This window comes from uncultured Abiotrophia sp. (assembly GCF_938010525.1).
In the GTDB taxonomy this organism is placed as follows: Bacteria; Bacillota; Bacilli; order Lactobacillales; family Aerococcaceae; genus Abiotrophia.
In genome coordinates this window covers 1-115,343 of sequence record NZ_CALLVK010000025.1, presented here as the reverse complement: position 1 = coordinate 115,343, position 115,343 = coordinate 1, and the positions used below count along the sequence as shown (strand labels likewise).

The following is a 115,343-nucleotide window of genomic DNA, read 5'->3' as shown; positions in this document are numbered from 1 at the left end:
AATTCCAGGCCATTCCGAGGAGTTTAAAGCCGCAGCAGGTAGCCCTAAGGGTTATGCTTCCATAGCGGTGGCAGCCACCTTGCTGGCTAATACGGCCTTGGCGCTTCTGTTGGATCCGGAAAAACTAGCGGCCATTAAGGCCCAGCATCAATCATTGACACAAACAAATAATAATTAATAAAGGAGTCATGCAATATGAAAAAGTTTGTTAAAAAATTAGGGGCTTTAGCCCTCGCAGCAGGTTTAGTGTTTGGGGCTAGCTTCCCAACTGCACAAGCGGCCAAAGAATTTGAAGGCCAAAAAGTAAAAGTTGGGGTTGTCGGTGAAGCTGACAAGGAACTCTGGCAAGTTGTAGCAGAAAAAGCGAAAAAAGATGAAGGTATCGAAATCGAAATTACTAACTTCTCTGATTACAACTTACCAAACGCAGCAGTAGAAGACGGTTCATTAGACCTCAACGCTTTCCAACACATTATCTTCTTGGAAGAATGGAACAAGGCTAACAAGGGCAAAGTTGTGAACATCGGCTTCACTTACGTAGAACCTCAAGGTATTTACTCTGAAAAGGTTAAATCTTTGGATGAGTTAAAAGCTAAAGATGGGGCGAAAATCGCTATTCCTAACGATGTGACTAACCAAGGTCGTGCCCTCTTGACCTTAGAATTAGCTGGCTTGATTGAAGTAGACGATGCTAAAGGCATTCTAGCTAGCGTTAGCGACGTAACCAAGAACGACAAGAACATCAAGTTTGAAGAAGTGGACGCTTCTCAAACAGCACGTAGCTTGAAAGACGTGGATGCAGCAGTTATCAACGGGAACTATGCAGCAGATGCTAACTTAACCGTTAAAGACGCTCTCTTCGTTGATGCAACTGACAAAGCAAAATTGAAGGATGAATACAAAAACATCATCGCTGTTAAAGAGTCTGAAAAAGACAACAAACTCTACAAGAAAGTCGTAGAAATCTTCCAATCAGACGAAATCGCTAAGAAGATTGAAGAGTTAAGCAAGAACTCTAAGATTCCGGTATGGTAATCTGAGCTATCAAAAAATCCCGCATCTTATGATGCGGGATTTTACTTTAGTCGAGGTCATCAGCAAATTGTTGACTAGAAAAATGGACTTCTTGACTGAAGAGGGGACGAATTTGACCGTGAGGATCTTGAACCAAGAGATGGCCCTGATCGGTGATTCCTTGGATAATACCGGTGTATTCTTGTCCTGCTTGTTGGTAGCTAACTTGGCGCCCGACGCCCAGTAGATGTTCTTCATAGTGGGGTAGGTAGGTTTTGTCAGAGAGGGTACGGATATAGTAGGCTAATTGCTTAAGGTAGTCATGAATGACTTGGTTGGGATTGAAGTCGGTCGGCATTTCTTGTCCAAAGAGGGTTCCTGCAACAGACTGAGTTGAGGCTTCCGCTTGACTGAAGTCGCCACTTAAGTTGAGGCCGATGCCAATAATAATCGAGGATAGGCTACGACTTTCAATATCGGTCGTCGCTTCTGTCAGGATTCCGCCAATTTTACGACCACGACAGAAGATGTCATTAACCCATTTGATACGTAGCTTTTGTCCACTGGCTGCTTCCAGAGCGGCAACCATGGCACTGGCAGCTAGCAGGGTGTATTGGGGCACTTCTTCTAAATCTGTCACTTGGGGTTGGAAGACGATCGATAGATAGAGGCCGGAGGCAATATCGGAATGGAAATGGCGACCTGACCGACCACGTCCTTGAGTTTGTTTGCGAGCGATGAAGAGGCCGGCTTGGCCAGGTGCTTGAATAGCAAATTGTTTGGCTAGGTCATTTGTTGAAGTGACACTGTCATAAAGGGCGACTTGCAGCGATTCAAAAGGTGCATCCAAGTCACGTTTGATTTGCTGGGCATCAAGGGCATGGCTGACCCTCTCTAGCAGATAACCCTTCTTGCTTAGGCTGGCTATTTGATAGCCTTGTTGGCGTAAGCCTTCGACAGCCTTCCAGACAGCGGTCCGAGATAAACCTAATTGGTCTGCCAAGGCTTGACCAGAAATAGGCTGACTATCCTGCTCCAGTAAAACCGCCAAAATTTCATCTTGTGTCGACATCATGTGACCTCCTCATCTTCGATAATCTAAGTCTAGCAAATGTCTGGTCCGGGGTCAATTCCTGCCTAGCTAGTTGAAAATAGAGCTAGCTAGACCTATAATGAACTTGAGAGGGGAAGGCGAGCAAGTCATGCTTCCCATTTTGAAGGATAGAATAAGGAGAGTCTTTCCCATGAATCTTATGAAGAAGTTAGTGCCCCTGTTAGGTGGGCAACATCAACTGGGATTGCCAGGAATTCGCCACTATCTAGCTTGGCGCTACCCTCAGGTCAATTCGGATTTACGCTTTCGAGGCTGGATGACGGATATCCTAGTCGATTTCAAAAAGCCAGAGGACTTAAAGGCCTATAATCAGACAGGTCTTACGACCTTCTTAGTGCCCTTGCCCCAGGACCCGGACCTAGTCATCGAAGAAGTGAAGATTCCAAGTAGCCAGAATCCGGATTTAAGAGCCCTTATCTATCGCTCTAAGCAGCCACGACCCCAAGCGGTAGGCTTATTATGGCTACATGGGGGTGGCTATGCCCTGGGGCATCCGCGCTTGGAATTACCTTTCATTCGGCAATTTGTGCTAGAGACCAATACGGTGGTCCTAGCTCCTGATTATCGGCTGTCTGCTCAGGAGCCCTATCCGGCAGCCTTAGAAGATGCCTACGCTAGCCTAGTCTGGCTCAAGGAAGAAGCAGACCAACTAGGGGTCAATCCTGACCAACTCTTTGTGGGAGGACCTAGTGCTGGTGGTGGACTTACCATTGCCACAGTCCTCTATGCTAGAGATCGGGATCAGGTGCAAGTGGCTTTTCATATGCCCATTTATCCAATGATTGATGATCGTCTATCGACAGAGTCCATGAAGGGCAATCGGCAAATGATTTGGAACCAGATTAAGAATCAGGCAGGCTGGCAACTCTATCTAGGGGACCTCTATGGATCTGAGGAGGTGCCCATCTATGCAGCGCCCTATCGGGCATTAGACTTAAGTGGTATGCCTCCCGCCTACACGCACGTAGGGGACTTAGACCCCTTTTTGGATGAAACACTCGACTATATGAAGCGACTGCAGACTGCAGGTGTAGCTGCCAAGTATCGTGTTTATCCGGGCGCCTATCATGGCTATGAGGCTTTCGACTGCCCCTTAACGCGTCAGACTATGGCTGACTGGTTAGTAGCTTATAAGGAAGCTGTCGCTCAGTACTTTGCCCCACAAAAAGAATCATAAGCACAAAAATCCCCGTCTATCTGATGACAGACGGGGATTTTTATCGTTTAGTTACGCCATACGCTTTCTAGAATCATGGTTTGTTCGCGGTCTGGTCCTACGGATAAGGTGGCAATTTTAGCTCCCACTAATTCGCTAATACGACGGACATAGTTTTGGGCATTCAAAGGCAGGTCTTCCAAACGGCGACAAGACGTAATGTCTTCAGTCCAACCTGGTAATTCTTCATAGACAGGCGTACAAGATTTGAGCAACTTGAGGCTAGCTGGATAGTACTCAATCACTTGGCCATCTGGTGTCTTATAGGCGGTACAAATCTTAATGGTTTCGAGGCCGGTCAGAACGTCGATGGAGTTAAGGGAGAGGTTGGTAATACCGGATACCCGACGGGAATGACGCATGACAACAGAGTCAAACCAACCTACCCGACGAGGACGACCGGTCGTTGTCCCATATTCACGACCGACTTCGCGGATTTGGTGGCCAATTTCATCGAAGAGTTCAGTAGGGAATGGGCCATCGCCGACACGAGAGGTGTAGGCCTTGCAGACACCGACGACACGATTGATACGGGTTGGGCCGACTCCACTCCCGATAGTGACCCCACCAGAGACTGGGTTAGAGGAAGTAACGAAAGGATAAGTCCCTTGGTCGATGTCCAACATGACCCCTTGAGCTCCTTCGAAGAGGACGCGCTTGCCTTGATCTAAGGCATCGTTCAAGATAACGGAGGTGTCAGTCACGTATTGTTTAATTTCTTGTCCGTATTGATAGTACTCTTCAAAAATATCTTCAAAACGGAGGGGTTCGGCGCCATAAACGCGTTCAATAAAGAGGTTCTTCTCTGCCAAGTTAGTCCGTAGGCGTTCTTCAAAGATTTCACGGTCTAATAAGTCGGCAATCCGAATCCCAACCCGAGCAGATTTATCCATATAGGCTGGGCCAATCCCTTTGTTAGTAGTCCCAATCTTGTTATCGCCTTTAGAGGCTTCTTGGAGCTTGTCCAAGACAATATGATAAGGCAAGATAACATGGGCGCGTGAAGAGATACGAAGATTATCGGTTGAGACACCTTCGCCATGTAGGTAGGCAAGTTCTTCCACGATAGACTTAGGGTTAACGACGACGCCATTGCCGATGACGCTGATTTTGTCAGGGGAGAAAATCCCGGAAGGAATGAGGTGTAACTTGAAGGTCTTGCCACTAAACTGAATGGTGTGACCGGCATTGTCGCCACCTTGGTAGCGCGCGATGACTTCGGCATTCTCGCTTAGGAAGTCGGTAATTTTCCCTTTACCTTCATCGCCCCATTGAGTTCCTACAACAACAACTGATGACATAAACATACCCCTTTACTGATTGAGATTGGTTTGGAAATATGGTTCGACATGGACATCGACATCATACACATTATAATTATACGCTAAAATCTGTTCGATTTCCTCTGTTATGTGATGAGATTGAATAACTGAAAGATGACCGTCAATTAAAACGGTGATATCCACGTGGACATACTGGCCACAGAGACGAGCGCGAATTTGCGGCACAGCACGGATGTGAGGGTGCTTGAGGACAATTGCGCGATAGGCTTCTAGTTCCTCTTGGTCAAAACCATCTGATAATTCAAAGGTCGAATCTTTGAAAATGGTATAGGCAGTATGAAGAATAATGGCCCCGATGATGAGGGCTGTCAGAATATCTAGCCAGGCTAAGCCTAGACTTGAAGCAGCAATGGCCACCATAGTAGCAAGTGTTGTCAAAAAGTCACTGAAGAGATCCTTGGCACTGGCCTTGAGGCCCATGCTTTGAGTTTGCTGGGCTAAATAATGGATGTAGCGCTGGGTGACGAGTAAAATGACACTGGCAGCCAGCCCCACCCAAAGAGCTTGGAGGTCGGGTGTCGGATAATCCTGGGCTATAAAGCGTTCTGCTGAAGATTTGATGACTTCTAGGCCGACCGTAAACATGATGAGAGAGGTGGCGAAGCTGGCCAGGGGTTCAAATTTGGAGTGACCAAAATAATGATCTTCATCTGCTGGTTTACGGGCAATTCGAAGGCCAATAAAAATCAAAATCGATGAGATGATGTCCGTTAAGTTGTTAAGACCATCGGCTCTGAGAGAAGCTGAGTGGAAGAAATAAGCGGCGCCTAATTTGAGGCTAGAAATAATCAGATAGACGACAATGCCGACTAAGGCCCCACGGGCGGCAATTTTAAGTTGTTGGTTTTGTCTGTCGCTAGTTTGCATAGAATTTTCCTCCGCGAGATAATGCCAAAAAATCAGGAGCCTTAGCTCCTGAAATGATGCTTATTTGGATAGGGCCCAATAGTTGACGCCTTCTTCCATCATGGTTTGGGCTGGAATAGCCTTAATGCTGAACATTTTGCTTGGGTCATCATTAGGGTCGTTGACATAGACTTGGCCATCTTGGTAGCCACGAATGACGAGAATATGGCCAGTTTCAGTGAAGAGGCCTGGTTTAACCGTTGCTACAATGGCTTGGCCTTGGTTGACAGCCTGCATGGCTTCTTCAAAGTTATTACCGAAATTGGTGAACTGATAATTGAAGGATTGAGCGAAGTCATAGAAAATGTTCCAGGAAGTTCCTTGGTTGTGGACATAGTACTGGTCCTTGCTCCAATCCAGAATGGTCTGCGGTGTCACCGTAGCTTGCGGATTATAGTAGGCATGAATCATAGCCAAGGAGAGGATAGCACAGCCATTTTCGCCCAATTGGCGAGTGGTGTCCGTTCCGTATTGGAGGGTCCGCCATTTAGGGTCTTTTTGCAGATAGAGTGGAATGTCCAATTGTTTGACGTTCTGCAACTGGCTAACTTCGGCTGGTTTTTGAGGCAGGAAGAGATAGCCTAGCTCGCTGATATTTTGGCGGTGCTTGTTGATAGCAGCGACGATGTCAGACTGGGCATTAAGTAAGTCGTTCTGATAGTCCTGGGTTTGGATATCTTGCAAGACTTCAGAGAGCTCGTCCTTGGATAGGTTGTGAACTAGAGAATCATCCGATAGCTGCAAAGGGACCGTGTTGAAAGGTGCCGATTCTGACTCACTAGACGACTCAGGTGTGCTAGAGGTAGAGGTCACTTCACTACTTGGGACCTGAGCAATATGTTCTTGGCCAGCCACTTGGTTATTCAATTTTGATGCCTGATGCGTATTTTCCTTAAGGAAAACGACAATCGCCGTCCCGCAAATCAAGAGCAAGAAGAAGGTAACAACGGCAATCGTATTTTTACGACGTTTGCGCATAGGGCCAGCTCCTTTGGTTTAGTAAATCAATCATAAGAGAAGTATAACAGAGAAATATATGATAAATATGAATTTTCTGGCAAGAAATCAAAGAATTTCTCTGATACAATCCTTAGTTATTGTATCAAAACCTGGAACATAAAGCACCTAATCTGGTTGCCTGTTACAGAGACTTAATAAAGAGAGGCTGGGTGTTACACCAGCCTCTAACTTGTTGATTAATAGTTTTTGAAGTATTGTTCTAGTTCCCATTGGGTGACTTGCTTTTGATAAGCGAAGTATTCGGCAGTCTTCTCAGCGATAAAGTTCTGTGCGATGTGGTCACCCAAGGCTTCCAAAATGACAGGTTCTTTCTTGAGCTCTTTGAGGGCTGCACGCAAGGAACCTGGTAGGTCTTCTACCCCTTCAGTGAGACGCTCTTCGCGGGTCATGGTGTAGATATTACGGTCAACAGCAGAAGGTGGCATAATCTTATCTTCGATCCCCTTGAGGCCGGCTGCCAAGAGGACAGACAGAGCCAAGTAAGGGTTAGCCGCTGGGTCTACACTCCGCGCTTCAATCCGAGTAGAGTTACCTCGAGCTGCCGGAATCCGGATAAGCGGTGAACGGTTTTGACCAGACCAAGCTACGTAGACAGGGGCCTCGTAGCCAGGTACCAGCCGCTTGTAGGAGTTAACGAGTGGGTTACAGATAGCCGTGTAGGCACGAGCATACTTGAGCAAGCCACCGATAAAGTAGAGGGCGGTTTGGGAGAGTTGGTCTTCTGTGTCAGGATCGTAGAAGGCATTACCTGATTCGTTAAAGAGGGACATGTTACAGTGCATCCCGCTCCCGGCAATGCCGAAGATTGGCTTAGGCATGAAGGTCGCGTGCAAGTTGTGGCGACGGGCCACGGATTTCACAATGAGTTTGAAGGTTTGGATATTGTCTGCTGAACGAAGGGCGTCTGCATATTTCCAGTCGATTTCGTGTTGGCCAGGACCTACTTCGTGGTGGCTGGCTTCAATTTCAAAGCCAAGAGCTTCTAGTTCCAAGACAATATCACGACGGCAGTTCTCGGCCAAGTCGTTGGGCGCCAAGTCAAAGTAGCCACCGTTGTCGTTGAGTTGCATGGTTGGCTGGCCTTTTTCATCTAATTTGAAGAGGAAGAATTCTGGCTCTGGCCCAATGTTGAAGGATGTGAAGCCAAGGTTTTCCATGCGTTTGAGAATGCGCTTGAGGTTGCTACGAGGGTCACCTTGGAAAGGCAGACCATCCACACTGTTAACGTCACAGATTAAGCGGGCAATCTTGGTGTCGCCAGCGCCATCTTCCCAGTTGAAGACTAGCCAAGTATTGTAGTCAGGTACCAAGTACATATCGCTCTCTTCAATCCGGACAAAGCCTTCAATTGAAGAACCGTCGAACATCATTTTGTTGTCTAAGGCCTTTTCTAATTGGGAGACAGGCACTTCGACGTTTTTGATGGTTCCGGTAATGTCGGTGAACATGAGCCGAACATAGCGGACATTGCGTTCCTTGGCGTCTAGTAAGATACTTTCTTTGGTCCATTGAGTGGTTGGCATGGAAATCCTCCTTTTGATAGTAGGCTAGTCAGTCTAGCCAGACTTAGCGAAATCGACCTTGGATGTCTAACTCATCCCATAAAATCCGACGGACATCTTGGTCAGTCAGGGGCTGACTGGTAGTAGGTTGCCCCATATGAGGACGCTCGGCTTCTGACTCGAAGCGGCGTTTGATGCCCTTTAGGGTCATGCCTTCCTCGAGCAAATCACTAATTTCCAAGAGCCGATCTACATCGTTGAGCGAGTAGAGGCGGCGATTGGTCGAGCTTCTGCCGGGCACTACCAGACCGAAATCTTCGTAATGCCGAATTTGCCGGGCAGTCAAGCCTGTTAGAGTCATGACGGTCCCGATGGGAAATACGGCCAGAGATTTGCGGAATTCTTTGGCTGCCATAGTTGTCACCTTCTTTTATTGTTTATGATTATACGGAATGTCAAATGAGGGGTCAACTGCTTCCTGACCTCTTATGTTAGATAATATGACAAACGTTCGGATTCTGCAAGTCAAAGCCCTGAATAAGCTTTTAGACCAAAGAAAAAAACTCGCCAAGTTGGACTACTTAGCGAGCGAAGATTAAGCGGATGGCAGCAGGGTGCAGAAATAGCCTAGAGCCAAGAAATCGGCACTGCCGCCGGGGCTGAGGTGACGTTCGATGAGAACCTGGTCATAGGCCATGAGCCGCTCTTCGAGTTGGGGCAAGGATAAGTCAGGCAGCTGGCCTAAGAGTCGACTCATTTCGTCTTGAACTTGGGCCAAGGCTGACAAACCACCCCGATGGAGTAGGTTGCCATCTTGGACAGTAGCCATTAAATAGACCAGAGCCTGCAACCAAAGCTGGCGTTGATCCAGGTCTTGGCGCTGATAGACAAAGGGTAGCAAGCCTTGGCGTAAGACCGGATAGCCTGCTGCTGCTTCGCCCCGGACCCCGGTGATGCCATGTTCCAAGTAAAGTCGTTCGCCATAAGAGAGGGAGGTTTTTTGGGCCAAATGAGCAAAATCCTGGGTCACGAGATGCTGGGTCATGGCCTTAATCAAAGGCCAGCTAGCTTCCAGGTCGCCCTGGCAGGCTCCCAAGGCACCTAATAAGAGGGCGAAGGAAAAATTAGCCCCCTTGTGGGTGTTGACGCCAGCAGTCGCAGTTAACATAGCGGCTTCGGCTTCTTGTCCTAGCTGACGTAGGGCTTGGAAGAGCTGATCAGGCGCCCCCGCATGTGTTTGGCCTAATTGGACATAGCCCTTAAAATAAGGCCGTAAAGCCTCGATACTAGCGGCGAAGGTTTGGGGCGTCATATCCTGGTGGGCGCCATTGGACCAGGGGTCCACTAGGCCAGGTTTAGGTGCCAGTTGAACTTCAAAAGCCAGGGCTTGGCAGGCTAGGTCTGCCAGATAATCAGAAGAGAGCGTCTTATTAGTCAATGTGGAGTTTCTCCATTTGCTTGAGGATGAAGCGCAAGGACCGATCCAGATGTTCGTGGGTAATGAGGGTAATCTGATCAATATCGTGGTTGCACATACCGCGGTAAATCAGCCAGTGTTCTTCTAAGGCTGCGCTCCGGCGTTGGGAGGAGCGAATGGACAAGTCGCGGAAATAAATGACATAGGTCCGCAGCTCAGAGACGATATCTCGCAAACGCGTCATCTGGCTCTTGGCATAGATGAAGTCATTAAATTTAGTAAAGTTAGCCAAGACCTCATCCACGCGGTCGGCCTGGTTGAGCTGCTCGCACTCTTCTAGGATAGCTTGAAGTTCCTGGAAGTCTTCGGGTGTCATCAAGGTCATAGCCTTAATCGTGGCTAAGGTGTCTAGGGCCTTACGAATATCGTAGATTTCTAGGGCGTCCTTGATGCTAATGCCTTTGACAATAATGCCAATCTTAGGAATATGCTCTACTAAGAGTTCCTTAGTTAATTCTGTTAGGGCATAGCGGATGGGCGTCCGACTAATGTTGAGGGCTGTAGAGAATTCCTTCTCATTGATCCGGGTGCCAGCTGGGATTTGGCCCAAGATAATCGTCTTACGAAAGGCTTCGTAGAGCGAAATCTTGAGGGGTTTATTCTGAGTAATATCTAAGTTGCGTTTGACCGCCTCGATAATCGCAGACATAGGGATTCTCCTTTTCTTTTTGATGTCATCATGTCCATTATACCTAAAAATAGGGACTTTAGCCAAGCCAAGACCTTGTTAGGGCCCTTAGGATTTAGCGTGGCGGACAAAATATTGGATAGCTTGACTGACGAATGCTGCTAAATCGGGAGCAAAGCGATTGAGATTGTGGCGAAAATCGGGATTGTCTTGATAGTTTTGCCCAATGTAGCCGAAGACGGTCAGGGAACAGTCAAAGGCATAGGTATTGAGGAGACGGTAGAGTTCTTGACATAAGCTTTGGACAGGCTCCGACTCGATTGAAAGTCCGGCCTCAAAATGCTGAGCCCATTGGCGAAAGACCGCATTGAACTTCTCGGCGACCTCTATTTTCTGCCCCTCTTGGCGCTTTTCAGTCTCAATCATGACGTCTAGGCCGTAATCTTGTCGCGCTTGGCTAACATAGGGCAGCATATCTGGATAGCTAAAACCGCGAAATTGCGCTTGTGGTGATAGGGACTGGCCTGCTTTTTTAGCTTGGATGCTAGCCGTTAAGGTTTCTATTAAGGTGTCTAAACGATGGCGCTCTGATTGTAGTTGAGTCAGCTGTTGCTCCAGAAGTTGGAGGAAATTAGTGCTATTAGCCTCTAGCAACTTGCCAATGTCCTCTAGTGAGAGACCTAAGTATTTATAGTAGAGGATGAGCTGGAGACGCTCCAAATCTTCTTCTTGGTAATAGCGGTAGCCATTGGCCTCTTTCTTAGCTGGTAAGAGGCCAATGGCATCATAGTGGTGGAGTGTTCGAGGGGAAACTCCAGCTAACTGAGCAGCTTCTTTGACCCGATAAATCATGCCTGCTCCTCCTTTTTAGTAAAATCTAGTATTTAGTATAACATAGGGCTTGACCCTAACGTAAGGTTAAGGTGTAGACTAATAGAGAAAAAGGAGGAATTAGGATGAACTTAAAGATTATTCGTACAGATCAAGTCTATCGACAAGTCTTGACCTTATCCCCAGAGCAGGGCGAAGCCTTATTCAGGAAGGAAGTTTTAGCGCCTTTCCGGGGGAAATTTGCCCGCCAGGGTTTAAGTATAGAAGCTGGACAGGGGGCGGATGCCCTACAGATTTTGAGCTTGGCCAATCTAACACCCTTTAACTTAAGGTCTGAACATAGCGCTGATATTGAAGCACTAGACGATTCAGTTTATCAGGGGCTCGAAAAAGCTTTCCATCTGGCCATTGACAGTTTCGAGCAGGCAGGAATCCATCCACCATGCAAAGAATATGTCTTAGCAATCTTGCTAGGCAAGGCGGAGAGTCCTGTCATGCGCCTCAATGATAATTATCTGGGTGAAGGTGGGATTCCGGGCTACATCTTCTTGTCCTTGGTACCAAGCCAAGAGACCTTGCGACGTTTGCCAGCGGCCTTGGCCCATGAATGTAACCATAATGTGCGCTACCAATTTGTGGATTGGCAACAAGGCGCCCTGAAGGAACTTATGATAGCAGAAGGCTTGGCTGAGAATTTCGTGTTAAAACTCTACGGTCCCGACTATCTAGGTCCTTGGGTGACCAAGACCGATTTGGCGACCTTAGACAGTCTAATCAAGCCCAAAATCAAGGCTAATCTTGATATCTCTAACCTCTATGGGGCCGCTCCTTATCTCTACGGGGATGAATTGACTCAAGTGCAAGGGGGGCGCCCAGTCGGTCTGCCCTATGCAGCGGGCTATAGTTGTGGCTATCACTTGGTGCGCTACTACCTTAAGAAGACAGGCCTGAGTGTCGAAGAAGCCAGCTTGAAGACAGCTGATGAGATCTTGGCTCAGGTACCAGAATTCTGGGAGCAGCCAACTTCCCAACTCTAACCAAGCAATCTGGCTTTGCTACCCTATCTATCAATCTATCTATTGATAGATAGGGTCTGAGTTAGGAAATTTACGTGCATAAGTTAGCACAATTTGCATAGGGACACAAAAAAAGAGCTAGGACTTAGTCCTAGCTCTTTTGTCTTAAGTATTATTGTGCTAAGTAGAGTGGCATGTGGCCCATTAAGACGATGGTAACCACGAAGATAACGAAGACCACTGCAGCGTACTTAGCAGATTCACGTTGCCATTCGCCCATGTCCAAGCCAGTTAAGCGGAGCAAGAGGTAGATGAAGGCAACCAGTGGGCTCAAGAGGTGGAAGGCTTGCCCCATGAGAGAAGCCAAGGCCATTTGCATATCGGTGAAGCCATATTGACGACCGATTTCTGCGAATGGAATCAGCACCCCGTAGTAGAAACCATCGTTGGTTAAGAAGAAGGTCCCTGGTACGGAGATGAGGGCAATAATCAAGCTCCAGAAGCCTGCTAATTGTTGTGGAATGATATGGACGATGCTGTCGGTCAAGGCCTTGGCCATACCAGTCCCTTGGAAGAGCCCCATGAAGACCCCTGCCCCGAAGACGAGGAGGACCACTTGTACCGCATCCCCAGCGTTTTCACCAATACGTTTGGATTGAGTCTTGAGGTCTGGGTAGTTAATCATCATGGCTAAGCCGGTCCCGATTAAGAAGAGAACGACAGGCTTAACTTCGATAGCGTCGATGAAGGAGCCAGCTACTAACCAACCAATTAGGACTAAGGTCATAACGGCGTTAATCCAGAAGTTTTGAGGACGGCGGATAGCCAAGACTTCAGGGTCGGAAATAGTAGTCAATTCATCTAGCTCAGCATCGGTTAACTCTTTGATACCTAAACGAGCACGTTCTTTTTTACCCATACCACGGGCAACGAAGAAGATTACATAAAGGATAGAGAGAACCATCCCTGGTGCTAAGTAACCCAAGATGTCAGCTTCAACGCCCAAGACGGACATGGCACGAGCGGTTGGGCCACCCCATGGCAAGAGGTTCATGATGGTGTTTTGCAAGATAACTAAGACACCCAAGTTCATGAGTTTCATGTCGAGTTTCTTGTAGATTGGCACGAAGGCCGAGCAGCAAATCAAGGTAGTGGTCGTTCCGTCACCGTTCATGGAAACAGCGGCCGCAACAATAGCAGTAGCCACGAGGACTTTCATTGGATCGCCTTTAGCGTAGCGAATCATTTTGTTAGTGATTGGGTCGAAGAGACCGGAATCTAACATGAGAGAGAAGTAGAGGATGGCGAAGAGGAGCATAACCCCGGTTTCAGCCGTCCCTTTCATTGCAGTAAGTTTATCCTTGGAGTTGTTGCCAAAGAGACCTTGGCGAACGAGTGTCCCGATGTTGACATCTTGGACCACGCCAGTTAAGACTGCTACCAGCGCAAAAGCAAGCGGAATGAGTACTAAGGCAGTGAATGGTGACATTTTCTTCTTCATGATGACATACATGAAGACAACCATCATTGCATAAGCAAAGACTGTGAGTAACATCATATCTTCCTTTCTGAAATTAAAATAATAATAGCATGGGCAGGAGCCAAAAGTCGCTAAAACCTTCTGACCTAGACCCGACACGGCCATTCCATGAAATGAACGCGTTTACTTTATGCCTGTATCATAGCGAATGTTTAGACAAAAAGAAAGGGCTTTAGCTAAAAAGAACACTTAAAAAACAAGGGCTCAGGAAATTTGTATAGCCAAAAAAGACGCCTTGCTTAAATAGGAAGACTAAATCAAAATCTTGGCCTAATAGAACACAAAAAGAACAGTATTTGACTAGTGTAAGCGCTAGTTTAGGGTATAATACAAGTAGTAGATTAATCTGGAAGGGAGTGAAGAAATGGAACTACTCAGACGATTATTTGGCGGCCGACGCCGCGCTGAAGAAGCAGAGAGCCAAGCACAAGCGCAAGCTCAGCAGGCTGCTTTTGAGGCAGAATGGGAGCCAGTAGCAGCCTATGTGGCGGCCGACTCAGAAGAGGCGCTAGAAGTCAGCGTGATTGCTTCTGCTCTAGCAGCGGCCAATTATCCCGACAGTCAATTTGTGGTCAAGCGCGTCTTAAAACGCAACCCCGAAGCGACCACTGTATCGGTGATTGCGTCAGCCATTGCGGCTGGGGACGCCCCTGACAGCCAATGGGCGGTCAAGCACATTTATCAAAAACGCACATAAGGATTATGGATTTATTTAGGAGGAATTATACAATATGTTACGCAAATTCAAAATCAAAGTTGACGGCAAAGAATACTTGGTAGAAATGGAAGAAATTGGGGCCGTAGCGCCAGCTGCTCCAGTTGCACCAGCACCAGTAGCTCCAGCGCCTGCGCCAGCAGCGCCAGCTAGCGAACCTGCAGCAGAAGCAAGCCCAGCGCCAGCCGCTCCAGTTTCTGTAGCACCAGCCGGAGCAGATGCCATGCCATCCCCAATGCCAGGGACCATTCTCCGCATCTTAGTTAACGTTGGGGACACAGTGGCTGAGAACCAACCACTGATGATCTTAGAAGCCATGAAGATGGAAAACGAAATCGTAGCATCTAAAGCAGGGGTCGTATCAGGGATTCATGTGGCTAACGGCCAAGTAGTCAACCCAGGTGATGCCCTCATTACCATCAACTAATCTAGTCAGTAAAGGAGACAGACAGTGGAAACATTAATTCAAGGTATTACGACCATTAACATTGGTCAAGTTTTCATGATGGTCATTGGTGGCCTACTCATGTATCTGGGAATTAAGAAGGAATACGAACCAACCTTGCTGGTACCAATGGGCTTAGGGACGATTCTGGTTAACTTCCCAGGTTCAGGGGTTCTAGACCAAACCGTCGGTAACGTAACCCAACACGGGGTCTTAGATATTCTCTTCCGCGCCGGGATTGAGACAGAACTTTTCCCTCTACTTATCTTCATTGGGATTGGGGCTATGATTGACTTCGGGCCATTACTTCAAAATCCTTTCATGTTGCTCTTCGGTGCGGCAGCCCAATTCGGGATTTTCTTCGTCGTCGTAGTGGCAGTATTAGCAGGCTTTGACATCCGCGAAGCAGCTTCTATCGGGATTATCGGTGCGGCCGACGGTCCTACTTCTATCTTCGTAGCCAACCAATTGGCACCTCATCTCTTGGGGGCAATCACGGTTGCGGCTTACTCTTACATGGCTTTAGTGCCGATTATTCAACCAGTTGCTATTAAGTTAGTAACAACCAAAGAAGAACGCAAGATCCGCATGACTTACCATGCTGAAGGCGTATCTAAGATGACTAAAATCCTCTTCCCAATCGTTATCACCATCGTAGCTGGTTTTATCGCACCAATCGCCTTACCATTGGTAGGTTTCCTCATGTTCGGGAACTTATTACGTGAGTGTGGTGTCTTAGATAGTTTATCAGCAACCGCTCAAAACGAATTGGTTAATATCGTGTCAATCCTCTTAGGGATTACCATTTCAGTTAAGATGCAAGCTAGCCTCTTCTTGAATGTTCAAACCTTGATGATTATCTTGTTCGGTTTGGTAGCCTTCATTATGGACTCTATCGGGGGCGTTATCTTCGCCAAAATCTTGAACCTCTTCCGCAAGGACAAGATCAACCCAATGATTGGGGCGGCTGGTATTTCTGCCTTCCCAATGTCTAGCCGTGTGATTCAGAAGATGGCAACAGAAGAAGACCCTCAAAACTTCATCTTGATGTATGCTGTAGGGGCTAACGTTTCTGGGCAAATTGCCTCCGTTATTGCCGGCGGGCTCTTGTTGTCTTACTTCATCCACTAAGATTGCGAGGTAACACTTATGAATTTAGATAACTTACGACAAGCTTTTGAACTCATGCTGATTGGGATGGGTGGGGTCTTCTTGGTTCTCGGTATCTTATACGGGGCATCTGAACTCCTCATCAAGTACTTCCCAGTCGAAAAGGACTAAGACAAAATGGACGGCTATGTGACCAGACGCCTCTGGTTGGATCGTGACCCACAAGCTTTGCGAGATTGGCAGACCTTAATGCAAGCAGCCAATCTGAGTGACCAGGAAACGGTCGATTATACGATCGGCATCTATGATGGGACGCGCTTGGCAGCGACCGGGTCCTTGGACGGCAAGATTCTCAAGTGCTTGGTGGTTTGCGCCGCCTATCAGTCAGAGAATCTGCTGACGCAGGTTGTCATGGCTCTCCTGGAACGTTTGGACCAGGAAGGCTTGACCAATCGCTTCGTCTATACTAAACCAAAGAATCTTCCTTACTTTAAGGCCTTGGGCTTTCGGCTTCTGGCGCAAACCCAAGCCTTGCTCTTTATGGAGCAGGGCTTTCCGTCCTTTCAGGACTATCTGACCTATTTGAGGCAGTATAAGGTGGAGAGTTCCCGAAATGGGGCCATTGTCATGAATGCCAATCCCTTTACCCTAGGGCATCGCTATTTGGTAGAGCAGGCCATATCAGCCTGTGACCACCTCTATATCTTCGTTGTATCCGAAGATCGGTCCTATTTTAGCGCTCAAGATCGTTTCAAGATGGTCCAAGCCGGGGTGGCAGATTTAACCAATGTTACCGTCCTGCCTAGCCGAGATTATATGGTCTCGCAGGCTACCTTCCCCTCCTACTTCCTTAAGGAAAGGGCGGATTTGGCGGTGGCTCAGGTCCAGGCAGAGCTTGATGCGCAAGTCTTCAAAGCCTTCATTGCGCCTAGCCTAGAGATTGCCATTCGCTTTGTAGGGGAAGAACCCCTATCGCCGGTCACCCAAGTCTACAATCAGGCCTTGGCCCAAGCCTTCGGCCAGGACTTAGACCTAAAGATTATCCCCCGTCTAGAAAAGGACGGCCAGGTCATTAGTGCGACCCGCGTACGGGCAGCGATTCAAGCAGGGAAGCTAGCTGACTGGGTCAACCTAGTCCCACAGTCAACCTATCATTACATACAGTCACAAGACTTACTGGGCCAAGATGCCCAGAGAGAAAAGGTGGAATAAAGATGGAAATTAAAAAAAGTGCAGTTGTTGGCACCTTGGAATCAAGCGATATTATGATTACCTTGAATCCAAGTGATGCTGGACGGATTGACATTCAATTAGAAAGTTCAGTCGAAAAACAATTTGGGGCGCAAATTCGTCGTGTCATTGAAGACACCTTGACCCGCCTAGGCATTCAATCAGCTCAAGTAGTAGCAGTTGATAAGGGTGCCTTAGATTGTACCATCCAAGCCCGGACCATTACGGTGGCCCACCGTGCTGCTGAGTTATCAGAATATAACTGGAAGGAGATTGACTCATGGAACGCTTAAGAAGAACAATGATGTTTGTCCCTGGTGCTAATGCTGCCATGTTGCGCGACGCACCACTTTACGGGGCTGACTCTATTATGTTTGACCTAGAAGACGCAGTCTCCCTTAAGGAAAAAGACTCTGCCCGCACCTTGGTGCACTTCGCCCTCAAAACTTTTGACTACAGCAATGTTGAAACGGTTGTGCGGATTAATGGTCTGGACACTACCGGTGCTTTAGACATCGAAGCGGTAGTCTTGGCTGGTGTTGACGTGGTACGTTTGCCTAAGACCGAAAATGCCCAAGATATCGTGGATGTGGATGCTATTATTACCCGTGTCGAGCAGGAAAATAATATTCCTCTTGGTCGCACTAAGATGATGGCCGCCATCGAATCAGCCGAAGGGGTGCTTAATGCTCGTGAGATTGCTAAGGCATCTGACCGTCTGATTGGGATTGCCTTAGGGGCGGAAGACTATGTGACTAACATGAAGACTCGCCGTTATCCTGATGGCCAGGAACTCTTCTTTGCTCGTAGCATGATTCTACATGCAGCGCGTGCAGCAGGAATTGCGGCCATCGATACAGTCTACTCTAACGTGGACAATATGGACGGCTTCCGTGAGGAAGTAACCCGCATCAAGCAATTAGGTTTCGATGGTAAATCGGTCATCAACCCACGCCAAATTCCAGTGGTTAATGAAGTATATGCCCCAACTGAGAAGGAAATCCAACAAGCTAAGGAAATCATCTGGGGCATTCGTGAAGCCGAAGCTAAAGGCTCTGGCGTCATCTCAGTCAAAGGGAAAATGGTCGACAAGCCAATCGTGGAACGCGCTGAGCGGGTCATTGCCCTAGCCAAAGCAGCGGGACTCATTAGCGAGGAGGAAATTTAAGATGGTAGTCAACAAAGCAGGACGTGAAATTCCACAAGCAATCGCCGATCAATATGGCGTCTACGAAGGAGAGCTGGCACGGATTAAACCTTATGAAGCCTCAAGCCGTAAGGTAAAACCCGTTGAGCCGCGCCAAGAAAAACTCTTAGGTAGCCTTCGCGAAGCTATTGAAAAGACCGGCCTCAAAGACGGCATGACGATTTCCTTCCACCACCATTTCCGGGAAGGGGACTATGTCATCAACATGGTCATGGAAGAAATTGCTAAAATGGGGATTAAGAATCTCTCCATCGCACCTTCTTCTATTGCCAACGTACATGAGCCCCTCATCGAACACATCAAAAATGGGGTCATCACCAACATTACCTCTAGTGGTCTGCGTGACAAGTTAGGGGCTGCGATTTCTTCCGGTATTATGGAAAATCCAGTCGTTATTCGTTCCCACGGGGGACGTGCCCGTGCCATTACGGCTGGTGACATCCACATTGACGTAGCTTTCTTAGGTGCCCCAAGTTCTGATGAATATGGGAACGTCAACGGGACCAAAGGGAAAGCCACCTGTGGTTCCTTGGGTTATGCCATGATTGATGCTAAATATGCGGACCAAGTAGTGGTCATCACTGACTCCTTGGTGCCATATCCAAACACGCCAATTTCCATTCCGCAAACAGACGTGGACTATGTGGTCGTAGTAGATGCCATTGGGGACCCTCAAGGGATTGCTAAGGGGGCAACTCGCTTCACTAAGAACCCTAAAGAGCTCTTGATTGCAGAATATGCTTCTAAGGTTATTACAGGTTCTCCTTACTATAAGGAAGGCTTCTCCTTCCAAACTGGTACAGGTGGTGCCTCTCTGGCTGCAACCCGCTTTATCCGCGAACAAATGATTAAAGACGGCATTAAAGCTAGCTTCGTGCTAGGTGGGATTACCAATGCCATGGTTGAACTTTTAGAAGAAGGACTGGTTGAGAAAGTCATCGACGTACAAGACTTTGATCACCCATCTGCAGTGTCCTTAGGGCGCAATGCAGACCACTATGAAATCGATGCTAGCATGTATGCTAACCCATTGTCCAAAGGGGCCATGGTTAACCGTTTGGATGTCGCCATCTTGTCTGCTTTGGAAGTCGATACTGACTTCAACGTTAATGTCATGACCGGTTCGGATGGGGTTATCCGTGGGGCTTCAGGTGGTCACAGTGACACCGCCTTTGCTTCTAAGATGTCCATGGTGATTTCACCATTAGTACGTGGACGCATTCCAACATTCGTAGACACTGTTAATACGGTTGTAACGCCAGGGACTAGTGTGGACGTGGTCGTCACTGAGATTGGGATTGCGGTTAACCCTAATCGCCCAGACTTAGTTGAGCACTTCAAGTCTCTCAAGGTGCCTCAATACACCATCCAAGAACTCAAAGAAAAAGCCTACAGCATCGTGGGCAACCCAGAACCGATTCAATACGGGGACAAGGTCGTAGCGGTCATCGAATATCGTGACGGTAGCGTCATCGACGTGGTGCGCAATGTCTAAGGGACTCTTTGATGGACCTGAGGTCCATTTGGGCCAGGTTCTATCAGCCCGCGAGGCGCGGAGCCAACGCCAGGCGCATTTGCTAGAAAGGTATGCGCCGGCAGTCTTGGTTTCCATGACCCTCAATACGCCGGGACCTGTCAAAATCTCTGAGGGTCTAGCTAAAATAGGTCGCCAGCTAGCCCAGCTAGTCAGTGACCATTTGGCCCAAGAGGCGGTCCTCTACCAGGATGTGCTGGAGGCCGTGACAGGGTTAGAGGCCTATTGGGTGGTTAGCCAGGAGGCTGAGCTAGTTAAGCGCCATTTAGTGGCCTTTGAAGGGCAGCACCCCTTAGGTCGCCTACTGGACTTGGATGTGCTGGAACTGGTGGAAGGCATACCTTGTCCTATCAGTCGCCGGCAGTTAGGATTGGCCCCGCGCCAGTGCTTCCTCTGCCAAGCAGACGCCAAGCAGTGTGCTCGCTCACGCCAACACTCAGTAGCGGACATGCAGGCCTATATCAGTCAGGCCGTCGCTAACTATGAGGCCCAGACTGAATCCCCTTAAGGAAAGGAATAAACTATGAGCAAATTAATTCGTATCACTGAAACGGTCTTACGGGATGGCCAACAAAGCCAAATTGCCACTCGTATGACGACGGAAGATATGTTGCCAATTTTGAAAACTTTGGATCAAGCGGGCTTCCATGCCCTAGAAGTATGGGGCGGTGCGACCTTCGACTCTTGCATCCGCTTCTTAAACGAAGATCCATGGGAACGTCTGCGTCAAATCCGCGCAGCGGTCAAAAATACCAAGTTACAAATGCTCTTGCGGGGTCAAAACCTGCTAGGTTACCGTAACTACGCGGACGATGTGGTCAAGCTTTTCGTGCAAAAATCAGTCGAAAATGGGATTGATATTATCCGTATCTTCGATGCCTTGAACGATGTGCGCAACCTACAAACCTCAATCGAAGCAACCAAGGAAGCAGGGGGCTTGGCTCAAACAGCTATCTCCTACACCACTAGTCCCGTACACACCCTAGACTACTATGTGGACTTGGTAGGACGCATGGCCAAATTCGGGGCAGATTCTATCTGTATCAAGGATATGGCAGGGGTTCTAACACCGCAAGCAGGTTATGAATTGGTTAGCCGTATCAAGGATAAGGTAGATTTACCTTTGGAAGTCCACACCCATGCAACTAGCGGGATTTCTGAGATGACCTACCTCAAGGTAGCAGAAGCCGGGGCCGACATTATCGACACAGCCTTGTCATCCTTCTCTGGCGGGACTAGCCAGCCAGCGACAGAATCTATGGTTTTAGCCTTAGAAGACTTAGGCTTCAAGACAGGCGTGGATATGAAAGAAGTAGAAGCGGCAGCGGTTTACTTCAACGGTATCCGCGACAAGTTCCGGGCGGAAGGCATTCTCAATCCTAAGGTTAAGGACACCGAGCCTAAGACCTTGATTTATCAAGTGCCTGGCGGTATGTTATCCAACTTGCTCAGCCAATTAACGGAACAAGGTTTGGCCGATAAGTATGATCAAGTGTTAGCTGAAGTACCAAAAGTTCGGGCTGACCTAGGTTATCCACCACTGGTAACGCCATTATCACAAATGGTAGGGACCCAGGCGGTGATGAACGTTATCTCTGGTCAACGCTACAAGATGGTGCCTAAGGAAATCAAAGACTATGTCTTAGGCCACTATGGTCAAGCGCCAGCCAAGATTGATCCAGAAGTTAAGCAAACCATCATTGGGGACGCAGAAGTTGTGACGGTAAGACCTGCTGACTTGATTGAACCGCAATTACCAGAATTGCGGGAAGAAATTAAGGACTACGCTAAGTCTGACGAAGATGTGCTCATGTATGCCCTCTTCCCACAACAAGCCAAGGATTACCTAGGACGCCGGGAAGATCCCTACTACGATGTGCCTGTTCAGACAGTGGAAGTATCCCTGGATTTACAATAAGCTAGAGAGGATGGGAGGAATTCCCATCTTCTTTTTTGTTGAATCTGGACAGGGGACATAGGGAGCAAATCAAAAATTGTGCTTAAATCAGCACGTAAATAAGGGGGCTTTAGACCCTATCTATCAATAGATAGATTGATAGATAGGGAGAACAAAAACGGCAGCCAACCCAGTAAGGGCTAGCTGCCGTTTTCTCCTGTACCCGCGGAAGTGAAGGAAGTGAGGCGGGTGTTGAGGGGTTATAGATAGTGTGCTTGGAAATGGGCCATGGCGTCAGCGAAGCTAGCTACCACATGCGTGGCTTGTGCTTGCACCTCGACTGGGGCATGATCCATACAGTAGGAAATGTCGGCCACGGCGAACATGTCGCTGTCATTACCTGAATCGCCAAAGACTACTAGGCGGTCATAGTCAGGCCGGATGATGGCTAAGCCGGAGGCCTTAGAGACCCCTTGGGCCGTTACTTCTAGTCGGGTAGAACCTGATTTATAGGTAGCCAGTTGAGGGAACTTGGCTTGCAGGTCGGCCAGGTAGAAGTCGGCGGTCTCAGCACTTGGGCGGACATTGACCTTGTAGAGGCGATGGCCTTCCAAGGCTGGATAAGGGTCTGGCAAGCAAATCAAAGGCATATTCCAGAGCCGTTGCTTATGCTCGTGGTCGAAGTTACCAATGCGACGTTGACCGTCTAGGGCATCAAAGATTAATTTTTGCTCCTTGAAATAAGCCAGTAGCTTGGGCGTGACGTCTTCAGGTAAGTGATGCTCGGCCAAGAGTTGGGCATAGCGGGTCACCACCGCGCCGTTAAAGCCAATCATATGCGTGACATCGAGGTCATTGCCTTGGACAATGTACTGGATTTCTGCCAGGGAGCGGCCAGTGGCGATGGAGAAGTCGCCCAGCTCTTTGGCGGTATGGTAGGCCACCAAATCAGCTGCATTGACCGTGACAGAATCCTTGACGAAGGTACCATCTAAGTCTGTCACAAAGAGGTTACGCATGACTTATTCCTCCATGCCGAGGATGTCTTGGATCTCCATTTTCAAGACATTGGCGTGGGCACCATAAATCGATTGCATTTGCATGTCGTTTTCGGCAAAGCCCAGGGCACCTAATTGATGAACGATGGTGTCTTTATCTACTTGGGCTTTGTCTTTGACATTAATCCGTAAGCGGGTGATGCAGGCGTTGACTTCTTCGATGTTGTCTGGGCCACCGTGAGCGGCAATCAAGCCCAGGGCTTGTTGATGGATGCCTTCGGGATTGTCAGGAATGGTCTTCATGGCAGTGCCTGAGTTTAGTAGGGCTTGGTCTTCAGGGTGTAAGTCATTGTTACTGTTGTCTTGACCGACTTGGTTAATGGTAACACCCAGTTTATCGCGCGCTTCTTTCTTGCTTGAAAGTTTGACTTCATCGCTATCTTCACGACCTGGTGTCTTCAAATCGAATTTGAGGATGAGCAAGCGGAAGACATAGTAGTAGAGGATGAAGCAAGGTACGCCGACGATGAAGACTAACCACCAGTGGGTCTTAGGCCCTTGCAGGACGCCGTAGATGATTAAGTTGATAAAACCGTGACCGGTCGGTGTTGCCACCCCAGCACCTAAGAGGTGCATTACCAATAAGGCAGCACCTGCCATGAAGGCATGGGCAACATAGAGGATTGGGGCAACGAAGAGGAAGGTAAATTCAATTGGTTCGGTAATCCCGGTTAAGAAGGCAGTACCGGCAGCTGCGAAGAGCAGAGACCCTACGACTTTGCGTTTCTTAGGATCAGCTGTCTTGTACATAGCGTAGGCAGCCCCAGATAAACCGAACATGAAGTAAACGAACTTCCCGCCGTTGAAACGGGTGATGGATGGGTCGATTGAAGTAATGTTAGGATCCGCTAGGGAAGCTAGGTAGGCATTGATGGTACCCACAACGCGTTCGCCATTGATGGTCCAGGTCCCACCTAATTCAGTGGTACGCACTGGCCAGTTCAGCCCGTGGTGGAGACCAAATGGTAAGAGTGCCCGTTCAACTAGCCCGTAGAGGAAGGTGCCTAGCGGACCAGACTTGAGGATGAAGACGGACATGACTGAAATCCCTTGTTGGATTGGTGGCCAGATGAAGAAGAGGATAACCGAAACAAAAGCCATGGCAACGATGGTCACAATCGGTACGAAACGCGGGCCACTGAAGAAGCCGATTAGGGCAGGTAATTGTTTCTTAACCGCCCAACGGTGAACGAAGAAGACCACAATCCCGACGATAATCCCCCCGAAGACGCTGAGGTCCAGGGTTTGAATCCCCATGACCTTAGTCTGCATGGCATTGGCCATGGCTAGTTTAGCTTCAGCGCTGGATAACTTGCTAGTGTCCACCAAGCGATGGCTTTGGACTAAGAGGAAGTTGAGGACAGAGTGTAGGACGATGAAACCTAACACCCCAGATAGGGCAGCAGAACCTTTTTCGCGTTTGGCTAAACCAACGGCGACGCCGACAGCGAAGATAATTGGTAGGTTGTTGAAGGCTGTGTCCCCTAAGGTAATAAAGAATTTCATAATGAATTGGAAGATTTGGTTCTGAAGAACGGGGAACATCTTCAAGGTATCTGAGTTAGAGAAGGCAGTCCCAATCCCCTTAATAATCCCGGCCCCTGGCAAGACCGAAACAGGTAAGAGGAAGGATCGGCCAAACTGCTCAAAGGCATAAACAAACTTGTTTTTTTGACTCATTGTAGTCGCTCCTTCATAATTTGATAAGTCTATTCTAGCAAAAAAGCAAACGCTTTAGTTAAATGTGCTAAAAAGTTCCCAAGGAAGATAAAATTGACTCCAAGAGGTAAAATTACCTCTAAATTTTGTGGTGGCTCCCAGCTGTGGTACAATAGAAATGTAAACCCTTAGGGGATCAGGAGGGATGACATGTTTTTCGTCAATCTAAAGGCTCACTATGAAGAATTATCGGTCTATGAACAGGAAGTCATCGACTATCTCATGAAGCAGGACAATATCGAGGCCCAGACCCTTAAGTCGATTGGGGCGGCCCTGCATTTGTCGGCTTCGACCATTGTGCGCGCAGGTAAGAAGTTAGGCTATGCTACCTTCAATGAACTCAAGTATGACCTGCGCCGTAGTAAGGAGTCCAATCAGGAGTCCCATCATCTGGAGGCCAGTCATTTTGACTTGATGAAGGCCCAATTGACGGACGAGTTCCAACGGACCATGGCCCTATTAGACCAGGCTGATTTCGAGTCGGTGGCCGACCGGGTCTTGGCGGCGCGTCGGGTCTTCTGCGTGGGGATTGGGTCTAGCTATATGCCCATGTCTGACTTTAACCGTAAGCTCAAGCTCATTGATGTCTGGGCCAATGACTTCTTCGAACAGTATAGTATTGAACGCATTCCTGATATTGCGACCAAAGAAGATGTCATCGTAGTCTTCTCCCTAGGTGGGGCCAACAAGACGGTCAATGAGACCTTGCTCAAGGCTCGCCAAAAGGGGACCCATATTGTGGCCATTACCAGCCTGACCCATCATCCTTTGGCTAAACTCAGTGATCAACTGATTCAGATTTATGATGCGCCCAAGGCGCGTAAGAAGATTCGGTCCCGGCTCATGCTCAACCTGGCCGGCACCCTCCTCTTCGAGACCTTACTCAAACGCCAGGCCGCCCAACAAGAGCAGGCCTAGGCAGAAAGAAGCGATTGATTCATGCAAGCTGTAAAACTCGGCATACTCCATACCAATGACACCCATTCCTATCTGGATTTATTTGGCCAGCGGGCCCATATGATTAAAGGCCTGCGTGCGCAGTATCAAGCCAGCTTGTTGCTGGGGGCCGGGGACCTCTTTGTGGGTGGCCCTTACTTCCAGCTCTTTGCTGGTCAAGCGGAAATTGCCCTCTTGAACCAGTTGGGTTATGATGCGGTCACTTTTGGCAATCATGAATTTGATCTGGGACCTAGCTTTTTGGCTTCCTATCTGGCCCAAGCCCGAGTGCCTTTTGTGTCCAGTAACCTGGACTTTAGCCGAGAGCCGGCTTTGGCTGATTTGGCGGCGCAACAAGTGGCGCCTTACCGCCTCTATGACCTGGCGGACGGTGTCCGGCTGGCTATCCTAGCCGCCACAACCCTGGAAACCTTGGATAATTCTTCGCCAGGGGAGCTGATTGGTTTTGAAGAGCCTCGTCTAGCCTTAGAACGGAATCTGGCCTTGGCCCGTCAGGCCGGGGCAAGCCACTTTGTCCTCTTAAGTCATTTGGGCTATGAGACGGACCTGGCGCTGGCCCAAGAAGTGCCGGACTTTGCCGCCATTATCGGGGGCCATACCCATACGGTGACAGAGCAGCCCGCCCTGGTCGGTCAAACCTTGGTGGTGCAAGCCGGATACTATGGCCGCCTATTGGGCGAGCTTAGTCTCTGGCTCCATCCGGATGGCAGCCACCGGCTCGGCCACTACCAACTGCATGATCTCAGCCATTATGCCAAGGTAGCCCGCCCAGTGGCCAAGGAACTCAAAATCTGGCAAAGTCAGGCCCAGGCACGCATTAGCCAGGTCATCGGCCAAAGTCGCCAGGCCCTGGATGGCAGTCGGGAGGCCCTAAGTCAGGGCCATACCAATCTCAGCCAACTGGTCTGCCGGGCCTATGCGGCAGCTGCACGGGCCAAGGGCTGGCAAGTGGACTTCAGCCTCATTAATGGGCGAGGCGTCCGCGCCAGTCTGGATCAGGGGCCGGTGACCTATGAGGAGGCTCTGGCCATTCTGCCCTTTGGCTGTCAGCTCTGGGTGCTGGAAGTGTCGGGCGCCGATCTCAAGGAGGCGCTGGAATCCGGCCACTATCCTCGTATGATCGACAGTCAAGGCCAGCCCTTAGAGCTTGAGGAGGCAGTCAAGGGGCTGGACCCTGAGGCCACTTATCAGCTGGTGACCAATGACTTCTTAGGACGAGGCCGGGATGGTTATGAGGCCTTGGCCCGTCACCAGCTGCTGGATCAGCAGCTGGGTAGCGACCTGGATGCCTTGGTGGCCTACCTGGCCCAAGAGGCTTAAGCCTATTTAATAGTTACACTATTAAATAGGGTTTGAGAGGGCAAAAATTCTGGTTTTTTGGCAGTCACGAACAGAAAAAGTCAAAAATAAGCCGGAAACGTTCGTCTTTTGGCGGCGAAAGCCTGTCAGATCGGGATTTGGCCCCAGCCACTTATGAAAAGTCAAATATATAATCATTTATATAAAAGGGGGCCTCAGGCTCCTTTTTCTTTAGCCCTAGGCCAAGCAATTAGGTTGGCAAAAGGTCTGATTTGGTGTACAATAGTCAAAGAAAGTCAATGTAAGGAGGGGTAACATGTCAAGCCGCAATATGACCGACATCATTGAGGCCTACCTGAAGGAATTCCTCAAGCACCAAGAGCATGTCGAAATCAAACGTAGTGACATCGCGGAGCACTTCGACTGTGTCCCGTCACAAATTAACTACGTCATCAAGACCCGCTTTACCCAGGAGCATGGCTACCTGGTCGAAAGTAAGCGAGGAGGTGGCGGCTATATCCGCATTCTCAAGATTGAATTGGCCGACGAGGCAGCCCTGATTGATCAGCTGATTGAATTAGTGGGCGATAAGATTAGCCAACGCAACGGCATTCATATGATTGAGAATTTGATTGGCAAGGGCCTGATTACCAACCGCGAGGGGACCTTAATCCTGTCCGTGATTGAAAAATCCGTCCTCCATCAAATCAGTGAGCAGGAACAGGCGGCCCGCGCCCAACTGCTCAAGACCTTTTTGCAACAACTCAAATACAGCTATTAAGAAAAGGAGTGAAGACGCGATGTTTGAAGAACTATTTACCGAAAGTGCCCATCAAGTCATGATCATGGCGGCTGAGGCCACCTACCAATTGCGCCATTCAGCCATTGGTACCGAGCATATCTTGATTGGTCTAGCCCGCGAAGAACGTGGCATTGCCGGCGTCATTCTCCGTGAATTTGGCGTGACCCCGGAACTCATTCTGAACGAGTTGCGGGCCATCCATGGCGATGTAGAGGCGCCTATGCCTCGGGGGGAAGTAACCCTACCTTATTCGCCACGCGCCAAGAAGAATATCATGGATGCCTCCAATACAGCTAAGCGCTTGGGCGCTCGCCAAATTGGGACCGAGCACCTCTTATTAGCTATGCTGCCACAAGAAATTTTGGCCACCTTGATCTTACGCAACCTCGATGTTGATTTAGACGCCCTTAAAAAAGCCGTCTACCAAGCCATTGGCATTGATAAGATGCCAATGGGCCAAAGCAAGCCTCAAGCGCGGACCCAGAAAGCCAGCGAGACTGCGCCAAGTAAGACACCGACCTTGGATTCCTTTGCCCGCAACCTGACCCAAATGGCTAAGCAAGGCCAGATGGACCCAGTGGTGGGCCGCGAGAAGGAAGTCCAACGCATGCTGCAAATCATCAGCCGTCGTAAGAAGAATAACCCAGTCCTAGTCGGGGACCCAGGGGTAGGTAAGACTGCCTTGGCAGAAGGCCTAGCCCAACATATCGTGTCAGGTGACGTGCCGGCCGATATTGCTAAGAAGCGCCTTATGATGCTGGATATGGGGAGCCTGGTGGCTGGGACCAAGTACCGGGGTGAGTTCGAAGAGCGCATGAAGCGCATTGTGGAAGAAGTCATGGCCGACGGCCAAGTTATTCTCTTCATTGATGAGCTCCATACTCTGATTGGGGCTGGTGGATCCGAGGGGGCAATTGATGCAGCCAATATCCTCAAGCCAGCTCTGGCGCGGGGTGAGATCCAAGTCATTGGGGCGACGACCCTGAGTGAATACCAGAAATACATTGAAAAAGACGCGGCCTTGGAACGTCGTTTCTCTAAGGTACAAGTGGACGAGCCAACGCCTGAAGAAACCATCCAGATTCTGCAAGGGCTCAAGACCCAGTATGAAGTTCACCACGCCGTGACCATTACCGACCAAGCCATTGAAGCGGCGGTCAAACTCAGTGTCCGCTACATTACGTCACGCTCCTTGCCTGATAAGGCCATCGACTTAATCGATGAAGCAGCCGCTAAGGTGCGGATTGAAGAAGCTGTCTCTCACGATCCCCTTTTCGCCCTAGAGAAGGAAATGGCCAAGTTGCAGGCAGATAAGGAAGAAGCCGTGCTGGCCCGCAACTTCCCAGAGGCAGCTAGCCTTCGTGAAGCTGAACAAAAACTGGAAAAACGCCTGGCCCGGGCCCGCAAGAAAGCCCAAGCACAGGCTGGCCAGCCAGCACATTTAGTCGTAGATGAAGAACAAGTGGCTCAAGTCGTGGCTCTGTCAACCGGTATCCCAGTGACTCAAATGGCCATGAAGGAAAGCCAACGCCTGGTTAACTTAGAGCGGGAGCTTCACCAACGAGTTATTGGCCAAGAAGAAGCCGTGTCCGCTGTGTCACGCGCTATTCGCCGGGCTCGTTCTGGTCTCAAGGCGCCAGGCCGTCCAATCGGTTCCTTCCTCTTCTTGGGACCAACCGGGGTTGGTAAGACCGAATTGGCCAAGGCCTTGGCCCAAGCCATGTTTGGTTCCCAAGACAATATGATTCGGGTCGACATGTCCGAGTACATGGAGAAACACACCGTGTCACGTCTGATTGGTTCGCCTCCAGGCTATGTCGGCCATGAAGAAAGCGGCCAGTTGACTGAGAAGGTTCGCCAAAAACCTTACTCTGTCATTCTCCTGGACGAAATCGAGAAGGCCCACCCAGATGTCTTCAACATCCTGCTCCAAGTCTTTGACGACGGGCATTTGACTGACTCCAAGGGCCGCCAAGTCGATTTCCGTAACACCATCATTATCATGACTTCTAACCTAGGGGCAACCGCCCTACGGGATGAGAAATCCGTCGGTTTTGGGGCTAAGCAGTTTACCGCTGACCACTTGGCCATGGAAAAACGTATTCGCGAAGAGCTCAAGCGTTCTTTCCGTCCAGAATTACTCAACCGGATTGACGAAACGGTGGTCTTCCACTCCTTAACTAAGGAAGAAATTCGCCAAATCGTGAAGCTCCATACCAAGGATATTATCAAGCGCCTAGGCGAACTGGCCATCAAGGCTCGGGTGACCGATACGGCGGTGGATATTATCGCCGAAGCCGGATTCGACCCAGAATACGGGGCGCGTCCAATTCGCCGTGCTATTCAAAAACAAATTGAGGACCAACTCAGTGAGTTGCTGCTCAGCGGCAACATTGTCACCGGTGACTCAGTGACCATTGGCGGCCGGTCCGGTAAGATCAACATTGCCGCTAAGGACCATGAGGCTGGCTCAAGCAAGGCCAAAGCTAAGCCCAAAGCCAAAGCCTAAATAATCTAAGACAGGAGCTAGCCCATGTTTGAACAACTGCAAAGACTCTATCCCCAGGCCCAAGCAGTCGCACCGGATGCGGTGCTGCCCGGCTATCTGATTGTCCAATTGGGGGATCAAGGCCTAGCCATTCCTCAGGCTGACCTGACTAGCAAGGAAGAAGAACTCTTGCTTATGATGAGCTTGGCCAAGGCTACCCCCCAGGTGCCGGTCGTGGATTTAGCGCCACATCAACAGGCCTGGCGGGCCTTTCTCCTAGAGGGTCAGCCACTGGAAGGCCAAATGCGGGGCAGTCTGGTCTGTATCTATTTGATTATGCAGGCCAAGTCAGAGACCTTCGACCCTGTCTTGTGGCAGCAGACCCTGGAAGATTCTCTGGAAGCCATTGAAGTGGTCATTCCGGATGAAGCCAATCGCTGGCTAGTCTGCCTTCGAGGCATGGAACACGTTGGCGCCTTGGTGGACATTATTAAGACCTTGGACATTGACTTTGAGACGGTGACCCGAGGTTGTGTCGGCCTAGTAGCCAAGTTGGACCAGGATTATGTGGCCCATTTCCAAGATGAGCGACGGCTGGTGCACAGTATTCTGTCTCAGATTATGGAGCCTGAAATTGTGCCCTTGACCTCAGTCCTCTTGCGCCTGGTAGGGCGCGAGGTGACCAAGCAGTATGCCTTTATGGATCGACTGCACGATGTCCTCAAGCACAATCCTGACTATGCGGCGACGGTGCGGGCCCTCTTTGAACACCAGGGCAACCTGAGTCAGGCAGCCGATGAACTCTATATTCATCGCAACACCTTGACCTATCGACTGAGCAAGTACACCAAGGAGACGGGGCTCAACCTGCAACACCTGACGGATCTGATTGTCAGCTACCTGGCCCTGGAACATAAGGGGTGAGGCCATGATGGATGCAAGCCAACTGGCGCCAACCGACTTGGCCCAGCACGAATATTGGATGCAGCAGGCCCTAGAACTGGCCGACCAGGCCCAAGCCCTAGGCGAAGTGCCCATTGGCGCCCTTTTAGTTAAGGATGGCGTCCTCCTAGCTTCAGCCTACAATCTGCGGGAGGTCAACCACCAGGCCACGGCCCACGCCGAACTCTTAGCCATTGAAGCGGCCAACCAAGCCCTGGGTGCTTGGCGATTAGAGGGCTGTACCCTCTATGTGACCTTGGAACCCTGCCCTATGTGTGCGGGCGCCCTGGTCTTATCGCGAGTGGATCAGGTGGTCTACGGGGCGAGTGACCCCAAGGGTGGCTGCGCCGGCAGTCTCATGAATCTCTTGGAAGACAGCCGCTTCAACCATCAACCGCAAGTGATTAGGGGAGTTTTGGAAGCCCAGTGTAGCGACAAGCTCAAGATCTTCTTCCGAGGCCTTCGCAAGCGGAATAAGTTGCGTAAAGCGCAAGCCAAGCAAGCGGATGGACAAGATGACTAATTAATATAAAAAATGAACGATCAATCCAGCCTTTTAAAGGGCAGGTCTTGATCGTTTTTTGCTTGGTTGGGAGTATTACGAACATTTGAGATACAAAATTATCCATTTTCATGAAAATTAATCAACATCGGCTTTCTATTGTGCTAAAATAGGAACATTAAATCCCCCACTTCGTTCAAGAAGTAAGTGCAAGGAGCAAAAGCAATGATGAAAGTACTAGCATATGGTGTTCGCGACATCGAAAGACCCGTTTTTGATATAGCCAATCAAAAGTTTGGTTACGAATTAGTTTGTGTGCCCAATTACCTAACAGGTCCGGAAGAGGCTTGGTTAGCTCAAGGTTGTCAGGCCGTTATTTTACGTGGTAACTGCTGGGCTACAAAGGAGGTCTTAGACATCTACAAAAAATTAGGGGTAGAATATGTTCTGACGCGGACAGTAGGTGTCGACCATATCGATCTTACCTATGCTAGGCAATTAGGCTTCAAGTTAGCACACGTCCCTTTTTACTCACCTAATGCGATTGCTGAATTAGCTTTGACCTTGGCCATGACCCTCTTGCGGAATGTCGCCTATACAACGCACTTAACTAGCCAGCATGATTTTCGTATCCACGAGCAAATGTTTTCTAAGGAAATCCGTAACTGTACCGTTGGTGTGGTTGGGATTGGCCGGATTGGGTTGACGACCGCAATGCTCTTCAAGGGCTTGGGCGCGAATGTCTTAGCTTACGACGCCTTTCCAAAAGAAGGAGTCGACCATATCTGCACCCAAGTAGAGCTGGATGAGCTCTTAGCTAAGTCAGACGTGATTTCCATTCACGCGCCTTACATTCCAGCTAATGGTAAGGTCATCACCAAGGAATTCATCAGCAAGATGAAACCAGGGGCCATTCTAATTAACACCGCGCGCGGTGAGCTTCAGGATGTGGATGCCATCATTGAAGCTATCGAATCTGGTCATTTGGCTGGGGCGGGCTTAGATGTCTTAGAGAATGAGAGCCAAGTCTTCTTCAAAGACTTGCGCGGTCAAGAGATTAGCGATCCTGCGGTTAAGAAGTTGGTTGACCTCTATCCTAAGGTCTTATTAACGCCTCACATGGGTAGCTACACCGATGAGGCAGTAGAGAACATGGTGGAAACTAGCTTTAATAACCTCAAGGACTATCTGGAAACAGGAGAATGTAGCAATGATTTCTAGGTAAATAAAGAATTTGCCTCAAAAATAGACAAAAGCGAAAGAACTGAGTGCTGAATAAGCAGCGCTTTAGTCCTTTCGCTTTACTTATATAGTAGGAAAATATGAAAATATAGGCTTCACTTGCTAGTTCATCTTAGCTAGCTAAACTTTTAGGACGCTTAGTCATAAGTTATCCTAACTTAGATAAAAGTTGATAAATAGTATGGGCTACCCCGTCTTCTGCATTGCTAGGAGCCTCATAGCTTGCTAAGTCTTTAATGGCTTGACTGGCATTAGCCATGGCATAACTATTAGGGAACATGGCTAGCATAGAGCGGTCGTTGGCCGAGTCTCCGATGGTTAGGACTTGATGCTTAGTGAATCCATGGTGCTGGCAGTAGGTTTTAATCGCTAAGCCTTTTTGGGCCTTGAGACTGGTAATTTCTAAATTATCTGGGCCAGAAGAAGTCAGATCAATGGCAAAGTCCTTGAGGAAATGGCGGGCAGACTCTAAGACTTCAGGGCGCCGGTCAATCAGCATAAGCTTAAGTGGTGGATCCAAGTCAGGGCGATAATCCTCAAGGGGTTGAAGCTCCTTGAAGTGGAGTTCAATCTGGGCCAGACTATCATCGCTGGCCGCTTCCTTAGCGTGATTTAGGAAATCTTCCATGCGGCGCCGATAGAGGGATAGGTCATTGACATAATAGCCGTTCAGAGACTTGAGCGACACCAAAGTCTGAGTTTCAGGCACAGCAAATCGTTGGATAAGGGTCTGGGTATCAGCTAAATCCAGGGCAAAGACATCCTCCAAATTTCCTTTGACATCATAAGTTGCAGCACCATTGACGGCAATGATGCGAGCGGTCAGTTGGTGTTGATCCAAAAGCCACTTAGCAGATCGATAATCTCGTCCAGTAGCAATCAGAAACTCAATATCCGATTGAGCTTGAAGGTCTCGAATGGCTTGGGCGGTAGTGTCGCTAATGACATGGTTTGGGTTTAATAGAGTCCCATCCATATCGGATGCAAAAAGTTTAATCATCGGCAACCTCCATAATTCGTTATAATTCTCGTATAAATAGTGTACCACGAAATCGTCAAAAAATGGTATGATAGAAGTGAGAAAATTTAGCTTAGAAAGGATGATAGAGATGATACAACCGATTTTCTTAAAGCCTGTGTTACAAGATAAGATATGGGGTGGCCGTAAACTTGAACTAGAATTTGGCCTCAAAGGTCCTAGCGACACGGTAGGGGAAGCTTGGTGTATTAGTGCTCATCCAAATGGGGTGTCGACCGTCACTAGTCCTGCTCAATATGTAGGCCTGGGCCTAGATCAACTCTATCAAGAACATCCAGAATTATTTGGCAATCCTGATCAAGAAGTTTTTCCTCTCTTGATTAAAATCCTAGATGCAGCGGCCGAACTCTCTGTCCAGGTCCATCCTGACGACGCCTATGGTCTTGAACACGAAGGAGAACTAGGAAAGACTGAGTGTTGGTATGTGATTTCTGCAGAGCCAGGGGCTAAGATTGTTTATGGGCATAAGGCTCAATCACGGCAAGAATTCGAAGAATTGGTGGCAGCCGGTCGTTGGTCAGATCTCTTGGTGGAAGTACCGGTTAAGGCGGGCGACTTCTTTGATGTGCCGGCGGGGACTATCCATGCGATTGGTGCGGGGGTGGTCATTCTGGAAACACAACAGAGCTCAGATACCACTTATCGTGTCTACGACTATGATCGTCGTGATGCTCAAGGCAATCCACGTGATTTGCATCTTAAGCAGGCTGCGGATGTCACTTTCTATCCCGATCCAGAGCGTCAGTTGCAGGTTAAGACCCAGCAAGTTGGTCATAGCCAAGTTATCCAGTACCTGGAAAATGAATTCTTCACTGTGACCAAATGGGAAGTCGTGGATAGCCTGACTTTAAGTCTGGATAATGCCTATACCTTGGCGACCGTCATTGCAGGGAAGGGCCGACTATGGCTGGATGGTATATCTTACGACTTAGATTTAGCAAGTTCCTTTATTTTACCGCACGGCGTTTCTGAAATTCGTTTGGAAGGGACCTTGACCTTAATTAGTTCTCACCCAGCTTAAAATAGAGGAGTGTGTCAGCAGATAATGAGCGAACAATACTTTAAATCCAGTCCCACCAGTCAGCATTCTTTGCACCAGATTCAAGATGGTGTGGCAGGTCTAACTTTGAGCTTTCAGACCGATAATGGCGTCTTTTCTAAACAGCGCATGGACTATGGTTCCAAGGTGCTAGTGGAAGCTTTCGCTGATTCAGTTCCTGCAGGGACTTATCAAATAGTAGAACTGGGGAGTGGCTACGGTCCGGTCACGATTGCCTTAGCAAAATTATACCCTCAAGCTCAAGTGACAGGTGTCGAGATTAATGAACGTGCCTACCAGTTGGCGCAGGCTAATAGCCAGCTTAATCGAGTAGAGAATACAGCCTATCAATTGGCTGACGCAGGCCAATGGCAAGCTAGTCAAACACCTGATTATATAGTGACCAACCCACCTATTCGGGCTGGCAAGCAGGTCATCCAACAATTCGTACGCTCAGCCAAGGCTAGTTTAAGACCTGGCGGTGAATTATGGCTCGTAATCCAGAAAAAACAAGGCGCCCCTTCTATGGAAACTTTTATGGAAGAAGCCTTTGGGAATGTTGAGTTAGTGACCCGAGATAAGGGCTATTGGATTTTGAAAAGTCAAAAAGCATAGTAGTAAATTATACAGAAGTCATTTTGATAAATTCATCAAAATGGCTTTTTGTAATCCCACGAAAATTAATGAGCGATGCTGTCGGGAACTGTCGTGATTATTAGTGATTAATATTATGCTATATTATCTAACGTTCGCCTTTATAGGTAGAGAAAACACATGGAAATAAATTTGTGAATTTTCGGTATAAAAACGTATATTTCCTTTCTAGTATGTGGTAGAATGAATTGCAAATTAAGTATAGAAAGGTAAGACATTAGTGAATTACAAAGGGAAAATTCAGCGTCCTAACCAGATCCAACGCTTCTCTATTCGGAAATTTTCCGTTGGTATTGCGTCGGTAGTGATTGGGAGCTTTTTTATAGGTCATATGGCACCAGTTTCGGCCCAAGCTCTGGACAATCCAAAATCTAATTATGTATGCACCAAACTATGCGACTGGGGAAAACACGACAGGCTCACCGGGCGGCCTCATGTTTAAGCGCATGGCTTGGGAGATGATGGCCTACAAGGGTTATGAAGATGGTTTTGTACCGTATGCCTCTGATAAGCTTCAGAAGGAAGCAAAAGCAGCTGGGAATGCAGAACTAAGTGATACCTATGTCATTAAATCTGTCTCCAGAGGAGAGTTCCAAAACATGACGGTATTTAAGCAAGCCATGTTCAAAGAGCGTATCGATAAGTTGAATCAATCTCTGATTCCAATTACTGTTAATGGGACTCAGGTTCGTACTTTTGCTGATATCCAGCAACTCATCCATCAAGCGATGGAAGCAGATATTAAGGCTAACTTCCTAACAAGAGGGGACAATAATGTTCACAAAGTGAAGAAGGAAATTTATCGTCAATATCTATTGGCAACAAATGATTTCAGAACCTCTATTTTCCAAGGGCAGTAAGCTGATAATCTTGATCCTACGGCATTTAGCCGTAGGATTTTTTATATGGAGAAAGTTAATGTAAATAAACACGTGGTAAAATTTACTAATAATGAAGTCATTATAATGTATTTATAAGACATAGACGATGTTTTTTGATTGACTAGACATATTGTTTTTTGGGTATTTTCAATGATTTTTCTGTAATCTGGTTGAAATAGATTAATTTGGTATATCTTTCTCGGAAATAGTGTGGTAAAATACAAAAAGATTAATAATGTATCAAGAGAGGATAAACATAATGAAAAAATCTAAGGATTCCAGCAGCCTTAAACAAATTCAACGCTTTTCCATCCGGAAATTTTCGGCTGGTATTGCATCTGTTGTAGTGGGGAGTTTCTTTGCATCAGCATGGATTAGTCCCGCTGTGAATGCACAGGCCACTACACCAGCATCTAACACTCATTCGGTGGCAAAACAAGTCACGACACAATATCAATACCTTGCGATTGAAGAGTTAACTTGGGCGCAACGTCAAGCAATCAAATCAGGCACTCCTAGTCAAATTGCCCAAACGGATCAAGTTTATTATTTTGTCTATCAAGCAAAACAAGGTGCTCGTCAATTACCAGTTACTGGTGAAGGATCCACCTTGTTGGGGCTTACAGCAGGCGCGACCTTGATTGTATTTGCAGTTGGCTTGGTTCGTGATAAGAAGAAAGCACTGACCAGCTTAATGCTTGTGACCTTAGCAGGACAGGTGGCATTGGTGCCGAATTCACAAGCAGCTCAAGCGCGATTGCTAGAACAATTCAATCAAAGTTTCCAAACGCCAGTGGGACAAGCCTTGCCAAATCCTCAAGTTCAGATAGAAGGATATGAATATGTAGGGTATTTTGCCGCTCAGGAGCTGGCGCAAGTAGCACCTAATCCTTCTGTAGATGGTGCGATTAGTGGATCAACTGAATCCAAGGCTTCTTCAGCGGAATCAAGCGCAAGTCAATCCTCTGAATCCAAGGCTTCTTCAGCGGAATCAAGCGCAAGTCAATCATCTGAATCGAAAGCCTCTTCAGCGGAATCAAGCGCAAGCGAAACATCTGAATCAAAAGCTTCTTCAGCGGAATCAAGCGCAAGTGAAACATCTGAATCAAAAGTGTCTTCAGCGGAATCAAGTGCAAGTGAAACTTCTGAATCAAAGGCATCTGCTGAAGAATCCAATTCAAGTGTAACACCAGCACCAGAGCCACCTAAAACGCTAGATTTCAAAGACTTAGATGTAGCTTTACAGGCAGCGAATAAGCAAGTGGCTAATCTGGAGGCTGTTAAACTTAGCGATAAGACTCCAAAGTCCGTGAAAGCTTTTGAGGAAGAATTAGCGAATGCTAAGAAGGATTTAGACACACTGGTTAGCAGAGCGCAAGAGCTCAAAGGTAATCCTAAAAATACTGAGCAAGTGGCGATTAACGATTTAACTAAGCAAGTTCAGAACTTAGCTGATAAGGCATCTAAATTATCCGATAACCTAATTGTTCAAGCAGACAAGACGCCATTACAAACGGTGATGACGGCTTTAGCAGAATTGGTTAAAGAAGCTAAAAACGTAGGGTTAATTGATGAAGTAATCAAGTCCCAAGCGGCTTTGCAAAATGCGCGTTCAGTGGTTAAAGATCAAGATGCTACCGAGAAAGATGTAGCGGCAATGGTGAAATCAGTTGAAGCCCTAATAGAAGATTTAACGTATAAGTTAAAGGCTCAGCAACCAGCCCCAGCTCCATCAAAAACGCTAGATTATAAAGCTTTAGATGCCTCATTGCAGGCTGCTCAGGCTAAGGTTGCTAACATAGAAGCAACACCTAAGAATGGTAAGACCCCTAGTTCTATTGCAACTTTTGAGAGTGAACTTGCTAAAACTAAGGAAAGTTTGACAGCACTCACTAATCAAGCTCAAGTCCTCAAGGGGAAAGCTGATGCGGCAGAGCAAGCAGATATTGATGCTCTCAACCAACAAGTTCAGGCATTAATCAACAATTCTGAGAATCTGGCTAGTCTTTTAGTAGCTCAAGTGGACAAATCGGCTTTACAAGCAGCGATGTCGTCCTTAACCGCAAAACTTAACATAGCGAGAAATTTGGGCTTAATAGATGAAGTGATTAAGACTCAAGCAACTTTACAAAATGCGCAATCAGTGATTCAGGACTCGGAAGCAACCGAGAAAGATGTTGAAGCAATGACTCAGTCAGTTGAAACTCGGTCTCAAGGCTTACAGTATATTTTGGATAACTTAGAGTCTAAAGAAGCGCAACCGTAATCTCGATAGATAAGCTAATTGTTTGAGATAGTAGCACAAAAAAGAGTGTTGATAGTTCTGGCTATCAACACTCTTTTTGCGCAATCAGGTTGTTTGATGAAGCTATGAATCGAGATATTAAGAAATTATAAAATGATGAAACCTCGATGTTATTAGTTGGTTACGCCATGTGTTGCTTTAATTAGACTGTTAGGTTATTTTTGGCAACGATGAAAACCATTGATTTATCAATAAAATATGAGAAATTACAGTTTAAGCATATATTTATTATTTTTTTTGTGGTAAAATACACTAGCGAATAATAATATACTAAGAAAGGGAAAACTCAATGAAGAAATATAAGAGCTCTAGCAGCCTTAATACAGTCCAACGTTTTTCCATCCGGAAATTTTCTGTTGGGATTGCTTCCGTTGTAGTAGGAAGTTTTTTTGTGCCAGCGGTAGCGGCACCTGTCGTTCAGGCACAGACTGCCACGACAGTTACAAGTTCTCAACAGGTAACCAAACAAGTGTCCACTCAGTATCGGTATGTATCTATTGAGGAATTATCTTTGGAACAGCGTCAAGCCATTAAAGCAGGAACCCCTAGCCAAATTGCTGAGGTAGATCAAGTCTACTATTTTGTTTATCAGGCAAATACAGGGAAAAATCATTTGCCAGTCACAGGCGAATCATCAACCCTATTAGGTCTAGCAGCCGGTGCGGCGTTGCTTGTGTTTGCCGTCGGCTTAGTTCGTGATAAGAAGAAGGCTTTGACTAGTCTGATGGTTATAACCATGACGGGACAGGTTTTGCTGGCCCCAAGTTTACAGGCGGTTGAGACACGCCTACTAGAACAGTTTAATCAAAGCTTTCAAACAACTGTAGGACAAGCATTACCCAATCCAAAGTTAAGTATTGAAGGTTATGACTATGTAGGGTATTTTCCTGCCAGTGAGCTAGAGCAAGTGGGACCTAATGTTTCTAGTAATAGTGCAATTAGTGCGACGAGCAACCTCCAGTCAGTAGTTTCTTCAGAATCCTCTAGTGAAAGATCCACGCGAGTAAGTAGTGAAAGCCCTGTGGCGTCAGTGCAGTCTGAGAAACCAAGTGCAGATGTTTTGCCGACGCTGCAACCAGAGGAATCGAGCGCCAATGTGACACCGGTGTCAGCGACCAAACCTGAAAAGCCAAACACTAGCACGGCTCCAGCGGAGAAACCGAGCACCAACGCGACACCAGCGCCAACGCCACCAGCAGAGAAACCGAGCACCAACGCGACACTAGCGCCGACGCCACCAGCAGAGGAACCGAGCACCAACGTGACCCCAGTACCAACTCCGCCAGCAGAGGAACCAAGCACCAACGTAACACCAACGCCAACGCCGCCTGCAGAGGAACCAAGCACCAGCGTAACACCAACGCCAACTCCGCCAGCAGAGGGACCGAGCACCAATGTGACACCAGTACCAACGCCACCAGCAGAGGGACCGAGCACCAACGTGACACCAGCACCTAATCCTCCGAAGCCTTTTGAGTATAGAGTCTTAAATTTGACTTTGGAGTTGGCAGAAGCTCAAGTGGATGACCTAGAAGTGGCTGTCACGGAAGGGAAAACCCCTAGTTCAATTGCCTCTTTCAAGGAGGAATCCTCTAAACTGAAATCCCGTCTTGCAACGCTTGTTAATAAGGTAAAAGAAATCAAGGCTGCACCTGAAACTACAGATCAGTCAACAATTGATAGCTTGGCTCAAGAAGCGCAAGAGTTAGTTAATCGTACTAAGAACTTGTCTGACGTTTTAGTAAGTCAGGCAGACAAGTCGCCATTAGAAACTGCTATGGCAGCTTTAGCAGAGCAAGTAAAAACAGCCAAAGCTCTTGACTTAAGTAATAAGACGCCAAGTAGCCAGCAGGCCTTGGCTGATGAAATTCGCAAAATACAAGCAACACTCCAGAATGCTCAGTCAGTAGTGAAGGATCCAGAAGCAACAGATGCTGATGTAGAAGCGATGACTCGGTCAGTAGTCAACCAAGCCAAATCCTTGGAAGCTGCCGTCAAGGCTCTCCAAGCCAAGGCAGATACACAGGCGCTAGCAGCAGCTTTGGCTTTACTAGATGCGCCTGTTGATACAGACCAGAAGACACCGCAAAGTATTGCGGATTACCAACAAGCACTAGATTTATTGAGAGACAGTCTAGAAGCTGCTCGTGCTCAAGCGCAAGCTATCTTAGCTGATCCAGAGGCTAAGCAGGAGCAAGTGGATAAGGCCTTGGTAGCAGTAAATGAAGTGCAGGCTAAACTTGATCAAGCTAAAGCTTTGCTACGACAACAAGCGGATAAGTCCGCCTTAGAGAAAGCCAAAAATAATCTGGACCAAGCGATTCAAAAACCAGTTGCGACAGATCAGAAACGACCAAAGACCGTTCAAACATACCAAGCAGCAAAAGACCTTGCCTTGCAATTGAGCCAAGAAGCCGCTCAACTATTAAAAGATTTTAACGCGAGTCCGGAAGCGGTTTTGGCAAGTACGGAAAAACTCAACAAGGCTTTCCAACAGTTAGAATTAGCGGAAGCGGGTATTTTGGATCTTGTGGACAAGGCAGACTTACAACGAGCTTTGACTCAGTTGAACCTACCAGTTGACACGACAGGTAAAACACTGCGAAGTGTGAATAATTTCAGCCAGGCACTTGTAGGGCATCGAGCTACTATTGATGAAGCAAAAGCTAATGCTCAAGCTTTGATAGCTAATCAAGATGCCACACCAGAAGAAGTAGCTTCCGTAATCAAGGCTGTGGAAGCCGCTCAAGCGCTGAAAGACCAAGCGCAAGCGCTCTTGATGGATCGTGCAAATAAAGAGGCACTTAGCCAACAGGTTGAGGCCGCACAAGAAGTTATCGCGAATCGTTATACCCCAGCTAGCTTCCAGAAAGTTGCCGACCAACTCAAAGCTGCTCAGGCCGTTTTAGAAGATGGCGATAGCAACCAAGAAGCGGTTGACCAAGCGACTCAAGCCCTTCGAGAGGCCTTAGCGCAATTGGAGCAGGTAGAACCCAAATATACAGCTGTTAACGTTGAAGCACCTACATCTGATTTATCTCGGAGCGTCACCCTGCGATATCAATTAGAAGACCCTAACCAACTTTACCGAGGAGGTAAGGTGCAAGTTTTCCAGGGGGATCGTCTAGTTAAGACAGTCCCAATCCAAAATTTGACCGCAAATATTGATGGGTTGGATTATCATGTATCTTATCGTCTCCATACCGTTATGGATTTTGAGAACCAGCAAGGTGCTCAGTCGAAAGATCAGTTAGAGGACCAAGCAATAGAGTTAGATTTGAAGAAGATTGAGCTCAAACAAATCAAGGGTGTGCAGCTCTTCCATCGACAAGCTGACGGTAGTCATCAGTTGGTGGCTAGTTTGAGTCAGGCTCCATCTGATTTATCTAATTATTATGTTAAAGTACAGTCTGACCGCTTCAAGGATGTCTATTTGCCAGTTGCTTCTATTGAGACAGTTAGTCATGAGGGTCAGTCTTATTATCAAGTGACTACCCAGGCCCCTGAGCTAGTACAAAATCAAGGTGGCTCAAGTGACTATCACCAAGGCTATCAATTCCTAGTTGGTCAAGAACGTCCAGCGGATGGGAACGTGCATTATAGCTTTAAGAGCTTGCTTGAGGCTATACGCCAAAACCCAGCTGGAGACTACATACTGGGTGCTAACCTATCAGCGTCCGAGGTCAGCTTAGCAGCCAACGCGACCGCCTATTTTGTGGGAACCTTCACTGGGACCCTGTCTGGCCAGACTGCAGACGGCACGCAACATGCCATCTATAATTTGGTAGCACCACTCTTTGACCAGTTAAACAAAGCGACCATCAAGCATTTAGACCTCAAACAAGTAGCCATTGAATCAGGTAATTCTATGGCTGCGCTAGCCAAGCGGGCGACTAATTCGACAATCAGTGATGTGGCGGTTTCTGGGCGCGTGTCAGGGACGACCAATGTGGCAGGTATCGTTCATACCGTAGTGGGTGGTAGCAGGCTTGAGAATGTACGTTTCCAAGGTGAGATTAGCCAGAGTGGCCAGCCTAACCAGGCCCAAGAAGTGGGCGGTTTAGTAGGTTTGCTCGAACAATCTAGCGTTACCAACGCTTATGTTGATGCCAAACTGAACGTAAATCTAAACGCGCAAAGTGCTCGCGCAGGCGTAGCCTTTGGTCGAGTTGTGTCCAGCCAAGGCAAGGCAGTAGTCAAGAATGTCCTTGTTAAAGGAAGTCTTAACAATACAGGTTCTACCGTTCAAGGTCGAAGTGGTGGACAAGTAGGTGGGGTTGTCGGCTCTACCTGGATGGATGGACGTTTAGAAAACATCATCTCAGATGTGGCAGTCACTAACGGCTACCGAGTCTACGGGGATAATGGCGCTATTTCAGAGGGCTATATCCGTAATGATCAAGTGGCTTGGAAGATGACCGAACGCGTAACCGGTGTGGAAGAACCAAGCTTTAAACCTGCTAAGGCCAGTCAAGCCGATGTGGACAGATTAGCTAGTCAACTAGAAGCGGCCGGTGGGGTCCTGACAGATACTCCTGCGAGCTCCTATGTCGATCAGATCAACCAACAAGCAAGCGATTATAGTCGTTTGGCTAATTATCAAGCTAATCGCGCGCAGGCCTATGCCAACATGGAGAAACTCCTGCCATTCTATAATAAGGAGCAAATCGTTAAGTATGGAAACTTGGTTGCGCCAGACAGCAAGTTGGCGACTCAAGTGCTCTTGGCTGTTACGCCAATGCAAGGTAATGCTTTTGTGACGGACTACAACCAAGCAATGGACCGGATTATGTTGCACTTTGCTGATAAATCAGTGCAATACTTGGCCTTAGGTGCGAAATCTGAGTTCAAACAAACAGGCGTAGTTGAGTATCAACTAGAGGATTCAGGTCTCATCTATACACCTAACCAAGTGTTGAAATCAGTAGATGATATTATGAATGCAGTCCTAGATATCATGAAAGAGACAGGTTTATCATCTGATGCTGTTTGGCAAGCCGCAGGTGTCAATAATCTCTACACAGATGTAAGTACCAGAGTCAAAAATGATCGCCGCACGGCCTTAGAGAACAAACTTGGCCGACAAGCGACTGAGGACGAAATTGCAGAAGATTTAGAAGTCTATCGTCGTGAACAACGTGCATATCAGATTGAGACGCTCTTCTTCAATGCGACCTTTGGAGCCTTCCAAGATACGTTAGCCAATGACTTGGTGAAGATTATTCGTCAGGAGGCCAACTACCTAGGAGATAATGAGCAGGCGCGTGCTGCTTTGATCCAGAAACTCAAGGATAATCGTGGGGCACTGCTCTTAGGTTTGGCTTATCTCCAAGACCACTACCGTGTAAACTTTGGGGAGCTTAATTTAGGAGAAATTGCGACCTATCAGACAGACTTCTTCGGTAATCAGAAGAGTATAATTGATAAGTTGATTAGTATTGGAAGTCAGGGTGTTCAAACCTTGCGTTCTAAGAATAGCGCCAAGACATACAGCAGAATCTTAAGTGCTGACAGCAAATTACCAACGGTTCTTGATTATCTAACTTATTTCCGCGAGTTATGGACCAAGTTTGATCAATACGAATGGTTCCGAGATGCAACTAAGGCTAATGTTACCATGGAGGAACGTCCGTCTCTTGAAGAAGGGCTAAATAAATCTCCTTATAAGGTCTACGATCGTTTATCTGTGCCGGATTATCGTGATTACATCTTGCCTTTACTCAACCTTAAGAAGAGTCGAATTTTCTTAGTATCCAATGTTTTATCGCTAACCTTGGGGTCGACAGATCGTCGTCCTTACCTAGCGCCAGAAGAGTTTGACAAACGCGTTAAGACTTTAGCTGATCGTCAGCAAATGCACGTTGATACCTGGTATCGTGTAGCCTTACCAACTGTCAAAGAGCGCATGGCTCGTAGAAATGCTATGCTAATCTGGGATGGTTATGCTAATGGCAAGAACGGTGGTTGGTATGATAGGCTAGGCAATGACACCTCCAATCGGCCAGTTAAATATCCATCTATGGGTATTAAGGAATTCTTTGGTCGAATCGATCGTTTCTATGAAAACAATGGAGCTGGAGCATATGCTGATACTAGCAATGGTGTGTATTTTGTCTTCACAGATATTTTATCCGACTACGTTGGAACGTCCCACTATACCCATGAGCTAGTCCATAATATGGAAAAATCAGTCTATCTTGGTGGAAACAGCTGGCGTCCGGAGGAAGTCTGGGAAGAATATGCTCAAGGGCTCTTGCAGTCACCTGAGGGACCAGAGTATGATCATATTGGGCTTAATACTTCCTTTGACTGGAGTGACAAAACTGACCGCTTCTATAATGCGACACCATCACGCTTCCAGTCTGCAGATGACTGGGGTCAATATGTACACCGACTCTTCGATATCCTCTACTTGCTAGACTATGCTGAAGCCAAAGCAGTCTTAGAAAAGGGTCCAGATGCCATGAAACAATGGTTCAACCGCTTCATTAATGTGCCGAATGGGCCTAACCATGTCAATAATAAGGTAGTAGAGATTAGTGATGAAGAGTGGACAAACTTTAATATCCAGTCGATTGATGACTTCATTGATCGTAGTTTAGCGCCAAAACGCTACTTCCGTAATGGTTTTGAGACGGATCGCAACTCTTATGAACGAGTTAATATGTTCCATCCAATGTACGGGACAGGCCAAAATGATAAAGGCTCACCAGGCGGTTGGTGGTTCAAACGAATGGCTTGGGAACTGATGGGTTATAAGGGTTATAAAGATGGCTTCATCCCTTATGCTTCCAATCAATTAGAACGTCAAGCTAGAACGGATGGGCAGACCCTAAATGATCACTATATTATCCAGAAGATTTCTAACGGTGATTTCCAAGATCTTAATGCCTTTAAGAAGGCTATGTTCAAGGAACGTCTGGATAAGGTTGCCAATGGGGCAACATTGCGTCCAATTACAGTCCGTGATCGCCAAGTAAGCACCTTGGCGGATATTGAAGCACTGATGAAGGAAGCAGTTGACAGAGTGCTATCAGCTCGTCAAACAGGTAATATGCGGAATGATGTCTATAACTTGAAGCGCGAAATTTACCTTCAACTCTTCAAGGCCTCTGATGATTTCCGTCAATCTATTTTTGCCAACGAATAGAAAGCAGAAAAACAGCAGCTAAGGCTGCTGTTTTTTGTAGTTTGGATGGAATAAAATAGTCTCCCTTGCGTTTTAAGGGCAAAAGGAGTATCATATAGACAAAAGTTATTTTAGAGACAACAGTCTAGAAAGGCGGTGCCTATGTTAACGCCTAATGAAGCCAAGGTGCTTGCCTTGATTGAGGAAGACCCTTTCCGCACCCAGCAAGAATTGGCGACATTGATGGGAATTAGTCGGTCAACGGTGGCTAGTTTAATTTCCTCTCTGATGCAGAAACATCAGCTACGCGGACGAGCTTATATTTTGAATGAGGCGCGGCGAATTTATTGCATCGGTGGGATGAATATCGACCGTAAATTTCGTCTAACCGGCGCAATGCAGCTCGGTACTAGTAACCCTGTCACCTCAACTCTCAGTGTGGGCGGCGTAGTCCGCAACGTAGCTGAGAATTTAGGACGATTAGGTCAATCAGTTCAATTGCTGTCAGTGGCGGGAGTGGATCAGGATTACGACTGGATTAAGCAGCAAACTCAGGCCTATGTGGATATGAGCCAAATAACTCAGATTCCAGAGGCAGCAACGTCAACCTACAGTGCTATTTTGGATGAGTCCGGGGATATGCAATTGGCGCTAGCCGATATGGCGATTGCCGACCAGATGGATTTAGATTGGATTAGTCAATTTGCTCCACGGCTTAAACTAGCAGATTACCTGATTCTGGATTTGAACTTGCCATTAGAAACCGTGACTTATTTGATTCAACTTGCAAAAGCCGAATCAATTCCGCTTGCCATTATTCCGGTCAGTGGTCCCAAGATGAGTCACTTGCCAGAAGATTTAAGTGGCGTTAGCTGGCTCGTTGTCAATGAGGATGAATCCATCAGTCGCTTTGGAAATTTATCGGCAGCGGACTTAGTGGATGCTTGGTTAGCAACCGGCATCTTGCAAGTGGTCATGACCAGGGGGACACGTAGTAGTTTCTATGGACATCAGGATGGCAGCCGCCAGGAGGTCCAGCCTCTCCTAGCGCAAAATGTAGTAGATGTAACAGGGGCAGGCGATGCCTTCTCTGCTGGCCTTCTCTATGGCCAGTTGACAGGGCATGATGCTAAGACATCTATTTATTATGGGATGGCCAATTCCTATCATACGGTTCAAGTCAAGCAAACCGTTCGACTCAATCTCTCTGCTAGCCAGTTGGAGAGTGACTATCAGACATTAAAAGAAAGAGGTTTAGCCTAAGATGAAAAACTTATTATCTATTAGTAAAGAAGTACAACACGCTTTAGATCACAACTTACCTGTTGTCGCTTTAGAATCTACCATCATTTCCCACGGGATGCCATATCCACAAAACGTTCAAATGGCTAAAACAGTAGAACAAATTATTCGCGATAATGGCGCCGTGCCAGCAACAATCGCCATCATGGATGGTCAGTTTAAGATTGGTTTAGAAGAAGCTGATTTAGAACGTTTGGCTAGCGAGAAGCCAGTTGCTAAGGTATCTCGCCGTGACTTGGCAGAAGTCTTCGCTAAAGGCATCTTAGGGGCTACGACAGTCGCAACGACCATGATTGGGGCGTATTTAGCGGGTATCAAGGTCTTCGTTACTGGCGGGATTGGTGGTGTGCACCGCGGTGTAGAAGAAACCATGGATATTTCTGCGGACTTAGACGAATTAGGTCAAACACCAGTGACGGTCGTTTGCGCGGGCGCCAAAGCTATTTTGGATTTACCAAGAACTTTGGAATATTTGGAAACCAAAGGGGTGCCTGTAGTGGGCTACCAAACGGATTACCTACCTGCCTTCTACACACGGACTTCAGAATACAAGCTCAACAGTCGCGCAGACAAGCCAGAAGAAATTGCGGCCATGATGGACTACTCTGAAGCGCTTGGCCTTAAAGGTGGGATTTTGGTGACGAATCCAATTCCTGCTGAGCACGAAATTCCACATGAAAAAATTGATGCCATTATCGATGCGGCTGTAAAAGAAGCAGATGAGAAAGGGATTCGAGGCAAAGATAGCACGCCATTCCTATTAGCTAAGATTGTTGAATTAACAGATGGGGCTAGCTTAAATACTAATATTCAATTGGTTTATAATAACGCCAAATTAGGGGCACAGATTGCTAAAGCCTATCAAGAACGTTAAGCTTATTTATGGCAGCCGGGACATCTAGTCCCGGCTTTTTGTATATGATGTTAGTGGGAATAGAGTGATGCTGGGCATGATTTTATGTTGATTGGTCGATAGATAACTAGAAGGGCTTGACTTTTCTACTAGATATCGTATAATAAAATCACAAACAGTTGAATGATTGTTCAAACGATATGGAAGAGGGGTTAAGATGTGCTCTCATCATCACAATTCTCATGCACATTCGCATCAGCATCAGCACCATGACCATGCTCATGACCGCGTTCATGCATTTAGTTGGGCAGTTTTTGCCTATATGCTTGGTCTCCTTGCTTTCATTACAGGGCTTCTTCTAGGGCAAGGTTCCCTACTGGCTAATGTGCTCTATAGCTTGACGGTAATCCTGTCTGGCTATCATGTCCTAAGTGAAGGTTTGTTAGAGACTTGGCAGGCTAGCTACAAAGCGCGCCGTTTTTGTCCGAATACTCACTTGCTAATGGGGCTGGCGGCTATGGGTGCTATGCTTATTGGGCAATTCCAAGAAGCAGCCTTGCTAATTTTGATATTTGCTGGTGCTCATTTTCTGGAGGACTATGCAGAAGCTAAATCTAAGAAGGAAATGACCAGTCTCTTGGCTATGCAGCCGCAAGAAGCGCGCCTTTTGGCGGAAGATGGAAGCGTGACGATTGTGGCAGTGCAAGACTTAATGGTTGGTAATCGAGTGCAAGTATTGAATGGCGACCAAATCCCCATTGATGGCAAAATTGTGAGTGGTCAGGCGGTCGTTAATGAAGCCATGATTAATGGTGAGAGTATGCCGCAAGAAAAAAGCGTAGGGGATTCAGTCTATGCCGCTACCCTCAATGGTAATAGCAGCTTTGTCATGCAAGTAACAAGGTTGGCAGATCAAACTACTTTTGCCAAAATCCTTGGTTTAGTCAGGGAGGCGCAGGCAAAGCAAAGTCCGGTTGCGACCCGAATTCAGCGTTTGGAGCCGCTCTATGTTAAGGGGGCACTCCTCTTCACGGCTTTATATGCGCTTTTGATGGCGTTAGGGACTTCGCTTTCATTACATGAAGTAGCCTATCGAACACTGATTATGCTCATTGCCCTTTCGCCTTGTGCTTTAGCAGCCAGTGCCATTCCGGCTACCTTATCAGCTTTATCGAATCTGGCTAAGCAAGGGGTGCTGGTCAAGGGTGGAAGCCACCTCCATCAAGTCTCGGGACTTGGAGCCATCGCTTTTGACAAGACGGGGACCCTAACCCAGGGTAGACCTCAGGTGACGGACGCCATCTTATCGGCTGAAGCTGAGAAACTATTGGCTGTCTGGGTGTCCATGGAGCGTCAAGCTAATCATCCTCTAGCGCAGGCCATTGTGTCTCATTATGCTAGTTTGCCTGTTCTAGATATAGAGGTAAGCAATAAAATGGGGCAGGGTCTCTATGCTGATTATCAAGGTCACAGCTATCAGGTGGCTAAGCCGACTGCCTTTGAAGCGGTGGAGCCAGACTACGATCGGCAATGTCGAGAATGGGAAGGACAGGGCAAGACGGTGGTCTATTTGGCTCAAAACCAAGAAGTCATAGGGGCGATGGCCCTAATGGATATTGCCAAAGATGACGCCCGCCAAACCTTGGACTACTTTAAGCAAGTCGGTGTTAAAACCGTCATGTTAACAGGGGATTCCGAGTTAACGGGGCAGGCTATTGGCCAGCAACTAGGAATCCAATCTGTTCAAGCCCAAGTTATGCCTGACCAGAAGGCAGAAGAAATCCGTAAGTTAATGGACAAACACGAGATGGTAGCTATGGTGGGAGATGGCGTCAATGATGCGCCTGCCTTAGCTAGTGCTAGTCTGGGGATTGCGATGGGGCAAGGGACGGATGTAGCCATGGAAACGGCGGATGTGATTCTCGTTCGAGATCAACTTCAGTCTCTGTCTTATCTGCATCGCCTTGCCAAGAAGCATGACCGGATTATCTGGCAGAATATTGGCTTTTCCATGCTAGTTGTGTTAGCCTTAGTTATAATGAATGTCGGCCAAGTTTCCAATATTGCCCTAAGTGTAGTGGGGCACGAAGGATCAACCCTTCTAGTGATATTAAACGGGTTACGACTTCTAGTCCCCTTATCATCACGAGGTGAATCATAATGTATGACGAACAAGTAATTGAAGAGCTAGCACAATTTTTTAAGGCGGTAGCAGATGTTTCCAGGCTCAAGCTTTTGCTATATTTAATGAAGCAAGAAGCCAATGTGAATGAATTAGCTGAGGCGACTGGCTTAACTCTTTCGGGGGTCTCCCACCAACTTAAACTTTTGAAGTTAATGAAGTTGGTTAAGGCTAGTAAACAAGGTAAGTATGTCTATTATAGTTTGGACGACGACCACGTTAAACACATTATCACAGACTCTCTGACGCATTTGTCTGAGGATCGTTCTGAATAGCGGACAGGCGGCTTTGGCTGCCTGTTTTTTCGTGGCAACCAGAGATGCGAACGTTCTATTGAGAAAAGTTAACGATTTTCGCCTTAGGCATTCTGTTAGTCTTGGACTTATGCTATAATGGGTAAAATTTTAGAAAGAGATGGTGAACAAATGACTGTCAAGACAAGCTTCTTAGGGAAACCCTTAGCCAATCCCCTCATGAATGCATCAGGGGTCCACTGTATGACGGTGGCCGAGATGGATGAGTTAGCACAAAGTGCGGCTGGAGCCTTCGTAACCAAGACGGCAACGCGGGACTATCGAGCAGGCAATCCCCAACCGCGTTATGTGGATGTGCCTCTGGGCAGCATTAACTCCATGGGCTTACCCAATGAAGGATTAGCTTATTACCTAGACTATTGCTTAGCGCGCCAGGATCAACAACCCCTACAATTCTTGTCGGTAGTAGGTCTAAGCTACGATGAGATTGTTGAGAACCTGCGTACTATAGAGGCTAGCGCCTATCAAGGCGTGACAGAATTCAACTTGTCTTGTCCTAATGTTCCGGGCAAGCCTCAAATCGCCTATGACTTTGAATTGACAGAGCGACTCTTAACAGAAGTCTTTTCTTTCTTCACTAAACCGCTAGGGCTTAAGTTGCCGCCTTACTTCGACATTGCTCATTTTGACCAGATGGCAGCTATCCTTAATCGTTTTCCGCTGACCTATGTTAACTGCGTCAACTCCATTGGCAATGGTCTCTATATTGATGTAGATAAGGAGCAAGTGGTGATAAAACCCAAGGGAGGTTTCGGGGGTCTAGGTGGAGACTACATTAAGCCAACAGCCTTGGCTAACGTGCGGGCCTTCCATCAACGACTCAATCCATCTATTAAGATTATTGGCACCGGGGGTGTCAGAACCGGTCAGGATGTTTTTGAACATATTCTTTGTGGGGCTAGTTTAGTTCAGGTAGGGACGGCCCTTCACCAAGAAGGCGTAGGCATCTTTGAGCGTCTGGTCGCTGAGCTGGAGGCTATTATGGAAGCAAAGGGCTATAAGAGCTTAGATGATTTCAGGGGTAAATTACGTGAGATTGACTAAGTTTAGTAGATAAACAATCACCGAGCCCTTTGCTCTGCAGAGGGCTCGATGCTTGGGTTTAAGAGGCTAGTCCCCCTTGACAAAAGGACTTGAAATCCGTATAATATTCAGATGCAAGAGTATGCACTTTAGAAAGTAAATGCGGCTTGAAATCTTGTCCAAGCCGGTGTTTGAGGCCTAAACAACATGTAACGTCACTCCGATGAGTTGGTTCTGTTGTCTTTTTTTTGCGCTTCAAAGACCGAAAAATGTCATTTGTTAACAATTATTAATAATTGTAACCTTAATGTAAAGTGGTGTTCTTAGATTATATTATAGGGGTGAATCGCTTGAGTCATATCGTGAAATACGGTAAAAAAGCTGAGCGTCGAAGCTATGCGCGTATCGACGAAGTCTTAGAGTTGCCGAACTTGATTGAAATCCAAACGGATTCCTACAAATGGTTCTTGGATGAAGGGCTAAAAGTGATGTTCGAGGACATTTCGCCGATTGTCGATCATTCGGAGAACTTGGAACTTCATTTTGTAGACTATGAGTTCAAGGAAGCTAAGTATAGCTTAGAAGAAGCTCGTAGCCATGACGCTAACTACTCAAAACCAATCTATGTAACCTTGCGCCTGTTCAACAAAGAGACAGGTGAAGTCAAAGAACAAGAAGTCTTCTTCGGGGACTTCCCAATCATGACCGAAATGGGGACCTTCATTATCAACGGGGCGGAACGGGTTATCGTTTCCCAGTTGGTGCGTTCTCCTGGTGTCTATTTCCACGACCGTATGGACAAGAAAGGCCGCCACAGCTATACTTCTACGGTTATTCCTAACCGTGGGGCTTGGTTGGAATTTGAATCAGATGCTAAGGGGATTGCCTATGTCCGTATCGACCGGACCCGGAAGATTCCATTGACTGTCTTGATGCGTGCCTTAGGTTTTGGTTCAGATGACGAGATTTATGATATCTTCGGCCAATCTGAGCTCTTAGACTTAACTATCGAGAAGGATGTTCACAAAAATATTCAAGATTCTCGTACGGAAGAAGCCTTGAAGGACATTTACGAGCGTCTTCGTCCAGGTGAACCTAAGACCGCAGAAAGCTCACGTAACCTCTTGGTTGCGCGCTTCTTCGACCCACGTCGCTATGATCTAGCACCTGTAGGTCGTTACAAGATCAATAAAAAGCTCCACCTCAAGAACCGTTTGATTGGCTTGACCTTGGCAGAAACCTTGGTTAACCCAGAAACAGGCGAAGTGCTCTTTGAAGAAGGAACGGTCTTGGATCAAGAACGCGTTCAAGCTTTGATCCCTCATTTAGAGTCTGGCTTGAATAAGGTGACCCTCTATCCTTCTGAAGATAGTGTGGTAGCTCAACCAATCGATTTACAAATCATCAAAGTTTATTCACCTAAGAACCCAGAGCAAGTGATTAACTTAATCGGCAACGGGAATATTGAGAAGATTAAGTGCTTGACGCCAGCTGACATTATTGCGTCAATGAACTACTATCTCTACTTAGACCAAGGAATTGGTGTTACAGACGATATCGACCACTTGGCTAACCGTCGTATCCGTTCAGTCGGTGAATTATTGCAAAACCAATTCCGTATCGGGCTATCCCGGATGGAACGGGTAGTGCGTGAGCGTATGTCGCTCCAAGACGTTGCGACCATCACGCCACAACAATTAATTAACATTCGTCCAGTGGTAGCGGCTATTAAGGAATTTTTCGGTTCCTCCCAGTTGTCACAATTCATGGACCAAGTTAACCCACTCGGGGAATTGACCCACAAACGTCGTCTATCAGCCTTAGGGCCTGGTGGTTTGACGCGGGACCGTGCCGGCTATGAAGTGCGGGACGTTCACTACTCTCACTACGGTCGTATGTGTCCAATCGAGACGCCAGAAGGTCCTAACATCGGGTTGATTAACAGCTTGTCTTCTTATGCGAAGATTAACAAGTATGGTTTTATTGAGACGCCTTACCGTAAAGTGGACAAATCGGTTACGCCACACCGTGTCACGACCGAAATTGACTACCTAGCAGCGGACGAGGAAGACTTGTATGTAGTAGCCCAAGCCAACTCTAAACTCAATGAGGACGGAACCTTCGCGAAAGACCTAGTTATGGCGCGTTTCCGTTCACAAAACATTGAGGTTAACGTTGACCAAGTAGACTACATGGACGTGTCACCAAAACAAGTTGTCGCTGTCGCGACTGCTAGCATTCCGTTCTTGGAAAACGACGACTCCAACCGGGCCTTGATGGGTGCCAACATGCAACGTCAAGCTGTGCCACTTATTAATCCGCAATCCCCACTGATTGGGACTGGGATGGAATATAAGGCAGCGCACGACTCAGGGGCTGCGCTCTTATGTAAACGCGCCGGTGAAGTGATTTATGTCGATGCTAACAAGGTGCGCGTACGCACACCAGAAGGTGAAGTTGACGAATACCGTTTAACCAAGTTTGCACGTTCTAACGCTGGGACCTGTTACAACCAACGTCCAATCGTAGAATTAGGTGACCAAGTTGATGCTTTGGAAATCTTAGCAGATGGTCCATCTATGCAAAATGGGGAAATGGCCCTCGGTCAGAACCCATTGGTAGCCTTCATGACTTGGGAAGGGTATAACTATGAGGACGCGGTTATCATGTCTGAACGTCTGGTCAAAGACGATGTTTATACTTCTATCCACATTGAAGAATATGAATCAGAGTCTCGTGACACCAAGTTAGGGCCTGAAGAAATTACACGCGAAATTCCAAACGTGTCCGAAGATGCCCTCAAGTACTTAGACAAAGACGGAATTATCTGTATCGGTGCGGAAGTAAAAGACGGCGATATCTTAGTTGGTAAGGTAACACCAAAAGGTGTGACCGAGTTGTCTGCAGAAGAACGCTTGCTCCACGCTATCTTCGGTGAGAAGGCGCGTGAAGTACGTGATACTTCCTTGCGTGTGCCACACGGCGGGGGCGGGATTGTCCACGACGTTAAAATCTTTACCCGCGAAGCTGGCGACGAATTGGCACCAGGTGTCAACAAGCTGGTCCGCGTCTACATCGTACAAAAACGTAAAATTAACGAAGGGGATAAGATGGCCGGTCGTCACGGTAACAAAGGGGTTGTCTCCCTTATCATGCCGGAAGAAGATATGCCATTCTTACCAGATGGTACCCCAGTTGATATCATGTTGAACCCGTTAGGGGTTCCATCCCGTATGAACATCGGGCAAGTCCTAGAGTTACACTTGGGGATGGCTGCTCGCGAAATGGGCATCAAGATTGCAACACCTGTCTTTGACGGTGCTAGTGAAGAAGATGTCTGGGCAACAGTTAAGGAAGCTGGCTTAGAAGCTGACGCTAAGACTATCTTATATGATGGTCGAACCGGTGAACCATTTGACCGTAAGGTCTCTGTTGGGGTTATGTACATGATTAAGTTGGCCCACATGGTCGACGACAAGTTGCACGCTCGTTCAACAGGTCCATACTCTCTGGTTACCCAACAACCATTGGGTGGTAAAGCTCAATTTGGTGGGCAACGTTTCGGGGAGATGGAAGTTTGGGCCTTGGAAGCTTATGGTGCCGCTTATACCTTGCAAGAAATCTTAACCTACAAGTCTGACGACGTAGTCGGCCGGGTGAAAACCTACGAAGCCATCGTCAAAGGTCAACCAATTCCACGTCCTGGTGTGCCGGAATCCTTCCGCGTCCTTGTTAAGGAATTGCAAGCCCTAGGCTTGGATCTCAAGGTCTTGGATGAACATAATCAAGAAATCGAATTACGCGATGACGACGATGAGGATGAAGTAATCAACTTCAATGCCCTCGACCGCTATAAGGCTGATCAAATGGCCCACCATCATGCAGCAGAAGCCGAAGATGAAGGTGAAGAACCAAAGACTGAGATTAACCTTGACGAACAGGCAATCGCGGAAGACTTGATCGATTCAGCGGTTGAAGACGAACTCGATTCATTAGACTAAGTTTTAGGAGCCCCTAGCCTAGCAAGTCTAGGCTAGGCTGGCAATCCTAACAGAACAATACAAAAGAAAGAGGAGGTCAGCCCTTTGATCGATGTAAATAATTTTGAAGCGATGCAAATTGGCCTAGCGTCTCCAGAAAAAATTCGGAGTTGGTCCTATGGTGAGGTCAAAAAACCTGAAACTATCAACTACCGGACGCTAAAACCAGAAAAAGACGGCTTATTCTGCGAGCGCATCTTTGGTCCAACTAAGGACTGGGAATGTAGCTGTGGGAAGCTCAAACGAATTCGCTATAAGGGTCGGGTCTGCGACCGTTGTGGCGTCGAAGTAACGCGTGCCAAAGTCCGTCGCGAACGGATGGGGCATATTGAGTTGGCAGCGCCTGTCACTCACGTATGGTACTTCAAAGGAATCCCAAGCCGGATGGGCTTGGTCTTGGACATGAGCCCACGACTCTTGGAAGAAGTTATCTACTTCGCTTCATATGTTGTAATCGACAGCGGTGACACCCCATTAGAACGCAAGTCTCTCTTGACTGAGATGGAATACCGTGAGAAAAAACGCGAATACGGTGACCGTTTCTATGCTAAAATGGGGGCAGAAGCCATCAAGGAATTGTTGGATGCTGTTGATTTAGAAGCAGAATGTGCGGAATTGAAGGAAGTGCTCAAGACCGCTACAGGTCAAAAACGGATGCGGGCGATTCGTCGCTTGGACATCTTAGATGCCTTCCGTTTATCAGGCAACAAGCCATCTTGGATGGTCTTGGATGTACTGCCTGTTATCCCACCAGATATTCGTCCTATGGTCCAATTAGAAGGTGGCCGGTTTGCAACAAGTGACTTGAACGATCTCTATCGTCGAGTAATCAACCGTAACAACCGTCTCAAACGTCTCTTGGACTTGGGCGCACCAAACATTATCGTTCAAAACGAAAAACGTATGTTACAAGAAGCGGTCGATGCCTTAATCGATAACGGTCGTCGTGGCCGTGCCGTAACAGGTCCAGGTAACCGCGCCCTCAAGTCTCTCTCTCACATGTTGAAAGGGAAGCAAGGTCGTTTCCGTCAAAACCTTTTAGGGAAACGGGTCGACTACTCTGGTCGTTCAGTAATTGTCGTGGGGCCAAACCTCAAGATGTACCAATGTGGGTTGCCAAAAGAAATGGCCATCGAACTCTTCAAGCCTTTCGTTATGAAAGAATTGGTGGAACGTGGTATTGCTGGCAACATTAAGAATGCTAAACGCATGATCGAAACACAAGATACAGCCATCTGGCCAGTAATTGAAGAAGTTATCAAGGAACACCCAGTTCTCCTAAACCGGGCACCTACGCTCCACCGTTTGGGGATCCAAGCCTTCGAACCAACCTTGGTTGAGGGTCGGGCAATCCGTTTGCACCCACTGGTCTGTGAAGCCTACAACGCCGACTTTGACGGTGACCAAATGGCCGTTCACGTCCCATTGTCTGAAGAAGCTCAAGCTGAAGCACGCTTGCTCATGTTAGCGGCGCAAAACATCTTGAACCCTAAAGATGGTAAGCCAGTTGTTACCCCATCTCAGGACATGGTCTTGGGGAACTACTACCTGACCTTGGAAGAGGCTGGGCGTATTGGTGAAGGTTTGGTTGTAAGTGATGTCTCTGAAGCAGAGATTGCTTACCAAAACGGCTACGTTCACCTTCACACCCGGATTGCGATTCCTGCTAAGGCTTTAGTTGGTAAGCCATTCACTGATTGGCAAAAGGAACGCCTCATGGTAACGACCGTTGGGAAATTGCTTTTCAACGAAATCATGCCACCAGAGTTCCCTTACCTCAATGAGCCTTCACACGAGAACTTAACTGAGAAGACACCAGATAAGTACTTCTTAGAAGCTGGGGTAAATGTACCAGAAGCGATTGCGGCGATGGACTTAGTCCCACCATTTAAGAAGAAAGACTTAGGGCGCATTATCGCGCAAGTCTTCAAACGTTTCAAGATTACCGAAACTTCTGTTATGTTGGACCGCATGAAGAACTTGGGTTACAAGTTCTCAACTCGTGCCGGGATTACTGTAGGGGCGGCCGATGTATTACGTCTGGAATCTAAGGGTGAAATCTTAGAAAAAGCCCACAGCCGTGTTGACAACATTACCAAGCAATACCGTCGTGGTTTGATTACAGACGACGAGCGTTACGAATCCGTTATTCGGACATGGGAACAAGCTAAGGATCAAATTCAAGAAGAATTGCGTAAGTCCTTGCCACGCTTGAACCCAATCGCGATGATGTCTGACTCCGGGGCCCGTGGTAACATCTCTAACTTTACCCAGTTAGCTGGGATGCGGGGTAACATGGCGGCGCCATCAGGCCGAATCATTGAATTGCCTATCACCTCTAACTTCCGTGAAGGTTTGTCTGTCTTGGAAATGTTTATCTCGACCCACGGGGCACGTAAAGGGATGACCGATACGGCCTTGAAGACCGCCGACTCTGGTTATTTAACTCGTCGTTTGGTTGACGTGGCGCAAGATGTCATTATCCGTGAAGATGACTGTGGTACTGACCGTGGTATGACCGTTCGTGCCATTATGGATGGTAACTCCGTCATTGAATCTCTGGAAGAACGTTTGATTGGGCGTTACGCACGTAAAACGGTTCGTCACCCAGAAACTGGTCAAGTATTAGTAGAAGCTAACCACATTATTACGGAAGACATGGCAGATGCCATCGTGGCAGCAGGGATTGAAGAAGTAACCATTCGTTCAGTCTTCACCTGTGATACCAACCACGGGGTATGTAAGAAGTGTTATGGTCGCAACTTAGCGACTGGTTCTGAAGTGGAAGTCGGCGAAGCAGTGGGTACCATTGCCGCTCAATCCATCGGGGAACCTGGTACCCAGCTGACCATGCGTACCTTCCACACCGGTGGGGTTGCGGGTGGTGGCGATATCACCCAAGGTTTGCCACGTATTCAAGAAATCTTCGAAGCTCGTCATCCAAAAGGGCAAGCAACGATTACTGAAGTGGCCGGGATTATTGAATCAATTGTTGAGAAAGAATCCGACCGTAGCCGTGACATCACAGTTAAGGGCGTGACGGATACCCGTACTTACAATGTGCCTTACACTTCCCGTCTCAAGGTTGCGGAAGGCGACAGCGTAGAACGTGGTCAAGCCTTAACTGAAGGTTCAATCGATCCTAAGGAATTACTCCGCGTAACCGATGTCTTGACCGTAGAAAACTACTTGCTCCGCGAGGTTCAAGCAGTATACCGTGGTCAAGGGGTAGAAATCGGCGACAAACACGTCGAAGTAATGGTTCGTCAAATGTTGCGTAAGGTTCGTGTTATGGACCCTGCTTCAACTGACATCTTGCCAGGTGCCTTACTGGATATCTCAGACTTCGCCAAGGCCAACACCAACGCTATTCAAGCCGGTGAAGTGCCAGCGACAGCTCGCCCAGTCCTCATGGGGATTACCAAGGCTGCCTTGGAAACTAAGTCCTTCATCTCTGCTGCATCCTTCCAAGAGACAACTCGTGTCTTGACTGATGCTGCTATCCGCGGTAAGAAAGACGCTCTCCTTGGTCTTAAGGAGAACGTTACAATTGGTAAGTTGATTCCAGCCGGGACCGGGATGACCCGTTACCGTAAGTTGGAAACCAACATTCAACCACCTGTTGTCGAAGCGGAAGACGAAGACATTGAATTAGAAAATCAAGCACCTGCTAAGGCCTAGACCTTCAAGTGCTAAGCCAATAGGCTGGGAATCTTCCCAGCCTATTTTTGTATTGGAAAGGGCCTGAATTTTCCCTAGGAAATCGAGTTTTAGAGACAGGATGTTGTCCGAAAGATAGTGGAACCGATTCTCTAAAAGTTCCAAAAACACGCAACATTATACGGACGATCAGGCAGAAAAATGGCCTAATTTTCGAGTGTGTCAGTGATATTTTGCTGGTGATATGCTATAATAGAGGCAAAGGGAGGTGCTCATATGGTAACAAAAGAGCTGATTCAACAACGCGCCGTTTTCCTAAGTGCCCTTTGTCGAGATTTGGAGCAGGAGCCCTGGGTAAGAGGTTTTTTTCTGGCTGGCCATGCGCTTCAAGGTCAGGATGATCCCTACTCGGATATTGATCTTCGCTTAATTGTCATCGACAAAAAAGCAAAGCGCCAGGTCTATGAATGGTTGGCGACCTGGTCACCTGATTTGCTCTTTATTGAAGAGTTGAATGACGTCAATGCCTCCTTTTACTTTGAGCATTTTATCAAGTTGAAAGTGCTGGCCTATTATGCTTCAGAACTTGAGCCAAGCATCTGGTTCAAACAAATTCAAGTCATTTGGGACCCGGAAGGCATGATTGAACCGATGCGACAATCTTCCTTGGCCTTGGAATTGTCAGTCAATCAGGCCATGATTGACCACTATTTGACCAAGTACTACGCCCACCTCCATACCTTATGCAGAGGTATGATGCGAGGCGAGATTAACTACTGCATGCAATGCATCTTGATGATGCGCAATATTTTGTCGGCCCTCTGGTGCCTAGAAAAAGGCCACTTGCCCAACGATATTGGCGACTGGTCTCGCTATGAAGGCGCCCGCTCAGTTCTCAGCCAATCCCAACAGCAATGGATGCAGAAGGTGATTTCGCTGGACAAGCAGTCAGTCCGTCATTTCTGCTTGGATGCTAATCAACAAATCAAACAGGTCTTAGTACGATTTGGTTATGATACCCACCAGTTTGACCGGCTGACCCTCCATGTCTTGGAAGAGACTCACTAATTGGCTTATTCTCTTACGCCCACCTAGCTTGCTAGGCCAATCGGATGCCCCCGTATTGGTACGCCAGCTAGGTGGTTTACTTGTCTCCCGCTATTTTTGTCTGCTTAGGTGAAAAAGTCATGACATTTAGGCTTTTTTCAGGTACAATAAAGACGTATGGGCTTTTTTGATAAGAGCCGTCAAGACAGCATTAGGAGGAAATTAAATGACTGAACAACATCAAGATGTCCAGGCTGAACTTAACGACCAGCTTTTGGTTCGTCGTGAGAAAATGGCCCAAATGGCAGAAGCGGGCGTAAACCCTTTTGCGGCGGGCTTTAGCCGGGACCATTTATCTGCCCAAATCTTGCACGACTACAGTGAGATTGATAAAGAAGCCTTAGAAGAAAAGAAAATCCCTGTTCGTGTGGCAGGCCGTATGGTCTCTAAACGTGGTAAGGGTAAGGCTGGTTTTGCCCATCTCTTAGACATGGATGGCAAGATTCAAATCTACGTCCGCCAAGATTCAGTAGGTGAAGATAGCTACCAATGGTTTAAGGCCGCAGACTTAGGCGACATTGTCGGTGTTGTCGGCTATGTCTTCAAGACCAATACAGGCGAACTTTCGGTCTTCGCTCAAGAATTCCATCCCCTAACCAAGGCTTTACGTCCTCTGCCAGATAAATACCATGGCTTAACCAATGTAGAACAACGTTACCGTCAACGTTACTTGGACCTTATTAGTAACGAAGAAAGCCGCGAACGCTTTATCTTGCGTTCTAAGATTGTGCGCGAAATCCGCCGTTTCTTAGACGACCAAGGCTACTTGGAAGTTGAAACACCAGTTCTGCATACCATCGCGGGTGGGGCAACCGCTCGTCCATTCGTAACCCACCACAATGCCTTGGATATGGAGCTCTATCTCCGCATCGCGACTGAGTTGCACCTCAAACGCTTGGTAGTTGGTGGGATTGAGAAGGTTTATGAGTTAGGGCGGATCTTCCGTAATGAAGGGATTGATACCACCCACAACCCAGAATTTACCACTATCGAATGTTATACGGCTTACCAAGTTTATACAGATGTCATGGACTTGATTGAAGGCATGCTGAAGAAGGTGGCTGAGCGTGTCCTCAACAAGACTAGCTTGGAGTATCACGATCACACCATTGACTTAGGTCAACCTTGGGCTCGTCGCCATATGGTAGACTTGATTAAAGAAGTTACAGGTGTGGACTTCTGGCAAGCCATGGACTTCGACCAAGCCAAAGCCCTGGCTAAGGAACATGGCGTGGAATTGAACGACCACGATACCACTGTGGGGCATGTCATCAATGCCTTCTTCGAAGAGCACTGTGAAGATAAGTGTATCCAACCAACCTTTGTTTACGGTCACCCGGTGGAAGTATCGCCATTGGCACGTAAGAACGAAGAAGACCCACGCTTTACTGACCGCTTCGAGCTCTTTATTGTAGGTAAGGAATACGCCAATGCCTTTACAGAGTTGAGTGATCCAATTGATCAACGCCAACGTTTTGAAGCGCAAATGGAAGAAAAGAACAAAGGGAACGATGAAGCTCAGCCAATGGATGATGAGTTCATTGAAGCGCTGGAATATGGGATGCCACCAACCGGCGGTTGGGGCTTAGGGATTGACCGTCTGGTAATGCTCTTTACGGGCGCTACTGCTATCCGCGACGTCCTCCTCTTCCCAACTATGCGCCACCATTCATAAAACAAGTGTATCAAAAGAGGACTTCTATATAAGTCCTCTTTTTTACTTGAAGTAAGAGGGAGGTTAACGAATATACTTGGAAATTAGCGCTATAAACACGATAGGTAGGACCTTTACCTTCACTCAAGAATACCCTTACAAAAATAGTTGACACGAGTCAAAAATACGTGTAAAATGAATTCGTAAACAATTGTTAGCGTTTTCTGTTTTGAGGAGGAGTATTGATGAAGGATACATTATTTCATCAACGGTTAAGAGAAAAAGGATTCTTAATCTTAACCCATCGTGGTATGAGAGGAGGAAACATCCCTGAAAATACGATAAAGTCTACTCAGTTGGCCTATCAGTTAGGCTCAGATCTAGTAGAAGTTGATATTGCTCGTTCTAAAGATGGGGTCTACTATTTGTTCCATCATAACAACGAGAAAAGATTACTAGGGGTAGAAAATGGCACATTAGAAAAATTGACTAGTGCTGAGATTGATGCACTCGCTTATTTGAATGGGATTGGTGATGATTCGGGATATCATCTAGAGAAGCTGAGTGATTTTCTTGCTTGGTTGCCAGCTGATGGGCTGGTAAACATTGACCGTTCATGGTTTTATTGGGACGACCCAGCTTTTATGAGACTATTTGTAGATACACAAACACTAGATCGCGTATTCTTCAAAAGTCCACTAGAAGATGAACTGTTGGATAAGTTGAATTCGCATAGACTCGATGTGTTTTACATGCCGATTTTACGCGAACAAATGGAGATGTCCTATTTTGATGCTTATCCTTATGTTCATTGTATTGGAGCGGAATTATTGCCGACAGAGGAAAATTCACCTCTGCTTGCTGCTGATTGGCGATCTTCGCTCCGTGAAGCTGGATACCTAGTGTTACTTAACGGTATTAATATTGGAGTAAGACACAATCTTTTTTATCAATTTGACGAGGACCAAGCCGTTCTCAATCCATCAGAGGGATGGGGACATATTGTGGCACATCGTCCAGATGTTATTCAAACAGACTGGCCATTTCTGCTCGCAGCTTATCGCCAGAACTGCCAAAAATAAGGAGGATTAAAATGTTTAAGAAGTTAAAGATGTTGTTTGCTGGGTTAGCAGTATTCTCAACGGTTGCAAGTGTTACTGCAGTTCAAGCTGAAGCAGACAAGTCGCAAGAGCTCGTTGTTTACTCGAATGCAGTATCTAGCGGACGTGGCGATTGGTTAATTGAAAAAGCTGCAGAAGCAGGGTTTAAAATTAAAATTGTTGAAGTTCCCGGTGGGGAGATTGCTGATAGATTAATTGGGGAAAAAAATAATTCAATTGCAGATGTAACTTTTGGCTTAAATGTTATCGAATATAATAAGCTTAAAAAAGAAGATGTTTTGAAACCATATAAGCCGGCTTGGGCAGATGAAGTAACTGAGGGGCTCGCAGACCCAGACGGTAACTATTGGCCAATTACGGTCGTGCCATTGGTTTTGATGGGGAATGAATCGCAAACTATGCCGAAAGACTGGACTGATTTAACAGATCCTAAGTATAAAGATCAGTACGGGATTTTTGCTCTCTCAGGTGGGACGCCAAAAATGATTTTGGCTAGTATCCTAGCGCGCTACGCAGACAAAGATGGTGAGCTTGGAGTATCAGAAGAAGGATGGGAAGTAGTTAAGAAATATATTCAAAATGCCCATATCTATACTGAAGGGGAAGATCACCGCACCGCCATTATTGAAGGTAAGTACAAGTACGGTCAAATGTGGGGGAACGGCTTACTTCAACTAGAGAAAGAACGCAACGTTAAAATGCAATTTATGCAACCAGAAATCGGGATGCCTTTTGTTTCTGAACATTTAGGGATTGTTAAAAACTCTAAGAAAGCAGAATTAGCTGAGGAATTCATCAATTGGTTCGGTAGCGCCGAAACACAATTGGCTTGGAGCAATCAATTCGGTACAATTCCTGCGAATAAGAAGGCTTTGGAAAAAGCTCCAGATTACGTTAAAGAGTTTGCTTCAAAGACTAAACAACAAGATATTGACTGGGAATTTGTTGGTCAACACATTGACCAATGGGTAGAAAAGGTTACCCTAGAATTTATCCAATAATCAACGTTTAGGCTATAAACAAGAAGAGGAGATTACACAATGATCAAGTTCACAGATATCCAAATCAGTTATGGTGATTTTGTGGCTGTGGACAACCTGAATTTAGAGATTCAAGAAGGTGAATTTTTCACCTTCTTGGGCCCTTCAGGTTGTGGCAAGTCAACGACCTTGCGCGCCCTGGTGGGCTTTAATATTCCAACGCGCGGTAAGATTGAAGTAGGAGGCCGAGATGTCACACGATTAGAGCCTGAAGCCCGAGAGATTGGGATTGTCTTCCAGTCATATGCCCTCTTCCCAACTATGACAGTATACGAAAATATTGCTTTTGGTCTCAAAGTCAAGAAGATGAAACCGGAAATTATCCGTGAGAAAGTAAATGAAGTTGCTAAGAAAATTAAGATTACCGAGAAGCAATTGCAGCGCAATGTCTCGGAACTATCTGGGGGACAACAACAACGTGTGGCGCTAGCGCGTGCACTTGTTTTAGAGCCTAAGATTCTCTGCCTTGATGAACCTCTATCCAACTTAGATGCTAAGCTTCGGGTTGATTTGCGTAAGGAACTCAAGAGGCTCCAAAAGGACTTCAAAATTACGACTTTGTATGTTACGCATGATCAAGAAGAGGCCTTGACACTTTCTGACCGCATAGCCGTTTTCGATAACGGAAAAATTGAACAAGTCGGGACACCGAGTGAAGTTTATAACGCATCTCAAACAGAGTTTGTTTGTGACTTTATTGGAGACAACAATCGTCTTGATGAGGGCACTATGCTGATGCTAAGCCAATCTTCAGGCCATACCTTTAAGGATAAGGCCGGCTATATTAGATTGGAACGTGTACGTTTCAATCGAGACTATCCAAATGATGTGGAGACTAAAGGGGTTGTCTTGGATATGGAATTTGATGGTATTCTTCTCAAGTACACCGTCAAGTTAACCAATGGGAAGCATATTCATATTATAGATAAAAATGATGGATTCGCTAAACGTGAGATTGGGTCTGAAATTTCTGTCTTTATGAATCCTGCAGATATTCTGCAGTTTTAGGAGGTACTCCTATGAAATTCGACCATAAAATCATACAGAAGATTGCTTTGCGCTTATTGCTGGTTTGGCTGATTCTGGCCTTTATTGTCTTGCCTAACTTTAATTTGCTCTATACAGTCTTCGTCAATAACGGACAAGTATCCTTTAGAGCGATTGAAAAAGTCCTGAAATCTGAACGAGCTCTAAAGAGTATTTTTAATAGTTTTATTTTAGCATGCTCTATGGTGGTCACTATTAATGTGGTAGGGACTTTAGTAGTTCTATTTACCGAGTACTGGGATCTGAAAGGGGCAAAAATGCTTAAGATAGGCTATATGACCTCTTTGATATATGGTGGAGTAGTCTTGGTTACGGGCTATAAATTCCTGTATGGGGATACTGGCTTCTTAACTAATGCGATGGCAAGCTTTATTCCGGGATTTAATCGGCAATGGTTTGTAGGATTCGCAGCTGTACTATTTGTAGCAACTTTTTCTAGCACTTCCAACCATATTATGTTTTTAACTAGCGCAGTTCGAAACGTAGACTATCACACAATTGAAGCAGCGCGAAATATGGGGGCTAAGCCTTTCACAGTTTTCTGGAAGATAGTTTTACCAACCCTGAAACCAACTCTCTTTGCCTTGACGATCTTTACTTTCTTATCGGGGCTATCGGCTGTTTCGGCGCCCCTGATTGTAGGGGGAGCGGACTTCCAAACTATTAACCCTATGATTATCACTTTTGCTAAGTCTAGTAGTTCAAAAGATATTGCAGCGGTTTTAGCAATTTTCTTAGCTATTATGACAATTACACTTCTAGTAGTACTAAGTCGTATTGAACGGAATGGGAATTACATCTCAATAAGCAAGACGAAGGCTCGACTCAAAAAGCAAAAGATTGAATCTCCTCTGTGGAATGCAATTGCTCATTTAGTGGCATATGTTCTGTTCTTAATCTACATGCTACCGGTGGTGTTAATTATCTTGTTCTCCTTCCAAGACCCAGTGGCTATTGAAAAAGGGCAACTAGATTTTAGTAATTTCACCTTAAAAAATTATAGCCAACTCTTTACCAATGCGGAATCCTTTATGCCATATGTAGTCAGCATTGTGTATGCTGCTTTGGCTGCAGTGATTGTGACGCTCTTGGGGGTTGTTATTGCCCGGTTAGTTCATAAGGCTGAGTACAAAGTAGACAAGCTATTTCAATGGGGCGCTTTAATGCCATGGATTTTGCCAAACACCATGATTGCTGTAGCCTTTCTCTTTTATTTCAATAACCCGCAAGCTGTTGTTTTCAATCGAGTGCTGATTGGAACCTTGGCGATTATGCTAATTGCATATGTAGTAGTGAAAATGCCATTCTCATATCGGATGACGAGGGCTGCTTTTTTCAGTATTGATAATAATATGGAAGAGGCCGCTAAGAGCATGGGGGCATCAACCTTCTATACCATGACGCGGGTGATTATTCCATTCTTGCTACCGGTGCTCATGTCAGTGATGGCGCTCAATTTTAATTCTCTGTTAGCGGATTACGACCTATCCGTTTTCCTTTACCATCCGCTTTTCACTCCGTTAGGGATTGTCGTGCGGTCGGCAAGTACGGAAACGGCTACAACTAGTGCCAAGGCCATGATTTTTGTCTATACAGTGGTCTTGATGATTATGACATCAACCTCATTATACTTAACGCGTACTAAGGATCGGAAAACTCCGAAGAAAGCACGTAAGTAATTGGTGATTGATTCAGTAATATGAGCGATAAATCGGCATAACTGCTGCTATAGTTATGCTGATTTTTTCATAAGGGCGTGCTATAATTTGTGTTAGTGAGGTGATGGGAATGGCAACGATGGATGATATTGCGCGAAAAGCTGGCGTATCACATGGGACGGTTTCAAATGTCTTAAATAAGCGCGGAAATGTGAGCGCTAAAAAAATTAAGCTGGTTGAGGATGCTGCTAGAGCATTAGGATATTATGTCAACGAGTCAGCGCAAACCTTACGTAAGGGTATGTCAAAGGTTATCCATTTGATTATCCCATTTGAATTGAGACGAAAATATGATTCCTTTGTTTCTGGTGCCTATCTCGCTATAAGTGGCACCGACTATAAAATTGAATTGACATATTTTCGGATGCGTCAAGACTTAGATAACCTTGTAGAACAGTTGGCTACTGCAATACCGAGCGCAATTTTTTGCCTTGGGGCGGCGCCGAAGCAGGCAATTTTGGATAATTATAAAGCTGACACCCCGTTACTTTTGGTAGACTGTCTAATAGCGGAGCAACCTCTATCCTCTCGCGTATACTATCTCGATTTTAATCAGGAGACGGTTGGTCATATGCTAAGAGCTTGGGTTGATGGGAACCAGCGAGTGGTTGTATTGAGTGATCGTCAGGGCTTTCAAGTCGCCTATGAATCTTTGATTCAGTCACTTTTACCTGAAAGTGAGATAACTGTCATTGGAATTGAAGGAGATTATAAGTGGATTGAACTAGCCGATATACTTGACGACTTGACAGAAAATGACATAGTAGTTGCATTGAGCCCTAGTTACAAGGAGCAGTTGGAAGAGCTGAGTAATTGGTTGTATTTACCTCTTAAGTGCTCTGTGATTGTGTTAGGTGAACCTACGCCCTTTCATGAGTGCCCAGGTGGTGTATTAGACTTGAAACAACTGGGATATCGCGCTCTGCAACAGGTATGCCGACAAGTTTACCAATCCGAAATTTTGCCAGTTGATATTTCAGTTGTATCTAGCCCGTCCATATTAAAAGAAAGCAAGCCATTGCGTTTTCTGACCATTGGAACGCCAATGACTCAAGCAATTAAGAAGATTGCCCAACGCTATAAGAAAGTGTATGGGGTTCCTGTTCGGGTTGAAGAATTGGGCTACGAGGCTATGTATGCTCTCCTAAATCAATATGGACCGATTGATGCAGATATTGTCCGTTTGGATATAGCGGGAATGCGAAGTGTGGATTGGTCCGCTTTTGCTCGCTTAGATTCGATACCTCAAGTGGCAAGGATTAACCAATCTCTAATAGAAGGGATCCCTAAGGAATATACCCATGTGTCGGGATATCAGTACGCCTTGCCGCTAGATATCAGTTTGCAAATGTTGTTCTACCATAAGCAGTTTTTTGAAGATAAATTAATACAACGAGAGTATTTTGAACGTTATCGAGAGCAATTAGCAGTGCCAACGACTTTTGCTGCTTTTGACCGAATTAGCCAATTCATACAGAAAGCTCAATTTAAGAAAGGGCTCGTTGGGCATTCGCTTATCCAGGGTGGCCCCCTAATTACCTATGCAGACTTCGTTCCGCGTTTACTAGAGAAAGCCCATCAGTTAGATGGAACCACACCTGAGACGGAAATCTTCTTAGAGTGTTTAAAAGCATATCAAGAGAGTCTTGCGAATAGCGCACAGGTTTTCGATGGTTGGTGGGGAGATGCGGCAGCAAACTTTGCCAGTGGGAATTCTGTTATGGAAATCATTTTCTCCAACTACGGGAGTGATTTAGTAGGGAGTGCGTCGCATTTCCATTCGAGTGATATTGGAGTTTCAGCCATTCCAGGAGGGCGCCCACTCTTAGGTGGCGGAGTACTTTGCGTGTCTAAACCTGCTATTAAACGTCCAGAAGTAGGACACTTTCTTGAGTGGCTCTATAGTGATGAAATAGCCAAACCTCTTGCATTACTAGGTGGGCTATTGCCAACTAGTTCAGTTGTCGATAATCCTGTTATCCAAGCTGAATATCCGTGGTTAAGTCAATTAAGGGCCAATCTTCAGACTGGTTCTCGCTTTGGGATATGGGCAGAAGAATATGCCTTACAAAATGAAGTGAATCTAGGTGCTGCGGTAGCGCAAGCCATAGAAAAGCAAAGAAAGAAGGAATAAAGTGGATTATCAAGTGGTTAGTCTGCGACTTTTTATGGCGATTCTGTGTGCCGGATTAATAGGATATGACCGGCAGAAGAAGAACCGTCCAGCTGGTTTGCGGACACATATTTTGGTATGTATTGGTGCAACAACAATTTCGATGATTCAAGCAGCTGTTTTCTATGAAAAATTACAAGTGCATCCAGAGATTAACGTTGACCAAGTAAGGCTCCTTGCGCCTATAGTCAGTGGGATTGGTTTTCTCGGTGGTGGAACTATTATTGTTACTAAACAACGTGTTGCGGGATTGACTACAGCGGCCTCGCTGTGGACGACAGCTGGTATGGGGATTGCTATCGGGATGGGGTATTATGAGATTGCCATCTTGACTTGTGTGGCGGTTATGTTTTCGCTCACTGTGATTCGGCGTATTGTCCATATGCCCAATGTCAAGAGACTAGAAATTAAGTATATTCATCGGGTAGCAACTAAGGAATTTCTGACTAAATTCTTTGAGTCCCGAGGGATTGAACTAACGGATATTCTATTTGATGTAGAAAACGCAGAAGGACGACGACTTTACCGAAATATTTTTACAGTCCATGTCCCTGAAGAATTGTCTCTGCCCCAATTAATTGAAGAATTGGCTACTCACCCGGATATCCGGAAAATACATTTGGTATCTATATCAGAATAAGTAATTTAGCGACTGAGTGCGTTGTGCTTAGTCGTCTTTTTGTGACCTTAAATGAACAGATTCAAAGTAGGTATGGATATTTATGATGTAAAACATGTTATAATAGTAGAAAAAGGTCGGGAGGCGAGCGAGATGCGCAGTGAAGTCATGTGGCAGGATTTTTGTAGGCGTCAGGGGCTAGCGAAGGATACGTCCTATGAGGCTTTTAGTTTCGGTGGACCGGGGAGTTCCATTGCGGACCCTTTGGCTCAGCTGGTCTTGGCGGGCAAGAAGACGGCCACCTGTTCAGCCAAATTGCTCTATGAGGTGGAGGATGAGCCCCTACCGGAAGTTGGAAGCTATAGCGTGATTCTGGATAGCCGTAACCAGGCTCAATGTGTCATTCAAACCACGGGGGTGGTCACCATGCCCTATGAAGAAGTGACCGAAGCCTGGGCTAGAAAAGAAGGAGAGGGCGACCTCAGCCTAGAATATTGGCGCCAGGCCCACTGGTCTTTCTTTGAAGCAGAGTTTCGCTTAGTCAATCAGGTTTTTACCCCTGAACAGGAATTGGTTTTCGAAGAGTTCCAGGTAGTCTATCGCTTGCCAGAGGAGATCTTAGGCTGATTTTGTTGGCTCAAAAATCAAGATAGAAAAAGACCAATATATCATATATGATATATTGGGAAAATAAGGAGGACGTCAGAATGGAATTTGTAAGAACAGAAAGAGGCTTTGAAGGCTATAATGCAGCGGGAGAGGTCGTGGCTGAGATTACTTATCGGCCGACAGAGGATCCCAAGGTGGTCATTGCCGACCATATATTTGTGGACGATAGTTTGCGTGGCCAGGGTGTTGCCCAAGAACTCTTGGACACCTTAGTTGCAGCTATGAAGGCTGAAGGCAAGAAGATTAAGGCAGAATGCTCTTATGTAGTAGCTAAGTTCCAACGTGACTCGCAGTATGATGCGGTCAATGCTGATAAGGACTAGTCGGATGCCAGAAGTATGGGAACTAGTCGATGTCAATAAGCAATTGACTGGCATCAGACATTTGAGGGGGCAAGAAGCCCTCATCCCACCAGGTCATTATCACCTGGTGGCGCGCGTTTTGGTAATGGATGCAAAGGGTCAGATTCTACTGACCCAGCGTAGTCATGGTAAGGCCCATTATCCTAATTATTGGGAATTTGGCGCCAATGGCTCAGTTTTGGCAGGCGAAAGCTCGGAACTTGCTGCTTGTCGCGAGTTGTGGGAGGAGACAGGGATTAAGGTGTCACCTCACGATTTAGTCTGGTTGGAGGACTATCGCTATGACAATTGGTGGCTAGATATCTACGGAGTTGTTTTATCGGATCTGGCGCCCGCCCTTGTTTTGGACCCAGAGGAGAATCAGGACTGGCTTTGGCTAGCGCCAGACCAGTTGGAGCAGTGGCAGGCCAAACTTGTGCCGGGCGACTGGGAACGTTGGCAGGCGATTGCTAGCAAACTGCTAGAACTAAGAGAGGAGCCTGACAAATGAAGGTTAAACTAGGTCAGCCTTTGAGCCAGGCCACACTAGCAGAATGGGGTTTTGAAAATGGTCAGGCGCGGCAGGTCTTGGCCGAGGGGGAATTCGAGCTTGTCATGACCTTAGCGGACCAGGAGCTAGAACTGGTGGTCTATGATTTGGCCATGGAGGAACCCTACACCTTATTTGAGGTAGCCAGTGCCAGTGGTGCGCTGGTAACAGCCCTACGCCAGCAAGTGGATGATATTCTCAATCGGATTTTAGGCCAGCAGATTCAAGACAATCCGCTAGTAGAGCGATTGGTGGAGCATGTGAAGACGACTTACGGGCTGGCACCAACCCATCCCTTTAAGCGCCATCCGGAAATAATAGGCTTCAAGGTGCCGACGGTCGATAAGCTATTTGGTATCTTTTTGCCGGTCGACTACTGCCGACTAGATAAAACGAGTACGCGGACTGACCAGGTGCTGGTGCTTAATCTTAAGGGCCAGCCCGACCAAATTCTTGAGCGCATCGATAATTGCCGCTATTTCCCTGCCTATCATATGAACAAGAAACATTGGTTTAGTGTTCTGCTAGATGCACAGACGGATTGGGATCAGCTGACCAGCTTGTTAGCGGAAAGCTATCGCTTAGTTAAGAAATAAGGACATAAGAAGCCCTGCTCTCTAGTAGGGCCTTTTACTTTTAACAGAACTGCTCAAAAATTCGAGCCAATCGCAAAAAAAAGTCTCCATACCCCCTTGACGAAAGAGAATTTTATTGGTACATTAGTAGAGGTGTTTTTATACGAGATTCCTGAAATTCAGTCGTGCTGACTGGTATAGAAGCAACATTATTATTTTTCCATAAAAATGGCACACTTGGATGTGTGGACTAGATTAAAGCAAAGGGAGGAGGAGCTTGGATGCCAACTATTAACCAATTAGTTAATAAACCTCGTAAAACCAAAGTCGTTAAGTCAAACTCACCTGCATTAAACAAAGGGTACAACAGTTTCAAGAAGACCCAAACGGACAACAACTCTCCACAAAAACGTGGGGTATGTACTCGTGTGGGTACCATGACACCGAAGAAACCTAACTCAGCTTTACGTAAATATGCCCGTGTACGTTTGTCTAACCTGATGGAAGTGACAGCTTACATCCCAGGGATTGGTCACAACTTACAAGAACACAGCGTTGTTTTAATCCGTGGTGGTCGTGTAAAAGACTTACCAGGGGTACGTTACCACATCGTTCGTGGTGCGCTTGACACTGCTGGTGTTAACAATCGTAAACAAGGCCGTTCTAAATACGGTACCAAACGTCCTAAAGGCTAAGAGCCTCATCATTAAACATTCAGAAAGGAGGATTTTGAATGCCTCGTAAAGGTGCAATCGCAAAACGCGAAGTTTTGCCAGATCCACTCTACAATTCAAAATTAGTTACTCGCACAATTAACCGTTTAATGCTCGATGGTAAACGCGGTAAAGCTGCTACTATCTTATATGCTGCTTTCGATATCGTGCGCGAACAAACCGGTCAAGACCCAATGGAAGTTTTCGAACAAGCAATCGAAAACATCATGCCATTATTAGAAGTTAAAGCTCGCCGTGTGGGGGGTTCTAACTACCAAGTACCAGTTGAAGTACGTCCAGAACGTCGTTACACCTTAGCCATCCGTTGGTTGGTAAGCTACTCTCGCTTACGTGGTGAAAAGACCATGGAATTACGTTTAGCGCGTGAAATCATGGATGCAGCTAACAACACTGGTGCATCAGTTAAGAAACGCGAAGATATGCATAAAATGGCAGAAGCCAACAAAGCATTCGCTCATTACCGTTGGTAAGATTTTCAGTCATATCACTAGCTGTTATAAGCTAGTGGTTTTTGACTACTATGCACACTCTCAAAACAACTGAAAAGGGGTAAAACAAAAAGATGGCAAAAAGAGAATTTTCGCTAGAGAAAACTCGTAATATTGGTATCATGGCCCACATCGATGCTGGTAAAACCACCACGACTGAACGTGTCTTGTACTATACCGGCCGTATCCACAAAATTGGTGAAACCCACGAAGGGGCTTCTCAAATGGACTGGATGGAGCAAGAACAAGAACGTGGGATTACCATCACCTCTGCCGCAACTACTGCGCAATGGGCTAACCACCGGATTAACATCATCGACACACCAGGGCACGTGGACTTCACTGTCGAAGTAGAACGTTCTCTCCGGGTTCTTGATGGTGCCGTTGCCTTATTGGATGCTCAGTCTGGGGTAGAACCTCAAACTGAAACCGTATGGCGTCAAGCTACCACTTACGGTGTTCCTCGTTTGGTCTTCATCAACAAGATGGACAAGATCGGTGCGGACTTCTTATACTCTGTAAGAACCTTGCACGAACGCTTACAAGCAAACGCTCATCCAGTTCAATTACCAATTGGTGCTGAAGATGAGTTCTCAGGTATCATTGACTTAGTGGAAATGAAAGCCTACAACTACACTAACGACTTAGGGACTGACATTGAAGAAATCGAAATCCCAGGTGACTTACAAGATTTAGCTGAAGAATGGCGTACTAAGTTAGTTGAAGCAGTTGCTGAAACTGACGAAGAACTCATGATGGCTTACTTGGAAGGCGAAGAAATCGACGTACCTACCTTGAAAGCAGCAATCCGTAAAGCAACTGTTGCAGCGGACTTCTACCCAGTATTCTGTGGTTCTGCCTTCAAGAACAAAGGGGTTCAATTAATGTTGGATGGGGTTATCGACTACCTTCCATCTCCATTAGACGTTCCAGCTATCAAAGGGATTGACCCTGATACTGACGCTGAAGTAGAACGTCATGCAAGCGATGAAGAGCCATTCTCTGCTTTGGCCTTCAAAGTTATGACTGACCCATTCGTAGGTCGTTTAACATTCTTCCGTGTGTACTCTGGTACTTTACAATCTGGTTCTTACGTTCAAAACGCTACTAAAGGCAAACGTGAACGTGTCGGCCGTATCTTACAAATGCACGCCAACCACCGTCAAGAAATTCCTGAAGTATTCTCTGGGGATATCGCAGCAGCTGTTGGTTTGAAAGACACTACTACTGGGGACACTCTCTGTGACGAGAAGAACGAAGTAATCCTCGAGTCTATGGAATTCCCAGAACCAGTTATCGAAGTAGCGATTGAGCCTAAATCAAAAGCTGACCAAGATAAGATGGGTGTAGCCTTACAAAAATTGGCCGAAGAAGACCCAACCTTCCGTGCTTACACTAACCAAGAAACTGGCGAAACAGTTATCGCAGGTATGGGTGAGTTACACTTGGATATCATCGTTGACCGTATGCGTCGTGAATTCAAGGTTGAAGCTAACGTGGGTGCTCCACAAGTTTCTTACCGTGAAACCTTCCGTTCTGCAACTCAAGCAGAAGGTAAGTTCGTTCGTCAGTCTGGTGGTAAAGGTCAATACGGTCACGTATGGATCGAATTCACACCAAACGAAGAAGGTGCTGGTTTCGAATTCGAAAACGCAATCGTCGGTGGTGTGGTTCCTCGTGAATACATCCCAGCGGTTGAAGCTGGTTTGAAAGACGCTATGGAAAATGGTGTCCTCGCAGGCTTCCCAATGGTAGACATCAAAGCTAAGCTTTACGATGGTTCTTACCACGATGTCGACTCTTCTGAAACTGCTTTTAAGGTAGCGGCGTCCTTAGCACTCCGTGCAGCTGCTAAGAAAGCTAACCCAAGCATCTTGGAACCTATGATGGCAGTTGAAATCACTGTACCTGAAGAATACTTCGGGGACGTTATGGGTCACGTGAACTCTCGTCGCGGTCGCGTTGAAGGTTCTGAAGTGCGCGGTAACGCTCAAATCGTTAAAGGTATGATTCCATTGTCTGAAATGTTCGGTTACGCAACTACCTTGCGTTCTGCAACTCAAGGGCGTGGTACCTTCTCTATGACCTTCGACCACTATGAAGATGTGCCGAAGTCAATTGCAGAAGAAATCATCAAGAAATACGGCGGCAAGTCAGAAGACTAATCTGACTCGACTTGCTTGGAATAACGAATAAGCGTTATTCCCAAAGCCTAGAAAATGGTGCAAAATCTTGAATTTTGCCCCATTTCTAGGTATAATACTACTGATAGATTTAATTGAAATCTATAAAACAAACTCAACTATTTTTAGGAGGCAGAAATTAAAATGGCAAAACAAAAATTTGACCGTTCTAAACCACACGTAAACATTGGTACAATTGGTCACGTTGACCATGGTAAAACTACCTTATCAGCTGCAATCGCAACTGTATTAGCTAAACAAGGTTTCGGTGAAGCTCGTTCATACGACCAAATCGATAACGCTCCAGAAGAAAAAGAACGTGGGATCACAATCAACACTTCTCACATCGAGTACGAAACAGCTAACCGTCACTACGCTCACGTTGACTGCCCAGGTCACGCGGACTACGTTAAAAACATGATCACTGGTGCTGCTCAAATGGACGGCGCGATCCTCGTTGTATCTGCTGCTGACGGCCCAATGCCACAAACTCGTGAACACATCCTCTTGTCTCGTCAAGTTGGTGTTCCTTACATCGTAGTATTCTTGAACAAAGTTGACATGGTTGACGACGAAGAATTGCTCGAATTAGTTGAAATGGAAGTTCGTGACCTCTTGTCTGAATACGACTTCCCAGGCGACGACACTCCAGTTATCGCTGGTTCAGCTTTGAAAGCTTTAGAAGGCGACGCTGACTACGAAGCTAAAGTTTTAGAATTGATGGAACAAGTTGATGCTTACATTCCAGAACCAGAACGTGACACTGACAAGCCATTCATGATGCCAGTCGAAGACGTATTCTCTATCACTGGTCGTGGTACTGTTGCAACTGGTCGTGTTGAACGTGGTCAAGTTCGCGTTGGTGACGAAGTTGAAATCGTTGGTATCGAAGAAGAAACTTCTAAGACTACCGTTACCGGTGTTGAAATGTTCCGTAAGTTATTGGATTACGCTGAAGCTGGGGACAACGTTGGTACCTTGTTACGTGGTGTAACTCGTGACCAAATCCAACGTGGTCAAGTATTATCTAAACCAGGTTCAATCACTCCACACACTAAGTTCGAAGCTGAAGTGTACGTATTGTCTAAAGAAGAAGGTGGTCGTCACACTCCATTCTTCTCTAACTACCGTCCACAATTCTACTTCCGTACAACTGACGTAACTGGTGTTGTTACTTTACCAGAAGGTACTGAAATGGTTATGCCAGGCGACAACGTACAAATGGTTGTTGAATTGATCCACCCAATCGCGATCGAAGAAGGGACTAAGTTCTCTATTCGTGAAGGTGGCCGTACTGTAGGTGCCGGTGTGGTATCTAAAGTCTTAGCTTAATTCTAAGCTTAATATGCCTTTCCAAAAGGGTCTCTCCGGAGGCCCTTTTTCTATATCCAAAATAAGCCCCCTGTGTCAGATGACATAGGGGGACTTTATTTGTAGATAGGTTTTAGAGGTCGCGGCGCTTGAAGGTATAGATGCCGGCGAGTGTAAAGATGAGACTTAAGGCCAAGGCGAAAATAGCAGTCTTACTAGTCATACTAAAGCTAGCTGTACTCTCATAGACAAATTCCATGACAATAGCCTTAAACCAATCATTATTTGGGTCAATCAATTCGCCAGGGATTTTCAAGAAGATAAAAACGGTAAAGTAGACAATAAAGACCATACTGTAGTTGCGAGTCAGGAAGAGGACGAAGCTGGTAACGCAGAACCAAGCATAGGTACAAAGGCACTGAATCAAGAAGGTAATCAGAAACTTAGGCCAAAAATCTGCTGGTAGACTACCCATCTGGCCTCCTGACCGTAAGAATTCAATGACGTAACCTGCTGCGTAGAGAAGGAAAAATTGTAAGAGAATAAGACTAGCAATGGTCAGAGACTTAGCTAGGTAATACTGGCCACGGGTTTTCCCGGTGGTTAGATTATTATGATAGAGTTTGTTGTTAAGGTCGACTCCTAAGAGTAGGGTGGTCACCACATTGCAGGCGATAAAAAGTAGGCCTATGTTATAAGATACGGCATCCATGGCGAAGAAGAAGCCAGAACTAGAAGTAGTAACTCGCGAAGTAAAAATGGCTAGAAGAATGCCTAGGACACAGAAGGCTTGAATGCCCCAAAATCCGACGGATCGAACTAGACGGTAATAATCGGCTTTGATACTATTAAGCATACTGTTTTCCTCCTTGGACTTGAATTAAATCGATAAAGTATCGCTCCAAATCTTTATGGGCGTAGTAAATTGCGCTGATTGGAATGTCTGCTAAAACCAAGGCCTTAGCAAGGTCTGGTATCTCCTCAGCTTTGCCGATTAACTGTAATTGGTCGGTCTGATGGCTCGGTTTAAGGCTAAAACCTAGTTGTTTTTGGACAAAGTCCTTAGCCATTTGAACCTTTTGGGACTGAAGGATAATATAATCGCCACTTTCGCGGTCGAAGTCCTCCTTGGAAAGCTCCTGGATTAGCCGACCTTGATGAATGAAACCAAAGCGGCTAGCCACCAAATATAATTCTGACAAGATATGGCTAGAAATAATCAGGGTCATGCCTAATTCGCGGTTAAGGCGGAGAACCATCTCACGAAATTCTTGAATTCCGACAGGGTCGAGACCATTGATTGGTTCGTCTAAGATGAGTAAATCAGGACGAGACAGGATAGCGATGGCGATACCCAGACGTTGTTTCATTCCAAGAGAGAAGTCCCGAAATTTTTTGGCGCCAGTTTGGCTTAAGCCAACATAGTCCAAGGTTTCCTTAATCAGATTATCCGGTTTTTTGATGCCACGATCCAGGCAGTAAAAACGGAGATTGTCGTAGGCAGATAGATGTTGGTGGGCCACAGGTGTTTCAATGACAGTACCCACATGTTGGAGGGAACTAGTCCACTCTTTAGGGGTGCGTGAGCCCAAAATGGAGACGGTGCCTTGACTTGGTGCGATTATTTGGGTAATCAACTTGATTAGGGTGGTTTTACCTGCACCATTTTGACCGATTAGTCCATAGATTTCTCCTTTCTTTAGTTTGAGGCTGAGCGGGTCCAAAGCCACTTGGTCGCCGTAATGCTTACTAAGATTTTGAATGACTAAGATATCTTCCATGATCTTACTCCTTTGCTTATTTCTTATCTATAGCTTATCAAGTGAATTTCAAATATCTCTCAAGCAAATCTCAAATCTTTCTAAAGTTTTGGGAGAGCGCAAGAATGTTTTCTGAAAACACAGAGTTTTACGAAAGTAAGGCGCCGGAAAATCAGCATTTGAATGAAAATGACCGTTTTATGAATGAAAATGACCGAAAACGATTGAATGATGACCGAAAGCGGTGTATAATCTGGGTGTGAGGTGATAAGAGTGTTAACTCAAACGCGACATCAACTAATTCTATCAGAACTAGAGCAAGCGCATGTTGTCAGCCTACAAGATTTGATGGCCAAGCTGTCAGTATCAGAGTCCACTATACGGCGGGATTTATCTCAGCTGGAAGAAGCAGGGCGCCTGGTGCGAGTTCGTGGCGGTGCCAAACGCGTCTATCATTTGGATCGCGAATCTAGCTACAAGGAAAAGCTGGGGCGGAACAGTGGTGACAAGGCCCTTATTGCTGAGGCAGCAGCCGCACAAGTGTCGGCAGGACAGGTGATTTATCTAGATGCAGGCACCACGACCTTGGCTATGATACCGCATTTGGTGGGCCAGGGCGTGACGGTGGTTACAAATGGTCTAAGTCAAGCCGACTTGCTGTGTGACTATGGCGAGTCCGTCATCTTGTTAGGTGGTCAAGTTAAGCCCAAGACACGGGCCATTATTGGAGCGCAAGCTCAGGCTCAATTAGCACGTTATCGTTTTGATCATGTTTTTATGGGCATGAACGGAGTGGATGCTGAATGGGGCTATACGACGCCAGACCAGGAGGAGGCAGCCCTAAAACAACAAGCCATGCAGCAGGCCAACCAAGTCTATGTTTTGGCTGATGCATCCAAGATGGGACGGGTCAGTTTCTGTCATGTCGCCAATTTGGAAGAGGCGATTCTTATCACTCATGCCTTAACAGAGGGGCAGCGGGCACCTCTTGTGCAAGTCACGACAGTGAAGGAGTGTTAAATTTCGTGATTTATACGATTACCTTTAACCCTGCCGTCGATCTCGTAATCCAGGTTGACCAATGTCAGCTGGGAGAGTTGAATCGATCCAAGGGAGAGGCCTATGTTGCCGGAGGTAAGGGAATCAACGCATCCCTTGTCTTACAGCGCTTAGGGCATGTCAACTACGCGACTGGATTCGTAGGCGGATTTACCGGTCAATATATCAAAGACACCCTCATTCAAGAAGGTGTCAAACCACTTTTTGTTGAAGTGGATGGCATTACGCGGGTTAATGTCAAAGTCAAGTCTCAAGAAGAGACAGAAATCAATGCTGCAGGCCCCCAAGTGAGCCCGGAAAAGTTTGCAGAATTATTGGCAATTTTTGAGCGAGACTTAAGCGCAGAGGATGTGGTCTTCTTAGCAGGGAATGCGGCCCCTGGACTTGATGTTAAGGCCTATACTGCCATCGCCAAACTCTGCCAAGAGCGGGGTGCAAAATTTGTGCTGGATACCAACAAGCAACTCTTAACCGAGTGTTTAGCTTATCGCCCATTCGTCATTAAACCTAACCATCATGAATTAGGTGAAATCTTCGGCGTCACTTTAAGCGATGAGGCAGAAATAATCCATTATGCCAAGAAGCTTCAGGAATTAGGAGCACGTCACATTATTGTATCTCGCGGTGGTGAGGGAGCCTTGCTTCTAACGGAGGATGGCCAAGTCTTTAGTTCAGATATCCCTAAGGGAAGAGTGGTTAACTCAGTCGGGGCGGGCGATTCTATGTTGGCAGGATTTGTGGCAACCTACCTGGAGACAGGCGATTTTGCATGGTCCTTAAAACGCGGTGCTGCAACCGGGAGTGCGACGGCCTATTCTGTTTGGATAGCTGAACGTCAGTTAATTGATGAGCTAGTAGACCAGATTCACGTTGTCGCGCATTAGCCTAGGAAATTCAAAGGAGAAATAGAAAGTGAAATTATCAGAATTATTTGTTAAAGAGGCCATGGACCTCCAATTGAGCACGACAGATAAGCCGTCAACGCTTAAGTATTTGGCAGAACGTTTCCACCAAGCAGGCGGCGTCTCCGACGTTGAGGCTTACGTAGCCGCTTTAGAAGCCCGCGAAGCCCAATCAACAACTGGTGTTGGTGATGAGATTGCCATTCCTCATGCCCAACATGAATCAATCAAATCAGCTGCTATCGTCTTCGGACGTAGCGAAGCGGGAATTGACTGGGAGAGCTTTGATGGCCAAGCTGCCAAATATGTCTTCATGATTGCGGCCCCTGCAGGTGGCGGTGGCGAGCACTTGCAAGCCTTAGCTAAATTATCTTCTGTCCTCATGCAACCAGAAACTAAAGCGGCTTTAGCAGTAGCAAAAACCCCTGAAGAAGTTGTGGCAGTTTTTACCGCAGCTGAAGCAGAAGAAGCGGCCCAAGCGACTGTGGCTGAGCCAACAAGTCCTGCGCAGGAAGATGTGTATGTCTTGGCCGTAACGGCCTGCCCAACGGGGATTGCTCATACTTTTATGGCAGAAGAAAAACTCAAACAAGCTGGTAAAGCAGCGGGAATCAAAATTAAAGTCGAAACCAACGGACAAGCTGGGGTTGGTAATCGTTTGACTGCAGATGACATCAAAAAGGCGACAGCCATTATCGTGGCAGCGGATAAGCAAGTTGAAATGGCGCGCTTTAACGGCAAACCAGTCATTGTCACCAAGGTAGCAGATGGTATCCACAAGGCTGATGAATTAGTAGCCAAGGCAGCAAAAGCAGAGGCGCCAATTTACCACGCAGCAGAAGGTGCCGGTGCGGCAGACCTTGAGGTCGGCAAAGAATCCATTGGTCGTCAATTCTACAAGCACTTGATGAACGGGGTTTCTCATATGCTGCCGTTTGTGGTATCTGGTGGGATTTTAATTGCCTTGTCCTTCTTCTGGGGGATTAATTCCTTTAACCCTGAAGATGCTAGCTATCATCAAATAGCACAATTCCTCTTTGTAACAGGTAAATTAGCTTTTGCTATGATGTTACCAATGTTAGCTGGTTTTATTGGTCATTCTATTGCTGACCGTCCTGGTTTGGTTGTTGGTTTTATGGGTGGGATTTTAGCTAATCCATCTGTCTTGTCTGACTTTGGAGCGGTAGGTCTCTTTGAGAAAAGCATTCCGTCAGGTTTCTTAGGCGCCTTAGTAGCCGGTTTCTTAGCTGGTGGGATTATCTATGTACTACGTCTAGCCTTTGCTTGGTTGCCAAAATCACTTGAAGGTTTGAAGCCAATCTTCCTCTTCCCAGTCTTTGGGGTTCTGATTATGTCCTTCCTCATGCTCTTCGTTGTGAATGGCCCAATGGGGGCTGTTATGCAAGGTTTGCAAGACTTCCTCAACGGTATGAGCACAGGTTCAGCCTTAGTGTTAGGTTTCTTAGTCGGCGCTATGATGTCAATCGACATGGGTGGTCCAATTAACAAGGCCGCTTACGTTACCGGGACAGCCTTAGTGACACAATCAGCAGGCGCAGGTTCAAACGTTATGGCAGCTGTTATGGTTGGTGGGATGGTACCACCATTAGCGATTGCCTTGGCAGCAACCCTCAACAAAAACCTCTGGCCAGAAGAAGAACGCAACTCAGCCCTAGTTAACTACGTTATGGGAGCAGCCTTCATCACGGAAGGGGCTATTCCATTTGCTGCAGCTAACCCATTGAAGGTTATTCCACCATTGGCAGTTTCTGCCGGTGTAGCGGGTGCCTTAAGCATGCTCTTTGGTATCGTCAGCAAGGTGCCACACGGCGGGGTCTTCGCTATGTTAGCGGGTGGTGTAACGAATCCATTGCTCTATTTAGCGATTTGGGTTGGTGCCAGCTTCTTAGGTGCCTTCCTCTTGAGCTTGACCTTACGCAACAATAATAAAAAATAAACCAAAAGAAGCCAAGATTGCGGTCTTGGCTTCTTTTTTATACCTAAAAAGCACCTGGCGAGAAGCCAGGTGCAGATAATGGATTTGATAGGGAGATTAGTTTTCTTCTAAGCGAGCAAAACCATCGGCAGTAACTGCTTTGAGGGTGTTTGCAGAGGCTCTCATCTTGTCCAACTCAGAGTCGTTAAGTGGAATTTCAATGACAGAAACAACCCCTTCGCGACCCAAGATAGCTGGAGCCCCGATATAGAGGTCTGATTGGCCGTACTCACCGTCTAAGTAAACAGAGAGCGGGAAGATTGCTTTTTCATCGTCTAAGATAGCACGGCAGATACGAGCTAAGGTCACCGCAATCCCGTAATAGGTTGCGCCTTTTTTAGAGATGATTTCGTAAGCTGCGTCACGAACTTTGAAGAACATTTCAACTAAGGCTTGTTCGTCAGTGTCTGGGTGGTTTTTAACCCATTCATAGATAGTCAAGCCACCAACGTTAGCGTGAGACCAAACAGGGAATTCGGTATCCCCGTGTTCCCCTAAGATATAACCGTGGACGTTACGCGCATCGACACCAATAAGTTGTGCGATTTCTTGACGGAAACGAGCGGTATCTAAGGTAGTCCCAGAACCGATAACGCGTTCTTTAGGGAAGCCAGAGAACTTCCAAGTTGCATAAGTTAAGATATCCACTGGGTTGGCAGCAACCAAGAAAATACCGTTAAAACCAGAGTCTACGATTTGTTTGATAACTGATTTGTAGATGCTTAAGTTTTTGTGAACGAGATCCAAGCGAGTTTCACCTGGTTTTTGTGCTGCGCCAGCTGTTAATACGACGATATCTGCGTCACCGCAGTCGCTGTATTCAGCAGAGTAAATCTTCTTAGGTGAAGTGAAGGCTAAGGCGTGAGAGAGGTCTAAAGCGTCCCCGACTGTCTTGTCCTTGTTGATATCAATGATGCCGAGTTCACGGCCGATGTTTTGGTTAACGAGAGAGAAAGCAAAGCTAGATCCGACTGCGCCATCGCCGACTAAAATAATCTTGTTCTTTGGTTGTTTCATAGTGAATATCTCCTTTCTATCACTTGGCTATATTATACCACTCTTTTCAAAAATGTGAAGAGTAAATTTTTTGATTAGTACAGTTTATTGAGGTGAATAATACAGATTGCTTCGTGAATCTTTCTGTTAGTGACATGTTCCAAACATGTGTTATAATAGAAAATGCAGAGGAGGGAGCAGGATGAAGTTAATCGTTGGTTTAGGGAATCCTGGGGACAAGTACCAGGGGACGCGCCACAATGTGGGTTTTGATGTCATTGATGCCTTGGCGCGTCAAGAAGGCTTGCAATTGACTGATCAGAAATTTCGTGCCGACTATACCATTTGGCGAGTGGATGGCGAAAAGGTGCTTTTGGTCAAACCCTATACCTTTATGAACCTATCGGGCGAAGCGGTCTTGCCCCTTATGTCTTATTATAACATTAGCCCCGATGAGCTCGTGGTGGTCTATGATGACTTGGATTTAGAGCCGGGCAAGTTGCGCCTACGCCAGTCAGGTAGTGCGGGTGGCCACAATGGGGTGAAGAGTATTATTGAAATGCTAGGGACCCAAGACTTTAAGCGGGTCAAGATTGGCATTGGCCGACCTCAATACGGACGCAAGGTTGTGGACCATGTTCTAGAACGTTTCGATACAGATGACCGCGCTCTAATAGAACAGAAAATTGACCAGACAACCGACCTGTTGACGGCCTGGGCTAAGGGCGAGACTTTCGTCCAATTAATGAACCAATATAACTAAAAGATACCATAAGCCTTAAGATAGGTTGCGACTCTCCCAGGGGTGGGTAGACGTTGCAGCCTCTTGTGGCGTTAGCTGACTCAAAACCCTGAGCCAGTTTTACCAGAGAGAAAGTAGGAAAAACATGGAATTTGCGCAAGATGCTTTTCATTCGGCAATAAAGGCCATTAATCAAACAGAGCCGGGTAGCTTACCCCAGTTAGTGACTGGAATTGATGATAGTGCCCGTGCTGTCATGCTGGCTCAGCTTTTCCAAGCTCGCCCTCGGCCACTCTTGATTGTGGAGCCCATTGCTAGCAAGTTGGGACAGTTAGTAGATGATTTAACACAGCTTCTGCCACAGGTGTCCGTGCAGGCCTTTGTAGTGGAGGAGGCCCTAGCCATTGAATTTGCCTTTGCTTCAGAAGATCAGATGCGGGATCGGATTCAGATCCTTAACCGACTGGCTCACGGCGAGCCCTGTATTGTAGTGACTAATGTGGCCGGTTTACGAAAACAATTGACTCATCCTGATCAATGGCGCCAAGCCCAACATACCTTAGAACTAGGGGATAACTGGGAACGTCGCCAATTAGAAAGTGTCTTAACTGCTTGGGGCTATCATCGGGCTAGCTTGGTAGAACAACCGGGTGAGTTCAGCGTACGTGGGAGTATTATTGACTTCTTCCCAGTATCCGCCGACCATCCAATTCGTTTGGACTTCTTTGATACTGAACTAGATTCTATCCGGGCCTTTAATGCTGAGACTCAGGCCTCGATTGAAAATCTAGACTCTGTTCAAATTATGCCAGCTCAAGATGTCTTATTTGGCCTAGAAGCACAACAAGCCCTCTTGCCGCGTTTAGAGGATATGAAGGCGCGCGCCCTGAAGAAAGTGAAGGATCAAGAACTAAGAGAGACCATTGAAGCGGGTCTCAGCAATCAGTTGGATCAGTTGCGCCATGGCGAGCCCCTCAAATATCCTCATGCCTATCTGAGTCTAGTTCAGGATGACCAAGTGGTGACGCTTCTTGACTATTTAGGAGAGCAAGGACTTTTAGTTCTGTCAGAATTTGATAAGCTACAGCAACAGGCTCTTCATCTGGTTGAAGAAGATCAGTTTTGGATTGAGCAGGAGACTCAGAAAGGTCTGCTGATACCTGGATTGGCTGTTAAAGCAGATTTTCAGGCTTGTGTGCGAGCTTACTCAGGTGCCTTACTCTATCTATCGGTTATGCATCGAGGTTTGGGGCATCAGTCTTTAGGAGCTGTGCATTCCTTCCAGTATCGTACCCTCAACCCTTTCTTTAACCAGATGCCTCTCGTCAAAACGGAGATGGATCACTGGTTGAAACAAGGCTATACCATTCAAGTAGCTGTAGGGAGTTTGGAGCAAGCGCGGAAGGTTGAAGCACTTTTTGAGGAATTTCAAATTGGCCCTAGCGTGGTGACAGAAGGCAAACCCCAAGCTAAAGTTATTAATATCGGAGTGGGCGCCCTGTCAAATGGTTTTGAACTGCCGGTCTTGAAGTGGGTAGTAGTAACTGAAAAAGAACTCTTCAATAAATTGAAAAAGCGTCAGGCTCGTCAATCTCGCACTAAGCTAACCAATGCTGAACGGATTAAGAGTTACTCGGAATTAGAAGTTGGTGACTATGTAGTCCATGTTCATCATGGGATCGGTCAATTCCGTGGTATGGACACCATCGAAATGAATGGCATCCACAAGGATCTCTTGTCAGTTGTTTATCAAGATGACTCACGCATTCTGATTCCAGTCGACCAAATTCATCTGCTACAAAAGTACGTCGCATCAGAGGCCAAGACACCTAAGCTTAACAAGCTAGGGGGCACTGAATGGGCTAAGACTAAGCGCAAGGTAGCGGCTAAAATTGAAGACATTGCGGATGAATTAATCGCCCTCTACGCTAAGCGAGAACGAGAAGTTGGGTATGCCTTTGGGCCTGACACACCAGAGCAGTCTGAGTTCGAGTCGGCTTTTGCTTATGTGGAGACAGAGGACCAACTCCGATCCGCTATGGAAATCAAGGCAGATATGGAAAAAAGCAAGCCAATGGACCGCCTGCTAGTCGGTGACGTAGGTTACGGTAAGACGGAAGTAGCCATGCGGGCCATTTTCAAGGCGGTCATGGACGGCAAGCAAGTGGCCTTTTTGGTCCCTACTACGATTTTAGCTCAGCAACATTATAATTCTTTGGTTCAGCGTTTTGCTGACTATCCTTTTGAAATTCGGCTGATGAGTCGCTTTGTATCTAAGAAACAACAAGACCAGACCATTGATGACTTGCTAACGGGGGCCGTGAATATTGTGGTAGGAACTCATCGCTTGGTCTCAAAAGATGTCCAGTTCCAAGACCTAGGCCTATTGATTGTCGATGAGGAGCAACGTTTTGGGGTCAAGCACAAGGAGCGACTCAAGCAACTCAAGTCACAGGTTGATGTTTTGACTTTGACGGCGACTCCAATTCCTCGTACCTTACACATGTCGATGATTGGTGTTCGGGACTTGTCCTTGATTGAGACGCCACCCAATAACCGTTTCCCTGTGCAGACCTATGTCATGGAGCGCAATGATGGAGCGATTAAGTCAGGTATTGAGCGCGAACTAGCGCGAGAAGGTCAGGTCTTCTATCTCTATAATCGGGTGGCGACTATTGAGCGTCGAGCCATGGAAATCCAGGCTTTGGTACCAGAGGCTAGGGTAGCTTATGCTCACGGTCAGATGTCGGAGGTGGAACTAGAGACGGTGCTGGTGGACTTTATCCAAGGGGCTTATGATGTCTTGGTGACTACCACCATTATTGAGACGGGGGTCGATATTCCTAATGTTAATACCCTTTTTGTCGAAGATGCCGACCATATGGGGCTATCCACGCTCTACCAATTACGTGGTCGGGTAGGGCGAACCAATCGGGTGGCCTATGCTTATTTGATGTATGAGCCATTTAAGTCACTCAGTGAGGTCAGTGAGAAAAGATTGCAGGCTGTCCGCGAATTTACAGAGTTGGGATCAGGTTTTAAGATTGCCATGCGCGACCTATCGATTCGAGGAGCAGGTAATCTGCTGGGTAAGCAACAATCAGGCTTTATTGATTCTGTTGGTTTTGACCTCTATTCCCAAATGCTCAAAGAAGCTGTTGACATTAAGCGGGGCAAGAAGGTTGGACAGATACCAAGTCAAGCTAGCAACCAGATTGAATGGCATCTCTTAATCGACGCCTATATTCCAGCCAGCTATATTGCCGATGAACGGCAAAAGATTTCAATCTATAAGCAAATTCAACAAATCGATTCAGAAGAGGCCTATCGTAATCTGCAAGATCAGTTGATTGACCGCTATGGTGAATTTCCGGATGAAGTGGCGGATTTACTGGAGATTGCTTTGATTAAATATTATGGCCTCGAAGCCGGCATTGTTAAAATTCAGCAGACTCCACGTCATGTCAAGGTCAGCTTCAACCAGATGGCCTCAGAACAATTACGGGGCGCCAAGCTCTTTGAAGCCTTGGCTGGCATTTCCCAGAAATCCACCGTGTCTCAAGAGGGCTCGCGGCAGGTGATTAGCTTGGATATCCTAGAACAGCCATCCTATGTTTGGTTAGGAGCCCTTAAGCAATTAGCTCGTCAGGTAGCCAGCCTCTTGTCAGACGACACTAGTAAGAATAAGGAGAAGTAAGATGAGATTAGATAAGTATTTAAAGGTTTCCCGTTTGATTAAGCGTCGGACCATTGCCAAAGAAGTGGCGGACCAGGGTCGTATTACGCTCAATGGCCAAGTAGCTAAATCTAGCTCTGCTGTGAAGGTAGGCGATGAGTTGGTGATTCGCTTTGGTAACCGACTATTAACTGTACGAGTGACCGACCTCAAAGAAAATTCCAAGAAAGAAGAAGCAAGTAATCTCTACGAAATCTTGGGTGAAGAGCGCCTTAATAATGAAGTTCGTCAAGTAGACGAGTTTCTAGCTTAAAATAGGGCTTGGCTAGGGTCTCAGCTATGCTGCCTCAAGCCAAGCTCGCAAAAAAACTTGGAAAAACGACAAGTTTGAATGGAAATTAGGCGCGAATATTGATATACTCAAACTAGGTTTATCATGGAGGTGAAAAGAATGAATTATAAATTAGATCCACAGGAATCTGTTCAGACTTCCTCACCCCGTCAGACAAAGCAACCGCACTCTCACGGACGACGCCTGATATTTCATGTCATTCTGATTGGAGCCCTTGCTTTCGCAGGGATTCCATTATGGCGGGCCTATCAAGACCAAGTGGCAGCCGAGCAAGCCTATCAAGAGGTCAAGGCGGACCAAGAGCAAGCCGTTAAAGAGAACCGTGAAGTTTTCCAAGCAACTCAACAAATGAAGGATCCAGCCTATCTAGAGGATGTGGCGCGACGTGATTATTACTACACCAAGCCAGGTGAGATTATTTTCGAGTTAGGAACTTCGCATCAGGAAGACACCAAGCATCCTTAAGGGATGAGAGTTACTGAATAGAATATAAGGATGAAAGAACTTAAGGGAGGATAAGACATCATATGTCAATCGAAGTAGGGCAAAAAATCACAGGGAAAGTCACAGGGATTACACACTTTGGGGCTTTTATTAGCTTGCCAGATAATAAAACAGGTTTAGTTCACATTAGTGAGGTTTCAGACGGCTATGTTAAGGAGATTAGCTCCGTCTTAACAGTCGACCAAGAAGTTGCGGTGAAGGTCTTGTCCATCGCTGACGACGGTAAAATTAGCCTGTCTATTCGTCAAGCCAGTGACCGACCTGCAGAGGCACCTGCACGACCTAAACGTGAACGTCAAGAAGGCGCTGCACCACATAATCAACGTGCCCCACGCTTCAAGAGTCGTCAAGATGAGGGTGGAAATCGCCCTAACTTCAACAATGCGGGAAATAATAACAGCCGTAAGTTGGATGATTTTGACCAATTAATGAGTAACTTCCTAAAGGACAGTGAAGATCGTCTGTCCTCATTAAGACGTAACACCGAAGGCAAACGCGGCGGTCGTGGTGGCCGACGTAGCTAGGGATGTCTTGCTAACGCGCGATGGCTTTCTTGTAGTGCGCTAATACAGGATATAAGAGCAGCCTTTTAGGCTGCTTTTTGTATCTAAAGGAGAATCTAGATGGAAAAATTAATGCGGGAAGTTAAGGCTCAGCTAGAGTCATGGCCAGCTTGGCTAGAGGCTAAGACGGTAGTCTTAGCTGTATCCGGCGGGGTTGATTCCATGGTCATGCTTAGATTAATGCATGAATTGAATCAGTTGCGGCAGTATGCTCATCTGCAGTTGGTAGTTGCCCACTTTAATCACAAGCTACGACCAGAGTCAGACAATGAGGCCGTCGCTATCAAGGAAATTGTGGCAGAGTATGGCTGTGTTTATTTTGCGACAGAGTGGGGCCAACCGGCTACCACTAATGTGGAAGCTCAGGCGCGCGAGGCCCGTTATCAGTTTTTCGCAGAGGTCATTCGAACAACTGAAGCGGATATTTTGATGACCGCACACCATCTTAATGATGTGGCCGAGACCTTCTTGATGCGGATGACGCGCGGCACTTCCATTCGGGGCTTACAAGGGATTCGGGGATGTTATCAGCGTCTGATGAGTGACCCAAGTGGTCATACTGTCATGCCAACCATAATGAGGCCCTTTATTGGGGTGACCAAGGCGGAACTAGAGGCTTATGCTGAGAAGTTTAATGTGACTTATTTTGAAGATGCTTCTAACTACATGGATCACTTCGTGCGGAATCGATTCCGCCATACCTATATTCCGCAACTGATGCAGGAGAATCCTCAATTATTACAGAATCTCCTGACCATTCAGCAGCAAATTCAAGATTCCTACACCGTTCAGTATGCGGATTATCTGAATCTTGAGCCTCAGCTGCTCATGTATTCAACTAATCATTACTGGTTGCTCTATATTCCAGCCTTTCTGGCTTTGCCTGAGGCAAAATTCAATATGTACCTGCGAATTTTCTTTGAGGAACGCCTAATCGAAGATGTACCCGCTTATAATCGCGATTTAGTAGGTCAATTGCAGCAGATGATGCGTAATCGTCGTGACCCCAATCAACGTTTGCAGTTAGGACATGGTTGGGTGGCGGTCAAACGCTATGATTATGTCCAAATACTACCAGAAGAGGCGGGGCCTAAAGCCTATTTTGGCCAACGTTTAGTTTTAAGTCGACTTAATCACTGGTATGCTCTAGATGGCGGCGCAGAAGCGGGGATTTTTGCAGCTCATCAGGTATCTCCGGAAATGCGTGAAGCGGCTGCTGGTTGGACAGGTCTGCACCTGAGCCAAGCCCAAGAGACGGCGCCCCTGAATTTCCAGCTAAGGCAGCGTCAAGACGGCGATCAAGTAGCTCTGACCGATGAATTAGGGCAAGTCTACCACAAGAAGGTGGGGCGGATTTTGATGGATTTGAAGTTGCCTAACGATGAGCGGGATCAAATCAAAGTGCTAGTAGATGATACAGGCGAGATTGTTTGGTTGGGACCAGTTGGTAATTCCCCATTGTCTCGCGGGCCACAAACTGATAAAATAACTCATATATTCCTTTATCGGAAGACACGGCAGTAAGACACTAGATAAAAAGGAGAGAAAGCTCAATGTTAGAGAAAGACATTTTAAAAGTACTAGTAACCCAAGAAGAAATTGCAGAAGCAGTGGCCCGTCTAGGCAAAACCTTAACGGAAGACTACAAAGATAAAGAAGTAGTGGTTGTTGGGATTTTACGAGGGGCAGCAATCTTTATGGCCGACATTATTCGTGCTATGGACTGCTACTTAACGATTGATTTCATGGATGTATCGAGTTATGGCGAAGCCTTCCAATCATCGGGTGAAGTCAAGATTGTCAAAGACTTAGACACTCGCGTTGAAGGTAAGGATATCCTGATTGTGGAAGATATTATCGATACCGGCCAAACCCTTAAGTATATTGTGGACTTACTCCACTACCGTAAGGCTAATTCCGTTAAAGTATGCACCCTCTTGGATAAGAAAGAGCGCCGTGTAAACAATATGGAGGCAGACTATGTGGGCTTAGATATCCCCAATGAGTTTGTGGTGGGATATGGTTTAGACTATAAACAAGAGTACCGGAATCTGCCTTATATCGGTGTCTTATCACCTGCTGTTTACGAAAGCAAATAGGCCATGTGCCAGACCCTAGACTGTGATCTAGGGTCTTTTGGCGAAAATAAACCTTAAATATTGGTAAAGCCCAGCCTTACAGGGGCCTTCCATTAGGACCTAATAGCAAAATATGATAAAATACAAGAATGAACAGAATGATCAAGACAAAGGAGTCGAACAGCATCTATGCAAAACCCAAATCGTAATTCGACGCGGAACATTCTGACATCTATGATGGCATTAGCCATGCTCTTTATGCTCTTCCATGCCCTATCAGGGGCTCTAGGGGGTGGCCAAGTCAAGGAACTCACCCAGAGTGAGTTGATGACAGAGATTGCTGACGGCAAGATTGCCGAGATGGATGTCCAGATTGGTTCCGGTGTTTATAATGTCAAAGGTAAATATAAGACTGGGACAACACGCTCAGAACAAACCAACTTTGTGGCCCTCTTCCAAGGCGGAAGTGAGACTGCCAGTCAATTCACCAGCCGAGTGCTAGGCAACGATAGCACGCTCAAGTTATTGACAGAAACAGCGACCCAACAAGGGGTTAAGATGAAGACCTTGGCCGAATCCAATATGGCACTGTGGGCCAATCTCCTACCAATGCTACTCTTAATGGGTATGATGGGCTTCTTCCTCTACAACATGTTCCAGAGTGGTGCTGGCGGTGGCGGTATGCGAGGGGCCATGAACTTTGGTAAGTCACGCTCCAAGGATATTTCCAAGCAAAAAGTCAAAGTCCGCTTCAGTGATGTAGCGGGTGCTGAAGAAGAAAAGCAAGAACTGGTAGAAGTAGTAGAATTCCTTAAGGATCCTAAACGTTTCACCAAGTTGGGGGCGCGTATCCCAGCTGGTGTCTTACTGGAGGGACCTCCAGGGACGGGTAAAACCCTCTTAGCCAAGGCAGTGGCCGGCGAAGCGGGTGTTCCATTCTTCACCATGTCAGGTTCTGAATTCGTCGAGATGTTCGTCGGGGTCGGGGCTAGCCGGGTACGGGATCTCTTCGAGAATGCTAAGAAGAATGCCCCAGCTATTATCTTCATCGACGAAATTGATGCCGTAGGTCGTCAACGGGGCGCAGGTCTCGGGGGCGGACATGATGAACGTGAACAAACCCTTAACCAATTACTGGTTGAGATGGATGGTTTCGAAGGGAATGAAGGGGTCATCGTCATTGCGGCGACTAACCGTTCGGATGTCTTAGACCCAGCCCTCTTACGTCCAGGTCGTTTTGACCGTCAGATTCTAGTGGGTAACCCAGATGTTAAGGGACGGGAACAGATTCTTCAAGTTCATGCCCGTAACAAGAAATTAGAAACAGAAGTTGACCTTAAGGTCGTGGCACAACAAACGCCTGGCTTCTCAGGGGCTGAGTTAGAAAACTTACTGAACGAAGCGGCTTTAGTAGCAGCACGTTTTAACCATAAGGCCATCACTCAAGCGGACATCGCAGAAGCCCATGACCGGGTGATTGCGGGGCCAGCTAAGAAAGACCGGGTGATTTCTGAACAACAACGCCGTACCGTGGCTTACCACGAGGCGGGGCATACCATCATTGGTATGGTCCTAAGTGATGCACGTGTCGTTCATAAGGTGACCATCGTGCCACGCGGACGTGCAGGTGGTTATGCGGTCATGTTACCTCGTGAAGATGCTTATATTGTGACCCGTAAGGAACTCTATGATCAAATGGTAGGGCTCCTGGGTGGTCGTGCTGCCGAAGAGATTGTCTTCAACACGCAATCTACTGGGGCCAGCAATGACTTCCAGCAAGCGACTAAGATTGCCCGTAGCATGGTCACTGAATATGGGATGTCAGACCGCTTAGGGCCAGTTCAATACGAAGGCAACCATACCGTCTTCGTTGGTCGTGACTATGGCCAGAAACCTGCTTACTCGGATCAGGTAGCCTATGAGATTGACAACGAAGTGCGTCAATTATTGAACCAAGCTCACGAAGAGGCACACCGTATTATCAATGAGCACCGTGAGCAACTCAACCTGATTGCAGAGAAACTGCTTGAAGTTGAGACCTTAGAAGCAGCGCAAATCGAGTCTCTCTTCAAGACTGGGAAGATGCCTGAGCAAGTAGCGAAGCCTGAAGAAACAGACGCTCCTGCTCCGGCAGAAAGCCAAGACCAAGAAGTGGCTCCTTCACGTGTAGAAGAAGCACTAGAAGCTGGTGACCGTGTCATTGCCGATGACCAAGTGTCGTCTGACCATCATCAAGCCTAAGAAGAAAAATCAGGCCCTTGAGGTCTGATTTTTTTGCCTACTAGCGCTAGGCCAAAGACTTGCTAAACTGGTGGGGTCTGCTATACTTAGAAACGGAATATAATGACTCCCATTGGGAGATGGAGGAAGCAATCATGTCAGATCAATTATTAACAGCCTTGGCATTCGATGGCCAATTACGAGTTTTGGTTTTGGATGCTACTGGCGTTGTCCAGGAAGCAGTCAATCGCCACAAAACCTGGCATACCGCAACGGCTGTTTTGGGGCGGACCCTGGTGGGGACCCTCTTATTAGCAGCTAATTCTAAGGGCGACGAACGTTTGCGAGTAGAAATTCTCGGAACGGGACCAGTAGGCCGGATTATTGCGGAAGGAGATGCCTACGGTCATGTACGTGGCTTTGTATCTAATCCGCAGGTGGCCTTAGAACTCAATACAATTGGCAAGTTAGACGTTGCTGGGGCAGTGGGCATGCCGGGCAATATGGCTGTACGCAAACTCTTAGGCAATAAGGAACTCTTCTCTGGCCAAGTGCCCTTGGTGAGTGGGGAATTGGCAGAAGATTTCACCTATTATATGGCTGTGTCTGAACAAACGGCTTCTTGTATTGGCCTTTCTGTCTTGGTTAATCCGGATGAGTCTGTGGCTAAGTCTGGTGGTTTTATGATTCAAGTGATGCCTGGGGCCACTGATGAAACCATTGACTTCATTGAAAAACGCATTGCGGATTTAGGCCGTTTCTCCGATCTCTTGGAGTCACAACCAAGCTTAGAGGCTCTACTGGATCTCTTGGTTGGGCATGGTAATTCTGAAGTTCTGTCTAAAAAGGATGTTTCTTTCTATTGCGGTTGCTCTAAGGAAGCCTATGGACACGGTATTCAGTCCTTAGGTCGTAAGGAAATCCAAGCTATGATTGATGAAGATGGGGGCGCTGAAGTAGTCTGCCATTATTGTGAGAACCACTATGATTATAGTGCTCAAGATTTAGAAGCCATCATCGCAGCAGGTGAAGCTGCAGGGCAAGAAGCAGACTCAGAGGAGGTATAACTTGTTCAAAATTAGAGAAATTGAGATTCCAAACCCGGTCGTGGTAGCACCCATGGCGGGAGTATCAAATGCGGCCTTTCGGACCATTGTAAAACAATTTGGTGCAGGCCTAGTTGTTTGCGAGATGATTAGTGACAAGGGGATTCAGTTCCGTAACGACAAGACCCTAAGCATGCTACACATTGAGCCAAATGAGTATCCTCTCAGCATTCAAATTATGGGAGGCAACAAAGAAACTTTGGTAGAGGCGGCTAAATATGTTGCTGAAAACACTGAATGTGCCATTATTGATATTAATATGGGTTGTCCTGTTAACAAGGTCATTAAGGCAGAAGCAGGGGCACGTTGGCTCTTAGATCCGAACAAGGTTTATGAAATGGTGGCAGCAGTAGTGGATGCCGTTCAGAAGCCAGTCACAGTAAAAATGCGGACTGGTTGGGATGATGAACATCTTTACGCCATTGAAAATGCCTTAGCAGCTGAACGCGCAGGTGCTTCAATGGTGGCCATGCACGGCCGGACCCGGGTACAGATGTATGAAGGCAAGGCCAACTGGGATATTTTGGCGCAAGTTAAGAAAGAACTCAAAACCATTCCTTTTGTTGGCAATGGGGATGTTAGAACGCCTGAAGAACTCAAATACTTGCTTGATACGACGGGCGTAGATGGTGTCATGGTGGGGCGTGCAGCTCTGGGCAATCCATGGGTTATTCAGCAGATGGTCCACTATGTTGAGACCGGTGAACTCTTGCCGGCAATGACGGCGAGACAGAAAATTGACACGGCCATCGACCATCTAGAACGCTTGGTAGACCTCAAGGGTGATCGGACTGCAACGCGAGAATTTCGGACCCAAGCCCATTACTATCTTAAAGGTATTCCGCGTTCTTCTAAGGTTAAGGTGGCGGTCAATGAGACTGAAGATCCAACTGTTGTGAAGCAGCTTCTACGTGATTTTGTAGATCAGGTGGAAGAACGTGAAGCTAAGGAATTAGCGCGCAAGGCTAGCCAAGAGTCTGTAGTGGAGGCTTAGTCCTTGTAAGCAGATAAAAAAATAGGCTGAGACAAAAGTCTCAGCCTATTTTTGTCTGCCTTAACGCGGTAAGGCGAAGTAGAGGGTTAGAGCCAACAACCCGATAATCATGCCGATGATGATGTTGAGGGTGCGCTCTGATAGATGAATGCCCTCGTATAGATTGCTTCGTCTAGGTGAAGTTTTGCTTACCTCAGGCTTGTTTTCGGTGGATTCTTGGGTGGTCATCATGTTCCTCCTGGTGTGGATAAAGCAAGGCAAGCTCCAGAGGAACTTGCCTAAAGGAGATACCCTTCAATAATAGCCTATTGGCCGTTGAAGGCTTGGTAAGGAATACGTACAGCAACTTGAGTGTCGTCGTACTTGTAGTCAGTGCCATCTAAGAAGTCTTTGCCTTGACCTGCATTGTAAGAGAGTGCGAAGACAGCTTTTGCCATCCCTTCAGCATCTTGTTTGACAGTACCAGTCATAATGCCACGTGCAATGAGGTCTACTGCTTCTTCAGTCGCATCTACCCCAAATACAGGAATCTTCTTGTCAGCTTTAGCATCAGTGTTAAAACCAGCGCCTTGGAGGGCAGCAATAGCACCAGAAGCCATTGAGTCGTTATTAGAGATGATGACGTCGATATTGTCAGCGTCTTTAGCTAACCAAGCGTCAGTTGCAGTTTTTGCTTTGTCTGGGTCCCAGTTAGCAACTTGGTCACCTAATTTGTTCACTTCAATCTTAGCTTCGGTTAAAGTATCAACAGCGTATTTTGTACGAGCGATTGCTTCTGGGTTTTCTGGGTCACCGATTAACATAACGTAATCTAATTTGCCGTTACCATTGCGGTCATATTTCTTGTCAGATTTCCATAGTTCCGCAATCATCTTACCTTGGATAATCCCAGCTTCTTTAGCGGTTGTCCCAACGAAACGGGCTTTGTCGTATGCTTTAACAACGTCAGTCGCTGGTTCACGGTTGAAGAGCACGAGCGGAATATTCGCGTCTTTAGCTTTTTGAACGACTGCTTCTGCTGCCCCGGTGTCCACCACGTTAATCAAGAGGACATCAACGCCTTTTTGAATCATGACATCGATTTGGTCGTTTTGTTTAGCTTGGTCGTTTTGAGAGTCATTGACGATGAGTTCAACGTTAGAATGCTCTTTGGCAATTTTTTCAAGCGCTACACGTACGGAAGACATATAAGCGTCATCGTATTTGTAGAAAGCTACCCCAATTTTGATGTTCTTATCTTCGGCTTGAACTTTAGGGCTGAGACTAGGAACTAGCGCTAAGCAGAATAGGCAGAAGATGGCGCACCATGTAATGACTTTTTTCATAAAGATCGACTCCTTTAAGGATTTTATTTTGTTGAATTGAGTATAACACGGCATGTAAAACGATTACATTGATTTTTTTACACTCCAGGTTAGAAAATTTACGGTCTTATTTGCGCTTGATGTATTTACGTACGTCGATTGCTACCGCCAAGATAATGATCAAGCCCTTGATGATGTATTGGTAGTTAGGGTTAACACCTACATAAGCCAAACCATAGTTGATGAATTGGAGGATGATCGCCCCGATAATAACGCCAGGAATGGTCCCAATCCCACCAGAGAAGGAGACACCCCCGATAACGGAAGCAGAGATGGCATCGAGGTCGTAGTTAAGACCGGTGTTAGAGGTAGTAGACCCTACCCGAGCAGCTTCCAGATAGCCAGCTAAGCCATAGAGAATCCCTGAAATCAGGAAAATGATGAGGATATTCTTAACGATATTAACCCCGGAAACTTCAGCTGCTTCGATGTTGCCCCCGATAGCATACATGTTCTTACCAAGTTGGGTCTTATTCCAGATAATCCACATAATCACGCAGACGACAATGGCGTAGAAGACTACATAAGGGATTTGAATATCTTTGGTAAAGTTGACGGTGCCATTAACTAAATTACGGTAGCGGTCGTCAAAGTTAGCAATCGGTTGTGCGCCCCCTGCTTGTTGTTGTTGATAAATCAAGGCAATCCCGTAAGCTACTAATTGAGTCCCTAAGGTAATAATGAAGGCGTGGACTTTAAGAACGGCTACCCCAAAACCGTTAATCAAACCGAAGATCCCGCCGACTACAATAACGATGATGAGTGGCAACCAGAGTGGCAATTGAGGTAAATCGGGATACATACGCGAAGCGTAGGTAGTTGATTGAAGGAGGGAGGCAGCAATCAGGGAAGTTAAACCCAAGACGCGGCCGGCAGACAAGTCTGTCCCGCCTAAGATGATAAGCCCGGCAGCCCCGCAGGCCATAATGATCCGAGTAGAGGCTTGAGCCAAGATGTTAATGAAGTTTTTTGGTGAAACGAAAGAAGTGTCCATCGAAATAATGATGGCGATTAAAGCAGCAAGCACAATATAAAGAGAAAAGTCTAATAATAGCTCGCGCGGTGTTTTATTGGTGAAGCGTAGTTTTTTACTTAGTTCCATAGAGACATCCTCCTTAGAGATAGAGTGCACTCAAGCGAAGAATTTCTTCTTGGGTGAGTGATTCGGTCTTTTCGACGCCAGCCAAACGACCGTTAGACATGACTGCGATGCGGTCAGTGATACCGAGCAACTCGGTCATTTCACTGGAGACAACGATAACGGTCTTGCCTTTCTTAGCTAAGTCTAAAATGATTTGGTAGATTTCGTACTTGGCTCCGACGTCAATCCCCCGCGTTGGCTCGTCGAAGAGATAGATATCCGCATCGGTTAGTAGCCAACGGCCAATAATTACCTTCTGCTGGTTACCACCTGATAAGGAGCGGATTTGTGTTCGTTGACTTGGTGTCTTGATGGCCATGGCATCAATCATGCGTTGGGTATCGCTACCCATGGAAGCATTGCGAATCAGACCTAACTTACCGCGATAGTGGCGCATATTAGAGATAACCGTATTAAAACGAATGTCCGCGATTGGGAAAATCCCAGTTGCCCGGCGTTCTTCTGTCACCAAGGCAAAGCCGTTTTTGATAGCGTCGCGGGAGTTGTTATTATGAATTAGCTTGCCATTCTTATAGATTTCGCCACTGGCTAGGCTGGCAATTCCGAAGATACATTCAATCAACTCAGTCCGACGAGACCCCACCAAACCGGCAATCCCCAAGACTTCGCCTTCGTGAACGGTTAAGGACACGTCTTGGATGCTTGGTTGATATTTAGCGGTCAAATTGCGCACTTCTAAGGTTACCTGGCCAGGATGGTTGTTACGTGGAGGGAAACGATGGCCGATATCCCGCCCCACCATGAGTTGGATGATGCGTTCCATGGTTAGGTCTTTAGCTGCTTCTGTCGCAATCCATTGACCGTCACGCATAATGGTTACTTCATCAGAAATGGCTAAAATTTCTTCCATCTTATGAGAGATATAAACCAAGCCACAACCTTGATCCTTGAGTTGGTTCATGATGCGGAAGAGGTGCTGAACTTCTTGCTCCGTTAGAGAGGAAGTTGGCTCGTCTAGGATAATTACCTTGGCATCGTAGCTGACTGCCTTGGCAATCTCAATCATCTGACGTTGGGAGACGGAGAGTTTACCAATGATAGTCCGTGGATCAATATCCAAGTTGAGTTGCTGGAAGATGGCCTTGGTATCTTGGTACATCTTATGCTCGTCAATTAGACCAAGTTTGGTCTTTGGGAAGCGGCCCAACCAGATATTTTCCATGACGCTACGTTTAAGAACCTGATTCAGTTCCTGATGGACCATGGAGACGCCTTGTTCCAATGCTTGTTTTGGGTTGTTAAAGCGTACGGGTTGGCCATTGAGTTTGATACTACCGGAGTCCTCGATATAGATACCGAAGAGACATTTCATCATAGTTGATTTACCAGCACCGTTCTCACCCATGAGGGCGTGAATGGTACCAGGGCGAACTTTAAGTCGCGCACCGTCCAAGGCTTTGACCCCTGGAAACTCCTTGACGATATCTTCAATATCCAATAGGTACTCTGCGATTTGTGTCATAATGTCACCACCTTATAGGATTTGAGTCTATTCTACCCCTAACAACGAAACGCTTACATAGAATAATTTACGCATAAGGTTCGAAAATTTACGCTATCGCTAGATTGATTCAGACTTGTAATCGCGTTATAATAGGAAGAAAGAAAATACATAAGGAGGAAAGAAGATGTCAATTTTAGATGATTTAACATGGCGTGGTGCCATCAATCAACAGACTAACGCTCAAGGCTTAGAAGAACTAGTAAATAAGAAGGCGATTGGCTTATATTGTGGCGTCGACCCAACAGGGGATTCCATGCACATTGGACATTTAATTCCCTTTATGATTCTTAAACGATTCCAACTGGCTGGGCATAAACCAGTAGTGCTGATCGGGGGCGGCACGGGCTCAATTGGGGATCCGAGTGGGCGTAATAGCGAGCGGACCTTGCAAACCATGGATGTGGTAAAGGAAAACGCGCGTAAGCTAGCAGACCAAATGAACCGTCTCTTCTTAAAAGGAGATGTCCAAGCAAGTGGTTTCCGGATTGTAAATAACTACGACTGGCTTAGCCAGATTTCGCTCTTAGATTTCTTACGTGATTACGGCAAACACTTCAACATTAATAATATGTTGGCTAAGGATGTTGTCGCATCTCGTCTAGAAGTAGGGATTTCCTTTACTGAGTTCAGCTATCAAATTCTGCAATCCATTGACTTTGCCTACCTATATAAAGAATACGATGTCCAATTACAAATTGGGGGCGCCGATCAATGGGGCAACATCACGGCAGGGTTGGATTATATTCGTCGGACTGAGGGGCATGAAAGTGAGGTCTATGGGCTGACTATTCCGCTTATGCTCAAGTCTGACGGAACTAAGTTTGGTAAATCAGCAGGTGGGGCAGTTTGGTTGGATCCAGAAAAAACAACGCCATTTGAGTTCTACCAATTCTGGCTCAATCAACAAGATGGTGATGTGGTTAAATTCCTTAAGTACTTTACCTTCTTATCTCATGAAGAGATTGATGCTCTAGCCGTAGAAATTGAGACCCAACCTCACTTGCGGGTTGCCCACAAGCGTTTGGCTGAAGAAGTGACGCGTTTTGTTCATGGACAAGAGGCTTTGGATGAAGCGATTCGGATTACAGAAGCTTTATTTACGGGCGAAGTGGGTTCGCTCACGGTTCATGAAATCGAGCAAGGCTTTAGAAATATGCCGCAAGCTAGCGCCGTAAGAGAGGAAGCTAACCTAGCTGTTTGGTTAGTAGATACTGGTATTGTTAAATCACGTCGTGAAGCCAGAGAGTTTATTTCTAATGGCGCGATTACTTTGAACGGCACTAAGGTAACCGATGTGGAAGCTATGATTACGCCTCAAGATGCCATTGGTGGTAAGTACGTAGTCGTACGCCGGGGCAAGAAAAATTACACGCTCGTTACCTTCCAAGATTAAGATCTGAGAAGCAGGCTTTTGGGCCTGCTTTTTTTTGCTCACGAGTAAGGTGGGGTGAGCAAGTAGGTGGGGGATTGTCTCAATTCCGAAGCAGAAAACGCCGCTAATAGAACTACAAACAAATACAAATGTTGTGTCAATATAACAGATTTTAGATTTACTATATGTATAGCATCATCTTCAAGACTATCTTTTAGGATAGCTAAATAGGCCTAAAGGTCTAGACAAAAGCAAAAATCAGCTCTGTCGCTAATTTTCGTCATTTGTAGAACATCGAGAGGCAGGTATATCTGCCTATCTATTGTGGCAAAAAAGTGTCAAAAAACGAAAAAAACCAAAGTAAAATTACAGCTGTGTTACAGATGCTATACGAATCGTCGAAAAACCGCACCTTAGCAAAAACTTGTGGTATTATGTAGGCATGTCATAAAAAGATAAACCAAAGCTTGTGTCCGACACAAGAGTGATATACAAAATTACGAGACTAAAAGGAGTCAAATCGCTTATGAACAAGAGATTATTCAAAACGTTATTAACTTCAGCCGTCGTATTAGGGAGCGTAGCTGCACCTGTGGCTGCTTTCGCACAAGACTACGATTCATTAATCGGGCAAAGTGAAAGCCAAATCGAAAACTTATCTGCTGCGCAAGCACAACTTTACGCGCAATTAGCAAGCTCTTACGCTAAGTTGCAAGAAGTTCAAGCGCAAGCAACTACTCTTCAAGGGAATATCCAAGAAAATGATGCAGCAATTGCAAGCTTACAAGCAGAAATCAAAGACTTAGAAGTAGCAATTGGCAAACGCGAAAGCCTCTTGGCAGACCAAGCTCGTGCTGTTCAAGCAACAGGCGGGGCAGAAAACTATGTTAACGTTGTAGCTTCTTCTAAATCTGTTAGCGACTTTGTTGGTCGTGTAGACGTTGTGAAGAAGATGGTTTCAGCTAACAAAACACTTTTAGGCCAACAAAAGGCTGATAAAGAAGCTGTTGAAACTAAGAAATCTGCGGTAGAAACGACTAAAGCAGACAACGTTGCTAAGCATGTACAATTAGAAGCTCTTAAAGGTGCTTTGACTGAAGAGCAAGCTAACAACGAAGCAGTATACAACCAATTGACTTCTGACTTATCATTAGCACAAAATGCTCGTGAAGCTTTAATTGCTGAAAAGGCTGCTTACCAACAGCGTCAAGCAGAAATTGCTGCAGCACAACAAGCAGCAGCAGAACAAGCTGCCGCAGAAGCTCAAGCACAGGCTTTAGCACAACAACAAGCACAAGCAGAAGCAGCAGCCCAAGAACAAGCCGCTCAAGAGCAAGCAACTCGTGAATCCCAATTAGCTGAGCAACCAGCACCAGCAGCTGAAGAAGCAAAACCAGCTGCACCAACTACAGAAGCTGAAGCAACTAGCCAAGCAGAAGCAACTGAAAGTCAAGCGCCTGAAGCTTCTGCATCTGAAACTCCAGCAGCTGAAGAGTCAACTGCTACAGAAACTCCTTCAACTCAAGAAGAAGCGTCAACAACACCAGCTCCACAACCTGCTCAAGAAGCACCAGCAGCTGAGGAAGAACCAGAAGCTCCAGCAGCTACTACTGAAGAAGAGCCAGAAGCTCCAGCAGCAGAAGCTCCAGCAGCTTCAACATACGGTGATGTTTTATCAACAGCTGCTAAATACGTAGGGACTCCTTATGTATGGGGCGGTAAGAGCCCAAGTGGTTTTGACTGCTCAGGTTTCGTACAATACGTCTTCAAAGAAGCATACGGTATCGATGTAGGTAGCTGGACGGTACCACAAGAATCTGCAGGGACTCGTATCTCTGTATCAGAAGCACAAGCGGGTGACCTCTACTTCTGGGGTGACGCAGGTTCAACTTACCACGTAGCGATTGCAACTGGTGGCGGGAACTTCATTCATGCTTCTCAACCAGGTACGCCATTAGGCTACAACAACATCCAAAACTTCACACCACAATTTGCAGTGCGTGTACGTTAATAAGAAGTATATTAAAAGCTGGGATTTGTATCCCAGCTTTTTTGTTACTATATAATAGAAGAGAGTTGGCAAGGGCCAACTCTCTTTTGTATATGCTGCTTACTGCAAGCAGTATTTTATTCCAAAGGGAAGAGCCAACTGGCAAATTGGGGATTGAAGAGGTCTTGCGCCTCGATCCATTGATAGGTAAGCTTAGTGGTTACATCACTAGCCTTATCAGGCTGATTTTGACCAGTTTGTCCTGCTGCATAGCCTAAAGCATAGGGGTTGGGCGTGAGATTACGGCGGATGTCCCCTGCTTCGATAGCGCTAAATACCTGAGGTTGATAGCCGATGCTGTAGATGTCAGGAATAGCTAAACTTTGATGTAAGTAACGGGCTAGCTCTTGTATAGAGACTTGATCGAGTAAGACGACAGCCGGTTTGGAAGCTAAGGCTTCAACGGCACGAAGCATAGCCTGTTGATTTTCGAGTTTGTCGCCTTCTAAAGCAAGTGTCTGGTAGGCTTGGCCAGACTGATCTAGGACGTCCTGAGCTCCTTTTAGGCGCTTGATGCTTTCTTGGTTGTGTGCCTGATAGGCTAAAATGAGAGGAGTCTCTGTCCCACTATTGGCTTTCAATGCTTGTGCTAAGGCCTGGCCTTGCTCCAGAGGCGCCCAACCAAGTTGGCTTGCTTGGGATAGTTGGACTTTTGGGCTATCGATTAAGGACACTTTAACTTCTTGCTTAAGCCAGTTTTCCAATTGAGATGTTAACTCAAGGCTATAGGTAGAGTGAAGTATCACCTGATCGCCTGTTAGGAGTTTTTGCTGGCTTAAGAGGGCCGCTTGTTCATCAACATTTTCTGGTAAAGCTAGGGTCTGAATCTCTATGTCGTCAGATGGATTGATTGAGGCTTTGAGCCCTGCCAAAAGTTGTTGGTTGTAGGGCTGGCTCAAGGCTTTACTGCTAGCAAACAAGATGCGATGTGTAATGGTCTGAGCAGGTTGACCAAGCCAAAGGCTCAATGCTAAAAGGCTAGCTAAACTGACTAGGATAAGTCCTAATAATATAGTAGAAAGTTTTCTCATGATGGCAAGTCCTCCCAATCTAAGCAAGGAATCGAGAGGCTAACGCAGGTTCCTTGGTCTTCTTGGCTATCAATTGTTAGCCCGTATTCTGGCCCAAAATAAATCTGCAAGCGCTCATGGACGTTGCGCAAGCCAATCCCAGCCACATCAGATGGTTGTTTTAGCTCTTGGCGGAGTTCTTCCAAACGCTCCACACTCATGCCTTGGCCGTTGTCCTTAATTTGGATTAGAATTCCTTTTTCTGACTGGCTAGCCTCAATTATCAGCAGGCCAGGTTCATAGAGGTTGGCCAAGCCATGTATAATGGCATTCTCTACAATAGGTTGTAGGATTAGTTTGATAGTAGGGTATGAGCGAACTTGCTCAGGCAGCTTGAGCTGGTAAGTGAATTGCTGATTATAGCGAATTTGCTGAATTTCTAGATAGTTCGTGACATGCTCAAATTCACGTTCCAAGGGAATGTACTCTTTGCCCTTACTTAAGGTAATACGGAGTAGCCGACCTAAGGCAGTCACCATATGCGAAGCATCTCTGGTATTTTGACTTTCTATCATCCACAGGATAGACTCCAAAGTATTATAGAGAAAATGAGGTTGGATTTGGGCTTCTAGGACATTTCGCTCACTTTTGCGTAAAGCGGCTTCTTCAAGTTTAATTTGCTCCATGAGTTGGTCCACTTGGTTGAGCAGTTGGTGGTAGGCATGATAGAGCTCATTGGCTTCATCGTAACCAGAAGTCTCATAGTGACCAGTCGGAAGATCCTGAAAGTCTTGCATATGGCGCGCCAGGCGACGAATAGGACGGGCAATAAAACGAGCTAGTAAGTAGGCCAGAACGTTAATTAAGAAGGTTAAGGCTAAGAAGAGAATAAGCGAGGTCTGTAGAATTCGTGACAGACCACTAGCCAACACTTCTTGTAGGTAGGTCTTTCCGACAACGCGCCAATGGGTACCGGCCATAACCTGACTGGCTAATACGACATGGTTATCCTTATCTAATTGGACTTTTGTGGGCTCAGTTCCTAAATCTGGAATAGTTTCCTGCTTGAGTTCAGCGGTCATCAGGGCTTGGTGGGGATGGTAGATGAGTTCTTGTTGGTCATCTATCAAGTAAGTGTAGCCTTGCTTGCCAATCCCTCCAGTCTCAAAGAAACGCTGGAAGGTTTTGATTTTATAGTCGATAAGTAGAAGGCATCGCTTGCCTTGATGGTTGAAGGGGATGGTATTAGAGATAACCCAAGGAAACTCTCCCTGGAAAAGGTGTTGAATATGAGGTTTAGAATAGAGCGTCTGATCGTGTTGCGCTTCTTTTTGATACCAATCGGGAGATAAAACCGGATGTTGGCTATTTGTTTTAAGTTGAAAACGGCTAGGTGCAAAATCTAGTACTTGGCCTTGTTCATCCAGCACCGCGATAGATTGGATATCTCGGTTAAGGGTGACGCTAGAATCAAGCAAGTCATGCAAAGCTTGAGGTGTTAGGCTTTCGAGTGTGATGCGGCGGATGATTGCCTCGTTGGCAACATCCATTGTCGCGATCATAGTTTCTAAGGCTTCTGTCGAGCGAGCTACATGCTGTTCGGTTAGGGTCATGGTCTGCTTAATTAGGAGATCGCGTGCAATCTGATAATGGCCCCAGAGACTAATTCCCAGAATAGAAGTAGACAGGAGGAAGCAAGTCAAATAAATCACTCGGTGCAAGGGTTGTCGCTTGGTAGGGGTCATAGTGAAGGGCTCCCTTCTTGGGCGGCCTCACGAATTTGGCGCGGAGATAAGCCAAAGTAGCGCTTAGTACTATAGGAGAAGTAGTGAGTGTCGGTATAGCCAACTGCTAAGGCTACTTCTTGGACTTTAGCTGAGCTAGTTAGTAAGAGCTCTTTAGCCTTATTCATACGAATTTGAATCAAGTGTTCCTTGAAGGATTGTCCTGTCTCGCGAGTGAATAGAGAGCTGAGATAGTTAGGGCTGACATGCATTAACTGAGCCAAGCGTTTGCCTGTAAAAAGTGGGTCTTGATAATGTTGTTGCATTAAACGCAAGCCTTGCTGGGTTAAAGATTCTTTGAGAGTTTGGCGTTCGCTCTGGATTAAGAGTAGTAACTTTCTGCTGTGAGCCAGGAAGGTCTGCATTAAATCCGCTACTGGGGCTTGGTTAGCTACTACCATTTGAGACATAAAGGACTCAATCAGCGGCGAGTTTTGGATGCCGGTGAGGTTTTGGCTGATGCGAATAACCCGTGAAGTTAATTCTAGAAAGAAAAGATAGTCGGCCGAAGGCGTAGAGGATTGGCGATGACTTTGGTTAATTAAGCTCACAATGTAATCCTCAAACTCAGGGTAGGAAGCAATCTTAATCAAAGACAAGAGTCGTTGATCAGGGGTCGCATCGTAGTCTAGGTTTGATTCCATCTCGACGCTGAAATCGCCATAGTAACATAGGGCAGTATTTGGTGCCGATTGGCAGTAATCATAAGCCTGAAGGGCCTGATGGTAGAGGCGTTTTAAGTCCATCAAGTGTGAGGATGCTTGACTAATACCCAGGTAGAGGGTGCGCCGATAATTTTTTAGGAAGGTTTGCTGGATATCTTGCAGCAAAAGGTCTAGGTTTGCTGAGATATCAGGCTTATCATGGCTGAGGATGATGATTAACTTACCAGCAAAAGGGAAGGCTTCGGCTGGCAAATATTTATGGCAGACTTCTAGGACAGTTTTGCGATAGGAGACCCAGCTAAGCTCTTCGGCAAAGAGAATATCTCGCATATCCGGGCTGATGGCGTGGATAGGGCTAGAAGACTGGCGTGGACAGAGGCTAATAACGGTATAATGAGGGCCGGGAATTTCTAATTGATAGAGATTAATACGGTTTTGCCAGTAAGAGGTGTCTTCCAGGGATAAAGGCTCGGTTACAAGGCTAATAAGCAAACTCCGACGGGAGGCCTCAATGGTTGTCATATACTCCCGTGTCATTTCCTGCATATCCAGAGCACGCTGGCGCTGAGCGTCTAGGTTCTGGCTAACGCGGGTTAGAGCAGCTTGGATATCTGTAGGAGTGATAGGTTTCAGTAGATATTCTTGAATATTTAGACGAATGGCATTTTGAGCATAGTCGAATTTGTCATGACCGCTGATAAAGATAATCTTGATAGTGGGATCAAATTCGTAGATGGCTTGACTCAATTCAAAGCCGTCCATGAGTGGCATGCAAATGTCGGTAATGACAACATCAGGACAAGTTTCTTCGATAATGGCTAGGGCCTCTTGTCCATTGCTGGCAGTGCCTACTAGTTCGTAGCCCAAAGAAGCCCAATCCATTAGGTTGACAATGGACTGGAGCACAAAAGTCTCGTCGTCTACAAATACAAGTTTTCGTCGGGTGGTCATGCAAGTCCCTCCTGAGGACATGAAATAGGTAACGCTTTCTATCAGTTTAACACAATTCATGAAGATATCATAGGGCCATATATAAAAAGCCACAAGTCATCAGACCTGTGGCTTTCTAGTTTTAAGCTTATTTTTTAAGTTGGAAGGTAATATCGCCGGATTTAGTTAAGGACTTAAAGTCTTTGTCATAGAGGTTGACGTTCAAAGTAAGTGAGCGATCTTTGTAGAGATCATAGTCATCCTTGCTGTAGACGAATGCTAAGTGGTAAGTATACTCTTGGCCAGGTTCTACTACTTCCTTATCTTTGGCCGGCTCAACTTCAACCATGCCTTCGTGCATTAATTTTAGTTGGTCATTGAAAACTAAGTTACCAGCGGTCTGGCGTGCGTTCAAGGCAACTTTACCCTTGTTCTTAACGGTAATTTCAGCAGTTAAGACTACCACACCACCTTTAAGCTTTTCGAAACGGCTAGCCTGATCTTCATTAGGTTTGAAGTCAACGATTTGATAGCCGTTCAAAGTAACGTCATAGCCTTCAAAGCTAACGTTTTGCTTGTCAGTACTTGAGCTAATGAGGGTCTTGGTTCCCCAATTTTCAGCAGTTAGCTTGTCTGGGTAGAATTTGCTAGCTGATGCGCGGTTGGCTTCCCCTTCTTTAGAAGTTGGAAGAATAGTAGATACCGTAGGTACAATCGCATCCGTAAGTTTGTCCCCTTGATTAGCTAATACAACGAGGGTATCGAATGATAACTCGCCACTTTTGTTTAATTGTTTGAGGGCGTCGCCACCAATTGCTAGGGCAACTAAGCCGCGAAGCTCAGTTTTAGCCTTAAGTACATGCTTGGCGTCTACAACAGCCTTGGTTAGGTCCTTAGTCTCATCTACTAGGTTGTTGTTGTGGCTCACTGCTCTGTTATAGCCTACAATGGAGCCAGAGAAACCGCCGGTAATATAAGTGTCTTTATCTGAGTCATTCTTAAGGGAGACATCAAGTACAAGAACAGCGCCAGTTTTGGTGTCGCCGCCAAAAGGAATCTCTAAGTCTTTGGAGAAATCTTTGAGGGAGATTAAGCTGTAGGCATGGATGGTCTCCGTAACAGGAGCCTTGCCTAAGGTGATAGGGGTTGAGTTTGTGTAAGTTACGCTGGCTTCTTTAGCAGAAGCTGCAGCCTTGATGGCCTCAGTTACCGCCTTGAAGTCTGTGCTAGACTCTGAGTTAGCGGTACTTTCTTGGCTACTAGCGCTTGACTCGCTGCTTGAAGATTCTGCCAAAGCGATCGATGGTCCTGCTAAGAGGGCGGTTAACGATAAGCTGCATAGGAAGATGCGTAAAGTTTTTTTCATTTCATTACCTCCAATAGTAAATCCTAGTAATATTATAATACAGAATGGATAGGCATGCAAAGTTGTCTAGTACTATGACTTGATAGGGCCCAAGAGCATGCTAGCCCAAGCTTCATGGAGTGATTCTTGATCGGAAGGTTGGAAGAGGCCCGCCAAGACGTCGCGATAGAGGCGAGAAAGTTCGTTTTGGCTGAAGTAGGCTTGTCCCCCACAAGCGCGAATCACTTCTTCGACTGCTATTTTAGAGGCTTCAACGGAACGGTTTTTTAGGGCGGACAGGCGTGGCAACCAGCTCAAATCATAAGGTTGACTTTGATCTAAAGCCTGGCAGAAATGATTAAGTTGAGGTGGGATGGCATCGAGTTGGATCGCGGCTTCAGCCAAACGCCAGCGAATGTTTTTGTCTTGATCGTAGGTCGTCTGGTTGCTTGCGGAATAACGTTTTTTGACCGTTTCTAGGCCCAGTTCGAGGGCTCGTTGCCCAATGCCTAAATAAGTAGCAGCAAGTAGAATCTCGAAATAAGCGAAAATACCGAAAACGGTGGGCTCTAATCTTGGGCCAGGAGCCAGTTTGGCCAGGATTTGTTCAGGTCTTACTTGCAGCCCCTTGAGCGTCACGCTGTGTGATTGAGTGGCGCGCATACCAAGCGTATCCCAGTTTTCGTGAATCTCTAATTGATTATCTTGTTTGTGGGCATAGGCAAAGACAGACTGGGCTTGTTCTTGGCTGGAGTCGGTCGCAAAGGTCACGAAACGGCTGCAGGCCTTAATCATAGACAGGAAGACCTTGTCACCGTAGAAAAGATAGCCTCCATCTGATTGGGGTTGAGCCTGGCAGATAGAGCCGAAGAGGACACGGTCATTGGAAGGTTCCGAGATGCCGAAGGCTAGGAGGTGACCTTCAGCCGCGTCTTTTAGGATTTGCTGGCCTGCAGCTTGGCCATGAGCGACTAGATGACGACCCAAGCCCACAATAATCTGGTGCATATTAATACCTAGGGCAGTACCAGGTGCTGCCTTGGCTAGGCGGGTTTGTTCCTGCGCGATTTCTTGAAGTGTGAGACCGTGCCCACCAAATTCTTTGGGGACAAAGGCTTTGTAGTAGCCAGCTTCTTTGAGAGCTTGATAGTCTAGCTCAGGAAATTCGTTGCTTCGATCGTAATAATCTGCACGTTGATGGATAGAATCGAGTAGTGAATCAGATAAAAACATAGCGGACACTCCTTGGAAAGTAGTAAGTAAAATAGATAGATGCTTGATTACCTTCCTTATTATAACATGATTGCTGTGTGTCGCCTTGCTAAACGCTTGCAAATAGCGAGTGATGAGGCAAATGTGATACAATGAGACTAGCAAAAGGAGGGCAAGAAAAATGAGATTGTTACTAGCAGAAGATGAATTAGATTTAGCCAAGGGGATCCAGGCTATTCTCAAGCATCATCATTATGATGTGGATCATGTAGCAGATGGAGAAGAAGCCCTCTTGTATGCACGCTCTATGGAGTATGATGGCCTAATTTTAGATGTCATGATGCCTAAGAAATCGGGCTTCGATGTCCTAGCGACTTTACGGAGCGAGGGTTCTCAAGTGCCAACCTTGCTTTTAACGGCTAAAAACCAAATTGAGGACAAGGTGCAGGGGCTTGATCTAGGAGCGGATGATTATTTAACCAAGCCCTTTGATATGCAGGAACTCCTCGCGCGTATTCGGTCTATGTTGCGACGTCCGGCCAACTTGGTAGACAATGATTTGCGTTATGGTGATTTAACCCTCTACCGCCAACGGGCCAGTCTAGCGGTAGGGGCGGCGGAACTCGCCTTGAATAAGCGAGAGTTTCAACTGATGGAGATGCTTTTGTTGAACCAACAACAGGTTTTGTCCTCCGATTTAATTATGGAAAGAATCTGGGGCTTAGACTCCGACGCAGAGATTAATGTGGTCTGGGTCAATATTTCGTCCTTACGCAAAAAATTACAACAGCTGAGTTCTAAAGTAACGATTAAGGCCTCGCGTGGCTTAGGTTACCAGTTGGAGGTGGCGCATGATTAAAGAGATGCAAGGCCGTTTTGTTCAGATTGCCATGCTATCTTTTACGGCTGTGCTCTTGTGTCTGCTCCTAGGTTTGAATGGATTAAACTATTGGCAGACGGTTCAAGAGTTGGATGGCGAAGCGAGTCATCTAATGGATCAGAGTCAGAATCAGCATCAGGGTAATCAGGAGAGACCCCCTCTGCCGAAGAATCAAGGCTTTGATTGGAGTAGACTATGGCAGAGCTATCAGGAACCGAATTATCACACGGCTCGTTATATCTATGCTAAAACCGATGCCGATGGTAAGTTAGTGACTAGCCAATTAGACCGCATGGATGATTATGACCAGGGAACTTTGGCGAATATGCTTAGTCCACTCTTGAAATCTTCTAAAAACCGGGGCTGGATTGGCGTCCTGCGCTACTATCAGCGGACGAATTCGCAAGGAGAAAAGGAATGGCTGTTTGTAGATGCTGGTCGCCAACTTCAGGCGGTAACTCGCTTGGCCATGATTTCGCTGGGTATCTTGGTCTTTACCTTACTCATCGTCTATGGTCTACTTCGATACTTTTCTAATAGAGCCATTCGACCTTTGATTAACAATATTAAACGTCAACAGGAATTTATTAGTAATGCTAGCCATGAGATTAAGACGCCCTTGGCGGTGCTATCTACCAATAACGATGTCTTAGAATTGACAGGTTGCAAGAATGAATGGACCCAAAGTAATCGCAGGCAAATCCAACGCTTAAATGCCTTAGTGGAGCAGATGCTGCAATTAGCTCGCTATGATGAAGGTCGAATCGCGCTAAATCCAGAGTCTCTGGATTTAGTCGCCTTGTTAAAACAAGCGCTGGATGACCTTGGGGGATTGCTTGAAGCAAACCAGGCGCAGGTTTCCTTGAATTTGCCTGATAGCATTCCGTTAACTATCGACAGGGCTTCTTTTCAGCAGGTCAGCCAGGTTCTACTCGAAAATGCCCTTCAGTATCATCTGGCAGGGACAGAGATTGAAGTTGGTTGGCGACAAGCTGACAAGAGATTGTATGTGGCCAATCATTGTCAGAAGATGAGCCAAGAGCAGGCAGAGCGCTTATTCGAGCGTTTCTACCGGCCAGACCAAGGGCGCCAACGTGACCAAGGGGGCAGTGGGATGGGCTTGTCCTTAGCTCAAGCGGTAGCAGAAGGTAATGGCTGGCGTTTAAAAGTCGGCATGCGTTCAGAGACTGAAATAGAATTTACCATTCGATTCTAGCTTGGCGAGCAATCCTGCTTGAAGTCGTTAGGGCAGAGTACTAAAATAGGAAGTGCGATACATATTATATAGTAGAAAGAAGGAATAGGATGGAAATCAATGAAACTTTGTTGCGTGCCTTGAGTGAAGTCAATGGGATTGCGGGTAATGAAGGTGCGGTTCGCCAACTTTTCAAAGAAGAAACGGCACCTTATGCGCAAGGCTACGTTCAAGATGGTCTTGGTGGCTTATTTGCGGAGCATATTGGGGATGCCAACGGTCCGCGGATTATGATGGCTGCTCACTTTGATGAAGTGGGGTTTATGGTTAGTCAGATTACGGATAAGGGCTTCCTAAAGTTTGTGCCAATCGGTGGTTGGTGGAGCCAGGTAGTTTTGGCCCAGCAAGTGACCGTTACGACACGAGACGGCAAAACCTACCATGGTGTGACGGGCTCTAAGCCTCCACATGTTCTGCCTGCGGAAGCACGCAAGGTAGCGGTCGATATAGCGGATGTCTTTGTGGATTTAGGGGCGACTTCTAAGGAAGAAGTGCTAGAATGGGGCATTCGTCCGGGGGATATGATTACGCCTTATATCGAGTATCGTCGTCTCAATGGCGGACCTTTTCTCTTGGGGAAAGCGTGGGATAACCGCATCGGCGTAGCAGTTGCGATTGAAGTATTAAAATATGCGGCTAGCCAAGGTCACGCTAGCCAGCTTTTCATCGGGGCTAACGTTCAGGAGGAAGTTGGTTTGCGTGGTGCTAAGGGTGCTACCCACAAATTGAATCCTGCTATCAGTTTTGCTTTAGATACAGGGACTGCGGGTGATACACCGGGTATGACACCTAAAGAAGCAGATAGCGAATTAGGCAAAGGGCCTCAAGTTTTAATCTATGATGCGTCCATGATCCCGCACAAAGGCTTGCGTGACTTTGTGATTGATGTGGCGGAAGAAGAAGGGATTCCATTCCAATTCACCAGCATTAAGGGTGGCGGAACGGATGCTGGAGCACAGCACCAAAGTCTTGATGGCGTGCCATCTATTGCTATTACCATTCCGGTTCGCTACTTACACTCCCATACTTCGATTATCCACGAAGATGACTTTAAATACACGGTGGCGCTGATGACCGCCTTGCTCAAACGTCTCAACAGTCAGACCGTTGCCAACATTGTGGCCAATGTCTAGGGGGTAAGGTAGATGCATATTCATTGCTTAGGGTGTGCTGGTGGCTATCCGATGGGAGACAATGGCACGACGGCTTTTGTGGTTTCGAGTCAGGACCGGTCCTATCATATTTTGCTTGATGCAGGAAGTGGCGCTGCGCGTGCCTTAGAAAATTATCTAGATGTACTAGAGCTTAATGCTGTCATTATTTCCCATGACCACGCTGATCACGTGGCGGATTTAGGCACTATCCAGCATTTATTGATGTTGAAACCTTCAGGTGCTAAGCATGCGCCAGTGCCTATTTATTTGCATGACCAATCGGTATTTCCGCCATTGGCCATTCAGGACAAAACCAGCCAATTGTTGAGCTATAGGGAAGATAGTGTCTTAGAATGTGGGCCTTTCCGCGTAAGTTTCTGCCAGACGGTCCACCCACTTCCTTGCTATGCTATGCGTTTGGAAGAGATAGAGACAGGACAAATCCTAGTCTTTACAGCTGATACGGGCTGGTGTCCAGAATTGATTGAATTCAGCCAGGGCGCCCATGTGCTAATTGCTGATTCGGCTTTCACTAACGAACGGGGGCAAAACGAGATTCATATGACAGCGGGCGAAGTGGCGGAGTTGGCCAATCAGGCCCATGTACAAACTCTGGTAGCCAGTCACATGGCACCACATGCGGATCAAACTCTCATCCTCCAACAAATAGCAGCGGATTTGAACCCGGATATTAATTTAATTCATTGTCAGCCGGGTCTGACGATATCACTTTAAGAGGGAGCGTATAATATGTATTTTGTTGATAATGGCAACAACTATGATGCAAGTCTGAATATTGCTTTGGAAACTTATTTGGTAGAGAACCGATTGGTCGATGAGCCCATCTTACTCTTTTACATCAATGATCCTTCTATTATAGTAGGAAGAAATCAAAACACCATTGAAGAAGTGAATCAAGCCTATGTAGAAGAAAAAGGAATTCGGGTAGTGCGTCGCATGTCAGGCGGAGGCGCCGTCTACCACGATCGAGGCAACTTTTCATTTTGCTTCATTAAAGACGATGATGGCTCCTTCCGGGATTTTGCTAGCTTCACGCAACCGGTAATTGAAGCCTTGCATAAAATGGGAGCCAAAGGCGCTGAGCTCAAAGGACGGAACGATCTACTAATTGATGATAAGAAGTTTTCGGGTAATGCTATGTATGCAAAGAATGGCCGTATGACTGCCCATGGGACCATCTTGTTTGATGCAGATCTAGACGAGGTCACCAAAGCGCTTAAACCTCGCAAGGAAAAGTTCGAATCCAAGGGGATTAAATCGGTGCGAAGCCGCGTGACTAATATTAAACCTTATGTGTCACCGGAATATCAAAAACTCACTACCGAGGAGTTCCGTGATTTACTCTTGCTTGAAATATTTGGCGTGGAAAGTCGGGACCAAGTCAAAGAATTTAAGTTGACTGAAGCAGATTGGGCCAAAGTCCGGGAGATTCAAGCTGAACGCTTCGGCAATTGGGAATGGAACTATGGACAATCGCCAGCCTTTGCAATCCAAATGAGTCAGAAGTTCCCATTTGGCTTTGTCGATTTCCGCTTCAATGTTGAGCAAGGGGTTATTAAGGAAGTTAAAGTCTATGGCGACTTCTTTGGCCTAGGAGACATTAGCGATGTAGAAAACGCGCTAGTAGGCGTACGCTTCGAGCGCGAGGCAGTAAAACAAGTGTTTGAAAACTTAGACTTCAACAAATACTTTGGTCGAGTAACAGCAGAAGAAATTCTGACCTTAATCTTCGGCTAGAATTGGCACTATATATAGGAAAGCTACTTGGCTATACAACCTATATATAGTGTTTTTTTTTAGATCAAAAAAAGGGCTGAAAAGTGGCTAGAAAGTGTTGACTTAGTGGGCTTAGTCATGGTATATTACATTATGTTCTTAGGAACACACGAACCATTTCCTTAAAATCATCAAAAGCATTCGAAAAAGCTTTGACATTGTCAGGAGATGGTGCTAATATATAGAAGTTGTCGCTGAGACAAGGGCCAAGCAAAAACTTCGAAAAAACTTCTGAAAAGTTGTTGACAGGAAGTAAGGCTTGTGCTAATATATAGAAGTTGTCACGTGGTGGCAACAAGCACATTGAAAACTAAACAAAGACACACCAAGAATGTGAGGGTCATCGAGGTAAAACTTGATGAACAACCAACAATTCGGCAGCAGACAAGCTGGGTAAAAAACAAGC

General features: G+C 46.5%; 95 protein-coding genes (1 of these 95 running past the window's edge). 70 read left to right on the top strand and 25 right to left on the bottom strand.

Going from position 1 to position 115,343, the window contains the following annotated elements; all coding sequences use genetic code 11:
* Positions 1–178, top strand: the 3' portion of a protein-coding gene (locus Q0339_RS09020) for a M20 family metallopeptidase (RefSeq protein WP_298078498.1). 1,028 nt of this gene lie to the left of the window's left edge; the window shows 178 of its 1,206 coding nt (coding positions 1,029–1,206); the start codon falls outside the window, past its left edge; the stop codon is at positions 176–178.
* 17 nt (positions 179–195) lie between these two features.
* On the top strand, positions 196–1,035 hold the full coding sequence (locus tag Q0339_RS09015) for a MetQ/NlpA family ABC transporter substrate-binding protein (protein WP_298078497.1): 840 nt from the start codon (positions 196–198) through the stop codon (positions 1,033–1,035).
* Between the two features lie 46 nt (positions 1,036–1,081).
* On the opposite strand, the gene Q0339_RS09010 is transcribed toward Q0339_RS09015, so the two are convergent.
* Complete coding sequence (locus Q0339_RS09010) at positions 1,082–2,086, bottom strand: biotin--[acetyl-CoA-carboxylase] ligase (protein ID WP_298078496.1); 1,005 nt, start codon at positions 2,084–2,086, stop codon at positions 1,082–1,084.
* A gap of 172 nt (positions 2,087–2,258) precedes the next feature.
* Between Q0339_RS09010 and Q0339_RS09005 the strand changes: the two genes are divergently transcribed.
* Complete coding sequence (locus Q0339_RS09005; RefSeq protein WP_298078494.1) at positions 2,259–3,305, top strand: alpha/beta hydrolase; 1,047 nt, start codon at positions 2,259–2,261, stop codon at positions 3,303–3,305.
* Between the two features lie 47 nt (positions 3,306–3,352).
* On the opposite strand, the gene Q0339_RS09000 is transcribed toward Q0339_RS09005, so the two are convergent.
* The 8 genes from Q0339_RS09000 to Q0339_RS08965 all read right to left on the bottom strand — a co-directional run bounded on the left by Q0339_RS09000 (position 3,353) and on the right by Q0339_RS08965 (position 11,072).
* Positions 3,353–4,645, bottom strand: a complete 1,293-nt coding sequence (locus tag Q0339_RS09000; protein ID WP_298078493.1) for an adenylosuccinate synthase — start codon at positions 4,643–4,645, stop codon at positions 3,353–3,355.
* A 12-nt stretch (positions 4,646–4,657) separates the two neighbouring features.
* On the bottom strand, positions 4,658–5,554 hold the full coding sequence (locus tag Q0339_RS08995; protein ID WP_298078491.1) for a cation diffusion facilitator family transporter: 897 nt from the start codon (positions 5,552–5,554) through the stop codon (positions 4,658–4,660).
* A 60-nt stretch (positions 5,555–5,614) separates the two neighbouring features.
* Positions 5,615–6,571, bottom strand: coding sequence for a C39 family peptidase (locus Q0339_RS08990; protein WP_023391565.1), 957 nt, complete (start codon positions 6,569–6,571; stop codon positions 5,615–5,617).
* Between the two features lie 218 nt (positions 6,572–6,789).
* Entirely contained in the window at positions 6,790–8,136 is a 1,347-nt protein-coding gene (glnA, locus tag Q0339_RS08985; RefSeq protein WP_023391564.1) for a type I glutamate--ammonia ligase, read from the bottom strand.
* 43 nt (positions 8,137–8,179) lie between these two features.
* Positions 8,180–8,530: a MerR family transcriptional regulator gene (locus tag Q0339_RS08980; protein ID WP_070756756.1), complete on the bottom strand. Its 351-nt coding sequence runs from the start codon at positions 8,528–8,530 to the stop codon at positions 8,180–8,182.
* 180 nt (positions 8,531–8,710) lie between these two features.
* Entirely contained in the window at positions 8,711–9,553 is an 843-nt protein-coding gene (citG, locus tag Q0339_RS08975; RefSeq protein ID WP_298078490.1) for a triphosphoribosyl-dephospho-CoA synthase CitG, read from the bottom strand.
* Positions 9,546–10,241 carry a GntR family transcriptional regulator gene (locus Q0339_RS08970; RefSeq protein ID WP_291428118.1) on the bottom strand — a complete coding sequence of 232 codons (696 nt, stop codon included), beginning with the start codon at positions 10,239–10,241 and terminating at the stop codon, positions 9,546–9,548. Before Q0339_RS08970 ends, citG begins: the two co-directional genes overlap by 8 nt.
* Before the next feature lie 87 nt (positions 10,242–10,328).
* Positions 10,329–11,072, bottom strand: coding sequence for a MerR family transcriptional regulator (locus Q0339_RS08965; RefSeq protein ID WP_298078487.1), 744 nt, complete (start codon positions 11,070–11,072; stop codon positions 10,329–10,331).
* A 104-nt stretch (positions 11,073–11,176) separates the two neighbouring features.
* Here Q0339_RS08965 and Q0339_RS08960 point away from each other — a divergent pair, with 104 nt between their 5' ends.
* Positions 11,177–12,088: a DUF2268 domain-containing putative Zn-dependent protease gene (locus Q0339_RS08960; RefSeq protein WP_298078486.1), complete on the top strand. Its 912-nt coding sequence runs from the start codon at positions 11,177–11,179 to the stop codon at positions 12,086–12,088.
* 151 nt (positions 12,089–12,239) lie between these two features.
* Here Q0339_RS08960 and Q0339_RS08955 read toward each other — a convergent pair whose 3' ends face one another.
* Positions 12,240–13,622 carry a citrate:proton symporter gene (locus tag Q0339_RS08955; RefSeq protein WP_298078508.1) on the bottom strand — a complete coding sequence of 461 codons (1,383 nt, stop codon included), beginning with the start codon at positions 13,620–13,622 and terminating at the stop codon, positions 12,240–12,242.
* A gap of 349 nt (positions 13,623–13,971) precedes the next feature.
* Between Q0339_RS08955 and Q0339_RS08950 the strand changes: the two genes are divergently transcribed.
* Genes Q0339_RS08950 through Q0339_RS08905 form a run of 10 tightly spaced genes read left to right on the top strand, consistent with a single transcriptional unit; the run spans position 13,972 to position 21,766 of the window.
* The gene (locus tag Q0339_RS08950) at positions 13,972–14,304 is read left to right on the top strand and encodes a hypothetical protein (protein WP_070756750.1); all 333 of its coding nucleotides are present in this window, start codon (positions 13,972–13,974) and stop codon (positions 14,302–14,304) included.
* Positions 14,305–14,338: 34 nt separating this feature from the next.
* The gene (locus Q0339_RS08945) at positions 14,339–14,749 is read left to right on the top strand and encodes an acetyl-CoA carboxylase biotin carboxyl carrier protein subunit (RefSeq protein WP_023391556.1); all 411 of its coding nucleotides are present in this window, start codon (positions 14,339–14,341) and stop codon (positions 14,747–14,749) included.
* A gap of 24 nt (positions 14,750–14,773) precedes the next feature.
* On the top strand, positions 14,774–15,898 hold the full coding sequence (locus Q0339_RS08940) for a sodium ion-translocating decarboxylase subunit beta (RefSeq protein WP_070756748.1): 1,125 nt from the start codon (positions 14,774–14,776) through the stop codon (positions 15,896–15,898).
* Between the two features lie 18 nt (positions 15,899–15,916).
* Positions 15,917–16,048 (top strand): OadG-related small transporter subunit, encoded by a 132-nt coding sequence (locus Q0339_RS08935; protein ID WP_298078484.1) that lies wholly within the window; start codon positions 15,917–15,919, stop codon positions 16,046–16,048.
* Positions 16,049–16,066: 18 nt separating this feature from the next.
* Complete coding sequence (citC, locus tag Q0339_RS08930) at positions 16,067–17,089, top strand: [citrate (pro-3S)-lyase] ligase (protein WP_298078483.1); 1,023 nt, start codon at positions 16,067–16,069, stop codon at positions 17,087–17,089.
* A gap of 2 nt (positions 17,090–17,091) precedes the next feature.
* Positions 17,092–17,400, top strand: a complete 309-nt coding sequence (citD, locus tag Q0339_RS08925) for a citrate lyase acyl carrier protein (RefSeq protein WP_023391552.1) — start codon at positions 17,092–17,094, stop codon at positions 17,398–17,400.
* Positions 17,388–18,275, top strand: a complete 888-nt coding sequence (gene citE, locus Q0339_RS08920) for a citrate (pro-3S)-lyase subunit beta (RefSeq protein ID WP_298078482.1) — start codon at positions 17,388–17,390, stop codon at positions 18,273–18,275. Before citD ends, citE begins: the two co-directional genes overlap by 13 nt.
* A gap of 1 nt (position 18,276) precedes the next feature.
* A complete protein-coding gene (gene citF / locus Q0339_RS08915; RefSeq protein WP_298078481.1) occupies positions 18,277–19,809 on the top strand; it encodes a citrate lyase subunit alpha in 1,533 nt (510 codons plus the stop codon).
* Complete coding sequence (gene citX, locus Q0339_RS08910) at positions 19,802–20,356, top strand: citrate lyase holo-[acyl-carrier protein] synthase (RefSeq protein ID WP_298078480.1); 555 nt, start codon at positions 19,802–19,804, stop codon at positions 20,354–20,356. Before citF ends, citX begins: the two co-directional genes overlap by 8 nt.
* Positions 20,357–20,371: 15 nt before the next feature.
* On the top strand, positions 20,372–21,766 hold the full coding sequence (locus Q0339_RS08905) for an oxaloacetate decarboxylase subunit alpha (protein WP_298078479.1): 1,395 nt from the start codon (positions 20,372–20,374) through the stop codon (positions 21,764–21,766).
* Between the two features lie 239 nt (positions 21,767–22,005).
* Here the strand turns inward: Q0339_RS08905 and Q0339_RS08900 are convergent, their stop codons facing one another.
* Entirely contained in the window at positions 22,006–22,764 is a 759-nt protein-coding gene (locus Q0339_RS08900; RefSeq protein ID WP_298078478.1) for an HAD-IIB family hydrolase, read from the bottom strand.
* Between the two features lie 3 nt (positions 22,765–22,767).
* A complete protein-coding gene (locus tag Q0339_RS08895) occupies positions 22,768–24,483 on the bottom strand; it encodes a PTS transporter subunit EIIC (protein WP_298078477.1) in 1,716 nt (571 codons plus the stop codon).
* Positions 24,484–24,672: 189 nt separating this feature from the next.
* Here Q0339_RS08895 and Q0339_RS08890 point away from each other — a divergent pair, with 189 nt between their 5' ends.
* The 7 genes from Q0339_RS08890 (at position 24,673) to Q0339_RS08860 (ending at position 32,733) form a co-directional block, all read left to right on the top strand.
* The gene (locus Q0339_RS08890; RefSeq protein WP_291430608.1) at positions 24,673–25,440 is read left to right on the top strand and encodes a MurR/RpiR family transcriptional regulator; all 768 of its coding nucleotides are present in this window, start codon (positions 24,673–24,675) and stop codon (positions 25,438–25,440) included.
* Between the two features lie 21 nt (positions 25,441–25,461).
* On the top strand, positions 25,462–26,799 hold the full coding sequence (locus Q0339_RS08885; protein WP_298078476.1) for a bifunctional UDP-sugar hydrolase/5'-nucleotidase: 1,338 nt from the start codon (positions 25,462–25,464) through the stop codon (positions 26,797–26,799).
* 295 nt (positions 26,800–27,094) lie between these two features.
* Positions 27,095–27,559, top strand: a complete 465-nt coding sequence (locus Q0339_RS08880; RefSeq protein WP_035364070.1) for a CtsR family transcriptional regulator — start codon at positions 27,095–27,097, stop codon at positions 27,557–27,559.
* Positions 27,560–27,578: 19 nt separating this feature from the next.
* Positions 27,579–30,089, top strand: coding sequence for an ATP-dependent Clp protease ATP-binding subunit (locus Q0339_RS08875; protein ID WP_298078474.1), 2,511 nt, complete (start codon positions 27,579–27,581; stop codon positions 30,087–30,089).
* A gap of 24 nt (positions 30,090–30,113) precedes the next feature.
* The gene (locus Q0339_RS08870) at positions 30,114–30,992 is read left to right on the top strand and encodes a helix-turn-helix domain-containing protein (protein ID WP_023391540.1); all 879 of its coding nucleotides are present in this window, start codon (positions 30,114–30,116) and stop codon (positions 30,990–30,992) included.
* Between the two features lie 4 nt (positions 30,993–30,996).
* Positions 30,997–31,533 (top strand): tRNA adenosine(34) deaminase TadA, encoded by a 537-nt coding sequence (gene tadA / locus Q0339_RS08865; protein WP_298078473.1) that lies wholly within the window; start codon positions 30,997–30,999, stop codon positions 31,531–31,533.
* A 204-nt stretch (positions 31,534–31,737) separates the two neighbouring features.
* Positions 31,738–32,733, top strand: a complete 996-nt coding sequence (locus tag Q0339_RS08860) for a 2-hydroxyacid dehydrogenase (RefSeq protein ID WP_366517277.1) — start codon at positions 31,738–31,740, stop codon at positions 32,731–32,733.
* A gap of 169 nt (positions 32,734–32,902) precedes the next feature.
* On the opposite strand, the gene Q0339_RS08855 is transcribed toward Q0339_RS08860, so the two are convergent.
* On the bottom strand, positions 32,903–33,754 hold the full coding sequence (locus tag Q0339_RS08855) for a Cof-type HAD-IIB family hydrolase (RefSeq protein WP_298078472.1): 852 nt from the start codon (positions 33,752–33,754) through the stop codon (positions 32,903–32,905).
* Between the two features lie 109 nt (positions 33,755–33,863).
* Here Q0339_RS08855 and manA point away from each other — a divergent pair, with 109 nt between their 5' ends.
* From manA to tuf, 29 genes are all read left to right on the top strand, one after another.
* Positions 33,864–34,814, top strand: a complete 951-nt coding sequence (manA, locus tag Q0339_RS08850; protein ID WP_298078471.1) for a mannose-6-phosphate isomerase, class I — start codon at positions 33,864–33,866, stop codon at positions 34,812–34,814.
* A gap of 24 nt (positions 34,815–34,838) precedes the next feature.
* Positions 34,839–35,447: a methyltransferase gene (locus Q0339_RS08845; protein WP_298078470.1), complete on the top strand. Its 609-nt coding sequence runs from the start codon at positions 34,839–34,841 to the stop codon at positions 35,445–35,447.
* 259 nt (positions 35,448–35,706) lie between these two features.
* Positions 35,707–35,928 carry a YSIRK-type signal peptide-containing protein gene (locus Q0339_RS09115; RefSeq protein WP_366517276.1) on the top strand — a complete coding sequence of 74 codons (222 nt, stop codon included), beginning with the start codon at positions 35,707–35,709 and terminating at the stop codon, positions 35,926–35,928.
* Positions 35,864–36,346 carry a ZmpA/ZmpB/ZmpC family metallo-endopeptidase gene (locus Q0339_RS08840; RefSeq protein ID WP_298078469.1) on the top strand — a complete coding sequence of 161 codons (483 nt, stop codon included), beginning with the start codon at positions 35,864–35,866 and terminating at the stop codon, positions 36,344–36,346. Before Q0339_RS09115 ends, Q0339_RS08840 begins: the two co-directional genes overlap by 65 nt.
* Positions 36,347–36,626: 280 nt before the next feature.
* Positions 36,627–38,633 carry a YSIRK-type signal peptide-containing protein gene (locus Q0339_RS08835; RefSeq protein ID WP_298078468.1) on the top strand — a complete coding sequence of 669 codons (2,007 nt, stop codon included), beginning with the start codon at positions 36,627–36,629 and terminating at the stop codon, positions 38,631–38,633.
* Positions 38,634–38,961: 328 nt separating this feature from the next.
* On the top strand, positions 38,962–45,822 hold the full coding sequence (locus tag Q0339_RS08830; protein WP_298078467.1) for a ZmpA/ZmpB/ZmpC family metallo-endopeptidase: 6,861 nt from the start codon (positions 38,962–38,964) through the stop codon (positions 45,820–45,822).
* Between the two features lie 141 nt (positions 45,823–45,963).
* Positions 45,964–47,064 (top strand): PfkB family carbohydrate kinase, encoded by a 1,101-nt coding sequence (locus Q0339_RS08825; RefSeq protein ID WP_298078465.1) that lies wholly within the window; start codon positions 45,964–45,966, stop codon positions 47,062–47,064.
* A gap of 1 nt (position 47,065) precedes the next feature.
* Positions 47,066–47,977: a pseudouridine-5'-phosphate glycosidase gene (locus Q0339_RS08820; RefSeq protein ID WP_298078464.1), complete on the top strand. Its 912-nt coding sequence runs from the start codon at positions 47,066–47,068 to the stop codon at positions 47,975–47,977.
* 196 nt (positions 47,978–48,173) lie between these two features.
* Positions 48,174–50,117 carry a heavy metal translocating P-type ATPase gene (locus tag Q0339_RS08815; RefSeq protein ID WP_298078463.1) on the top strand — a complete coding sequence of 648 codons (1,944 nt, stop codon included), beginning with the start codon at positions 48,174–48,176 and terminating at the stop codon, positions 50,115–50,117.
* Positions 50,117–50,413: a metalloregulator ArsR/SmtB family transcription factor gene (locus Q0339_RS08810; RefSeq protein WP_298078462.1), complete on the top strand. Its 297-nt coding sequence runs from the start codon at positions 50,117–50,119 to the stop codon at positions 50,411–50,413. Before Q0339_RS08815 ends, Q0339_RS08810 begins: the two co-directional genes overlap by 1 nt.
* A gap of 150 nt (positions 50,414–50,563) precedes the next feature.
* Positions 50,564–51,496, top strand: coding sequence for a dihydroorotate oxidase (locus tag Q0339_RS08805; protein WP_298078461.1), 933 nt, complete (start codon positions 50,564–50,566; stop codon positions 51,494–51,496).
* A gap of 320 nt (positions 51,497–51,816) precedes the next feature.
* Complete coding sequence (gene rpoB / locus Q0339_RS08800; RefSeq protein WP_298078460.1) at positions 51,817–55,476, top strand: DNA-directed RNA polymerase subunit beta; 3,660 nt, start codon at positions 51,817–51,819, stop codon at positions 55,474–55,476.
* 84 nt (positions 55,477–55,560) lie between these two features.
* Positions 55,561–59,196 carry a DNA-directed RNA polymerase subunit beta' gene (gene rpoC, locus Q0339_RS08795; protein ID WP_070756701.1) on the top strand — a complete coding sequence of 1,212 codons (3,636 nt, stop codon included), beginning with the start codon at positions 55,561–55,563 and terminating at the stop codon, positions 59,194–59,196.
* Positions 59,197–59,451: 255 nt separating this feature from the next.
* The gene (locus tag Q0339_RS08790; RefSeq protein WP_298078458.1) at positions 59,452–60,243 is read left to right on the top strand and encodes a hypothetical protein; all 792 of its coding nucleotides are present in this window, start codon (positions 59,452–59,454) and stop codon (positions 60,241–60,243) included.
* 205 nt (positions 60,244–60,448) lie between these two features.
* A complete protein-coding gene (gene lysS, locus Q0339_RS08785; RefSeq protein ID WP_298078456.1) occupies positions 60,449–61,957 on the top strand; it encodes a lysine--tRNA ligase in 1,509 nt (502 codons plus the stop codon).
* A gap of 224 nt (positions 61,958–62,181) precedes the next feature.
* Entirely contained in the window at positions 62,182–63,018 is an 837-nt protein-coding gene (locus Q0339_RS08780) for a glycerophosphodiester phosphodiesterase family protein (RefSeq protein ID WP_298078454.1), read from the top strand.
* Positions 63,019–63,029: 11 nt separating this feature from the next.
* Entirely contained in the window at positions 63,030–64,058 is a 1,029-nt protein-coding gene (locus Q0339_RS08775; protein WP_023392505.1) for an extracellular solute-binding protein, read from the top strand.
* Positions 64,059–64,097: 39 nt separating this feature from the next.
* Positions 64,098–65,105 (top strand): ABC transporter ATP-binding protein, encoded by a 1,008-nt coding sequence (locus Q0339_RS08770; RefSeq protein ID WP_298078453.1) that lies wholly within the window; start codon positions 64,098–64,100, stop codon positions 65,103–65,105.
* Positions 65,106–65,116: 11 nt separating this feature from the next.
* Entirely contained in the window at positions 65,117–66,823 is a 1,707-nt protein-coding gene (locus Q0339_RS08765; RefSeq protein WP_298078452.1) for an iron ABC transporter permease, read from the top strand.
* A gap of 109 nt (positions 66,824–66,932) precedes the next feature.
* A complete protein-coding gene (locus Q0339_RS08760; RefSeq protein ID WP_298078451.1) occupies positions 66,933–68,996 on the top strand; it encodes an extracellular solute-binding protein in 2,064 nt (687 codons plus the stop codon).
* Positions 68,997–69,030: 34 nt separating this feature from the next.
* Entirely contained in the window at positions 69,031–69,675 is a 645-nt protein-coding gene (locus Q0339_RS08755; RefSeq protein ID WP_298078504.1) for an MgtC/SapB family protein, read from the top strand.
* 132 nt (positions 69,676–69,807) lie between these two features.
* Entirely contained in the window at positions 69,808–70,281 is a 474-nt protein-coding gene (locus Q0339_RS08750) for an ASCH domain-containing protein (RefSeq protein ID WP_298078450.1), read from the top strand.
* Positions 70,282–70,361: 80 nt separating this feature from the next.
* Positions 70,362–70,646, top strand: coding sequence for a GNAT family N-acetyltransferase (locus Q0339_RS08745; RefSeq protein WP_298078449.1), 285 nt, complete (start codon positions 70,362–70,364; stop codon positions 70,644–70,646).
* A gap of 4 nt (positions 70,647–70,650) precedes the next feature.
* On the top strand, positions 70,651–71,175 hold the full coding sequence (locus Q0339_RS08740; RefSeq protein WP_298078448.1) for an NUDIX domain-containing protein: 525 nt from the start codon (positions 70,651–70,653) through the stop codon (positions 71,173–71,175).
* Positions 71,172–71,810 carry an MmcQ/YjbR family DNA-binding protein gene (locus Q0339_RS08735; protein ID WP_298078447.1) on the top strand — a complete coding sequence of 213 codons (639 nt, stop codon included), beginning with the start codon at positions 71,172–71,174 and terminating at the stop codon, positions 71,808–71,810. The genes Q0339_RS08740 and Q0339_RS08735 overlap by 4 nt, the downstream gene beginning before the upstream one ends.
* 260 nt (positions 71,811–72,070) lie before the next feature.
* Positions 72,071–72,484 (top strand): 30S ribosomal protein S12, encoded by a 414-nt coding sequence (gene rpsL, locus Q0339_RS08730; protein WP_298078445.1) that lies wholly within the window; start codon positions 72,071–72,073, stop codon positions 72,482–72,484.
* A gap of 38 nt (positions 72,485–72,522) precedes the next feature.
* Positions 72,523–72,993 carry a 30S ribosomal protein S7 gene (rpsG, locus tag Q0339_RS08725; protein WP_023392495.1) on the top strand — a complete coding sequence of 157 codons (471 nt, stop codon included), beginning with the start codon at positions 72,523–72,525 and terminating at the stop codon, positions 72,991–72,993.
* 92 nt (positions 72,994–73,085) lie between these two features.
* Entirely contained in the window at positions 73,086–75,176 is a 2,091-nt protein-coding gene (gene fusA, locus Q0339_RS08720) for an elongation factor G (protein WP_291427534.1), read from the top strand.
* Between the two features lie 162 nt (positions 75,177–75,338).
* Positions 75,339–76,526 carry an elongation factor Tu gene (gene tuf / locus Q0339_RS08715; protein WP_298078444.1) on the top strand — a complete coding sequence of 396 codons (1,188 nt, stop codon included), beginning with the start codon at positions 75,339–75,341 and terminating at the stop codon, positions 76,524–76,526.
* A 112-nt stretch (positions 76,527–76,638) separates the two neighbouring features.
* Here the strand turns inward: tuf and Q0339_RS08710 are convergent, their stop codons facing one another.
* Positions 76,639–77,361: a lantibiotic ABC transporter permease gene (locus Q0339_RS08710; RefSeq protein WP_298078443.1), complete on the bottom strand. Its 723-nt coding sequence runs from the start codon at positions 77,359–77,361 to the stop codon at positions 76,639–76,641.
* A complete protein-coding gene (locus Q0339_RS08705; RefSeq protein WP_298078442.1) occupies positions 77,354–78,286 on the bottom strand; it encodes an ABC transporter ATP-binding protein in 933 nt (310 codons plus the stop codon). The genes Q0339_RS08710 and Q0339_RS08705 overlap by 8 nt, the downstream gene beginning before the upstream one ends.
* Positions 78,287–78,538: 252 nt before the next feature.
* Here Q0339_RS08705 and Q0339_RS08700 point away from each other — a divergent pair, with 252 nt between their 5' ends.
* Genes Q0339_RS08700 through Q0339_RS08690 form a run of 3 tightly spaced genes read left to right on the top strand, consistent with a single transcriptional unit; the run spans position 78,539 to position 82,183 of the window.
* On the top strand, positions 78,539–79,285 hold the full coding sequence (locus Q0339_RS08700; RefSeq protein ID WP_298078441.1) for a DeoR/GlpR family DNA-binding transcription regulator: 747 nt from the start codon (positions 78,539–78,541) through the stop codon (positions 79,283–79,285).
* A 5-nt stretch (positions 79,286–79,290) separates the two neighbouring features.
* The gene (pfkB, locus tag Q0339_RS08695; RefSeq protein ID WP_298078440.1) at positions 79,291–80,208 is read left to right on the top strand and encodes a 1-phosphofructokinase; all 918 of its coding nucleotides are present in this window, start codon (positions 79,291–79,293) and stop codon (positions 80,206–80,208) included.
* A gap of 28 nt (positions 80,209–80,236) precedes the next feature.
* Entirely contained in the window at positions 80,237–82,183 is a 1,947-nt protein-coding gene (locus tag Q0339_RS08690; protein WP_298078439.1) for a fructose-specific PTS transporter subunit EIIC, read from the top strand.
* A gap of 96 nt (positions 82,184–82,279) precedes the next feature.
* Here the strand turns inward: Q0339_RS08690 and Q0339_RS08685 are convergent, their stop codons facing one another.
* Positions 82,280–83,239, bottom strand: a complete 960-nt coding sequence (locus Q0339_RS08685) for an L-lactate dehydrogenase (RefSeq protein ID WP_298078438.1) — start codon at positions 83,237–83,239, stop codon at positions 82,280–82,282.
* A 181-nt stretch (positions 83,240–83,420) separates the two neighbouring features.
* On the opposite strand from Q0339_RS08685, the gene pth reads away from it, so the two are divergent.
* From pth to dusB, 10 genes are all read left to right on the top strand, one after another.
* Positions 83,421–83,981: an aminoacyl-tRNA hydrolase gene (pth, locus tag Q0339_RS08680; RefSeq protein ID WP_298078437.1), complete on the top strand. Its 561-nt coding sequence runs from the start codon at positions 83,421–83,423 to the stop codon at positions 83,979–83,981.
* 124 nt (positions 83,982–84,105) lie between these two features.
* On the top strand, positions 84,106–87,657 hold the full coding sequence (gene mfd / locus Q0339_RS08675) for a transcription-repair coupling factor (protein WP_298078436.1): 3,552 nt from the start codon (positions 84,106–84,108) through the stop codon (positions 87,655–87,657).
* A 1-nt stretch (position 87,658) separates the two neighbouring features.
* On the top strand, positions 87,659–87,949 hold the full coding sequence (locus tag Q0339_RS08670; RefSeq protein WP_298078435.1) for an RNA-binding S4 domain-containing protein: 291 nt from the start codon (positions 87,659–87,661) through the stop codon (positions 87,947–87,949).
* A gap of 138 nt (positions 87,950–88,087) precedes the next feature.
* The gene (locus tag Q0339_RS08665; protein ID WP_298078434.1) at positions 88,088–88,453 is read left to right on the top strand and encodes a septum formation initiator family protein; all 366 of its coding nucleotides are present in this window, start codon (positions 88,088–88,090) and stop codon (positions 88,451–88,453) included.
* 62 nt (positions 88,454–88,515) lie between these two features.
* Entirely contained in the window at positions 88,516–89,016 is a 501-nt protein-coding gene (locus Q0339_RS08660; protein ID WP_298078433.1) for a S1 domain-containing RNA-binding protein, read from the top strand.
* Positions 89,017–89,115: 99 nt separating this feature from the next.
* Positions 89,116–90,579, top strand: coding sequence for a tRNA lysidine(34) synthetase TilS (tilS, locus tag Q0339_RS08655; protein ID WP_298078432.1), 1,464 nt, complete (start codon positions 89,116–89,118; stop codon positions 90,577–90,579).
* 29 nt (positions 90,580–90,608) lie between these two features.
* On the top strand, positions 90,609–91,154 hold the full coding sequence (gene hpt, locus Q0339_RS08650) for a hypoxanthine phosphoribosyltransferase (RefSeq protein ID WP_298078431.1): 546 nt from the start codon (positions 90,609–90,611) through the stop codon (positions 91,152–91,154).
* 168 nt (positions 91,155–91,322) lie between these two features.
* Complete coding sequence (gene ftsH / locus Q0339_RS08645; protein WP_298078429.1) at positions 91,323–93,374, top strand: ATP-dependent zinc metalloprotease FtsH; 2,052 nt, start codon at positions 91,323–91,325, stop codon at positions 93,372–93,374.
* A gap of 134 nt (positions 93,375–93,508) precedes the next feature.
* Complete coding sequence (hslO, locus tag Q0339_RS08640) at positions 93,509–94,420, top strand: Hsp33 family molecular chaperone HslO (RefSeq protein ID WP_298078428.1); 912 nt, start codon at positions 93,509–93,511, stop codon at positions 94,418–94,420.
* A gap of 1 nt (position 94,421) precedes the next feature.
* On the top strand, positions 94,422–95,453 hold the full coding sequence (dusB, locus tag Q0339_RS08635; RefSeq protein WP_298078427.1) for a tRNA dihydrouridine synthase DusB: 1,032 nt from the start codon (positions 94,422–94,424) through the stop codon (positions 95,451–95,453).
* 60 nt (positions 95,454–95,513) lie between these two features.
* Here dusB and Q0339_RS08630 read toward each other — a convergent pair whose 3' ends face one another.
* The 4 genes from Q0339_RS08630 to Q0339_RS08615 all read right to left on the bottom strand — a co-directional run bounded on the left by Q0339_RS08630 (position 95,514) and on the right by Q0339_RS08615 (position 99,441).
* Entirely contained in the window at positions 95,514–95,681 is a 168-nt protein-coding gene (locus Q0339_RS08630) for a hypothetical protein (RefSeq protein ID WP_298078426.1), read from the bottom strand.
* Between the two features lie 77 nt (positions 95,682–95,758).
* A complete protein-coding gene (locus Q0339_RS08625) occupies positions 95,759–96,778 on the bottom strand; it encodes a galactose ABC transporter substrate-binding protein (protein ID WP_023392475.1) in 1,020 nt (339 codons plus the stop codon).
* 106 nt (positions 96,779–96,884) lie between these two features.
* The gene (gene mglC, locus Q0339_RS08620; RefSeq protein WP_070756632.1) at positions 96,885–97,919 is read right to left on the bottom strand and encodes a galactose/methyl galactoside ABC transporter permease MglC; all 1,035 of its coding nucleotides are present in this window, start codon (positions 97,917–97,919) and stop codon (positions 96,885–96,887) included.
* 13 nt (positions 97,920–97,932) lie between these two features.
* On the bottom strand, positions 97,933–99,441 hold the full coding sequence (locus tag Q0339_RS08615; protein ID WP_298078425.1) for an ATP-binding cassette domain-containing protein: 1,509 nt from the start codon (positions 99,439–99,441) through the stop codon (positions 97,933–97,935).
* Positions 99,442–99,607: 166 nt separating this feature from the next.
* Between Q0339_RS08615 and tyrS the strand changes: the two genes are divergently transcribed.
* Positions 99,608–100,876, top strand: a complete 1,269-nt coding sequence (gene tyrS / locus Q0339_RS08610; protein ID WP_298078424.1) for a tyrosine--tRNA ligase — start codon at positions 99,608–99,610, stop codon at positions 100,874–100,876.
* Between the two features lie 505 nt (positions 100,877–101,381).
* Positions 101,382–102,866 carry an NlpC/P60 family protein gene (locus Q0339_RS08605; RefSeq protein WP_298078423.1) on the top strand — a complete coding sequence of 495 codons (1,485 nt, stop codon included), beginning with the start codon at positions 101,382–101,384 and terminating at the stop codon, positions 102,864–102,866.
* Between the two features lie 116 nt (positions 102,867–102,982).
* Here Q0339_RS08605 and Q0339_RS08600 read toward each other — a convergent pair whose 3' ends face one another.
* The 5 genes from Q0339_RS08600 to Q0339_RS08580 all read right to left on the bottom strand — a co-directional run bounded on the left by Q0339_RS08600 (position 102,983) and on the right by Q0339_RS08580 (position 109,872).
* Positions 102,983–103,936 carry a substrate-binding domain-containing protein gene (locus Q0339_RS08600; RefSeq protein WP_298078422.1) on the bottom strand — a complete coding sequence of 318 codons (954 nt, stop codon included), beginning with the start codon at positions 103,934–103,936 and terminating at the stop codon, positions 102,983–102,985.
* Positions 103,933–105,660, bottom strand: coding sequence for a sensor histidine kinase (locus Q0339_RS08595; protein ID WP_298078421.1), 1,728 nt, complete (start codon positions 105,658–105,660; stop codon positions 103,933–103,935). The genes Q0339_RS08600 and Q0339_RS08595 overlap by 4 nt, the downstream gene beginning before the upstream one ends.
* Positions 105,657–107,315 (bottom strand): response regulator, encoded by a 1,659-nt coding sequence (locus Q0339_RS08590; RefSeq protein ID WP_298078420.1) that lies wholly within the window; start codon positions 107,313–107,315, stop codon positions 105,657–105,659. Before Q0339_RS08590 ends, Q0339_RS08595 begins: the two co-directional genes overlap by 4 nt.
* 127 nt (positions 107,316–107,442) lie before the next feature.
* A complete protein-coding gene (locus Q0339_RS08585) occupies positions 107,443–108,660 on the bottom strand; it encodes a hypothetical protein (protein WP_298078419.1) in 1,218 nt (405 codons plus the stop codon).
* A gap of 72 nt (positions 108,661–108,732) precedes the next feature.
* Positions 108,733–109,872 (bottom strand): acyl-CoA dehydrogenase family protein, encoded by a 1,140-nt coding sequence (locus Q0339_RS08580; RefSeq protein ID WP_298078418.1) that lies wholly within the window; start codon positions 109,870–109,872, stop codon positions 108,733–108,735.
* A 160-nt stretch (positions 109,873–110,032) separates the two neighbouring features.
* Here Q0339_RS08580 and Q0339_RS08575 point away from each other — a divergent pair, with 160 nt between their 5' ends.
* The 5 genes from Q0339_RS08575 to Q0339_RS08555 all read left to right on the top strand — a co-directional run bounded on the left by Q0339_RS08575 (position 110,033) and on the right by Q0339_RS08555 (position 114,898).
* Complete coding sequence (locus tag Q0339_RS08575; RefSeq protein WP_298078417.1) at positions 110,033–110,710, top strand: response regulator transcription factor; 678 nt, start codon at positions 110,033–110,035, stop codon at positions 110,708–110,710.
* On the top strand, positions 110,703–111,947 hold the full coding sequence (locus tag Q0339_RS08570; protein WP_298078416.1) for a HAMP domain-containing sensor histidine kinase: 1,245 nt from the start codon (positions 110,703–110,705) through the stop codon (positions 111,945–111,947). Before Q0339_RS08575 ends, Q0339_RS08570 begins: the two co-directional genes overlap by 8 nt.
* A gap of 89 nt (positions 111,948–112,036) precedes the next feature.
* The gene (locus Q0339_RS08565) at positions 112,037–113,119 is read left to right on the top strand and encodes a M42 family metallopeptidase (protein ID WP_298078415.1); all 1,083 of its coding nucleotides are present in this window, start codon (positions 112,037–112,039) and stop codon (positions 113,117–113,119) included.
* A gap of 12 nt (positions 113,120–113,131) precedes the next feature.
* Positions 113,132–113,875, top strand: a complete 744-nt coding sequence (locus Q0339_RS08560; RefSeq protein WP_298078414.1) for an MBL fold metallo-hydrolase — start codon at positions 113,132–113,134, stop codon at positions 113,873–113,875.
* 15 nt (positions 113,876–113,890) lie between these two features.
* Positions 113,891–114,898, top strand: coding sequence for a lipoate--protein ligase (locus Q0339_RS08555; protein ID WP_298078413.1), 1,008 nt, complete (start codon positions 113,891–113,893; stop codon positions 114,896–114,898).
* The last annotated feature ends 445 nt before the right edge of the window (positions 114,899–115,343 follow it).

Bases quoted from the DNA above. Each gene is read 5' to 3' on its own strand.
- Q0339_RS09015 (WP_298078497.1), top strand. From the start codon at position 196: ATGAAAAAGTTTGTTAAAAAATTAGGGGCTTTAGCCCTCGCAGCAGGT.
- Q0339_RS09010 (WP_298078496.1), bottom strand. From the start codon at position 2,086: ATGTCGACACAAGATGAAATTTTGGCGGTTTTACTGGAGCAGGATAGT.
- Q0339_RS09005 (WP_298078494.1), top strand. From the start codon at position 2,259: ATGAATCTTATGAAGAAGTTAGTGCCCCTGTTAGGTGGGCAACATCAA.
- Q0339_RS09000 (WP_298078493.1), bottom strand. From the start codon at position 4,645: ATGTCATCAGTTGTTGTTGTAGGAACTCAATGGGGCGATGAAGGTAAA.
- Q0339_RS08995 (WP_298078491.1), bottom strand. From the start codon at position 5,554: ATGCAAACTAGCGACAGACAAAACCAACAACTTAAAATTGCCGCCCGT.
- Q0339_RS08990 (WP_023391565.1), bottom strand. From the start codon at position 6,571: ATGCGCAAACGTCGTAAAAATACGATTGCCGTTGTTACCTTCTTCTTG.
- glnA (WP_023391564.1), bottom strand. From the start codon at position 8,136: ATGCCAACCACTCAATGGACCAAAGAAAGTATCTTACTAGACGCCAAG.
- Q0339_RS08980 (WP_070756756.1), bottom strand. From the start codon at position 8,530: ATGGCAGCCAAAGAATTCCGCAAATCTCTGGCCGTATTTCCCATCGGG.
- Q0339_RS08970 (WP_291428118.1), bottom strand. From the start codon at position 10,241: ATGTCTGCGATTATCGAGGCGGTCAAACGCAACTTAGATATTACTCAG.
- Q0339_RS08965 (WP_298078487.1), bottom strand. From the start codon at position 11,072: ATGATTTATCGGGTCAAAGAAGCTGCTCAGTTAGCTGGAGTTTCCCCT.
- Q0339_RS08960 (WP_298078486.1), top strand. From the start codon at position 11,177: ATGAACTTAAAGATTATTCGTACAGATCAAGTCTATCGACAAGTCTTG.
- Q0339_RS08955 (WP_298078508.1), bottom strand. From the start codon at position 13,622: ATGTTACTCACAGTCTTTGCTTATGCAATGATGGTTGTCTTCATGTAT.
- Q0339_RS08950 (WP_070756750.1), top strand. From the start codon at position 13,972: ATGGAACTACTCAGACGATTATTTGGCGGCCGACGCCGCGCTGAAGAA.
- Q0339_RS08945 (WP_023391556.1), top strand. From the start codon at position 14,339: ATGTTACGCAAATTCAAAATCAAAGTTGACGGCAAAGAATACTTGGTA.
- Q0339_RS08935 (WP_298078484.1), top strand. From the start codon at position 15,917: ATGAATTTAGATAACTTACGACAAGCTTTTGAACTCATGCTGATTGGG.
- citD (WP_023391552.1), top strand. From the start codon at position 17,092: ATGGAAATTAAAAAAAGTGCAGTTGTTGGCACCTTGGAATCAAGCGAT.
- citE (WP_298078482.1), top strand. From the start codon at position 17,388: ATGGAACGCTTAAGAAGAACAATGATGTTTGTCCCTGGTGCTAATGCT.
- citF (WP_298078481.1), top strand. From the start codon at position 18,277: ATGGTAGTCAACAAAGCAGGACGTGAAATTCCACAAGCAATCGCCGAT.
- citX (WP_298078480.1), top strand. From the start codon at position 19,802: ATGTCTAAGGGACTCTTTGATGGACCTGAGGTCCATTTGGGCCAGGTT.
- Q0339_RS08905 (WP_298078479.1), top strand. From the start codon at position 20,372: ATGAGCAAATTAATTCGTATCACTGAAACGGTCTTACGGGATGGCCAA.
- Q0339_RS08900 (WP_298078478.1), bottom strand. From the start codon at position 22,764: ATGCGTAACCTCTTTGTGACAGACTTAGATGGTACCTTCGTCAAGGAT.
- Q0339_RS08895 (WP_298078477.1), bottom strand. From the start codon at position 24,483: ATGAGTCAAAAAAACAAGTTTGTTTATGCCTTTGAGCAGTTTGGCCGA.
- Q0339_RS08890 (WP_291430608.1), top strand. From the start codon at position 24,673: ATGTTTTTCGTCAATCTAAAGGCTCACTATGAAGAATTATCGGTCTAT.
- Q0339_RS08885 (WP_298078476.1), top strand. From the start codon at position 25,462: ATGCAAGCTGTAAAACTCGGCATACTCCATACCAATGACACCCATTCC.
- Q0339_RS08880 (WP_035364070.1), top strand. From the start codon at position 27,095: ATGTCAAGCCGCAATATGACCGACATCATTGAGGCCTACCTGAAGGAA.
- Q0339_RS08875 (WP_298078474.1), top strand. From the start codon at position 27,579: ATGTTTGAAGAACTATTTACCGAAAGTGCCCATCAAGTCATGATCATG.
- Q0339_RS08870 (WP_023391540.1), top strand. From the start codon at position 30,114: ATGTTTGAACAACTGCAAAGACTCTATCCCCAGGCCCAAGCAGTCGCA.
- tadA (WP_298078473.1), top strand. From the start codon at position 30,997: ATGATGGATGCAAGCCAACTGGCGCCAACCGACTTGGCCCAGCACGAA.
- Q0339_RS08860 (WP_366517277.1), top strand. From the start codon at position 31,738: ATGATGAAAGTACTAGCATATGGTGTTCGCGACATCGAAAGACCCGTT.
- Q0339_RS08855 (WP_298078472.1), bottom strand. From the start codon at position 33,754: ATGATTAAACTTTTTGCATCCGATATGGATGGGACTCTATTAAACCCA.
- manA (WP_298078471.1), top strand. From the start codon at position 33,864: ATGATACAACCGATTTTCTTAAAGCCTGTGTTACAAGATAAGATATGG.
- Q0339_RS08845 (WP_298078470.1), top strand. From the start codon at position 34,839: ATGAGCGAACAATACTTTAAATCCAGTCCCACCAGTCAGCATTCTTTG.
- Q0339_RS08840 (WP_298078469.1), top strand. From the start codon at position 35,864: ATGTATGCACCAAACTATGCGACTGGGGAAAACACGACAGGCTCACCG.
- Q0339_RS08835 (WP_298078468.1), top strand. From the start codon at position 36,627: ATGAAAAAATCTAAGGATTCCAGCAGCCTTAAACAAATTCAACGCTTT.
- Q0339_RS08830 (WP_298078467.1), top strand. From the start codon at position 38,962: ATGAAGAAATATAAGAGCTCTAGCAGCCTTAATACAGTCCAACGTTTT.
- Q0339_RS08825 (WP_298078465.1), top strand. From the start codon at position 45,964: ATGTTAACGCCTAATGAAGCCAAGGTGCTTGCCTTGATTGAGGAAGAC.
- Q0339_RS08820 (WP_298078464.1), top strand. From the start codon at position 47,066: ATGAAAAACTTATTATCTATTAGTAAAGAAGTACAACACGCTTTAGAT.
- Q0339_RS08815 (WP_298078463.1), top strand. From the start codon at position 48,174: ATGTGCTCTCATCATCACAATTCTCATGCACATTCGCATCAGCATCAG.
- Q0339_RS08810 (WP_298078462.1), top strand. From the start codon at position 50,117: ATGTATGACGAACAAGTAATTGAAGAGCTAGCACAATTTTTTAAGGCG.
- Q0339_RS08805 (WP_298078461.1), top strand. From the start codon at position 50,564: ATGACTGTCAAGACAAGCTTCTTAGGGAAACCCTTAGCCAATCCCCTC.
- Q0339_RS08790 (WP_298078458.1), top strand. From the start codon at position 59,452: ATGGTAACAAAAGAGCTGATTCAACAACGCGCCGTTTTCCTAAGTGCC.
- lysS (WP_298078456.1), top strand. From the start codon at position 60,449: ATGACTGAACAACATCAAGATGTCCAGGCTGAACTTAACGACCAGCTT.
- Q0339_RS08780 (WP_298078454.1), top strand. From the start codon at position 62,182: ATGAAGGATACATTATTTCATCAACGGTTAAGAGAAAAAGGATTCTTA.
- Q0339_RS08775 (WP_023392505.1), top strand. From the start codon at position 63,030: ATGTTTAAGAAGTTAAAGATGTTGTTTGCTGGGTTAGCAGTATTCTCA.
- Q0339_RS08770 (WP_298078453.1), top strand. From the start codon at position 64,098: ATGATCAAGTTCACAGATATCCAAATCAGTTATGGTGATTTTGTGGCT.
- Q0339_RS08765 (WP_298078452.1), top strand. From the start codon at position 65,117: ATGAAATTCGACCATAAAATCATACAGAAGATTGCTTTGCGCTTATTG.
- Q0339_RS08760 (WP_298078451.1), top strand. From the start codon at position 66,933: ATGGCAACGATGGATGATATTGCGCGAAAAGCTGGCGTATCACATGGG.
- Q0339_RS08755 (WP_298078504.1), top strand. From the start codon at position 69,031: ATGGCGATTCTGTGTGCCGGATTAATAGGATATGACCGGCAGAAGAAG.
- Q0339_RS08750 (WP_298078450.1), top strand. From the start codon at position 69,808: ATGCGCAGTGAAGTCATGTGGCAGGATTTTTGTAGGCGTCAGGGGCTA.
- Q0339_RS08745 (WP_298078449.1), top strand. From the start codon at position 70,362: ATGGAATTTGTAAGAACAGAAAGAGGCTTTGAAGGCTATAATGCAGCG.
- Q0339_RS08740 (WP_298078448.1), top strand. From the start codon at position 70,651: ATGCCAGAAGTATGGGAACTAGTCGATGTCAATAAGCAATTGACTGGC.
- Q0339_RS08735 (WP_298078447.1), top strand. From the start codon at position 71,172: ATGAAGGTTAAACTAGGTCAGCCTTTGAGCCAGGCCACACTAGCAGAA.
- rpsL (WP_298078445.1), top strand. From the start codon at position 72,071: ATGCCAACTATTAACCAATTAGTTAATAAACCTCGTAAAACCAAAGTC.
- rpsG (WP_023392495.1), top strand. From the start codon at position 72,523: ATGCCTCGTAAAGGTGCAATCGCAAAACGCGAAGTTTTGCCAGATCCA.
- fusA (WP_291427534.1), top strand. From the start codon at position 73,086: ATGGCAAAAAGAGAATTTTCGCTAGAGAAAACTCGTAATATTGGTATC.
- tuf (WP_298078444.1), top strand. From the start codon at position 75,339: ATGGCAAAACAAAAATTTGACCGTTCTAAACCACACGTAAACATTGGT.
- Q0339_RS08710 (WP_298078443.1), bottom strand. From the start codon at position 77,361: ATGCTTAATAGTATCAAAGCCGATTATTACCGTCTAGTTCGATCCGTC.
- Q0339_RS08705 (WP_298078442.1), bottom strand. From the start codon at position 78,286: ATGGAAGATATCTTAGTCATTCAAAATCTTAGTAAGCATTACGGCGAC.
- Q0339_RS08685 (WP_298078438.1), bottom strand. From the start codon at position 83,239: ATGAAACAACCAAAGAACAAGATTATTTTAGTCGGCGATGGCGCAGTC.
- pth (WP_298078437.1), top strand. From the start codon at position 83,421: ATGAAGTTAATCGTTGGTTTAGGGAATCCTGGGGACAAGTACCAGGGG.
- mfd (WP_298078436.1), top strand. From the start codon at position 84,106: ATGGAATTTGCGCAAGATGCTTTTCATTCGGCAATAAAGGCCATTAAT.
- Q0339_RS08670 (WP_298078435.1), top strand. From the start codon at position 87,659: ATGAGATTAGATAAGTATTTAAAGGTTTCCCGTTTGATTAAGCGTCGG.
- Q0339_RS08665 (WP_298078434.1), top strand. From the start codon at position 88,088: ATGAATTATAAATTAGATCCACAGGAATCTGTTCAGACTTCCTCACCC.
- Q0339_RS08660 (WP_298078433.1), top strand. From the start codon at position 88,516: ATGTCAATCGAAGTAGGGCAAAAAATCACAGGGAAAGTCACAGGGATT.
- tilS (WP_298078432.1), top strand. From the start codon at position 89,116: ATGGAAAAATTAATGCGGGAAGTTAAGGCTCAGCTAGAGTCATGGCCA.
- hpt (WP_298078431.1), top strand. From the start codon at position 90,609: ATGTTAGAGAAAGACATTTTAAAAGTACTAGTAACCCAAGAAGAAATT.
- ftsH (WP_298078429.1), top strand. From the start codon at position 91,323: ATGCAAAACCCAAATCGTAATTCGACGCGGAACATTCTGACATCTATG.
- hslO (WP_298078428.1), top strand. From the start codon at position 93,509: ATGTCAGATCAATTATTAACAGCCTTGGCATTCGATGGCCAATTACGA.
- Q0339_RS08630 (WP_298078426.1), bottom strand. From the start codon at position 95,681: ATGACCACCCAAGAATCCACCGAAAACAAGCCTGAGGTAAGCAAAACT.
- Q0339_RS08625 (WP_023392475.1), bottom strand. From the start codon at position 96,778: ATGAAAAAAGTCATTACATGGTGCGCCATCTTCTGCCTATTCTGCTTA.
- mglC (WP_070756632.1), bottom strand. From the start codon at position 97,919: ATGGAACTAAGTAAAAAACTACGCTTCACCAATAAAACACCGCGCGAG.
- Q0339_RS08615 (WP_298078425.1), bottom strand. From the start codon at position 99,441: ATGACACAAATCGCAGAGTACCTATTGGATATTGAAGATATCGTCAAG.
- tyrS (WP_298078424.1), top strand. From the start codon at position 99,608: ATGTCAATTTTAGATGATTTAACATGGCGTGGTGCCATCAATCAACAG.
- Q0339_RS08605 (WP_298078423.1), top strand. From the start codon at position 101,382: ATGAACAAGAGATTATTCAAAACGTTATTAACTTCAGCCGTCGTATTA.
- Q0339_RS08600 (WP_298078422.1), bottom strand. From the start codon at position 103,936: ATGAGAAAACTTTCTACTATATTATTAGGACTTATCCTAGTCAGTTTA.
- Q0339_RS08595 (WP_298078421.1), bottom strand. From the start codon at position 105,660: ATGACCCCTACCAAGCGACAACCCTTGCACCGAGTGATTTATTTGACT.
- Q0339_RS08590 (WP_298078420.1), bottom strand. From the start codon at position 107,315: ATGACCACCCGACGAAAACTTGTATTTGTAGACGACGAGACTTTTGTG.
- Q0339_RS08585 (WP_298078419.1), bottom strand. From the start codon at position 108,660: ATGAAAAAAACTTTACGCATCTTCCTATGCAGCTTATCGTTAACCGCC.
- Q0339_RS08580 (WP_298078418.1), bottom strand. From the start codon at position 109,872: ATGTTTTTATCTGATTCACTACTCGATTCTATCCATCAACGTGCAGAT.
- Q0339_RS08575 (WP_298078417.1), top strand. From the start codon at position 110,033: ATGAGATTGTTACTAGCAGAAGATGAATTAGATTTAGCCAAGGGGATC.
- Q0339_RS08570 (WP_298078416.1), top strand. From the start codon at position 110,703: ATGATTAAAGAGATGCAAGGCCGTTTTGTTCAGATTGCCATGCTATCT.
- Q0339_RS08565 (WP_298078415.1), top strand. From the start codon at position 112,037: ATGGAAATCAATGAAACTTTGTTGCGTGCCTTGAGTGAAGTCAATGGG.
- Q0339_RS08560 (WP_298078414.1), top strand. From the start codon at position 113,132: ATGCATATTCATTGCTTAGGGTGTGCTGGTGGCTATCCGATGGGAGAC.
- Q0339_RS08555 (WP_298078413.1), top strand. From the start codon at position 113,891: ATGTATTTTGTTGATAATGGCAACAACTATGATGCAAGTCTGAATATT.